This window comes from Planctopirus limnophila DSM 3776 (assembly GCF_000092105.1).
Classification (GTDB): Bacteria; Planctomycetota; Planctomycetia; order Planctomycetales; family Planctomycetaceae; genus Planctopirus; species Planctopirus limnophila.
This window is the reverse complement of sequence record NC_014148.1, coordinates 2,133,014-2,248,356: the sequence shown is the minus strand read 5'-3', so window position 1 is coordinate 2,248,356 and position 115,343 is coordinate 2,133,014. Positions and strand designations below refer to the sequence as shown.

75 protein-coding genes (2 of these 75 running past the window's edge) are annotated in these 115,343 nt (G+C 52.5%); 29 read left to right on the top strand and 46 right to left on the bottom strand.

What is annotated here, in order from left to right; all coding sequences use genetic code 11:
* Positions 1 to 1,615 carry the 5' portion of a DUF1549 domain-containing protein gene (locus PLIM_RS08960; RefSeq protein ID WP_013109988.1) on the bottom strand. The gene continues 83 nt to the left of window position 1, outside the view, so the window shows 1,615 of its 1,698 coding nt (coding positions 1-1,615); the start codon lies at positions 1,613 to 1,615; its stop codon lies beyond the left edge, outside the window.
* Positions 1,616 to 2,007: 392 nt separating this feature from the next.
* Between PLIM_RS08960 and PLIM_RS08950 the strand changes: the two genes are divergently transcribed.
* The 4 genes from PLIM_RS08950 (at position 2,008) to PLIM_RS08935 (ending at position 11,779) form a co-directional block, all read left to right on the top strand.
* Positions 2,008 to 4,140 carry an alpha/beta hydrolase family protein gene (locus tag PLIM_RS08950; RefSeq protein WP_013109987.1) on the top strand — a complete coding sequence of 711 codons (2,133 nt, stop codon included), beginning with the start codon at positions 2,008 to 2,010 and terminating at the stop codon, positions 4,138 to 4,140.
* 127 nt (positions 4,141 to 4,267) lie between these two features.
* Positions 4,268 to 7,015: a glycosyl hydrolase family 28-related protein gene (locus PLIM_RS08945; RefSeq protein ID WP_013109986.1), complete on the top strand. Its 2,748-nt coding sequence runs from the start codon at positions 4,268 to 4,270 to the stop codon at positions 7,013 to 7,015.
* Positions 7,016 to 7,116: 101 nt separating this feature from the next.
* Positions 7,117 to 8,424 carry an NAD(P)/FAD-dependent oxidoreductase gene (locus tag PLIM_RS08940; RefSeq protein WP_041403393.1) on the top strand — a complete coding sequence of 436 codons (1,308 nt, stop codon included), beginning with the start codon at positions 7,117 to 7,119 and terminating at the stop codon, positions 8,422 to 8,424.
* 121 nt (positions 8,425 to 8,545) lie between these two features.
* Complete coding sequence (locus PLIM_RS08935; RefSeq protein WP_013109984.1) at positions 8,546 to 11,779, top strand: c-type cytochrome; 3,234 nt, start codon at positions 8,546 to 8,548, stop codon at positions 11,777 to 11,779.
* Between the two features lie 119 nt (positions 11,780 to 11,898).
* Here PLIM_RS08935 and PLIM_RS08930 read toward each other — a convergent pair whose 3' ends face one another.
* The 5 genes from PLIM_RS08930 to PLIM_RS22710 form a co-directional block, all read right to left on the bottom strand.
* Entirely contained in the window at positions 11,899 to 12,861 is a 963-nt protein-coding gene (locus PLIM_RS08930; protein WP_013109983.1) for a threonine/serine dehydratase, read from the bottom strand.
* Between the two features lie 138 nt (positions 12,862 to 12,999).
* A complete protein-coding gene (locus PLIM_RS22715) occupies positions 13,000 to 13,677 on the bottom strand; it encodes a hypothetical protein (protein ID WP_013109982.1) in 678 nt (225 codons plus the stop codon).
* Positions 13,678 to 13,884: 207 nt separating this feature from the next.
* On the bottom strand, positions 13,885 to 14,553 hold the full coding sequence (locus PLIM_RS08920; RefSeq protein ID WP_013109981.1) for an HAD hydrolase-like protein: 669 nt from the start codon (positions 14,551 to 14,553) through the stop codon (positions 13,885 to 13,887).
* A gap of 114 nt (positions 14,554 to 14,667) precedes the next feature.
* Complete coding sequence (locus PLIM_RS08915) at positions 14,668 to 15,363, bottom strand: response regulator transcription factor (RefSeq protein WP_013109980.1); 696 nt, start codon at positions 15,361 to 15,363, stop codon at positions 14,668 to 14,670.
* A gap of 116 nt (positions 15,364 to 15,479) precedes the next feature.
* Positions 15,480 to 17,858 carry a PAS domain S-box protein gene (locus PLIM_RS22710; protein ID WP_196349555.1) on the bottom strand — a complete coding sequence of 793 codons (2,379 nt, stop codon included), beginning with the start codon at positions 17,856 to 17,858 and terminating at the stop codon, positions 15,480 to 15,482.
* A 585-nt stretch (positions 17,859 to 18,443) separates the two neighbouring features.
* Here PLIM_RS22710 and kdsB point away from each other — a divergent pair.
* The 3 genes from kdsB to PLIM_RS08895 all read left to right on the top strand — a co-directional run bounded on the left by kdsB (position 18,444) and on the right by PLIM_RS08895 (position 21,864).
* Positions 18,444 to 19,199, top strand: coding sequence for a 3-deoxy-manno-octulosonate cytidylyltransferase (gene kdsB / locus PLIM_RS08905; protein WP_013109978.1), 756 nt, complete (start codon positions 18,444 to 18,446; stop codon positions 19,197 to 19,199).
* A gap of 138 nt (positions 19,200 to 19,337) precedes the next feature.
* Complete coding sequence (locus PLIM_RS08900) at positions 19,338 to 20,975, top strand: CTP synthase (RefSeq protein ID WP_013109977.1); 1,638 nt, start codon at positions 19,338 to 19,340, stop codon at positions 20,973 to 20,975.
* A gap of 232 nt (positions 20,976 to 21,207) precedes the next feature.
* Positions 21,208 to 21,864 (top strand): HAD family hydrolase, encoded by a 657-nt coding sequence (locus PLIM_RS08895; protein ID WP_013109976.1) that lies wholly within the window; start codon positions 21,208 to 21,210, stop codon positions 21,862 to 21,864.
* A 74-nt stretch (positions 21,865 to 21,938) separates the two neighbouring features.
* Here PLIM_RS08895 and PLIM_RS08890 read toward each other — a convergent pair whose 3' ends face one another.
* Both PLIM_RS08890 and hflX read right to left on the bottom strand, forming a co-directional pair.
* Positions 21,939 to 22,940 (bottom strand): YdjY domain-containing protein, encoded by a 1,002-nt coding sequence (locus PLIM_RS08890; RefSeq protein WP_148227047.1) that lies wholly within the window; start codon positions 22,938 to 22,940, stop codon positions 21,939 to 21,941.
* 165 nt (positions 22,941 to 23,105) lie between these two features.
* Positions 23,106 to 24,422, bottom strand: coding sequence for a GTPase HflX (hflX, locus tag PLIM_RS08885; RefSeq protein ID WP_052301678.1), 1,317 nt, complete (start codon positions 24,420 to 24,422; stop codon positions 23,106 to 23,108).
* Positions 24,423 to 25,021: 599 nt separating this feature from the next.
* Between hflX and PLIM_RS08875 the strand changes: the two genes are divergently transcribed.
* From PLIM_RS08875 to PLIM_RS08865, 3 genes are all read left to right on the top strand, one after another.
* Positions 25,022 to 25,765: a metallophosphoesterase family protein gene (locus tag PLIM_RS08875; RefSeq protein WP_013109972.1), complete on the top strand. Its 744-nt coding sequence runs from the start codon at positions 25,022 to 25,024 to the stop codon at positions 25,763 to 25,765.
* 250 nt (positions 25,766 to 26,015) lie between these two features.
* Complete coding sequence (yidC, locus tag PLIM_RS08870; RefSeq protein WP_013109971.1) at positions 26,016 to 28,115, top strand: membrane protein insertase YidC; 2,100 nt, start codon at positions 26,016 to 26,018, stop codon at positions 28,113 to 28,115.
* Between the two features lie 147 nt (positions 28,116 to 28,262).
* The gene (locus PLIM_RS08865; protein ID WP_013109970.1) at positions 28,263 to 29,648 is read left to right on the top strand and encodes a tRNA modification GTPase; all 1,386 of its coding nucleotides are present in this window, start codon (positions 28,263 to 28,265) and stop codon (positions 29,646 to 29,648) included.
* Between the two features lie 33 nt (positions 29,649 to 29,681).
* Here PLIM_RS08865 and PLIM_RS08860 read toward each other — a convergent pair whose 3' ends face one another.
* Both PLIM_RS08860 and PLIM_RS08855 read right to left on the bottom strand, forming a co-directional pair.
* Positions 29,682 to 30,932 carry a 3-keto-disaccharide hydrolase gene (locus PLIM_RS08860; RefSeq protein ID WP_196349554.1) on the bottom strand — a complete coding sequence of 417 codons (1,251 nt, stop codon included), beginning with the start codon at positions 30,930 to 30,932 and terminating at the stop codon, positions 29,682 to 29,684.
* Between the two features lie 146 nt (positions 30,933 to 31,078).
* Positions 31,079 to 32,278 carry an acyltransferase family protein gene (locus PLIM_RS08855; protein WP_041401450.1) on the bottom strand — a complete coding sequence of 400 codons (1,200 nt, stop codon included), beginning with the start codon at positions 32,276 to 32,278 and terminating at the stop codon, positions 31,079 to 31,081.
* Between the two features lie 336 nt (positions 32,279 to 32,614).
* Between PLIM_RS08855 and PLIM_RS08845 the strand changes: the two genes are divergently transcribed.
* Positions 32,615 to 34,519, top strand: coding sequence for a cytochrome c peroxidase (locus PLIM_RS08845; RefSeq protein ID WP_013109966.1), 1,905 nt, complete (start codon positions 32,615 to 32,617; stop codon positions 34,517 to 34,519).
* A gap of 190 nt (positions 34,520 to 34,709) precedes the next feature.
* Here PLIM_RS08845 and PLIM_RS08840 read toward each other — a convergent pair whose 3' ends face one another.
* From PLIM_RS08840 to PLIM_RS08800, 9 genes are all read right to left on the bottom strand, one after another.
* The gene (locus PLIM_RS08840) at positions 34,710 to 35,129 is read right to left on the bottom strand and encodes a Dabb family protein (protein ID WP_013109965.1); all 420 of its coding nucleotides are present in this window, start codon (positions 35,127 to 35,129) and stop codon (positions 34,710 to 34,712) included.
* A gap of 56 nt (positions 35,130 to 35,185) precedes the next feature.
* Complete coding sequence (locus PLIM_RS08835) at positions 35,186 to 35,608, bottom strand: secondary thiamine-phosphate synthase enzyme YjbQ (RefSeq protein WP_013109964.1); 423 nt, start codon at positions 35,606 to 35,608, stop codon at positions 35,186 to 35,188.
* A gap of 31 nt (positions 35,609 to 35,639) precedes the next feature.
* Positions 35,640 to 36,794, bottom strand: coding sequence for a chorismate synthase (gene aroC, locus PLIM_RS08830; protein WP_013109963.1), 1,155 nt, complete (start codon positions 36,792 to 36,794; stop codon positions 35,640 to 35,642).
* Positions 36,795 to 36,874: 80 nt separating this feature from the next.
* Positions 36,875 to 38,503 carry a hypothetical protein gene (locus tag PLIM_RS08825; protein WP_013109962.1) on the bottom strand — a complete coding sequence of 543 codons (1,629 nt, stop codon included), beginning with the start codon at positions 38,501 to 38,503 and terminating at the stop codon, positions 36,875 to 36,877.
* On the bottom strand, positions 38,500 to 41,106 hold the full coding sequence (locus PLIM_RS08820) for an ABC transporter substrate-binding protein (RefSeq protein ID WP_013109961.1): 2,607 nt from the start codon (positions 41,104 to 41,106) through the stop codon (positions 38,500 to 38,502). The genes PLIM_RS08825 and PLIM_RS08820 overlap by 4 nt, the downstream gene beginning before the upstream one ends.
* On the bottom strand, positions 41,103 to 44,654 hold the full coding sequence (locus PLIM_RS08815; RefSeq protein ID WP_013109960.1) for an outer membrane protein assembly factor BamB family protein: 3,552 nt from the start codon (positions 44,652 to 44,654) through the stop codon (positions 41,103 to 41,105). Before PLIM_RS08815 ends, PLIM_RS08820 begins: the two co-directional genes overlap by 4 nt.
* Positions 44,654 to 45,406, bottom strand: coding sequence for a biopolymer transporter ExbD (locus tag PLIM_RS08810; RefSeq protein ID WP_013109959.1), 753 nt, complete (start codon positions 45,404 to 45,406; stop codon positions 44,654 to 44,656). The genes PLIM_RS08815 and PLIM_RS08810 overlap by 1 nt, the downstream gene beginning before the upstream one ends.
* Positions 45,407 to 45,409: 3 nt before the next feature.
* On the bottom strand, positions 45,410 to 45,931 hold the full coding sequence (locus PLIM_RS08805; protein ID WP_013109958.1) for an ExbD/TolR family protein: 522 nt from the start codon (positions 45,929 to 45,931) through the stop codon (positions 45,410 to 45,412).
* A complete protein-coding gene (locus PLIM_RS08800) occupies positions 45,928 to 46,635 on the bottom strand; it encodes a MotA/TolQ/ExbB proton channel family protein (protein WP_013109957.1) in 708 nt (235 codons plus the stop codon). The genes PLIM_RS08805 and PLIM_RS08800 overlap by 4 nt, the downstream gene beginning before the upstream one ends.
* 476 nt (positions 46,636 to 47,111) lie before the next feature.
* Here PLIM_RS08800 and PLIM_RS08795 point away from each other — a divergent pair, with 476 nt between their 5' ends.
* Positions 47,112 to 48,632, top strand: a complete 1,521-nt coding sequence (locus tag PLIM_RS08795) for an alkaline phosphatase D family protein (protein WP_148227295.1) — start codon at positions 47,112 to 47,114, stop codon at positions 48,630 to 48,632.
* A gap of 112 nt (positions 48,633 to 48,744) precedes the next feature.
* Here the strand turns inward: PLIM_RS08795 and PLIM_RS08790 are convergent, their stop codons facing one another.
* Together PLIM_RS08790 and PLIM_RS08785 are read right to left on the bottom strand one after the other, a co-directional pair.
* Complete coding sequence (locus PLIM_RS08790) at positions 48,745 to 50,037, bottom strand: beta-ketoacyl-[acyl-carrier-protein] synthase family protein (RefSeq protein ID WP_013109955.1); 1,293 nt, start codon at positions 50,035 to 50,037, stop codon at positions 48,745 to 48,747.
* Between the two features lie 404 nt (positions 50,038 to 50,441).
* The gene (locus PLIM_RS08785) at positions 50,442 to 50,681 is read right to left on the bottom strand and encodes a hypothetical protein (protein WP_148227046.1); all 240 of its coding nucleotides are present in this window, start codon (positions 50,679 to 50,681) and stop codon (positions 50,442 to 50,444) included.
* 241 nt (positions 50,682 to 50,922) lie between these two features.
* Here PLIM_RS08785 and fliD point away from each other — a divergent pair, with 241 nt between their 5' ends.
* Together fliD and PLIM_RS08775 are read left to right on the top strand one after the other, a co-directional pair.
* Positions 50,923 to 53,661 carry a flagellar filament capping protein FliD gene (gene fliD, locus PLIM_RS08780; RefSeq protein ID WP_196349553.1) on the top strand — a complete coding sequence of 913 codons (2,739 nt, stop codon included), beginning with the start codon at positions 50,923 to 50,925 and terminating at the stop codon, positions 53,659 to 53,661.
* Positions 53,662 to 53,944: 283 nt separating this feature from the next.
* Positions 53,945 to 54,445 carry a flagellar export chaperone FliS gene (locus PLIM_RS08775; RefSeq protein WP_013109953.1) on the top strand — a complete coding sequence of 167 codons (501 nt, stop codon included), beginning with the start codon at positions 53,945 to 53,947 and terminating at the stop codon, positions 54,443 to 54,445.
* 83 nt (positions 54,446 to 54,528) lie between these two features.
* On the opposite strand, the gene glgC is transcribed toward PLIM_RS08775, so the two are convergent.
* The 3 genes from glgC to PLIM_RS08760 form a co-directional block, all read right to left on the bottom strand.
* The gene (glgC, locus tag PLIM_RS08770; RefSeq protein WP_013109952.1) at positions 54,529 to 55,779 is read right to left on the bottom strand and encodes a glucose-1-phosphate adenylyltransferase; all 1,251 of its coding nucleotides are present in this window, start codon (positions 55,777 to 55,779) and stop codon (positions 54,529 to 54,531) included.
* 43 nt (positions 55,780 to 55,822) lie between these two features.
* A complete protein-coding gene (locus PLIM_RS08765) occupies positions 55,823 to 56,722 on the bottom strand; it encodes a DUF58 domain-containing protein (protein ID WP_013109951.1) in 900 nt (299 codons plus the stop codon).
* A gap of 70 nt (positions 56,723 to 56,792) precedes the next feature.
* Positions 56,793 to 57,809, bottom strand: coding sequence for an AAA family ATPase (locus tag PLIM_RS08760; protein WP_013109950.1), 1,017 nt, complete (start codon positions 57,807 to 57,809; stop codon positions 56,793 to 56,795).
* 507 nt (positions 57,810 to 58,316) lie between these two features.
* Here PLIM_RS08760 and PLIM_RS08750 point away from each other — a divergent pair.
* From PLIM_RS08750 to PLIM_RS08735, 4 genes are all read left to right on the top strand, one after another.
* Positions 58,317 to 60,788, top strand: a complete 2,472-nt coding sequence (locus tag PLIM_RS08750) for a PAS domain-containing hybrid sensor histidine kinase/response regulator (protein ID WP_013109949.1) — start codon at positions 58,317 to 58,319, stop codon at positions 60,786 to 60,788.
* Between the two features lie 109 nt (positions 60,789 to 60,897).
* Complete coding sequence (locus tag PLIM_RS08745; RefSeq protein ID WP_013109948.1) at positions 60,898 to 62,556, top strand: formylmethanofuran dehydrogenase subunit A; 1,659 nt, start codon at positions 60,898 to 60,900, stop codon at positions 62,554 to 62,556.
* Between the two features lie 261 nt (positions 62,557 to 62,817).
* On the top strand, positions 62,818 to 64,005 hold the full coding sequence (locus PLIM_RS08740) for a DEAD/DEAH box helicase (RefSeq protein ID WP_013109947.1): 1,188 nt from the start codon (positions 62,818 to 62,820) through the stop codon (positions 64,003 to 64,005).
* A gap of 139 nt (positions 64,006 to 64,144) precedes the next feature.
* The gene (locus PLIM_RS08735; RefSeq protein WP_013109946.1) at positions 64,145 to 64,525 is read left to right on the top strand and encodes a hypothetical protein; all 381 of its coding nucleotides are present in this window, start codon (positions 64,145 to 64,147) and stop codon (positions 64,523 to 64,525) included.
* Here the strand turns inward: PLIM_RS08735 and PLIM_RS08730 are convergent.
* From PLIM_RS08730 to PLIM_RS08715, 4 genes are all read right to left on the bottom strand, one after another.
* Positions 64,518 to 64,967, bottom strand: coding sequence for a DUF4870 domain-containing protein (locus PLIM_RS08730; RefSeq protein WP_013109945.1), 450 nt, complete (start codon positions 64,965 to 64,967; stop codon positions 64,518 to 64,520). The genes PLIM_RS08735 and PLIM_RS08730 overlap by 8 nt on opposite strands.
* A 107-nt stretch (positions 64,968 to 65,074) precedes the next feature.
* Complete coding sequence (locus tag PLIM_RS08725) at positions 65,075 to 65,848, bottom strand: segregation and condensation protein A (protein ID WP_013109944.1); 774 nt, start codon at positions 65,846 to 65,848, stop codon at positions 65,075 to 65,077.
* A 189-nt stretch (positions 65,849 to 66,037) separates the two neighbouring features.
* Positions 66,038 to 66,901, bottom strand: coding sequence for a sugar phosphate isomerase/epimerase family protein (locus PLIM_RS08720; protein WP_013109943.1), 864 nt, complete (start codon positions 66,899 to 66,901; stop codon positions 66,038 to 66,040).
* A gap of 178 nt (positions 66,902 to 67,079) precedes the next feature.
* Positions 67,080 to 68,339 (bottom strand): DUF481 domain-containing protein, encoded by a 1,260-nt coding sequence (locus PLIM_RS08715; protein ID WP_013109942.1) that lies wholly within the window; start codon positions 68,337 to 68,339, stop codon positions 67,080 to 67,082.
* 612 nt (positions 68,340 to 68,951) lie between these two features.
* Between PLIM_RS08715 and PLIM_RS08710 the strand changes: the two genes are divergently transcribed.
* Entirely contained in the window at positions 68,952 to 69,899 is a 948-nt protein-coding gene (locus PLIM_RS08710; protein ID WP_013109941.1) for a C-terminal binding protein, read from the top strand.
* A gap of 54 nt (positions 69,900 to 69,953) precedes the next feature.
* On the opposite strand, the gene PLIM_RS08705 is transcribed toward PLIM_RS08710, so the two are convergent.
* The gene (locus PLIM_RS08705) at positions 69,954 to 70,973 is read right to left on the bottom strand and encodes a sigma-54 interaction domain-containing protein (RefSeq protein WP_230849429.1); all 1,020 of its coding nucleotides are present in this window, start codon (positions 70,971 to 70,973) and stop codon (positions 69,954 to 69,956) included.
* Positions 70,974 to 71,541: 568 nt separating this feature from the next.
* Here PLIM_RS08705 and PLIM_RS08700 point away from each other — a divergent pair.
* Positions 71,542 to 72,822 (top strand): valine--pyruvate transaminase, encoded by a 1,281-nt coding sequence (locus tag PLIM_RS08700; RefSeq protein WP_013109940.1) that lies wholly within the window; start codon positions 71,542 to 71,544, stop codon positions 72,820 to 72,822.
* Between the two features lie 113 nt (positions 72,823 to 72,935).
* Here PLIM_RS08700 and PLIM_RS08695 read toward each other — a convergent pair whose 3' ends face one another.
* From PLIM_RS08695 to PLIM_RS08665, 7 genes are all read right to left on the bottom strand, one after another.
* The gene (locus PLIM_RS08695) at positions 72,936 to 73,502 is read right to left on the bottom strand and encodes a DJ-1/PfpI family protein (RefSeq protein WP_013109939.1); all 567 of its coding nucleotides are present in this window, start codon (positions 73,500 to 73,502) and stop codon (positions 72,936 to 72,938) included.
* Between the two features lie 127 nt (positions 73,503 to 73,629).
* On the bottom strand, positions 73,630 to 74,646 hold the full coding sequence (locus tag PLIM_RS08690; protein WP_013109938.1) for a dihydrodipicolinate synthase family protein: 1,017 nt from the start codon (positions 74,644 to 74,646) through the stop codon (positions 73,630 to 73,632).
* Between the two features lie 198 nt (positions 74,647 to 74,844).
* The gene (locus PLIM_RS08685; protein WP_013109937.1) at positions 74,845 to 76,524 is read right to left on the bottom strand and encodes a GH3 auxin-responsive promoter family protein; all 1,680 of its coding nucleotides are present in this window, start codon (positions 76,522 to 76,524) and stop codon (positions 74,845 to 74,847) included.
* Positions 76,525 to 76,616: 92 nt separating this feature from the next.
* Entirely contained in the window at positions 76,617 to 77,381 is a 765-nt protein-coding gene (locus PLIM_RS08680; RefSeq protein WP_013109936.1) for an SDR family oxidoreductase, read from the bottom strand.
* A gap of 60 nt (positions 77,382 to 77,441) precedes the next feature.
* The gene (locus PLIM_RS08675) at positions 77,442 to 78,206 is read right to left on the bottom strand and encodes a 4'-phosphopantetheinyl transferase family protein (protein ID WP_013109935.1); all 765 of its coding nucleotides are present in this window, start codon (positions 78,204 to 78,206) and stop codon (positions 77,442 to 77,444) included.
* Between the two features lie 41 nt (positions 78,207 to 78,247).
* Positions 78,248 to 88,831, bottom strand: a complete 10,584-nt coding sequence (locus PLIM_RS08670; RefSeq protein ID WP_013109934.1) for a type I polyketide synthase — start codon at positions 88,829 to 88,831, stop codon at positions 78,248 to 78,250.
* A gap of 509 nt (positions 88,832 to 89,340) precedes the next feature.
* Complete coding sequence (locus tag PLIM_RS08665) at positions 89,341 to 92,613, bottom strand: bifunctional proline dehydrogenase/L-glutamate gamma-semialdehyde dehydrogenase (protein WP_013109932.1); 3,273 nt, start codon at positions 92,611 to 92,613, stop codon at positions 89,341 to 89,343.
* Positions 92,614 to 92,765: 152 nt separating this feature from the next.
* On the opposite strand from PLIM_RS08665, the gene PLIM_RS08660 reads away from it, so the two are divergent.
* A complete protein-coding gene (locus PLIM_RS08660) occupies positions 92,766 to 93,551 on the top strand; it encodes an AraC family transcriptional regulator (RefSeq protein ID WP_013109931.1) in 786 nt (261 codons plus the stop codon).
* Positions 93,552 to 93,570: 19 nt separating this feature from the next.
* Here PLIM_RS08660 and PLIM_RS08655 read toward each other — a convergent pair whose 3' ends face one another.
* The 5 genes from PLIM_RS08655 to PLIM_RS08635 form a co-directional block, all read right to left on the bottom strand.
* Positions 93,571 to 95,016: a COG3014 family protein gene (locus PLIM_RS08655; RefSeq protein WP_148227045.1), complete on the bottom strand. Its 1,446-nt coding sequence runs from the start codon at positions 95,014 to 95,016 to the stop codon at positions 93,571 to 93,573.
* Positions 95,017 to 95,045: 29 nt separating this feature from the next.
* The gene (locus PLIM_RS08650) at positions 95,046 to 95,714 is read right to left on the bottom strand and encodes a hypothetical protein (protein ID WP_013109929.1); all 669 of its coding nucleotides are present in this window, start codon (positions 95,712 to 95,714) and stop codon (positions 95,046 to 95,048) included.
* Positions 95,715 to 95,909: 195 nt separating this feature from the next.
* Positions 95,910 to 97,406 (bottom strand): ThuA domain-containing protein, encoded by a 1,497-nt coding sequence (locus tag PLIM_RS24535; RefSeq protein ID WP_230849428.1) that lies wholly within the window; start codon positions 97,404 to 97,406, stop codon positions 95,910 to 95,912.
* Between the two features lie 198 nt (positions 97,407 to 97,604).
* Positions 97,605 to 98,171, bottom strand: coding sequence for a hypothetical protein (locus PLIM_RS08640; RefSeq protein WP_013109927.1), 567 nt, complete (start codon positions 98,169 to 98,171; stop codon positions 97,605 to 97,607).
* A 202-nt stretch (positions 98,172 to 98,373) separates the two neighbouring features.
* Complete coding sequence (locus PLIM_RS08635) at positions 98,374 to 99,240, bottom strand: LysR family transcriptional regulator (RefSeq protein WP_013109926.1); 867 nt, start codon at positions 99,238 to 99,240, stop codon at positions 98,374 to 98,376.
* Positions 99,241 to 99,493: 253 nt separating this feature from the next.
* Here PLIM_RS08635 and katG point away from each other — a divergent pair, with 253 nt between their 5' ends.
* Positions 99,494 to 101,875, top strand: a complete 2,382-nt coding sequence (gene katG / locus PLIM_RS08630) for a catalase/peroxidase HPI (protein WP_013109925.1) — start codon at positions 99,494 to 99,496, stop codon at positions 101,873 to 101,875.
* 81 nt (positions 101,876 to 101,956) lie between these two features.
* Here katG and PLIM_RS25010 read toward each other — a convergent pair whose 3' ends face one another.
* A complete protein-coding gene (locus tag PLIM_RS25010; RefSeq protein ID WP_081440235.1) occupies positions 101,957 to 102,049 on the bottom strand; it encodes an SEC-C metal-binding domain-containing protein in 93 nt (30 codons plus the stop codon).
* A gap of 141 nt (positions 102,050 to 102,190) precedes the next feature.
* Between PLIM_RS25010 and PLIM_RS08625 the strand changes: the two genes are divergently transcribed.
* Together PLIM_RS08625 and PLIM_RS08620 are read left to right on the top strand one after the other, a co-directional pair.
* Positions 102,191 to 102,472, top strand: coding sequence for a hypothetical protein (locus PLIM_RS08625; RefSeq protein ID WP_013109924.1), 282 nt, complete (start codon positions 102,191 to 102,193; stop codon positions 102,470 to 102,472).
* A 1-nt stretch (position 102,473) separates the two neighbouring features.
* Complete coding sequence (locus tag PLIM_RS08620) at positions 102,474 to 102,851, top strand: hypothetical protein (protein WP_013109923.1); 378 nt, start codon at positions 102,474 to 102,476, stop codon at positions 102,849 to 102,851.
* A gap of 119 nt (positions 102,852 to 102,970) precedes the next feature.
* Here PLIM_RS08620 and ychF read toward each other — a convergent pair whose 3' ends face one another.
* Entirely contained in the window at positions 102,971 to 104,062 is a 1,092-nt protein-coding gene (gene ychF / locus PLIM_RS08615; RefSeq protein ID WP_013109922.1) for a redox-regulated ATPase YchF, read from the bottom strand.
* Between the two features lie 238 nt (positions 104,063 to 104,300).
* On the opposite strand from ychF, the gene PLIM_RS08610 reads away from it, so the two are divergent.
* The 3 genes from PLIM_RS08610 to miaB all read left to right on the top strand — a co-directional run bounded on the left by PLIM_RS08610 (position 104,301) and on the right by miaB (position 107,386).
* On the top strand, positions 104,301 to 105,314 hold the full coding sequence (locus PLIM_RS08610) for a YheT family hydrolase (protein ID WP_013109920.1): 1,014 nt from the start codon (positions 104,301 to 104,303) through the stop codon (positions 105,312 to 105,314).
* A 160-nt stretch (positions 105,315 to 105,474) separates the two neighbouring features.
* Complete coding sequence (locus PLIM_RS08605) at positions 105,475 to 105,684, top strand: hypothetical protein (protein WP_013109919.1); 210 nt, start codon at positions 105,475 to 105,477, stop codon at positions 105,682 to 105,684.
* Positions 105,685 to 105,745: 61 nt separating this feature from the next.
* A complete protein-coding gene (gene miaB / locus PLIM_RS08600; protein ID WP_081440233.1) occupies positions 105,746 to 107,386 on the top strand; it encodes a tRNA (N6-isopentenyl adenosine(37)-C2)-methylthiotransferase MiaB in 1,641 nt (546 codons plus the stop codon).
* Between the two features lie 136 nt (positions 107,387 to 107,522).
* On the opposite strand, the gene PLIM_RS08595 is transcribed toward miaB, so the two are convergent.
* Together PLIM_RS08595 and PLIM_RS08585 are read right to left on the bottom strand one after the other, a co-directional pair.
* Positions 107,523 to 109,178: a glycine--tRNA ligase gene (locus tag PLIM_RS08595; RefSeq protein ID WP_013109917.1), complete on the bottom strand. Its 1,656-nt coding sequence runs from the start codon at positions 109,176 to 109,178 to the stop codon at positions 107,523 to 107,525.
* Between the two features lie 178 nt (positions 109,179 to 109,356).
* Positions 109,357 to 110,712 (bottom strand): hypothetical protein, encoded by a 1,356-nt coding sequence (locus tag PLIM_RS08585; protein WP_013109916.1) that lies wholly within the window; start codon positions 110,710 to 110,712, stop codon positions 109,357 to 109,359.
* A 339-nt stretch (positions 110,713 to 111,051) separates the two neighbouring features.
* Here PLIM_RS08585 and PLIM_RS08580 point away from each other — a divergent pair, with 339 nt between their 5' ends.
* The gene (locus PLIM_RS08580) at positions 111,052 to 112,125 is read left to right on the top strand and encodes a DUF1570 domain-containing protein (RefSeq protein WP_013109915.1); all 1,074 of its coding nucleotides are present in this window, start codon (positions 111,052 to 111,054) and stop codon (positions 112,123 to 112,125) included.
* Positions 112,126 to 112,137: 12 nt separating this feature from the next.
* Here the strand turns inward: PLIM_RS08580 and PLIM_RS08575 are convergent, their stop codons facing one another.
* Positions 112,138 to 114,825: a hybrid sensor histidine kinase/response regulator gene (locus tag PLIM_RS08575; RefSeq protein ID WP_013109914.1), complete on the bottom strand. Its 2,688-nt coding sequence runs from the start codon at positions 114,823 to 114,825 to the stop codon at positions 112,138 to 112,140.
* Positions 114,826 to 115,182: 357 nt separating this feature from the next.
* Between PLIM_RS08575 and PLIM_RS08570 the strand changes: the two genes are divergently transcribed.
* Positions 115,183 to 115,343, top strand: the start of a protein-coding gene (locus PLIM_RS08570) for an ATP-binding cassette domain-containing protein (protein WP_013109913.1). It continues 1,765 nt past the right edge of the window; the window shows 161 of its 1,926 coding nt (coding positions 1-161); the start codon lies at positions 115,183 to 115,185; its stop codon lies beyond the right edge, outside the window.

The window sequence follows — 115,343 nt, the reverse complement described above, 5'->3', positions numbered from 1 at the left end:
CCAGCAGGTAGTTACGAAACATCGAAACTTCGTCTTCTTCTGCTCTTCTTGTAAAAACGATTTCAAAGCTGGTCTGGATCAGAGAATCCATCCTTCTGGCATGTAAATCCTCTTGAGTTTGCTGTGCTTTCCACTGGTTGGAGAGAAAATTGACCAGCCGATCATCCGAGGATTTCAGGTAGTTGTTCTGGATCTGTGCTGCATTATTGAATAGCAGGGCTTCCGTCACACTAATCTGGAAGTTCTCACCCGGATATTCGAGCAATCTGGCTGTGCCGGAAGCCTTCTTTTCCAATTCTGTACGAAAAGATTTCCATGTGTTTGGATCAACGCCCTGCTCATGGAAATCACTTGAAGGAATCTTTTCCGGGTTCATGGTGGCGATGATCAAGGAGACCGTCAGTTGCTGAGGAGTCAGCGGCTTGATGGCTGCGACAGCAAACTGATCTGCGGGAGGGGCCGGTGTGTCGTACACCCATTGAGATGATCGCGCATAGGCATCGCTCAGGACGATTCCTCGAATGAGCCGACTCAAATCAAAACCATGGTCGATGAAATCTCTTTCGAGCCAGTCGAGCAGGACGGGATGATTCGATGGATTTCCGGAATGCATCTGATCGACGGGATGAACCAATCCTCGCCCCATGAGTCGAGCCCATGTGCGATTAATAATCGAACGGGCCATAAAGGTTCGATTGGCAGGATCTAATGCCAGCTTGACGAACTCTTTGCGTGGGCTGAATTCGAGCTCGGCAGGTGGTGCCAAACCTTCCTTCTCACGCTGGTTCCGAACCATTTCAGCGTCGGCTTTTTTCTGTTCGTCCGTCCGTTTGTCTTCAGGCGCCGTGACTGTCGCTCCCGTGAGGAACATCAGTCTGGCTGCTTTTTCGACTCCCGATGTCGTCTTGAAGTTCAGCTCGGTGGGTGGTCTCTCTGCCAGACGACCAGCACGTGTCTGATAGGTTTGTGCCAGAAAAGCCTGCAGGCCAAAGTAATGATCCTGCTTCCAGTCTTCGACCAGCGGGTGGTCATGGCATTTCGCGCAGTTGATGCTGACACCCAGAAGTAGCGAACTTGTGTCGTTCGTTAAATCATCCAGGTCGTTGAGGCGTGACTTGAGAAAATGTGCCGCTCCGCGCTGTGCCTCGATATTCTGATCCGGTGCCAGCAGTTCACGAAAGGTCTCATCCCAAGGCTGGTTCTCTTCGCAAGCTTTCAGGAGGTAATCTTTCCATTCTTGCGGACTGTTTCCACCCGCAGAAAGCATTGCGTCCAGCTCATTGCGAAGATGAATCGCGTAGTCGGCGGCTGACATCAAACGATCAACGAGTCGTAACTGACGTTCGGAAGCCGAATCCTGCTCGTAGGCACGGATTTCTGCCGAAGTCGGGATTCGTCCCGAAAGATCCAGTGTTGTTCGGCGCAGCAGAGAACGATCATCTGTCCGGCGAGCCGGCACAATCCCGGCGCGATCATGAGATTCTTGCAGCAGGCGATCAATCGCGGTGGAAATGCTCAAATCCGGAGATGGAATTTCTGCCGCTTGAACAACACAACTCCAGACCAGTATTGGGGCCATTGCAGCCGCAATCACAAAAATTCTGGTTGGGTTCATGGTGGGCCTCAACAGATCTTGAGGAAGTTCGGGCGGAATATTCTGGCAGAGCTGGCAGAGATTCCATCACATTAACACTTGCTTATATGATCGGCAAGCAAGATCCTGATGATCGATCACAACTTGTCAGCGAAAGGATTCCTCAAAACTTTTTCTCAGGACATTAAGCTCGTGGAATACGGAATTTTAGGTTGATGGAATCGCACTGGGGCTCTGAATTCGATTTCTGAAGGTCGATTCATTCACTTTTTGCAAAAACCTTCGTTCCTGACCTTAGCTTGCAGACTTTGTGGAAGATGCCGGTTATGACGATTTAATGAAAAATCACTCCATCGCAAAGATCATTCTGGATGAGTGTCGTAAGTCTTACTGTGAATCCAAAGGAAACCACTATGCTTTCTCGGAGATCGATGCTGGGAGTCACTGCCCTGGGTGTTGCAGGAACTGGTGTGTCGGTCATCGGGGGTCTGGCAGGTGGTGTTCAAAGCAGCTCAGGAACTGCGATGGCAAACAACACGCCTCATGAGCCAGCAACCATCCCATCGAATTCAGAAAGTGTGATCCAGAATCTCAAAGAACAGGAAAAACTTCCTCCCATCCAGCGATTTGGCCGGATGATGCACAATTACATCGATGGTCAGATCCGCGAAAAAATGCAGGAACGCCAATCGAAACTCTCTCAGATCAATACCCGCGAAGCGGCTCTTTCTTACATTCAGGATGTCAGTCAGAAGATCAGAACAGCCTTTGGCAGTTTTCCAGAACGCACTCCGCTCAATGCGCGGATCACTGGAACTCTCAATAGAGATACGTATCGCGTTGACAAACTGTTGTATGAAAGTCAGCCCGGTTTTTTTGTGACGGCGAATCTTTACGTGCCAACGGCCACAAAAGGCCCCTTCCCGGCTGTCGTGGGGGAATGTGGCCATGCCGTAAATGGCAAGGCCTATCCTTCATACCAGTCGTTTGCGCAAGGTTTGGCCAGGCAAGGTTACATTGTGTTGATCTTTGACCCGGTGAGTCAGGGAGAAAGAATCCAGTATCCTGCGGATGATGCAGCGAAGTCCCGGATCGGGATCGGCGTGCTGGAACACCTTCATGAAGGGAATCAGCAGTTCCTGATCAATGAGTTTCTGGGGACGACCCGTGCCTGGGATGCAATTCGTGCGTTGGATTATCTCCAGTCGCGCGAGGATGTGATTCCTCATCAGATCGGGATTACAGGAAGTTCCGGCGGTGGCACCTTGACCATGTGGCTGTGTGGTCTCGATTCCCGGTGGGGAATGGCGGCCCCCAGTTGTGCGGTGACTTCTTTCTATCGAAACTTTCAGAATGAACTCCCCACGGATACGGAACAGTGTCCGCCTGAAGCTTTGCAGTTCGGTCTGGATCATGCCGACTTTGTGGCGGTCATGGCTCCGAAGCCGGTCGTCATTCTTGCCCAGGAGGAAGACTTCTTTGATGTGCGTGGGACCATTCAGGCTTATGAAGAGCTTCGCAAAATCTGGCGTTTGCTGGGTCATGAAGACAACTTGAAACTCTCGATTGCACCGGGTGGGCATGACTATTCTCGCGTGAGCCGGGAAGCGATGTATGCCCATTTCCATCAGGCCACCGGTCAATCCAAAGCCAGTACCGAACCTCAGATCCTACTGGAAAAAGATGCCGATCTGTTCGTGACCACTCAAGGCCAGGTGGCGGAACTCAAAGGAGCGACGGTCTTCAGTATGACGGCTCAGAAAGCTCGATTGATCGCACAGGCTCGCCCTCGAAAGGTCGGCGAGGATTGGAAAAAGCATCTTCGAGCATGCCTTCAGCTTCCTGAAAAATTCTCCGTACCCGACTACCGCATTCTTCGAAGTGTCTCAGGGCGCAAGTATCCACGCCCCGGTGTGACTCATTATGCACTTCAGACAGAGCCTGGAATTGAAACGATTGTCTATCGCCTCGCCCAGCAGCGATTGGAATCAAGGCCACCCGTTCTGAAGGAAGGTTGCTCACTTTATGTGTCGGATCTCTCTACCGACAGCGAACTTCGTGAAGAAGCGTGGTTGCGCCGGCGGATAGAATCAAATCCCGATCAACCCTTCTTCGCCTGCGACCTGCGTGGCGTTGGTGATTCCCGCCCCGACACCTGTGGTGGCACACAAACTTATCTTCAGCCTTACGGCAACGACTACTTTTATGCGATTCATTCACTCATGTTGGGGCGCTCGATTCCATGCCAGCGAGTCTTCGATCTGCTTTCGACAATTGCCTGGCTCAAGTCTTTAGGGCATTCATCGATTGAATTGGTCGCCTTGGATCGTGGAACAATCCCGGCACTCCTCGCTGCCTGCCTGTCCGCAGAGATTGCCAGTGTGCAGTTTGTGGGATTGCCCGACAGTTATCTGGCAATGGCGAACACAGAGGATTATCAGTGGCCGCTATCTTCCATGATTCCCGATGTCCTCTCAAAGTTTGATTTGCCGGATGCTGTCGAACAGATCAAGTCACGCGGCATTCGCTGGATGGATGTGTCTTGAGAGTTGGCATCATCTAGTGGTCGGGTTTTGATGGCGATTCGAGAGGATCGACCAAATGACTTGGCTGGATGCATCGCGAGCGGGAATCCTTAGAGATCTTTAGAGATTTGAATGAGGCACTCCGACCATGATTCAAAGACATCTATACCGACACCATTTCCAGGCCAAGGTGCTGATCGCAGCATGTATCAGCCAGTTCGCAATCATTCTGACGTGTAAAGCCAGCCTGGCTGATGATCAGCCCGTGCCCAGTGTCGCAAGTCAGATGGAATCTCTGCTGTGGAGCTTCGAAGAAAAGCTGAATGCCATATCGAATACTGCAACAACCCCGGTTGAGCCCCTCGCTTCGTCAGTCACCGGCACTTTTCCCTTGAGTGAAGATACTCCGGGTGAATTCATTTATGACCCACTCACCAGGAAATCGCGGCACAACCGCCACAGTGTGAGTTTCTCAGAATCGCACGAAAGCAGTCGGCCACTGGTCTATGAACTGCCCCGCTCCATGTGGGAGAACCCATCCCGTGGGTTCACACTTGAGTGTTTTATCCACCCGGCAGACGAAGCCGGGAATAATGCCTTGATCTGTGGGTTTCCTGGTACTGAAAAATCCAGTACTCAACTGGCACTCGAATGGAACTGGAACCCGAATCATCATGTCACATTCCATGGCTTTGGCTATCGCATGACTGATGGGCGTCAGGAAAGGTTTCCTGTGGGTCATTACCTGTCGACGTCACGGCTCCAAAGGGAGAAAAATCCCTGGCGACATTTGGCTTTGGTCTATGACCGCCAGGCATCGATGTTGACCTGCTGGATCGATTATCACCTTTCGAAATCCACTGAGATCAAAGATTTAACCACTCAAAGTCTTGGGAACTTTTATATCGGGGGGAGTAAGGATCGCTGGGGCGTTCATGGCAAAATCGATGAGGTACGACTCGTCACGCAACCTCTCGATCCCGCCCAGTTCTTGAGAGCCAGAAAAGATGCGATCGAGGAGGTGGATTTTGTCTCGACTCAGAAGGTCGTTCCAATAGATGCGGGCTGCTATGACGTCAAACGCCACTTTGGTGCGGCGGGTGATGGCCGCACGGATGACACCGCTGCCATCAATGCGGCGTTTGCACATCTGGCCGACAAAGTTCCCCTCGCTCGAAACACCTTGGTGTTTCCTGAAGGTGTGTATCTCGTGAGTGATATGCTCTATTGCTCCCGGTTTATCGACATCAAGGGTGCGGGGCCCGATAAAACGTTTCTTCGACTTAAAGATCAGATTTTTACTGATAAGGAAGCACCCAAACCCGTCCTGAGAATGAGTTCTACCAAGGAGACGCCAGGTTCTCATCCCTGGGTGAATGGCAGCAGTATCGCGCTCTATCTCGAAGGAATGACGATTGATACCGGCAAGGGAAATCCCGGTGCCAAGGGATTGGAGTACCATTCCAACAATCTTGGCAGGCTCGAAAACGTCTTCATTCGCTCGGGCGATGGTAGCGGTTTGGTCGGACTTGACCTGACACATCATGATGTGGGGCCGGCGCTGGCAAAACATGTTTCAATTTCTGGTTTCGATGTCGGTGTGGCGATCAATTACCAGGAGTACAGCCATACTTTTGAGCATCTCACGCTGAGAAATCAGCGAGTGGTGGGCATTCGCAATCGCGGCAATATCCTCGCGATTCGCAGTCTCAAAAGTGAAAACCAGGTTCCCGCGATGGAAACAGTCGGCGCCAACTCGATGGTCACACTGCTCGACTCTGAACTGTTGGGCGGGAGCAATTCGGCCAATGCGATTGAATCAGCCGGTGCGCTCTATGCGTGTCGCGTCAAAACGTCCGGTTATCGCCATGCAGTTCACCAGCAAGGTCTCAGTAAACCACCTCTTGAATACTCGGAACAAACCATCGAAGGGCCGTGGATCGAAGAGTTGACGGGTCAGAAAGTGGTTCAAGGCTTCGGTCATCCCACAGGAAGCCTTCGGCTCAAGATTGAGGAGACACCTGAACCGAAGGTGCCACCCGTCGAGGAGTGGGTTAACTTGTTGAAGTATGCCCATCGAGTGGTTGATGAAAACTGGTCTTTGGCCTTACAGGCGGCTGTGGATGATGGTGCCCGAGTGGTTTATCTCCCTGCCAATGAGCGATTTCAATGGAAGACTCCCGTGAAGCTCCATGCACCGCTGGAGCGAATCGTGGGTTTTGGTCACGAAATCGGTTGGCATCCCAGTGTTTGGAGTCGATCGGGAGATTTCGAGCAGACCGACGCTAAGGCTGCTCCTCCGCCCCTCCTGATCTTCGATGCACCGCAGGCAGGGCACACCCTGGTTTTTGATCGGCTGGAATGTCAGCACGTGCAGCATGCCTCGCCAGCGACTCTCGTTTTACGAAGCAGTTCACCCAGGCGTTACAGCACCACGGTTGCGGGGAGTGGTGGAAAACTGTTTGCCGAAGATGTGGGCGGGGCAGATTGGCATTTCGATCATCCACAATCGGTCTGGGTACGTCAGTGGAACCCGGAAAGTCACGCTGCAGGGCCTTGTATCCACAGCCGTGGTGCTACGATCTGGTCACTCGGCTTCAAGACCGAGTACGAAAGCCAGAAGTTGCTGGCGGAAGCGGGGGCAAAAACTGAAATTCTGGGGGCGTTCATTTATCCCATAGGAAAGATTCCTGAAGAACGACCTGTCTTTGAGAATCGGGACTCGCAACTTTCCTTGATCTATGGCCTGAGTGTCTACCAATCGAACCATTCCGTGCAGATTATTGATCAGCAAGGGAGCGAGCGGCGGCAGGTCAAAAATGAGGCTTTGCTGTGGGTGGGTAGCCGAGGTCGCATGGATCTCTACACTTCCACTGGTCAGATTCTTTCCAAATGAAGTCTGATTCTCTCAATTCGCAACAGGCCGAACGTGAGAGAGCAGATTTGGAATGTGATCCCAGGATTAACTTGAGAGCCTCTGATGAGAAAGTTTGCGGAGTGACGACGGATTCGGTTGGAATTGTCGGGGCGGGCCTGGCCGGATTGGCCTGCGCTCTCCAGTTATCTTCCATGGGAATTCCGTGTGCAGTCTTCGAGGCCAGCGATGCACCGGGAGGACGCATCCGCACAGATTTCCATGAGGGATTTCGCCTGGATCGTGGTTTTCAAGTCTTGCAGACGGCGTATCCAGAAGCTCAGGCCGTCCTTGATTATCCTGCACTCAAACTTTGTTCGTTTAATCCCGGTGCTTTGGTCCATTATCAAGGTGACTGGAAATTGATGGCCGACCCCTGGCGAAAGCCATCGACAGCGTGGGCCAGTTTGAATTCTGGTTTCGCAAACTTTGCTGACTTCTGGAAGCTGTACCGCCTTCGCCAGCGGTTACTCTCGACGAGTATCGAGCAGATCTGGGATGAGCCCGAGTTACCAACCATCGACTACCTGCAGAAGAACATTGGCTTCTCCAGATCGCTGATCGAAGCTTTTTTTCGTCCGTGGTACTCCGGCATTTTTCTGGAGGCCGACCTGCAGACAACCAGTCGATTCTTCAACTTTGTTTTCAAAATGTTAGCGGAAGGTGAGGCCGCACTCCCTGCTCTGGGAATGCAGCAGATTCCCGAGCAACTGGCCAGCCGGCTTCCCCAAGGGACAATCCATTATCTTTCGCCGGTCGAGAAGATTGACGGCCAGACGCTGGTTTTCGCCAACGGAAGGAAAGAATCCTTTCCCACAATTGTTCTCGCCACAGATGGCCTTTCTGCCACAAGGCTGAGTGAAGGATTCATCCCGGTAACGAAAACATGTTCGACGGCCTGCCTCTACTTCAGTTGTGAGATACCGCATGTTGCTCATCGCTGGTTAATGCTCAATGGAGACGGGCATGGGCCTATCAACAATCTTTGCTTCCCAGCCGGTGTCTCTCCCGATTACGCACCAGCAGGCAAAACTCTGATATCAGCATCAGTGGTGGGGGCAGCCGCCCAAAGCGATCCAGAGAAATTGCAGTCTGATGTTCGCCAGCAGATTGAAAGCTGGTTCGGCTTGAAATCGAAATCGCATTCGCAGGCTAATCCATGGTCGGGATCTCCATTGCCGCAACTGGAGCATTTGCGAACCTATCGGATCGAGCATGCGCTGCCAGCGCAGCCCGTTGGAAAACTCTCGGGATCGCGACTGAAGCATGATTTTCGGCCAGCGATGCTCAGACCTGGACTCTACATTGCGGGTGATTATCTGGAGACAGCTTCGATTCAAGGGGCGTTGGCAAGTGGTCGCCGGGTGGCGGAAGCGATTGTCAATCATTGATTGACCAGGATGTGGCCCTGTGACGAGGTGCCCTATGGAGTTTCGTTCTCGAATGCGTTAACTCTAGGATCAAGTTTTTAATCTGCGGGATGATAGCTTCATTGATGGGCAGGTGTGATTTATGAGTCGGCATCAAGTTCTCGCCAATCCTTGGCATCGTTTTCGGTTGGTCTGTTCTTGCAGCCTGTTGGTGCTGTGCGGATCGAACATCTCTCTTCAAGCTGAGGACCCTGCTGAGAAAAAATGGTCGCAGCCTGTCGAACGCATGCCCGTCAATGGCCGGGAGCTGACTGCCGGTACCGATTCAAAGTTTCCGGCTGAGAATGCTCCTTGGATTTGGGGCCCATCGTACGACTCACCTTATGTACTCAAGAAGTCGTGGGTTGTTCCCGAAGGTCTCGTGGCTGCGCAGCTTGTCGCCACGTGCGATAACGAGATGGAGTTGTTCCTGAATGGGAAGTCGATTGGTTCGAGCAACGAATGGCAAACTCCCATCACCATCCCTCTCACAGGTAAGCTCGCCAAGGGGGAAAATGTTCTGACGGCGAAAGTCAGCAATGAAGGCGGGATCGCGGCGTTTGCCTGCCGCCTGAGTATGAAAGATGCCCAGGGAAAAGTCTCCACTATCGAGAGCGACGAGAGCTGGCAGGCTTTTTCAAGCGACGATCTTCCGAAACAGCACCCCATCAAGCTGGTGGCCAAGCCGGGAGAAGGCCCATGGGGCCAGGTGATGACAAATGCGAACGAAGTCAGTCCCGCAGCGAAGAGTTTTTCAGTCCCCAGCGGCTTTGAAGTCGAACGCCTGTTTGTGGTCCCCCGGGATGAACTGGGTTCATGGGTGGCGATTACTTCGGATCCTAAGGGTCGGCTGATTGCCAGTGATCAAGGTGGCAAAGGCCTGGTGCGAATTACACCAGCCCCTCTCGATGGCACCGGTGAAACCATCGTTGAAAAAATTCCAGTCGAACTTTCGGGAGCACAAGGGCTTCTCTGGGCTTTTGATGCTCTCTACGTGGTGTGCAATGGTGGGCCAGGCAGCGGGCTCTATCGAGCCACCGACAGCAACGGAGATGATGTTCTCGACAAAGTTGAGAAACTTCGCGATCTGCAAGGTGGTGGTGAGCATGGCCCGCATAGCATTGTGCTTTCGCCCGACGGTCAAAAGCTGTTTGTGATTTGCGGCAATCACACCAAAGTTCCGTTCAACGTCAAAGATCTTACCCCGCCGCAAACGATGGGGGGGATTCGTACTGAGCAGCGACGCGTCGAAGTCGCGGGAGATGGTGCCAGTCGATTGCCTGCCAACTGGGATGAAGATCAGATCATCACTCGCATGTGGGATGCCAATGGGCATGCCGCCGGGATTCTGGCTCCCGGTGGATATGTCGTTTCTACAGACAAAGACGGCAAAAGCTGGGAAGTCTGGAGTGCGGGTTATCGCAATCCCTACGACATGGCTTTCAACACTGATGGTGAATTGTTTGTCTACGATGCCGACATGGAGTGGGATTTTGGCACTCCCTGGTATCGGCCCACACGCGTCAACCATGCCACCAGCGGCAGTGAACTGGGGTGGCGCAGTGGCAGTGCGAAATGGCCTGCGATTTTTCCAGACAGTTTACCCGCTCTGTATGACATTGGTCCCGGTTCACCGGTCGGTGTGACGTTTGGATATGGCACTCGCTTCCCGGCCAAATACCAGCAGGCGCTGTACCTTTGTGATTGGACGTTCGGGACGATGTACGCCATTCATCTCACTCCGGAAGGTTCAAGTTACCGTGCCACGCGTGAGGAGTTTGTCTCTCGCACACCTCTCCCACTGACAGATGTCACGATTGGTCGTGATGGAGCGATGTACTTCACGGTAGGTGGACGTGGCGGGCAGGGTGAACTTTATCGTGTGCGCTACAGGGGAAATGAATCCACACAGCCCGTCATGGCAAAATCCGAAGAGGGGGCCGCGCTCCGTTCTGTGAGACGCGAACTCGAAAGTTTCCACACATCTGCGGCCAATCCGGATCAAGCAATTCCCAAAGCTTTGGCAAATCTAGGGCATGAAGACCGGTACATTCGCTATGCAGCCCGAGTAGCACTTGAGCATCAACCTGTCGCTCAATGGAAAGAAAAGGCTCTTGCCTCCAATTCTCCACTTGCTCTGATCGAAGGGGCCATCGCGTTGGCCCATCAGACAGATCCTTCCGATCAGCCAGCGATCCTGAAAGCTCTTGACCAGATTGATATTGATAAGCTTTCAGTCACCCAGAAGGTCTGGCTGCTCAGAGCCTACGAATTGGCGATGATTCGACTGGGCGAGCCCTCAGCCGAGTTTAAGAAGAGTTTCGCCGCCCGATGGAATCCCCAATTCCCCAGTGGAGAGTTCGATCTCGACCGGCAACTCTCCTCGATGCTGGTCGCTGTCAGAGCCCCGGGAATTGTCACCAAACTGGTCAGTCTCCTCTCAGAACAATCCAGTTCGCGTGGGCGTCCCACCAATCTGGCACCTGATGAAAATGCACTCAAAGAGTTGATCACCCGTAATGCTGGCTATGGAAGTGCCGTGCGGGCATCTCTCGAACGCGGTGGTGACCTGTTACAGATTCATTACGCCTATGCCTTGCGAACCATTCATGACCGGGATGCCTGGACGATTGATGATCGCAAGGGATATCACGGCTGGTTCCAGCGGGCTCGTGAATGGGCCGGTGGCAACAGTTTCCGCAAGTTTCTAGTCAACATGGAGAACGAGAGCCTTACGGGGCTCTCTGAAAACGAAAAACTGGCACTGGAAGTTCTCGGTGCCCGTAAGCCTTACACACCACCCCCTCTGCCAAAGCCGATGGGCCCTGGTAAAGCCTGGACACAGGACGAGGTGATGGCTCTGGTGACGAGTGGCCGACTCGATCGAGGTCGAAACTTCGAAAAAGGCAAACGTGCCTTTGCGGCCGCACGTTGTATTGTCTGTCATCGCTTTGGTGAAGACGGTGGAGCCACCGGGCCCGATATGACACAGGTCGCTGGCCGATTCCAACTCAAGGATCTTGTCGAAGCGATTGTCGAACCCAGCAAGGTTGTTTCGGATCAATACAAAGCCAGCGTAGTGGAGACAGCCGACGGTCGCTCACTGGTCGGGCGGATTGTGCATGAATCGCCGACGTCGATTCTGCTGGTGACGGACCCCGAAGATGCGACCAAGTTTGTCGAACTGCAGAGGAAAGATATTGAGTCAATTGCCCCAGCACAGGAATCGCTGATGCCTAAGGGATTACTGAGCACTCTCAATGAGGAGGAGCTACTGGATCTGCTGGCGTACTCGATTTCTCGAAACAATCCGCGAGACGCGAGATTCAAAAAATAGAGACTTTCGCAACGGAAGAGCCTGAATACGAAAAGACCGCAGCGGCAAGTGTTGTCGCTGCGGTCTTTTCTTCATCCAGAGCTTCTTGCGGCATTCCTGAAGATGTCTGCTGTTGATCATCAAGACCAGGGCAAGCGATCAAGATCGAGATTCCCCCCACTGAGAATGAGGCCCACTTTTTTGCCACGCAGTGGGAGTCGATTTTGCAAGACCGCTGCAAAAGGGACGGCTCCTGATGGCTCAACCACAATCTTCATCACTTCCCAGAGCAGCCTGGTGGCTTTGAGAATCTCTTCATCGGAAACGGTGCCGATGGCAGCGACATGCTGTTGAATAATGGGGAATGTGTTCTCACCCAGAGCTGTCCGCAAACCATCAGCAATCGTTTGAGGTGAGTTCATAGGCTGCCGAACGCCAGTCGCTAACGAACGAGCCGCATCATCGGCACCGGTGGGCTCAGCTCCAAAAGTCAAACATTGGTGGTCAGTCGCCTGGCTGTGATGATGAGCAACAATGGCCGTTCCGCTGAGGAGACCTCCACCACCAACCGGTGCCACGATGGCATCCAGGTGGGGGACTTCGTCGAGCAGTTCCAAGGCACATGTCCCCTGCCCTGCGACAATCCGCAGGTCGTCAAAGGGATGAATCAGCGTTCCACCCGTTTCTTGAACCAGTTGATCAGCCGCCATCTGACGTGCGGCTGCTGTTGGTTCACAGAGGATCACGTTACCGCCGAGTCTTCTGGTCGATTCGATTTTTGCCTTCGGAGCGTTACCAGGCATCACGATAAAGGCCGGTACCCCTCGATTCTTTCCCGCCAATGCGAGTGCCGCCGCATGATTACCAGAGGAGTGCGTCACGACTCCATTGTGTGCCAGCTCCTCCTCCAGCAGGAATGTGGCGTTATGGGCTCCACGAACCTTGAATGAACCAGTGCGCTGGAGGTTTTCACACTTGAAGTAAAGTTCAGCCTCACACAATTTATTCAACGTATGGCTGGTGAGGACTGGCGTGCGGTGGATCCAAGGGGCGATGCGCACAGCAGCAGATTGGATATTCTCGTAGAGGTTGATGGTGGGCATTTTCCATGTAGACCAGAAATCGGTTGATCAGCAGGCTGATACAGGCGGAACTTTTGAGAACAAAGATTTTGACATAAGTCGCGGTCAACTTCTCAATCCGCTGAGCCAACTCCCGTAATTCTATTACTACTTCCCGAATCATGCTGTCTGGTCAGACGGTTCAGATTTGGTGGGTATTTCCGGTTTCGGGGCGGCATTACTGCCCAATTGAAAAGCCGCATATGTCGCCAAACCAAAAAACAGCAGATCATAAGGACTGAAGCTGGCCATGAAGGCTTGATGACGAATCAGGGTAGCCATTTCGCCTTGAAATTCGTCAATCATTTTCTGACTTTCTGCGAGTTGAGCCGCTTTCTGCTCAGCCGTGAGAGTTTCCCAGGACTTGTTCACAGACTCGACAATATCGACCGGGTAATCTTCCAGTGATTCTGCGGTGTCGGAATTTTTTCCATTTCTCCATTCGATGGGCTGCTGTTTTTCAGTTCTTTCCGTGACGAGTTGATCAGCCATTCCCAGCTTTAAATTGTCATCAGTCACCCGCGTATCCATTTTCTGGACAACTTCATTGGCTTGAAGCGTGGCTGCTGCATACTTACCACCCGTCACAGAGACAATCGCGAGCACGGCTGCAATCGCGCCTGGGACAAAGCCTTGCCATGTCCCAGCGCCCAGCTTGACGCAGTAGCCGACGAGTATCCCCACCAGAATGGCGACATAGCCGACTTCATAGTTGGTGAAATAGATGATCGCGGCCCAGATCGTCGCGCCTAGTGCTCCACCAACAATGCCGCCACCAATCATGCTGGGAAAATTCATTAGCACACCCCTTGATCTGCGAGAATCAGGACTTCATTGAATATGTTTTAGATATTCGCTTCAAAGCAAATCTACGCGGTCAGGGTACAGATGTGGATTCTTGATTGCCAAGTAAAATATGAGTCAGTAATTGTTTCCGACAATAAGATTGAGAGAAGCTGGTCAATCGTTGCGAAAGTTCCACCTGATGACTTTTTTGGTTACTTCTCAAGGCGTAACGGGCTGATGAAAGGCCCAGTTGTTTAACAGCAGACTGAGTTCGCCAGGTGTGTCGACAAGCGCATGAGCGCCGGCCTGAGTCAACTCTTCGTGAGAGCCGTATCCCCACAGGACGCCAATGGCAGCAAGCTGATTGCTTCTGGCACCGTAGACATCATGTTCTCGATCACCAATCATCAGGGTGTCGGCTGGCGAAAGCTGTTCCTTCTGCAAGAGATGATTCAGCAGTTCAACTTTGTTGGTGCGGGTCCCATCGAGTTCGCTCCCGTAGACATTGAGAAAATACTGATCCAGACCGAAGTGGGCGATAATCCGGCGTGCATAGACAGCCGGTTTTGAAGTGGCGACCCAGAGCGTGTGTTTCTGGCGATCGAGCCCCTCAAGAACTTCAACAATCCCATCGACAAGCCGGTTCTCATAAAGCCCTGATGCAGTGAATCGTTCACGGTAGGACTTGAGGCAATTGTCCAGCAGATCCTGGTTGTCACTCCCGGTTAACTGCTGGAAGCTCGATCGAAGTGGTGGGCCGATGCACCACTTCAAATTTTGCGCAGCAGGTGCTTCAAAACCGTTCTGTTTCAAAGCATAGCGAATACAGTTTGTAATCCCTTCAAATGGATCTGTGAGCGTACCATCGAGATCGAACAGCAGATGCATACTTGTGGGCCCATTCAGACAGATTCTCTTGAACTGGATTCGATGATTGATGTCAGTCGTTCAAAGGATCGTCCAAACCTGGAGTGCAATTCTTCATCGTCATCAAGGTGGAGTTTATCCCTGCGGTGGGAGAATGGTTTTCGTCGGCCGGCATTGCTGAATGGTGAACCACATACGCAGCAGTTGCGGAATACTGTCTGCTTCCATTTTCTTCATGATTTTCGCCCGATGGGCCTCGACGGTTTTGAAGCTCACTGAAAGCCGCTGGCCAATTTCTTTGCTCGACAGACCTTCAATGACTTCTTCGAAAACCTCCCGTTCCCGGTCAGTCAGGCGATCATATCGATCCAGCACCACCTGCTGTGTCCGGAATTCTTCGCGTCGTCTGGCATCTTCCGCCAGGGCCTTCTGAATAAGTTCCAGAAAATCGTTGTCGTCAAATGGTTTCTTGAGAACATGGATCGCACCAGCTTTCATCGCCCGGACGGCAATCGGAACATCCCCAAAGGCGGAGATAATGATGATCGGCATCAGACAATTGCGTTCACGCAGAACTTCCTGAAGCTCGAGTCCGCTCATGCCCGGCATGCGCACATCACAGATGATGCAGCCGGTATGCCTGGGGTTGAACTGCGCTAGAAATTCATCCGCCGAAGAGAAGTTCACCACCGGACGATGGATCGACTCAATCAGAAACTTGGCAGATTCCGCAAATCCAGCGTCATCGTCGATCACGTAAACCGTCGGTGGCAATGGCTGTTCTGTGGTCATGGTGGCCAGTTCCTGAGCTAAGGAAGTGAATTGATACATGATTTCTATCTCTTTCACATCGTGCATCAACTAAGGATACAGAATGTACAACAGGGTTCGGTCACTCAGAAATTTACAGTCTTCATGGCTGATTTCTTCAAACGGTTTGGGAGTGGCTAATCATCTGCGGGAATAGGAAGAATCATTTGAAAAGTGACTCCCGGTTTTTCGTGGTTAGGGAACGATCGCAGCCGCCCACCATGAGCTTTGACAATACTTCTGCTGACGGAGAGTCCCAGCCCCAGACCCTCCTCTTTCGTTGTGATAAAGGCATCGAACATCGTCTCGGAAATCTTGGGACTGAAGCCTGTTCCCCGATCTTCAACTTCACAAACGACGGTCTGGCGATTCTCGACGCGCCCGCGAACAATCAGTTTGCGCTCAGGCTGTGGAATGGATTTCATAGCATCGATGCCGTTGAGAAAGAGATTCAGGAGCACCTGTACGATCTGGACATCGTCTGCGATAATCAGTGGTAGTGCCGGAGCGAACTCGGTCTCCAACTGAATGCGATAGCGGGAGGCTTCAATTTCTGCCAGCCCCCACGCTTCGTGCACAAGGGGAGGTAAATGAATGGGCATCTGCAAGGAATCCCGCTTGCGGAGGAAGCGGCGAATTCCATGGATCATTTCGCCGGCTCTTTGAGCCTGCCGATTGGCTTTTTCAAGACCATCGATGATTTCATCAACTTTGAAGTTGGGTTCCTGCAGGCGATGCACAGCGCCGCGGACAAAATTGGCAATCGCGGCCAGTGGCTGATTGAGTTCATGGGCCACCATCGCTGCCATTTCACCGATTGTCGAAAGGCGCGACGCATGAGCGAGCTCGTCTCGTCTGCGAATCGCCTCTTCCTCATAAAACTTCTGCTGAGTAATGTCGCGCAGCACCGCAGTGGCAGCAATGATCGTGTTCGCACGGTAGACCGGGCCAATGTGCACTGCATACCACAATGTTTCGCCAGTTTTTTTCCGACTGCGTAACTGGACGGTTTGTGGTGTCCCCTCGGTAAACACCAGATAAAGCACCCTTTCCACTTCGTCGCGATCATCCGGATGGACAAAAAACAGCGAATCCTTATGAATCAGATCTTCGGGTTGCCAGCCAAACTCTGTGCGATTGACGAACTCGATGGTACGGTCAGTCCGGATTCTCAAAATGATATCAGGGGCATTTCGAACCAGCGATTCCCATTGGGAACGGCGCACTTCCAACTCTTCGACAACCTGTCTTAACTCTTGAGTGCGAATGGCAACACGGGTTTCCAGGGCATGATTCATCTGCTCCATCGCTGCTTCGGCCCGCTTGCGGGACGTGATGTCTGTCAACGTCCCGACGAAAGATCGCAAGGATTTTCTATGAAACAGCGGCTTGGTGCTGAGAAGAATCCATCGTTCACGCGATTGTGCATCAACCATGCGAAACTCGAGGAGGCAGGATTGGCCATGCTTGACGGTATGCTTCCAGACACGAGTGACTTCTGGAAGATCCTCGGGGAGGATGCGATCAATCCAGCAGCCCAGTGAATTGGACTGCCCATTATCACCAACCAGGTGGCGATAGCGTCCATTGGCCTGCCGAACTTCGCCTTGAGCATTCGTTCGAAAAATGGCCACAGGAGCCAGTCGACCAAGAGTACGCAGTTGTTGACGTGTCAATTCCGCACGTTGTGTCGCTTTGGCTCGAGCTGTCATATCGAGCATGCAAGAGAGCATACACTTTCGACCATCGAGCACAATCACGCTGGCTGACCATTGGACAGAGAGATTTCTCCCTTGGCGGTCCGTCAATACATGGCTGGAGGCGGCCATGGTTTCGCCCTTGAGAACTTTTTCAATCAGAGGAGCGCGTTCTGAAGGGTTTTTCCAAAGGCCAAGCTCGAGGGTGGTTTTGCCGATCGTTTCTTCTCGCTTCAACCCAATCATCTTGAGGTAAGCATCGTTGGCATCAATGAACCGCCCCGTTTCAAGATCAGTGACGGTGATCGCTGCCGGTGAATGATGAAAAGCTGCCCGAAAACGTTGTTCGAACTCGGCGGTTTCCTGCTGGGCCAGAATCCGTTGAGTGACATCTGTCGCTACTCCCAGGACCCCGCGAACCTTTCCCTCAGGCGAGAACAGTGGCCGTTGCCAACTGTCGTAATAACGATCGATCACACGTACGATTTCCCGAGATTCAATACCCGAAAGGCTGCGGCGAACACCCATCAACGCCTGAGGCTGGTCGGCATAAATCTCGAAGACCGACTTGCCAATCGTCTCACCAGGTTTCAGTCCCAGAGCACTTAAGCCCATCCCTTCGCTCAGCCGGAAAACACCATGTTCGTCGATCACCCAGAGAATGATGGGTGACTGTGAGACGACTTCTTTGAGTAAAGATTGCTGATCAGCAATTTCGGAATGATGAAAGATTCCGGAAAAAGCGATGAGATTATCTTCTGCTCGGCGGAGGAACTCATTCATAAGAGAGGTAAAACTGATTTCAAGAAAGGGATTCAAACTTCCCAATTGTCGAGATGGATCGATGAAGATCTGGGAGGTCTTCTCCAGCAACATGAGTGCAGGTGGTTGACAATATGTGTGTGAGACTGATCACGCATCCGAGACGAATTGAATGCCAATTCAATTTCCCTGGGGTTTTCGTGCATCAATCGGTCAGCAATTGAAAGTGTACAGATTGAATGAACAGATGGAACAAAGAATCACAGTTTAAGACCACCCATTATCGAGAGAATTTCTTTGATTTATTGCAGCAGGAAAAGCGTCAGTCGGAATTTGTGAATACAGTCGCTACCGCAGATCGTTGAAAAGCCACTGTTTATTGATGGTTTTGCTAAAGTTGATGCGTGGATTTACTATAAGAGAGGGAGTTCGTAGACGTTGCCTGTTTTAATGCTTGCAGGATGATTGAACTCCAGCGAATCACATCTCAAAAAACGTTGCCAACATTTGAGGTTTTCACCTCGGTTCAAATAAAGTCTTATGGCCCGCAGATCAGAGATTTTACGATGGTGAAAATCGCTGGCGAACCACTGCTGTAAACTCTAAAGACTTGTTCCTGTTGGAAATCAAAGTTCAAACAATATGCATCAAAAAATCTGTGGTGTCATTCCTGCTCGACTGGCATCAACCCGTCTGCCGGGAAAAATGCTCCTTAATCAGACCGGCAAGCCTTTGTTGCAACACGTCTGGGAACGTGTGGCTGCGACAGAACTCTTTGATGAGTTAATCATCGCGACCGATTCCACGGAAATTTCCGAGGTTGCCCAGGCCTTTGGGGCACACGTGGAAATGACGGGGGAACACGCCAGCGGCACAGACCGGGTGGCAGAAGTCCTCCGTCGTCGTGCGGATCAATTTGAGATCGTGGTGAACGTCCAGGGAGATGAGCCCGAAATTGATCGAGGGCATATTTCGAAAGTGATCGAAAGTCTGCTGGCTGTCCCCAAGGCGCAGATGTCCACCCTGGCTGCCCCCCTGAGACGCTGGGAATCGATTGCAGCAACGTCCTGTGTCAAGGTCGTCACCGATGCGACAGGCCGAGCCCTCTATTTCAGTCGCTCGGTGATTCCCTGTCCGCGAGATGGCTTTGATGAATCGATGCTGGTGGGGCATTCGCCCTGGAGACTGCATGTGGGAATTTATGGCTTCCGCACAGATTTTCTGCTGCAACTGACCACGTGGCCACAATCACCACTGGAAAAGCTCGAAAAACTGGAACAATTACGGGCTCTCGAAGCAGGTGTCCACATTCAGGTGGCTGATGTTGATCATCCCTCAGTTGGAATCGATACGCCCGAGGATTATGCTCAGTTCGTAGAGCGGATGCGGAGTGCTTGAAAATTGGATTCGCCAGCCAGAGTGGTCTGGCATGAGTCGAATCCAGCAGCGGAGACCGCTCCTGTATTCGATCTTGCTGATGGGTGCTGAGCCATCAAAAACGACTGATCTGCCCGAGGCCAAAGGATTTTTTTGCGGATGTCCAAGCATATTTTTGTGACCGGTGGTGTTGTCAGTTCGTTGGGCAAGGGGCTTACATCTGCGTCGATTGGCACGATTCTGGAAAGTCGCGGGCTGAAAGTCCGGATGCAGAAGCTCGATCCTTATATCAACGTGGATCCCGGCACCATGAGCCCTTACCAGCATGGCGAGGTTTATGTTCTTGATGATGGTGCCGAGACCGACCTTGATCTGGGGCATTATGAACGGTTTACGCACAGCCCTCTGACGAGAGATTCCAATTTCACGTCTGGTCGCATTTATCTCAAAGTGATCGAAAAAGAGAGGCAGGGAAAGTACCTCGGCGGAACCGTACAGGTGGTTCCCCATATCACCGACGAAATCAAGAATTCCGTATTGAAACTCGCTGCTCCCGATGTGGATGTGGTAATTACCGAACTGGGTGGGACAGTTGGCGATATCGAAGGTTTGCCGTTTCTGGAAGCGATTCGTCAGATTCCCCTCGATATCGGCCGCGAAAACTGCCTGTTCATTCATCTGACTTTGGTGCCCTATCTCAAAGCGGCTCGCGAGTTGAAAACAAAACCAACTCAGCACAGTGTGCAGCAACTTCGCCAGATTGGTATTCAGCCAGATGTCCTCATCATTCGTTGCGAACGACCGCTGGGTCGAGACAACGCCGAGAAAATCGGCTTGTTCTGTAACGTGGAAAAAAACGCAGTCATCGAGGAGATGGATACGGAATTTTCGATTTACGAAGTTCCACTAGGCCTGATCGAACATGGCCTCGACGATTTGATTGTTCGCAAACTGGGCTTGAAGGCTGGTGAACGCCAGATGGAGGGCTGGGAACTTCTCGTCCAGAAGATTCGAAATCCGCAGCATGATGTCACGATTGCCGTGGTGGGCAAGTACATCGAACATCGCGATGCTTATAAGTCGATTTACGAATCGCTCGATCATGCGGGATTCAAGCATGATTCACGAATCATCGTCAAACGGATCGAAGCCGAAGAACTCGAACAGCAGGATCCTGCAGCCATCCTGGCCGGTGTGGATGGAATTCTTGTCCCCGGCGGCTTTGGTCGGCGGGGGATTGAAGGCAAAATTCGTGCGGTTCGTTTTGCGCGAACTCAAAAGATTCCTTACTTCGGAATCTGCCTGGGAATGCAGGTGGCGGTCATCGAGTTTGCCCGAGAAGTGCTGGGCCACAAGAATGCGAACAGTACCGAGTTCGTGGCGGATACGGATCATCCCGTCATTTGCCTGCTTGAAGAACAAAAGAAAGTGACTCATCGTGGCGGAACCATGCGACTGGGTGCTCAGGCATGCCGCCTTGCAGAGGGCTCGTTATTGGCCAAACTTTACGGCCGTACGGAGATTTCCGAGAGGCATCGACACCGCTACGAGTTCAATCCTGAGTATCGTGACCAGTTCATGGCGGCAGGTATGAATCTCGTGGGAACGAGTCCGGATGGGTCGCTCGTTGAGGCTGTGGAACTCCCCGGGCACCCATGGTTTGCTGCTGTGCAGTTTCATCCGGAATTCAAGTCGAAACCCCAGTCACCGCATCCGCTGTTTGATGGATTCATCAAGGCTGCACTCCAGCGCCATCAGGAACGAGCGCTTCTGGCCGCGGCTGGAACGACTCCCTAGTTGATTTGGATTTCTGCGAGAATGTCTCGCCTGAGGTGAATGCATTCGTCATGGATGGACTCAGGGAAAAGTAATGAAATTCGCCGGTGAGTCTTCTTAAAAGCATATTCCCATGCATCATGGAATCAGGGTGAGTTGAAGTTTTCAATTCATGATGACGAACAGATAAAGTTCTGGCGACGCCGTCACTCTGGCCTGAATTTAAGCCTAAGCTTCAAAATGGAAGATCGTCATGGATGCTTCACTTCACTCCAAAGAAAATTTGAATGAGGGGAAAGAACGTCCAGCGGTGATTCCTGACGGCCTGTCGTTCGATGCCATTATCTTTGATTGCGATGGTACGCTGGGCGATTCCATGCCCATGCACTATGTGGCCTGGGTCGAAACATTGACGCCTTATGGCGCTTTCATGAGCGAAGATGAGTTCTACGCCATGGGGGGCTGGCCTACAAAAATTGTGGCTCAAACCATGCTGGATCGGTTTGATATCAAGACTGATCTGGCTGCGATGGTTAAGCACAAAGAGAAACTTTTTGTGCAGAAACTCAGTGAAGTTCCTCCTGTCCCCCAGGTGGTTGAGGTGGTGCATTATTACCACGGCAAAATTCCTCTGGCAGTCGCGACCGGTGGGCTGCCAGAAGTCTGTTTGGGAGTGCTGAAGAGTATCGGGCTGTCACCAAAACTCTTCAATACCATCGTCACCTGCGAAGACGTTCAGAGCCATAAGCCGGAGCCAGAGATCTTTCTGGAAGCTGCTCGCCGTCTGCATGTTCCTCCTGATCGATGCATTGTCTTTGAGGATGTCGATCCGGGGATTGAAGCCGCCCGCCGGGCAGGGATGGTTTCAATTGATGTGCGAACTTTTTACACGCCAAGACGCATCACGTGAGCGATCGTCGGGAGTGAGATCACCAGTTTTTCAGTGAGTCTCAGCTTTTGCAAAGTTGAGGGAGCCTTGTTGAATTATGGTTTCGGTGCAGTGGCTTCGGCCAACTGGATCTCCAGCGTAATGGGGGTCTCCACAGGCGGAATTCGTTCGGTGTAAGCTTCAAACAGCAGATCTTCACCAGTATTGGTGCTGGCTGTCGCCACATCGATGGTGGCTGTGGAAAAATTGGCGACACAAATCAGGTCACCACCATCGGCCAGGTAGCGTTGTTTGCCACTGTCAGGGTCGGCTTCAAACAAACTGCCAACGAAGACAAAATCGGCTTTCATCTCTGCAAATTGAGAGTCATTAAAGAACTTGTCAATCGAGGCCTGCAGGCGTGGATCAGTCACTGTCCTTTTCAGCTCGGCCTTTTTCTCTTGGGTCATGTGACCATACCAGAGAAGTTCTTTCTGCCGGTTATCCCAGATCAGGCCACTCTCTTCGGGAAACTTCAGTTCTTCATCGATCTTGGGCAATGAGGCAACAAAGTATCGACGAGTGGCATTTCTGACCCAGCTTTGTGCCGAAACTTTTTGATCTTTTCCTTGGGCATCTTTCCAGGAGATGCTGATCAGGAGTTTCTCGCCCGTTGGTGGCTGAAATTTGGGCTGAAACTTGACACCCGTTCCGGTCTTGGCCCCCAGTGCCAGCAAGCCGGCATGAATTAATTGAGCCGGTGCATCGACCGCAATGATCGATTCATGCTCTTTTGTCTGCCTGGGACAGGCGAGCATCTCCAACTGACCTTCTCTTAAGACGACGCGGCCTTTTACCAGCAGTCGCTTGTTTGCCGCGTCCACCTGGACGGTCCCTGAGGGGTTGAGAGCTGTGAGCTTGTCGTTGGAATCTTCTACCGACTTCTGACTTTCGACGGTGGCTGGATTTGTTTGAGCCGCAGGTGCTGCTTTTGCAGCATTCTGATCACCAACCGGCACCTGTGAAACCGCTGAGTTGGCATTGAACAAACTGAAACCCGCCAGGAAAGCCAGGCAGATGAACAAGCCGGAAGTTATTGCCAGCGGTTTTCCTGACATGATCATCGATCTTCCTTTGCAAACACTTTTGATCTGATCTCTACGACGACAGTCTAAACAGAATTTGTGTTCTAAGGTATTTGATTTCCTCGGGGACACAAGAATTCATCATGTCCGGCAATCAGCCGTCGAAAGGCTTCTTATGGAATTGCTAATGAATCGGGTTTAACCAACAGCTTCGAGTGAAGACTGATCGTGGTGGTCTTCCAGGACGGTCCCGCGCTGGCGAAGCCGCGGCAGCATGGAGCGCGAAATCCGGCACCGGAAAGTGGCTGTGGTTTCAGAATAATGGGTATCGATGATGGTGGCATGTTCAGAGAGCCAGCCTAGAAGTTTACCATCTTCAATACCTGTGGAAACCGTCACGCTTTCGAGTCCATCACCTAGTCGATCCACCACGAGTTGAGCCAGTCGATCCAGTCCATCACCAGTCCGGGCACTGATGGAAACACTCCACTCGTAGCGAGCGCGCAACAGATCCAGAGCCATGCGATCAGGAACCTGATCCGCTTTGTTGAGCACGAGGATGAAGTTCTTGAGTTCAACACCAATTTCCTCCAGCACTGCTTCGACAGTCGCCACCTGAGCCTCAGCTTCAGGGTTACTCGCGTCGACGACATGCAGGAGAAGATCAGCATGACGCGCTTCTTCCAGAGTCGATTTGAAAGAGGCGACCAATGAGTGGGGCAGGTCACGCACGAAACCTACGGTATCGCTCAGAAGAGCATCGCCCCAGCCAGGAATCTTCCAGAGCCGTGTTTTCGTATCAAGCGTGGCAAACAACTGGTCAGCAATGTAGACCTCTTCGCCTGTCAGAGCCCGCATGAGCGTGCTTTTGCCGGCGTTGGTGTATCCGACCAGTGAAACCAGGGCATGGTCGCGCCTTTGCTTGACCATTCTTTCCCGTCGCTGTTCCACTTCTTTAAGTGATGATTGAAGTTCCGAGATGCGCTGGTCAATCAAGCGGCGGTCAGTTTCAATCTGTTTTTCACCAGGGCCACGACTGGCACCAATCCCACCATCAATACGCTCCAGGTGAGTCCACAGACGTTTCAGTCGAGTGCGATTGTATTGAAGCTGCGCGAGTTCGACTTGAAGACGAGCTTCAGCAGTCCGGGCATGCGTGGCGAAAATGTCGAGAATCAGCTCACTGCGATCGACAATGACGCGACCTGTCTCCTGCTCCAGACGGCGGCCCTGACCTGGCGTGAGATTATTATCAAAAATCACCAGTTCAGCCCGGGTTTCTTCGAGAATGAGTTTGAGTTCCTCAATTTTTCCCGGGCCCAGGCAGGTACCCGGATGAACCATCTGCCGAAATTGAACCAGTTCTCCTACGACTTTCACGCCGGCAGTTTTGACCAATCCCTTCAGTTCATCGAGCACATTTTCCCGCGAGCGTTTGTTGTCGTTCAAACAGACTGCCACGAGAACAGCCGTTTTATTGATAGTTTGAAGATCATTGCGGAGCGGTTGATTCAATGGTTCATCCAGAGCAGGGAGAAAAAGGTCCGAATCTTTGATTTTCAGAAAGACATGACCAACGTGTTGATTGTTCACCTTAGAATATCAGAGTCTGGTCATGCGAGTTGAAAATGTCCAGAATTGTCTGTCGTTGGAGTTGTTGGATCGGCTGTTGGAAGGAACAGGTGAATTTGGAAAAGGTTCAGCAAAATTGGTGATTTAAAAACATTTCTCATCCTGTTGAATGACTTTCTACGTTCAGAGTTGACGGTAAGTGAGCGGAAAAAGGCCTAGGCGGAGTGAATCTCAATCATTCTTATCTCCTCAAGATTTCAGCTGAAGTTGTTGAATCGAGTGAAGATAAATCGATGAGTAAAAATGTACTGACACCCGCATGGTGCGTGTTGCACAGTTGTTTGAACTCGCAAAGTGGTGTAAGTCTGTTAATCTTTAGTGAAGTGGATTTGCTGGCCGGATTGTCGTTATGATCTTCGGCCCCATGGGAGAACTTGAATGTATCAGCGAGTTTCGCTGGAGTTTTTCCAGGGTGCGATCGGATACTTGAATTAAATTCCACATCGACTTGACCACATGCACTCTTTGACCGGAAATTCGTTTTGAAAGCCATTCTCAGCGACATCCACGGAAATCTGGAAGCGCTGGAGGCAGTCCTTGCGGACATTGCCAGCCAGGGAATTACCGAGATTTACTGTCTGGGCGACATTGTGGGCTACGGGCCGAACCCGTGTGAATGTGTCGATCGAGTAATGGCCAAGTGCAAACTCTCGTTACTGGGAAATCACGATCAAGGGGCACTGTTCGACCCCATGGGTTTCAATGCCAGTGCCGAAAGAGCGATTTTCTGGACGAGAAAGCAACTGGAAAGTGGGCGTGGCCCTCAGGCAGATCGCCGGTGGGAATTTCTGGGAGAACTTCCGAGAGTTCACCGTGAACAGAATCTCATGTTCGTGCACGGGAGTGCCAGGAATCCACTGAATGAGTATGTCTTCCCGGAAGACATCTACAATCAGCGCAAGATGGAGAAGATTTTCGGGATGATTGAGCGTCACTGCTTCCAGGGGCACACGCACATTCCAGGGGTTTTTACCGAAAATCTTAACTTTCTGCCGCCAGAAGAAATCGACTTCAATTACGTTCTGCGACAAGAGAAAGTCATGGTGAATGTGGGATCGGTGGGGCAGCCGAGAAACAGCGACCCCCGCTCTTCCTATGTGACCATCGATGGTGATACGGTGCGTTTTCGCCGTGTGGAATACGACTTCCGGATTACACAGAAGAAGATCTACGACATTCCCGATCTGGATAACTTTCTCGGTGATCGCCTCGCTGATGGTCGTTAAATCGCCGGTTCTTGCCTGATCTGCCAAAGACCTGTTTGCGTATGTTCGAGACGGAGACCAGCACTGATCGCCGACTTTGACATCAATTCTTGTAAAGCTTGACGAAGGCGAACGTGTTTTTCCTTCCGAGCGTGCCCAGTCGGACATTATCCGATATCATCTCCTGGGTTTGTCGAGGTGACAGGGTTGTCCCGCGGCAGTGCTCTCTGGTGAGCTTTCTGAAATTTCTCGATAGTCGGCATGTCGATCCATGGAACAACGTCGCTTCCTGACCTTTATCGCTCTTTCAGCTCTGGTCATCTTTGGCTGGTCGGGCTTTGTCATGCCCATGCTGTTTCCGCCTCCTCCCAAGGCTGAAAAGCTGGCTGAGAAAGCACCAGAAGATCAGGCTGCTGATATTGCCAAGCCTGAGGAACTTCAACCCGCCGATGCGCTGGTTCCTGCGAATGTCATCGCGAAAGCTGGTGCAGATGCCAACCAGCCAGAAGCGCCTGCGCAAGAAAAAGTTGTCGAACCTCCCAAACTGCAGTCGTTCCCCAACCGACAGATCCTGCTGGGGTCGACGAATCCGGACGAGCCATTCTTTCTGGCCGTGAAGCTGAACAGTCGAGGTGGTTCCATTGAAACCATCGAGCTGAATGATCCGCGTTATCGATCTCTCGATGACAGCAGCAAGCCCGTCAAGGTGGTCGGAGATGATCCACTGCTCAAATTGAAAACCACAGATGTGACAATTGAGGCGATTGACCGCCAGTTGGCTGCATTGGGCTTGAGTCTGGCGAAAATTGATTGGGAAGTTGTCCCTGGTAGCGAAAGCCCTGAAGGTGTGACTTTTCGATTCACATCGCCCGATGGTTCGATTCAGCTTGAGAAGGCTTATCGATTGCCCAAAGTCCCGGGGTTGGCTGGCAAGGAGCCTACAAAAACCGAACGCGATAATCTGGGGCAGGGTTATCTGCTCGATTACAGCCTGACCGTCAGAAATCTCACGGAGAATCCTCGCGAAGTCAGATACACCATGCAGGGGCCTGTCGGTGTCCCTCTGGAAAATCCGGAAAACGTCACTAAGTATCGTGATGTTCGCGTTGGGTTTGTTCTTCCGGATGGAGAATCTGTCGAGTCATCGCATCAATCGGCTACAGAAGTGCTGGACGCGGAATCCTCAGGTAAGCCTTCTGTCTGGACTCGTCCGATTGAGTATGTCGGGGTGGATGCCACTTATTTCGCTTCTCTGGTGCATCCTGTTGAGAACCAGATCAAGGAACGTACGATTGAAAGTGTTCAATCTCAGGTCACTTATCCTGCCCAGGAGAAGCACTTCAGTGATGTGTCAATCGAATTGACTTCAGTGCCGATTCAACTGGCTCCTCAAGGCACTGGCCCGAACGCGGAAGCGACGCATCATTTCCAGCTTTATGCCGGCCCGAAGCGTGCCCATCTGATGGCTGCCGTGGGAGCTGCTGATGTCACGGAGTATCACATCGGCTGGAATCCCTTCTTTTTCCTCGAGCCATTGGTTCGCCTGCTGGTGATCCCGATGCTGGCACTGCTCAATGGCCTGCACGCCCTTGGCATTAATTACGGGATTGCCATCATCCTGTTGACGATCATTGTGCGAACCTGCCTCATGCCTCTGACTCGCAAGCAGGCACAAAGCGCACAGCGGATGAAGGAGATGCAGCCCAAGCTCAAGGAACTGCAAAAGAAGTTCGCCGGTGATGCCGACGGGCTTCGCCGTGCACAGCTGGAACTTTACAGCAAGCATGGCTTCAACCCCCTGGCTGGTTGCTGGCCAGTGTTACTGCAAATGCCTATTTTCTTTGCCCTTTATCGGGCATTGAGTGTCTCCGTCGATTTGCGGCGTGCCTCATTCCTGTGGATCGACAACCTCGCGGCACCCGATGCTCTCTTCGAGCTTCCTTTTCGTGTCCCGTTTCTCGGATGGACAGAATTCAATCTACTGCCCATTTTGACGATCATCCTGTTTGTCGCTCAACAGAAGATCTTGATGCCGCCACCTGCTGATGAAGAGCAGGCGATGCAGTACCGCATGATGAATATCATGATGGTCATGATGGGAGTGATGTTCTATCGTGTGCCGGCGGGGCTGTGCATTTACTTTATCACTTCCAGTCTGTGGGGCATGGCCGAACGCTGGTTCTTCGATCGCATGAACGAATGGTATCCAGCCAAACCGGTCGAAGTGAAAGAAAAGAAGCCATCGGCTGTCGCCAAATTCTGGCAGCAGGCTTTGGAAGCAGCCGATCGTCAGGCCGAACAGGCCCGTCAAATGCCATCGGCAGGAGCGAATTCTTCATCGAAGAATGGTCAAAACGGTAAAGGCCGATAGCCGATCACGTTTCTGTCGAAATAACTGTCTTCAGACGCTGGCAGCGAATTTGCCCCGGCAAACAAAGACTGAGTTGGGCTTTGTCTCGATGAAGTGATTGTCAGATCGAAACGTGGTACAGCGGCTTTTCGGAAAGTAGTTTCCTGAATGCTCGACTTGAACCTGAGCGACACAATTGCGGCGATTGCGACCGCTCCGGGGGCTGCCGGCGCCGGGACGATTCGCCTCGCCGGCCCACAAACTGTCACCGTTGTCAGTGGATTGTTTGAAGCCTCCACTGGGACATGGAAAGCTGCCAGGAAGGCCATCTGTGTTCATGGATCGATCTGGATTCCCGGAGATCGTTTTCATATTCCAGCTCGCTTAACGCTCTGGCCAGATCACCGCAGTTATTGCGGTCAGCCTCAAGCCGAAATCACACTTGCGGGTTGTCAGCCCTTACTTGAAGCGACGTTAGCTGAATGTTTTCGGCACGGTGCCCGTGGTGCTCAGCCAGGCGAGTTTACTTTACGGGCTTTTCTGAATGGCAAAGTCGATCTGATTCAAGCCGAAGCCGTTCTTGGAGTGATTGAAGCTCGTCATGAGGAAGATTTGCGTGTGGCGCTCAATCAGCTCAGTGGCGGGGTTTCACAACCGTTGATTGATCTGCGCAACGACCTGCTGAATCTGCTCGCTGATATCGAAGCGGGCCTCGATTTTGTCGATGAAGATATCGAATTTGTCCCTCGTTCCCAGGTCATCCAGCGATTGCAGACAGCATTCGCTCAATTGAAATCAATTGAAGGACGCTCACCATCGCGATTGACGTCGAATTCCCGCAAGCGCGTGGTTCTGGCTGGTCGTCCGAATGCCGGGAAAAGTACGCTGCTAAATCGACTCTCTAACGCCGATGCCGCCCTTGTTTCACCCATTGCAGGGACAACCAGAGATTACCTCCTCTGGTCAATCGCTTGGGAAGGTTTGTCGTTTGATTTGATTGACACAGCAGGTTGGGAAGAGAGCCTCAATCCGATTGCTGAGGCCTCGCAAAGGCAACGCGAAGAGCAGATGGCCTCCAGTGATTTTCTCCTCTGGTGTTCGCCTGCCAATTTATCACTAGCCGAAGCGGCCGAGGATCAAGAGTTTTTCGATCTGGCCGCCTCAAAAACATCCAAGGCCATCCGCATTACCACCAAGTTTGATCTTTATGAACCCGAGAAACATTATCTACCTAAAGATTCTCTGGTTTCGTTATCTGCCGTGAATGGGACTGGACTGGATCAATTGGCAGGTCTGCTCCGCAAACTGTTGACGAGCGATCATTCCTTGTCGCAATTCTGGCTGGGAACCACAGCGGCACGCTGCCATGAAGTCCTTGGTTCAGCATTCAGGGCACTCGATTCTGCACTCCAGGCCGCGCGAAGTGGAACTGCCGACGAACTGCTCGCAGCAGATCTCCGGCAGGTCATCAATGCTCTGGGCCTGATGACCGGTGCCACACAAACGGAAGATCTTCTCGACCGCATTTTCAGTCGATTTTGCATTGGCAAATAATCGCGAAGTCACAGATCAGCAGGCGAGTAGAGGTTATTCCGTGCAGCAGGCAATGTCGTCTAACCGCATGATTTCTACCTTGCGGAAGCGGACATCCATATCATCGCCGCCGTGGAGTTGCAGAGCGATTTTCCCCGCGGCCCTACCCCCTTTGTCGATAAAATCGACGGTCTTGATCCCATTGAGGTGAATGACAATTCGCTCACCCAGAGCAACCACAGTCATTTCATTCCACTCGCCAGGCTTGAAGGCTTTCTTTAACTGTTCGGCACTCGGCTGGAAAATCCAGGCTCTCCCATTGGTTTCGTACAATCCGCCCACATCTTTCGTGGGATCGATCTCGGCCTGAAAGCCTGCGACACCGTACGGATCTGCCTCGACACAGCGGAAGTAAAGTCCACTGTTTCCAGTGATGGCTTTGAACTCGACACGCACTGCAAAATCCCGGAAGGCATCTTCTGTGATCAACAAACCATGACGAGACTCCTCCTTGCTGGATGTGCCTACCAGTTCACCATCAGCAACTTTCCATTCGCCACCGCCAATCGCACGAAAGCCAGCCAGATCCTTCTGATTCCACAGTGGCTTCCAGGCAGATTGTCCCAGTGGTGTTAACTGAATGTTCCGCCAGCGAATCTGCCCTGCTTTTCCTGAGTGAACCTGGAGTGCGATAAACCCTTCCAGATCGGCTGTATCGATCAAATCAGCACAGCGTACTCCATTCACACTAGTGGTTATGTGCGGGCCTCTGGCTGTAATGACAAACGTGTTCCAGTCATCAATCTTGAAAGCCTTACGGGCCTGCTCGTCCTTGTCGAGAGAATAGATCCACCCGCGACGGGATTCGTCATAAATGCCACCCGTCCACTGGCGAGGTGAGGGATCAATTTCGCATTGGTAGCCGAATGTCCGGCCCGTACCATCTTTCTGGTGGCTGCGAAACTGAACTCCGCTATTGCCCGGAGTATCGAGTTTGACATCATATTTCAGTTCGAAATCGCCATAGGTGGCCTGCGTTCGCAGAAAGGTGTTGGGCCCTGGGCCCACGCGGCCCACGATCTCACCATTCTCGATTGAATAGGTGGCGTCTCCCCCAACTTTTTTCCAACCATCAAGAGTTTGACCATCAAACAGCAGAATGGGAGCCGGCTTTTTCGCGGGCTCTTCAGCGTGCAGAAAGTGAACCAATGAAATCTGTGAAATGGCAAAACTGGAAACGAGAAGTGCCCATGTCAGTCGAGAGAGGAGAGGTCTTCGCGAAATGTGGTGCGTATTAGGTGTCACGTTGGTTGCTCTTTTGATGGTTGATGGTTGATGCACGGGGCGAGGGTGCAGTATCTGAGGTCCAGAACTGTGGGAAATGGGAGTTCCCACTTTCGAAGAAAACATTCTTCAAGCTCAAACAAAGTTTACTTGAAACCGAGGCAATTTCAGAGACGGATAAAGACTTTTTGTCTCTGCAACCACCAGACAAACAGCCAGAACGAAAAACCCACGAAACAGGCCTGTAGGATGGGAGCCAGAGCCGGGCCAGCCATCAGGAAAATGTTTGGTCCGAAATGGCGTTCCCACGAGGCTGCCGTCCATGGTCGGAGCAACATGTAGCAGACGTAGAGCACGATGGAGTTCATCCCGGCAATGGTGAGTGGCCAGGCGAGAATCTGCTTTTGAAGGGCTTCTGTCAGAAAGTGAAAGAGCCCGAGAATCGACAGGCATAACCCGCCGCTCCAGAGTGTCCAGGAAGGTGTCCAGATGCGTTTAACGAGTGGGCAGACACCCGTGATATCCAGCAGCCAGCCAAGTAAGGCAATCACGACTCCACCCAGGACGAGCCGAATGGCTGCGGGGAAAGCACCTGGGACTTCGCGAATGGTCTGACCAGCCGCCAGGCCAAGTAACATCGTCGCGATGGAGGGAATAAAGTTGAGTGTCTGGTATCCGCCACGATTGAAGACGAAGGGTGTTTCCCGCGGGAACAGATTGAGAAACCAGCGATCGAAGCTGGCCGCAGGATTCAAATGCTGATTCCAGTGGGCACCAAAACCTGCCAGTTGCTGACGGTCGATGGGGAGGTTGAGTTGTGCCGCTAACTCCTGACTTCCAATAGGCCCCTGACTAACAACAGGCCAGAGTGCAAAAAGCAGCCAATAGGCCGCCAGGATCGCTGCCGCCATGAAAGGAGCCAGAGGTCGAGAAGACTGGGCGACGGCATAGACCACGAGGTATCCCAGGCCAATCTGGGTCAGGACGTTCACAAACGAAAAATCAGTGGAAGGCTTGTTGTTTGAGATCAGGAAAATGCCCAATACGACCAGCAGGACAGATCGCCAGACAGCGCGCACCCAGCCCTGCCCTGTCGAGACGTTTTTTGATTTCTGAGCAGCCAATGACCAAGGGATCGAAACACCGACGAGAAACATGAACGACGGTTGAACCATGTCCCAGAGGGAGCATCCTCGCCAGGCGACATGTTCAAACATCCAGCCCGCGGTCTGCCAGCCTTCCGACGCGGGAAAGTTTCGACTGGCCTCCAGAATGCCAAACCCGTTAAAGGCCAGCAGAATCATGACCAGGCCTCGATAGGCATCAATGGAGACCAATCGAGTTGGGTTGGCAGATGAAGTTGTCACAAAGCTGCTCCAAAGCCTGAAATCAAAATCGCCCCAGGGTCTGATCGTACTTCATTCCGATGAGCTTTGGGACATGATTCATATCCTGTCACTTGGCTTCGATTTTCACTTCATATTCCGCGTTGAATACTGGATTTCGCAATTTCGCATGTTTTGGCTGAGAGGTTACTCGATCCTGATGAAATCCCGGTTTTTCAGAAAACCAGGTCATCAATCACATTGATCCATCTAAGATTCTGTTGTACTGGTAATATTGATTTATTAGCCGAGAAAATCTTGTCAATCGGCAGCCTTTGTCTGGCCCGACTCAGCCTGACTTTACGGAAAGCGTATTCCATGCGATGGATGATTTATAGCAGTGCAGGCGTGGCGGTTGGTTTGCTGTTAACGATGGCGTTCTGGTTCTGCACCTCCTCTTCATTCTGCGACTCGGTTGCCCAGGCCGCCGAGGAGAACCTGACATCTGCTGGTCCGTCTCGCCCGGAGACCAGGACTTCAACCGCTGATCTCGAAGGTGGCTATCGCAATCCCCGCAGTCTGGCCTTGTCGGCGGGTAAGAAGCTGGGACTTGTCGCCAATACCGGGGGCTCTGTGGCTCTGGTGGATTTCTCAAGCGGTGAGAAACTCTCTGAGATCTCTCTGGCAGGCGTCCCGTGGGATGTTCAGTGGCTGAACGATCATAAGGCCTATGCGACTTTGCGAGGGAGAGGCCAACTCGTCGAGATGGGTGTCGTCGGTGGAAAGCTTGAATTCCTTCGTCAACTCCCCGTCGGGTTGGAACCTTGTGGGCTGGCCATTGACAGTGAATCTCGTCCCCCTTTGGCTTATGTGGCTGTTTCGGGGAGCGATGATGTCGCTGTTGTTGATCTGGATTCATTCGAGGTGTTGCGGCGTTTGCCAGCCGGGGGTCTGCCACAGCAAGTTGTTATCTCTCCCGACCGAAAGTGGCTCGCAGTGGCTGCACAGGTGCCGGCCCGAGTGACAGTCTTCGATCTCGCCACACTCAAAGTCGCCGGTGAGCACAAAGTTTACACAGATGGTTTCAATCTGGGCCCGATGGCGTTTGAACCTGAAACAGGCTCACTCCTCGTCAGTTGTGCCATCAATCGAGGGTTTCCGGTCAACTTCAGCAATATTGAACGGGGTTGGGTGATTGATAACCGTCTGGTGAGGATGCCGATTCCACAAGGAGAACTGGGCGAGCAGGAACAACTTGGTCTCGATGAATTTCAAAAAGGTGTGGGCGATGCTTACGCGACGCGCGTTTCGCCTAACGGTGAATGGATCGTCATCACTGCCAGCGGCTCGCATGAGATCATTCTGGTCAAACGCAAAGAATTGCCTTGGATGCCTGGGGACCCAGGCGACTTTGTGCGTCCAGAACTGATTGGTGACAAGACGAGGTACCGCCGGATTTCGCTGGCAGGCCGTCCTTTGGATTTCGAGTTCCTTGATGATCGTCGGATTGCGGTCGCCAATGGTCTCAAAGAAGCCGTGGAAATCGTTGATCTCGAACATGGAAAAATTGAGCAGTCGATCGCTGTCGGTACCAATCCCCATGAGAAGTCTTTAGCCCGACAGGGTGAAGAAATCTTCTATGATGCGAAGCACAGCCTGCATCAGTGGTTCAGTTGTCATTCCTGCCACCCCGATGGTCACACCGCTGGACAACTCTTCGATACTCAGAATGATCGGGGCTATGGAGCAGCGAAGCTGACACCCACGTTGTACCACGTGGCTGAAACAGGCCCATGGACATGGCATGGCTGGCAACGAGATCTGGAGAACGCCATGAAGCGTTCTATCGAAGAAACCATGCAAAGTGAAAAGTCATCGACTCAAGAGCAGCAGAAAGCCCTTGTGGCCTACCTTGAAACACTCCGTCCTGCATCGTGGCAGGGAAATCCTCTGGAGCGGTCACAACCGCAGGATGATCCCGACTGGCATGCCGGTAAGGCGATCTTCTTTGGGAAAGGCGCCTGCGATAACTGCCACCAGGGGCCGCAAATGGTGCATGAGGATACGTTTGAGATCGGGCTGAAAAGTCGAAATGACAGTGACTTCCGATTCAATCCGCCGAGTTTGCTGGGGCTGAATCTCAGACGACGATTTCTGCACGATGGACGTTCTCGCAGTCTGCGCGACGCCCTCGAAAAGTATCATGCCCCGGAAAAGGTGGCTGGCGAGAAGCTTTCTCCCGAAGAACTGCAGCAGTTACTTCGATATCTCGAATCTCTCTAAGCAGCGCACACGGTCAAAGAGAGAAAGGTAATCAGCCGACTGCTTATTGCAGTTGGCTGATTACCTTTGAAGATGTCTGATACTGTATTCCAGGAAACAAAAGCGCGTTGTTGGTCGCGAAAACATGCTTGCCCAGAGCCGCAAGCATGGCACACAGATCGCTGTTTTTTCATGGAAAGCATATGACAGATTACTTCTTCACCCAGTAATCAAAGACAAGCACGTTTTGCAGGCGTGGCCCGACAAGCTTGACGAACTCTTTATGGGCTGGATGTGGCAGGTAAGTGTCGCGATCCTTCTCGCTTTTGAAGGTGACCACATATCCATGGGTGAAGCCACCCGCTTTGCCTTCAACGCTGACATCGGTGCCACATTCAAAATCGACAATCTCGCTGATTTTTCCTTTTAGCCCAGCAAACGCTTTGGTGACTTCTTCAATCTGCTCTGGTGTGGTGCCTTCCTTGTACTGGAACAGCACAACGTGCCTTAAAAGCTGTGGAGCAGCGTCGTCACTGAGGGCGGATTGAGGCAGACAGGCAGACATCATCGCGGCTGTCACAATGAGGCTCCAGAGTTTGAAGGTCGCAACAGATACAGCTTTTGTGTGCATGGAAACTTCTTTCTATCGGGATGAGGAAACTGCTGGGACTGGTCATTGTTATACCATTATTGCGAAGTCATCAGCGTCAGTGACAAGCGTCGAGAACCACCGTGGTCACGGTGTTCACAGAGATAAATGCCTTGCCAGGTTCCGAGTGCCAATCGGCCACGAACCACCGGAATTGTCACGCTGGAACCCATCAGAGAGGCTTTGATATGGGCAGGCATATCGTCTGCTCCTTCCAGCGTATGAACGTAAGGCCAGTTCTCGGGGACCAATCGGTTGAGTGACATCTCGAAGTCAGTACGGACGTCGCGATCAGCATTCTCATTAATCGTCAGAGAGGCCGATGTATGCATGATGAACACGAATAAGAGCCCGTCGCCAGAACTTGGCAAGGACTCGAGTTGAGAGACGACTTCATCGGTCACGAGGTGGCAGCCGCGAGGTCTGGCGGCGAGTTGAATGAACGCATGGCGGATATTCATGGGCACTGTTACCTGCTTCCGGAAGGCAGATCTAAGTGGCAGACTTCCAGTTTTTCTGCCCGCACCACCTGAGCCAATGATCGGCCAGCACAATTGCGACCATCGCTTCAGCCATGGGGATGAATCTCGGCAGAAGGCAAGGATCATGCCGCCCTTTGGTGCGTATTGTCGTGGCCTCACCGGCCCGCGTTACGGTGGGCTGCTCTAGTGGCAGGCTGCTGGTGGGCTTGACAGCAGCACGCAGAATGATGGCCTGACCACTCGAAATGCCCCCCAGCATCCCGCCATGACGATTCGTTTGTGTGGTGATGTTATCAATCGCAGGAATCGCGGAAGTCGAAGCGTCAAATGAATCTTTGGGGACAAAGTAATCGTTGTTGGCACTCCCGCGCATGGTGGCACAGCCGAATCCAATGCCGTACTCCACACCCAGAACCGCAGGGAGACTGAAGAGAGCTTTTGCGAGATCGGCTTTCAGCTTATCGAAGACAGGTTCCCCCAGTCCTGCAGGGATTCCAGTAGCCACAATTGTGGCCGCACCGCCAATTGAATCCTGTTGCTTACGCACTTCTTCAATGAGTGCAATCATCCGGCTGCCAGTGGCTTCATCAGGGCAACGGATAATGTTCGGCGTTCCATCAGCCAGATACTCAACCTGCTGCAGTGTGACTGATTCTGGATGAGGCACTTCAGCGACAATCGATCCCACCTGATGGACATAGCCAATCACCTGGGCTCCCAATGCGTGGGCGAGGAGCTTTTTGGCAATAGCCCCTGCTGCGACGCGCGCAGTGGTTTCGCGGGCACTCGACCTTCCACCTCCCCGGTAGTCTCGAAATCCATACTTGGCATCCAGGGTGAAATCGGCATGACCGGGACGGTAGACATCCTGAATGTTGCCGTAATCCTTGCTTCGCTGATCCGTGTTGCGAATGAGGATGGCAATGCTGGTGCCTGTCGTCTGTCCTTCAAAGACACCCGCGAGAATCTCGGGCAAGTCAGCTTCATCGCGCTGTGTCGTGATGTGGCTTTGCCCGGGGCGGCGGCGATTGAGATCGATCAGCAGATCGTCTGTCGTCAGTGGAATTCCCGCGGGAACACCATCGACGATCACAACGTTCCCCGGCCCGTGGCTCTCGCCAGCGGTCGTGATGCGAAATGCTTGTCCAAAACTGTTTCCTGCCATAATCAACGGATTTTACACAGTTGGGATGATCGAGAACAGCCAGTCGTCATGCTGTTCGGTGGCGATGTTTTTCAGCGGAGTCAGGGAGTATCGACTTTGGGAGGAGTTTGAGGAGCAGCGTCGTCCAATGCCCGCAACTGAGCGATTTCTTCATCGAGAACTTTGAGTGCCTCAGTGCCCAGGTGCTGCTGCGCGAGTTTGAGCAACGCCGAAGATTGTCTGCGGATACGTTCTGCTGCGGATCGGCTGGAGATTTTTTTGGCGGCTTCAGAACTGGTCGATTGAATCGCAGAGATCATGGTTTCGACATTTTGATCGGTAGGGAGTTGGCCGATTTGTTTTCGCAGATCACTCACCAGTTGCCAGTTTCTTTGCCGGGAGGCATTTCTTAAGCGCGCCAGAAGTGAAGTCCTCCTGGCGACAATAAGGGTGATTTCATCGGCAAGACTTTGGAGCTGAGCTTCCGCTTCACGTCGCGGCCCGTCATCCGGAAGAAACAACTGCTCTTGTCTTTCCGCTCCGGCAATCATCGGCACGCGAGCCAGAAGTTGATCGCCACCGAACACATTCAGCCACAATAGGCGAGACTGATCCTGCTCAGATTGAGAAGTGATGAGCACCTCACCGCGCAGGTTCGTGGTGACCAGGAATGGCCGGGGTGGCGGCGAAGCTGCTAAACTTTTCGAATCAGCCGCTGCGGTGGTGTTTTCTGTCGTGGTGGGAGTTTTTTGTTGATTGGAGGGTTGTAAACTCTGAATCAACTGCACGCGAGTGGCTGCTGCCAATGGCTCGTGAGAAACGAAGATATCGAGGCCCGGTTGAGGTTGCCGACTTCCCAGAGTGAGTATGGAAAGTTTAGTTGACTGGTCATTGGGTGGTATCAGTAATCCTTTGAGTTCAATCTGCGAACGTCCACGGCCTGCCAGATTGATTCGGCTTCCGGAATGCAGGATCGGCGCACCAGCGGCTGGTAATTCGAGAACCGTCCACTCGACCGGTTCGTGGCGGATGGTCTTGCCCTGTTCATCGAGATAGCAAATCCACGGAATGGCCAGGTGGAGGTTTCGAGGAGACCAGCGTGTGGCCACTTCTGGAAACAGCAGTTCGCCGCGATGTGTGGCCATCAATTGGCCGGATGAGCCCGTCGCAAGTCGCAACTCGGGAGCAAACTGCTTCAGGCAGGAGCGAACGACTGCTTTCGCCAGTGCATCAAGATCAGGTTGTCGGGAGATGGAGAATTCCACCAAGCGGTTGTAGGCAGGCTGAGCCAACGTGACGATCGCCGCATAACCACCCCCCTCCACTTTCCAAAGGACGACAATTTCGACATCGGCAGCAGCAACGGGTTGACCACTTTTTTTGTGACGAAGAGTCGATTGCCAAAGGCCCGAACTGATTCGTTTACTGGTACTTAAAACCAGTGACCCGAACTCTGCTTGCTGAGGAAGTGGGGGCATGTTTTCGAATTGATGATTGTCATGACGAATCTCCCAAGCCACTCGATAAGGCGACAATTCCCAGGCGATGGCCGTTTCAGCGGCGGGCAAAGACACGAGGCTGTGGGAATCAGCCGGGTTCACTTCTGCCCCGATTGTTTCAGCCCCGATGACTTTGTGACCTGCTTCCGGAGTGAAGCTCAAACCATTTGCCAATAACCACAGGCAAATGCCAAAAACAATGATCCCTGCGCGATAGGTGAACACGTTCATCTGGATTCTTCCTCCAGATTCATCAGCCACTGTTCAATCCCATCAAAAGGCGTACTCAATTCCGCTGGTAAGCGAGAGAGCTTTCTGGAACAGACGGCATGATCTGTGATCCTGAGGACGGGCAATACCCAGGCGGAAAGTCGGAGATCATACTCGAGCTTCAAGGCCTGTCTCGTCGCAATCTCCGGATTCGTGGTACGCTGTAATTCGGCTGCAAGATAACGAAAGTTCGAACCAGAAAAATCCAATTCCGCTAACGCTGAAGCATCACTTTTTCCATTCTTTGTCGTACTGTGGATGAGATTCCATGGGGAGCGCGTGTTGGAATGTTGGGGAGCATCGGGCCGGATCAGGTTGATCCAGTTGTCGATTGGATTAGAAATGACCTGGCGTTCCCAGCGAAGATCAGCCAGACCGGAATCTGCAGGAACAGTTTCCGTAGCAATTCCCAGTCGATTCAAGGTGTTCGTTAACATCTCCTGACAGCGACGAAAGACATCCGATGCTGGTCTTTCGAAGCGGAGAGGGCGATTGAATTCCGGGCACTTTCCTTTGGCAAGTTGCAGAAATGTGGCTGCCGTCAGTGGATCGAACTCGGAGAGTTGTTCACCAAGTAATGAATTGGATCGAGCAGCCGCTTGGCCAGAAAATTGTGTGGCTGGTTGAACGAAATTTTTTCCATCGGTTCCTGCCACCACCTCTGCCATTTTTTTGCGATCCAGGCAAAGGTTAATCGCTTGCCTTAAAGGCTCGCATTGCCCCAACCGTGATTGAGGTGAAAATCGAAGAGTGATGATCGATGGAGTGGCATAAGGAATGGTGAAAAATCGACTGTCTTTCTGGAATCGAACGGCATCCTGTGGATCGATCACCGGGCAAAAATCGGCTTCACCCCGCAGTAATTCCCGTACACCATCAGCCTCGGAATCGAGTGTTGTCTGATGAATCCAGTGAATGGACGAAGTCGAGACGCTTCTGATGGCAGGTCTGGCGTGATTCCTCTGGAGGATGACGACCTGCTGGATCGATCGCTTCTCTCCCGATAACTTCGGCTCCGATGAACTCGCCGCTTCGTATTCTACCTGTCGCCAGGCGGCGAGTTGGTTTTGAGATTGATCATCTGGCAGACCGTGCGGTGTTGAATTCAGGGGTGGTGCGTCAGAAAAAATGGCCTCGAAAGCGCGTGGTGAACTCCGCAAATCGATCACGAGTTCGGTAGCGTTGAGGACCTTGTAGCCATCGATGTATTGCGACAGCAAAGTGGAGGAATCGGCTGTTGATTGTCCCAGCCATTGGGCCAGTCGATCGGCATTCCATCCAGCCTCGATAGCGAACCGATTCAAAGTGAGTCGTTCCTGCCGACCCAGATCTGTCGGTTCCCAGCTCTGAAGAATCGGCGATGACCATATTGTATTATGACTTGTGCCACTGGACACAGGTCTTTTCGTCTCATTGAAAACCAGCGGGACTTGTTGAAAGAGTCGAACGTCCGTCAGTTCGAGAAGGTCTTTTCGCCCATCGTTTGTGCGGACAATCCGCAACAGCGCGTTCCCTTGAGACTGTTCCCGCCAAAGTTTTCTGAGCAGTGGCAGATCAGTGGTCGTTTGACGCCAGTTGATCAGTTCTTGCCACGGTTCCCAATGGCTGGCCTTTGCAGGAATTGTTGTTGTTGGTCGAGGACTTGAGGGAACCAACGTGGTAAGCGATTCCGAAGCCGGGCTCTGGCGAATCGAACTGGGGAGGCTTTGAAGGATCTCTCGCGCGAGACGCATATTGCCGGCAGCCACCCCAGCTTCGATCTCCTTGCGGGTGAGTGTGACAAGATCTGCGATGTCGTTACGATTGGCCGCGTTGAGTTCCAAAAGTTTGAGAAGTCGGATTCTGGCACGCGATGAGTTTCCTGCCTTGAAAGCCAGACGAGCTTCAGTTCGCAAAAGATCGATTTGTCTTTCCTGAGTCCCTCGCCAGCCGGGAGCGATCTCGCAGATTTCGGAAAGCAGTTCATAAGCCACATCCGTCTCGCCCGATTTCAGCAACTCATCAACCCGGCGAAGCAGCAAATCCTCATGGTATAGAACTTCCCGGATGAGTTTGAGATCGATTCGGTATTCCGGTTGAGGATCCTCAGGATCGGCCAGTGTGATCTTGAGTGTTCCCAATTCGCGGCGGCGCGACTGTTCGAGTTCCATGGCATTTTTCTGGGGTGGCAATGGCTTTCGCATGGCCTCCAGTTGATCGTTGATCTGCTTTTCGAGAGCGCCGGGTCGAGGTTCGAGTGGTTCAACCACAATCACTTCGTCAGTTTTGAGAATGATCCAGTCGACAGGCCGTCCTTTGAGCAATGTCTTGGCATCAGGTAAAGCCAGTGTTGATAACGTCGGGAGTTTTTCTGCCTCCTCGGCAGCTTCATCGACGGCTGCGTTGCTGGTGGTGGGATTCTGATTGCTTGAAGTCTGATTGCTTGAAGTCTGTGTAGTCTCAGTGAGTTGTGCGTTGGTATCGGGGGTGACTTCCTGAGCGAAAAGTGCGTCGCTCAGGGTGAAGCCCCATACAGCCACAGTCATGACTAATAACCAGCGATGAAGTGTTAGTCGCTGCTTCATGGCTCGATCCCTTGAGCAGGTCGATTTTCAGGATCAATCGTGTTCTGTGTCTGCTGCTCTTCAATGAAAGTATTGGCAGGGTTGGCAATCAACTCGATGGCCAGATCGCTGGAGGCCGCAAAGAGTTTTCCAAAGGCGATAAAGAGCGAATCGATCTGGATTTGAGTCTGAACGGTGTGCAAGACTTTTCCTGAGCGACGATCTATCTGCTGAACCTGATCGGGTGCAGTGACAATCCAGATGGTTGTACCTTGAAAGTGTGCCAGTAATCGATGTGACTGTTTTGAAGGGATCTTCCAGCGATGCGGTGTCGTCTGGTTGGCCATCGCTGAGTTAAAACTGCCGCTCAAATCAAAGTGTTCGACTCCTTGACTGGTCGACACGATCAGCGATTGTTCATCACCGATGAGGGCATGAATTTCGTTGTCAGATTCAGAATCTGAAAGTTCAATTGTTCCGCGCGGGTCGAGTGTTTCCGCCAGATACAAATGAAGCTGACCTGAGTGATCGGCTTCTCCCGAGCGCAAGAGAACTGCGATATAGCGGCCGCAGCTCGCCATTTGAGCAACATCTGCGTCAGGCAACTTGATTGTCGCGATGCGTGTCAATTGACCCTGGAGCATGGCCAGTTTCCAGAGTTCACCATCTTTTGTTGCGACCACGATGGAATCTGGTAATACGGCCGCGCACTTCCAGCTTCTCTGCAAGGTTGAATCACCGCTGGAAGCCAACTGTGGCTGGACGACTTGCGATTTCTGGCCCGTTTGGGGATTGAGCCAGGTGGCAGTTCCCGGTTGGAAAAGAACAATTCCGCCATCGAGCGACAATGGGGCTAACTCGAGATGACCTTCGATGGATCGCGGTGGTGGAAGTGTCGATGTCCCTTCATAGATCCAGTAGCGGGTTGAAGATCCAGCAGAGTCAGCTCTTGCGGCTGTGACCACGAGTTTGCCATTCCAGGGAGTGGCGAACAATTGCCAGTTTTCCAGAGGTGGCAAGTCAATCGCGACCTGCGATTCCATGACGGAAGACTCGTTATGAGAAATCGTTGTCCATTGGGAAAGAATGCCGGCTTCACTGGCAGTGAGCAATCGATCTGGGGCGGTGGCGGACCCGAGTAACTTTCCACCGGAGATCATTTTCCAGTTTCCGGGCTGACCAGCCAGATTGACCGTGCTGGTGGTTGTTCCGGTCGTCCACGAAGCTCTGCGGGGGATCATGACCTGTCGATCAAAGCTGGTGATGGGACCGGCAGCCCACCCTGTGATGGAATCTCCAGAGAGCAGGCTGAGCCCATCGGAACGAGTGGAGAATCGTTTCAACCGGGAACCGTACATCCAGATTTCATCTTGTGGTGAGAACCAGAGTTCAATCGGCCCGTTGTATTTCGATTGTAAAGGATAGCCATCCACTTCCGTCAGAGGAGTCATGCCGGATTGATCGGTGACGTTGAAGAGAGCCAGTCGTTCGCCGACGAGGGGCAATACAAGCGTTGATCCACGAATTTTGCCAGCTCCCATGAGCAGACCGGGCAATTCCAAAGTTTGCCTGATTGCCAGGGGCTGTAGGGGTTGCCCGGTGGACAGTACGTGCAATCTGGCTGAGTCGAGTTGGTCATTCTCTCCCACGAGGAGTAAATCTCCCGTTGCCAGTTGAGGGACTGTCAACGTGTGTTTGTCATGACCTAAGTATGTTGCTGCCACGATCTGAAGAGGATTGCGGCTGAAGGTGTAAAGAAGTGACTGTTCCCCGCCCGCGACGAGATGAGTCGCGTCTCGTAACAATACGGGTTGCGTCACGAGTCTCTGCGGAAACTTTAAGGCGGCAGTAACGCGTCCCGTTTCCTTATCGAGCCGCCAGACCTCTCCTGAGGCTAGGCTCACGAAAAGCGAGTTCTCCGCTTGGGCAGGAATCCCAGGAGCGAGTTGACCTGTCGGGCAGAGCCATGAAGGCCGCCCATTTTCTGAGTCAAATAAGATCAGACCCTGGTCACGCTCACTCCATGCCAGCCAGCGCTCAGCATTCCCTGATAAGGGGATCGCAAATGGAGAATTGGATTTTCCCAGAGGATATTGCCACAGAAGCTTTCCAGTTTCGGGTTGAATGGCGACTAATGAATCCTGCAAGCGCAGTGGGAGGATCAGACTGCTGGTGGGATCTTCGCTGCGGCTGCGCTGCCGGAAGTAGGGCATGACGCTGACAGCTTCACGCGGTTTGTCAGGTTGAGGAAGTGACTCGGCGGGACGTTCAACGACCTGTTTTGTTTCGAGTCGAATGGCTTCTGCAAGGAGTTCGTTCAACTCCGGGTTTTTCTTGAGATCCGGGTGATGATCCATCAGTTGCCGATGAATGGCGAGTGCTTTCAAAGCCTGATCTGCCTTTAAGGCGGACTGGATCTCACTGGTGGCGGTATCAAGACGGTTTTTTCGAACCAGAGCGCGATTGGCAGCTTTTCGCAACTGTTCCAGGCGTTCGAGTGAAGCTGTCAGAGATGTCCGGTCGTCGTTGTAGCGTTCGATCAGTCGGGTGGCGTCATCGGAAATGTTCAGAAGTTCGGCACTGGCATTGGCAGCCGAGGCTATGGCGCTACCATTTGCAATTCTTTCGGCTGCACGAAGTAAATCTGGTCTGATCGAGCTGAAATCTTCTGCATCGCGGTCATCGACAATCCATTTCTGCAAATGGGACATGGCCTGAGTGAAATCAGGAGTGACTCCGAGGAGTTCGCGTTCAATGGCTGCTTTCCAGGCGTAGCGTCTGGCTTCTTTCGAGCGTTTGGCCCGGGGGTGACTTGTGGAGAACTTCTGGAATCCTTCGTAAGCCTGAGAGAAACGACCTTCTTTGAAATCGAGTTCAGCGAGGCCGAATTCCCGCTCGAGAGATCTTTGTTGAATCAGGAAAGTCGTGACCAGTCCTGCCACGATAAGTAGCCCGACAGAGATGGCCATTCCCAGAACAAACGGCGATCTGACGAGGTCTTCTTCTCCCGGGCGGGCAAGTGCGGGGGCCTTATTGAGCCCTCTTTGACGAAGATCAGGTTTTTCAGAAAAACTGCCTCCGGGCGATCCAGCAGACTCGCGTGCTGCCAGTCGACTGGCGACGGCGTTATCTCGTGTGGGAAGTGCCGGAAGATCGCTCAGGCTGGTCGAAGATTCTTCTTCAATAATGACGACTGGTTGTTCAGGCTGCCCTTTCCGAGGTGACTTTCTCGGAAGTGTTTGAGCCTCAGGAGCGGGCACTGATTTTTCCATCCCCTGCTGCTGCAAATCCTGATAACGAATGGCCACTTTGCCAATCGAGATCACATCTCCGGCAGAGAGCTCCGACCGAGCGACATCGGCTCCATTCACACTCACTGAAGGAGCACCGGCGACAGTGACTTCGAATGCCGAGCCATTCCAGCTGACCCGGCAGACAACTGCTGGAATGTTGTCTCCAGGTACCACAATTTCATTGAATTCCAGCGAGCCAATCATGACAGGGTGAGTTTTGGTGAGTTCCAAAACACGATTGGCAGTTCCCGGGCAGACGACAACAAGCTCCGGCATCACACTCCCTCCGTCATGGTTTGAGTGAGCGTCCGGGTGAGATTCGTAGCTGGCGAAATTCGAGTGACTTTGAGTGGTACTTGACTGCCGGCTGTGACGATCCGAATTTTCTGCAATCCTGCAGCATTGGCAGCATCGAGGATTGTGATCACCAGGCGGTGCTTAGCCGCAGGGTCCGCAGTCAGAACCAGTTCCTGTTTATTGTCACGAGTCATCTGCAGGCGGAACTCATCTTCGAGTACTCGAGAGTCCGTCTCAATCGGTCGACGATCAATCGTGATTTTTCCTTCTCGACTGACTTCCACAAGAATCGATTGGTTGAGCAGATCATCGAGGGATTGCAAAGAGGCTTTGCCACCCGATTTTTGTGGGTCAGGCGTGGGGAATGGAATTGTCTTCTGCAGGCTGAAGGAGGCCGTGATCATGAAGAAAATGAGCAGCAGAAAGGTGACATCGACCATAGGCGTAAGATCCATCTCCTCCAGATCGATGGGAATCCTTTTGATCGATCGAGGTTTAGCAGCCACGGGAAGACGCTGAGCAGTTTCCGGAGGTTCTGCAGAGGGTTCAGTATCGACTGCTTGAGGCTGATTGTTTTCGATATCCTCGTGAGTATGATTGTTAAGATCATCGACTTCGAAGGGGATGGTGGTCTCACTCTGGCAGATCGGACAGGTGGTCGTTTGCCCCTGTTTACTCGAGGTGATTGATAACCGATGCCCGCAGGCATTACAGCGGAAACGTATGGGCATGAGCTACTTCTCCCGTACACCGGCAAACACGCTGGTGCCCTGGACTTTTGCCGCAGCCTGCATGGCATCCCTGACATCGCCGTGGGCCACGTCCCCCTCGGCCTTGACGACGACATTTCGCTGGCCGTTTCGCACAGCGTCTGTCACCCGTTGACCAATTTCTGCAAAAGAGATCGGCTGGCCGGAGTCTTCAAGAGTAATCAGTGCGCGATCACCCGGGTTTCTGCCTGGCCTGAGAATCAGTACGGTCGACTGCCGGCTGTCGACGCCTTGCGTGTGAATTGCAAAGGGGACGTCGAGATCAGGTGTTCCCTGCATTGTGGACGAGACCATAAAGAAGATCAGCAGCAGAAAGACACAATCGATCATGGGTGTGATGTCGAGATCGACGCTGTTCAGAGCCGTGTTGTTCGATTTTCGACGAACTCGTTCGGCCCGGGCTGGTGGCTGGGCATCGAACAATTTGCCCGTTGCGCTTTCCAATTTGTTCGAAAGGGAATGTTCGTGTTGAGTTGGCGGATTCATCGGGTACGTTCCACCTGCCGTTCGCTGGATGATGTACGTACTTTTTGCTGGGTTTCAGCAAACCGGGCCTCTGCCAGCTGATCGAGGAGTGGAGTGAGAATCTGATCAACTTCAAACTGCAATTTGCGAACACGAATCAGAATCGCAGAAATCGCAATCATCAGTGGAACGGCTATCACGAGACCCACGGCGGTGGTGATGAGTGCCAGGCTGATATCGTTAGCCAGCATGGAAGGATCGGTCCCGGATTTCTGCATGGAAGCAATTTTGCCGAAGGCTGCAATCATCCCCGCAACCGTCCCTAACAGACCCAGCATCGGGGCTGATTTGATGACCGTGTTGACCCACATGACTTTGTGCTCAAGTTCGGCCTGAACTTCCCGCTCGAACTGATCGAGCGCAAAATTTCGGATCTCGGCGGGAGGGATGTCCGTTCGGCTGGCAGCTAACCCCAGCAGTTGAGGAGAAACTTTCGTCCACCAGGGTGATGCATCGCAACGGGCAATCAAGGCTTCCCAATTGTGGTCGCGAATCCATTGAGAGCATTCTTCGCGAAACTCTTCCGCCTCTTTGTGTGTACGAAAACGTTTGGTTGCCAGTTGGCGAAACAGAATCACACACAATGTCCCACCGACTAATGCTCCCAATGCCTGAAAGGCGTAGATGGAGTTCCCGGCCCACTCGATGATTTGGTTCAGCTCCATAACGCTTTCAGATCTGCAAAGAGTAGACGATTGACTATGCCTCGATTCTCTGGACTTCAAATTCAGAGTAACGCTTTTTGTGCCTGCTCCCAATCACAAAGCCAACAGGTTTGTTGTCAACTGCGTAAGTCGAGCCATATCAGAAATGATTTAAGACATCATGGTGGCAGGCGTTCATCAAACTGCGGTCTTGTCTCTTGTGGTAATTGACCAAATGAACTGTCGGAAGTTTTTCTCCGAATAAGCAGTTTACGATAAAAAATTGATTCCCAGTTAAATCTTCACCGTTTATTGATAATTTTTGATTCGAATAAGAGTGAGGATTTCTTCTGAGCCAGGACGCTCATGTGACGATGCGTCATATCCAGAATTAACAACAAGGAGTTGATCCAGTGCCAATCGATAACCCCCCGCAGTCCTTATCGCGAGAAATTCGTCAAGGTCAGATCCCGTTGAAGTGGTCTCGGCGACAGATCATGGCTGCTGGATTTGGTGCAGTTCTGTGGCCGACATTATCGACATGGACAGAGGGGGCTGTTCTCAATCGTAACTATCGGCTGGGGCCGAATCCTTTTGGATTGGGTGTGGCTGCGGGTGATCCTCAACCGACTGGTGCTGTGCTCTGGACACGTATTCTTCCCGATCCGCTGAGTGATGAGCCTGTCGAACCTGTGGCGATTCCCGTCCAATGGGAGGTCTCTCACGACGAGAAGTTCTCGAAGATCATGCAGAAGGGAACTGCGGTCGCTACTCCCGATATGGCGCATGCGGTGCATGTCGAAGTGAGCGGGTTAGACCCTGATCGATGGTACTTCTATCGATTTCTTGCCTCAGGTGGTGCCAGTCGCACGGGCCGTTTTCGAACCATGCCCAGGCCTGAGGCTCTCAACAACCGGTTGCGAATGGCATTTGCTTCGTGCCAGCACTTTGAGCAGGGCCTTTTCACTGCGTATGACCACATGTCCAAAGAGGATCTCGATCTGATCTTTCATCTGGGGGATTACATTTATGAGTACAAGGGGAAAGATCGCCTGGTGCGAAAGCATCGAGGTAATGAGATCGAATCGATCGAAGACTATCGACAGCGGCATGCGCAGTACAAAAGCGATGAATTTCTTCAGGCAGCTCACGCACTTTGCCCATGGATTGTGACCTGGGATGATCATGAATTCGATAACAATTGCGCGGGATACATTTCCGAGCAGAAAGATGTCGATCCTGCCAAGTTTCTCGACCGGAGAGCGAACAGCTATCGGGCTTATTACGAGCATATGCCATTGCCTCGCGCCTGCCTGCCTGAGGGGCCGCATATGGCGCTCTATCGTCCAGCCACATTTGGCCGATTGGCCGATTTTTCTGTGCTGGATACGAGGCAGTACCGTTCGGATCAACCCTGTGGGGATGGAAACAAACCTCCCTGCCCGGAATCGCTCTCGCCTTCGCAAACCATGCTGGGGCCTGCTCAGGAGAAGTGGCTGGCCCAGCGGCTCAAGGCCTCGTCGTCCATCTGGAATGTGCTGGCTCAGCAGGTCATGATGGGGCATGTTGATCGCAAAGCCGGGGAAGAGGTGGCTTATAGCATGGATCAATGGCCAGGTTATGAAGTCGAGCGACAGAGAATTCTTGGTTTCTTTGATCGCGAGAAGATTTCCAATCCTATTGTTCTGACAGGTGATATTCACAGCAACTGGGTTAACAACCTGGCGCCAGGTCAGGATGATAACGCCCAGCCTGTAGCCACTGAGTTTGTCGTGACATCGATCAGTTCTAGTGGGAATGGATCACAGAATCTGAAATATGCCCAAACTGTGCAGGATGAGAATCCCTTCGTGAAGTTCTACAATGCCGAGCGCGGGTATGTCAGTTGTGAGATCACTCCTAAGAGCTGGACGTCGAACTATCAGGTCGTTGAGTATGTCGACAAGCCCGGTGCACCACTGGTGACGCGTGCGAGCTTTGCCGTGGAGAGCGGTAAAGCTGGTGCCCAGAAGATGTAGGCAGATATGTTGCTAAACAAGAAAGGCTGCTACAGCCCAAAGCGGTAGCAGCCTTTTTGACGATTCTAACTTGAGATGGCACTTCAGTACTGGCTTCAGCACGTACTCGGCACTAAATCGCGCGAATGACAGCAGCAGCACTCTGACCCATGCGTGTACGATTGACACTGAGGGCGATGTCGCTGGTCATGCGCCGAGGCTCACCGCGCACAATTTTGAGTCGGCACTCAGGATCGGGAGTGCGGTAATTGAGCGTATGGGGAATCAGCCGATGACGTAATGCGAGAATGCTGCCTACGAGTTCGACCGCACCAGCACCGGCATCGAAGTGACCAAAGTAACTCTTTAGTGCCGTGACGGGGATCGTCTCCGCAACAGAACCAAGGACCCTGTGGTAGGCCCTGGCTTCTGTCAGGTCATCAATGATGGTCCCTTTGCCGTGCGCGTTGATATGGCCCAGATGCTGCGGAGTAAGCTGACTGCGGCGCAAAGCATGCTCGATCGCTCGCACCAGACCTGTCCCCTGGCGGCGATTTTCTAAACCTGCACCATCACAACCTGCTCCAACTCCCAGCACTTCCCCATAGATGGTTGCACCACGAGCCATGGCGTGCTCATATCGTTCAATAATGAACGCCCCTGCTCCTTCACCCATGACCGTTCCCGACCGATTTAAATCGAATGGGCGGCAGGCACGATCAGGATCGGATTCCTGGCTTAACTGCTCGTAAGTGGTAACTCGTGTCCATTCGACTGGGTCAAAATGCGAACTGCACGCACCCACGATCATGACATCTGCGGCACCACGTTCGATAGTTCGAACGGCTTCGGCAAGTGCCAGGATCGCAGACGATTCCGAGCTGGTAATTGTGTTGTTAGGGCCGCGGGCATCGTGCTCCATCGCGACATGGCAGGCAGGCATGTTGGGGAGTTGCTTGATCAGCCACAGCGGGCCAATCTGATCCATGTTCGCAGAGCCAAATTGACTGGCGAATCGTTCGGGATCGACAACGGTTTTCAGGCCGCGGGCGGCATCGAGCAGATCTTCCGCTGAGGTCGAGATATGACTGGCGCCAAACTCGACGCCAATGCGGTAAGGATCAAGATCGCCTCGCTCCAGACCGGCATCTTTCATCGCCATTGAGGCGGCAGCCACACCCAGTTGCACTTCTCGCGGCATGACGCGAATAAACTTCTTCTGGTAGATATGAGCGACAGGGTCAAACTCATTGACCTTTGCTCCCAATGGATGACCAGAGATATTGGAATCTGCCTGGATTCCGGATACTCCCTGGCTGAGGCTGTCCCAGAACGCCTCTTTACCAATGCCAATGGGCGAGACGATACCCACCCCGGTCACCACAATGCGTGGGACAGCGTCTGTATGTAAGTTATTGCCTGCCATCGTAGCAGCCCTCAGGATCGAGCGGCTGTTCCACTGCAGCTCGATTCGCCGTGAGTCTTGTCCATCAAAGACAGAAAAAACCTTCCGGCACTTCGAAATGCCACATGTTCACCACGTTGCAAATCCAGTTGCAAAGTGATGCACAAGCCTTTGTCAGAGAGTTCGGGCATTGGTTTATCGACCAATTTTCGCCAAAAACTCAATGACACTGGCGACTTTGTAGCAAATCAGAAAGCTGGCCATTCCTTCGGTCCCCACCGTCAGAATTGCCAAACACACCATAAATCTGCCCGATAACACACAATTGCTCGTGGATGTCAGACAGAATGTTGCCGCCAGTTTCCCGAATCCGCCTTACGGCAGACCCCAGCCGGTACTTCTGACAACAGTTCAACCACTGCTTATTAAAACCATGTGAGGATGAAATCGTCAAGAGAGAACTCTTTTGTACAGGCCGTTTTGATGTTGATTTCCAGTCCCGCCGTAGACTTTGTTCTGGTCAATTGTGCATTTTTTTCTTGTCGGTCTGATTTTCCTGACATCTGAGCGCCGTGACCGCCGACGCGATGGCCCAACATTCTCGACGAAGCAGGTTCTGGAATTCGGCTGGTCAGGCCTCCTGTCAAACGGCTGGTAATCGGCATCTCAGTCATAATCGTTAAACTGAAGTGAGCCGTGTGCTATTAAGGACAGGAACGGTGGACTTTCCATGATGAGAAATGGATGACCTGTCCGATCAATCGAGAAGAGACTCCTGCGGAATCCTCGTTAAGACTGATACAAAGTGGCTTTGATAGGGCCTGATGTTCATTCGACGGGTTGATGACGAGCCGGAAATTCGAGTCTCAGGTTCTGATCAGTTTTCAGTCACGTGGTGATTCTGTCATGACTGGCATTTCCACTGGAACCGGACTGATCAGTGGTATTGATTATTCCGCGTTGACAGATGCGATCATCAATGCCGAACGTGCCCCCGCGGCTCGACTGGAATCGAGACTGAAGAATGTTCAGTCTAAGCAGGCGGCGTTTACGCAGCTTTCGGCGACGATTCTGAATCTTCAGACAGCCACCAGTAAGCTGGCTTCCGCATCGACCTTTCGCACGACGAGCGTGGCGGTAGGTGATCCCAATCAGCTGGCAGTGACTACCAGATCTGGCGCACAGGTGGGAAGTTATCAGTTTCAGGCCATTCGAGAGGCAAGTTTTGCCCAGACGACTTCCCGAGGTTTTGCAAATGCCGACACACAAACTGTCGGCAAAGCCGGTCAGATTAAAATCTCGAATCCTGCGCGATTGAACTCGACCACACGGTTGGAGCTGCTCAATGGAGGGAGTGGAGTTCAGAGAGGGAACATCCGTATTACCGACCGGACCGGAACCACTGCAACCGTCGATCTATCGAAAGCTGTTTCCATTGAAGATGTTGTCAGTGCTCTGAATGAAGCCAGTGGCATCAATATCAGCGCCAAGATTCAACAGGATCGGCTGGTCATCACCGATCTCTCGGGAGGCTCAGGTTCACTGACCATTGCCGATATCTCGGGCGGAAAAACGGCCAGCCAGTTGGGGATTGCGACGACAGTCAGCGGTTCGACATTAACCGGTAATGATCTGTTGGAAGTGACGGAAAACTTTCTGCTAAGCACGATTAACGACGGAAATGGCCTTTATCAGCAAGCCAGTCTTGATGACCTGAGATTCACGACTGCCGATGGATCCCAGGTCGATGTCAATCTCGATGGTGCATTAACGATTGGTGATGTACTGACTCGGATCAATGATGATGCGGATAATGCGGGAAAGATCTCTGCTTCGCTGGTGAATGGTCGACTTGTTCTCGCTGATCAGACGACGGGCGCAGGGACACTGGCTGTTGCGAATTTGAATTCGTCGAATGCGAAGGATGTGCTGGGATTAAAAACCACACCTGCCGGAGGGACATTGACGGGCAGCCGTCTGGCAGCCGGCCTGGGAACTGTTCTGTTGAAAAACTTGAATGGCGGCACAGGGATCACGGCCCAAGGCACCATTGAAGTCACAGATCGCACGGGAAAAACCGCACAGATTAACCTGTCGTCAGCAGAGACATTGGAGGACGTGCTGCTGGCGATTAACAGTGCGACTGACAGCGGCGGGAATCCTTTAGCTGTCACTGCCAGCGTCGATAGTTCTGGAACTGGTATTCTTCTGGTGGATACGTCGGGAAGTTCGGCGTCGCCACTGGTTGTGACCGATGTGGGTGGTGGGACGACGGCCGCTGATCTTAAAATTGCTGGCTCGACGACGACGACATCGATTGCTTCAGGTTCTTTGAAGCTGAGAAGCATTAACGAAGCGACGGGCCTTTCCACTTATTCGACGGCGGGAGTCTCGGTCCCGACGGGATCATTTCGGATCACCGATTCCTCAGGTGGTCAGTTCATCGTAACAGTCAGTTCCACCACCAAAACTGTGGGTGATGTGCTCTCGGCCATCAATCAGGCCACTGGCGGGCAAGTGACAGCCCAACTCAGTCGATCTGGCGACGGGATTGAACTTGTTGATCAGGCTGCAGGAAGTGGCACCCTTTCCGTAGCGGAGATCTCAGGAAAAACCGCGACAGAACTCAATCTGCTGGGGAGTGGAGTGGTTGGCAGTGATGGGAAACAGGCGATTGATGGACGACGCGTACTCACGATTGATGTCGCAGCCACGGACACTGTGAACAATGTGATTTCGAAGCTGAACGCTTTGGGAGGGCGAGTCCGGGCGACTGCAATCAATACGGGTTCACTCGTCAGTCCTGTCAAAATCTCGTTCAGTGCCACCGCCAGTGGTTCTCGAGGCAGTTTCTTGATCGAAGATCCCAATAACGTGCTGGGAGTCACGGATCCCGCAAATGGGAGTGATGCCGTTCTACGCGTCGGGAATTCAGCTGCCAGTGCCTACTTTTTGACTTCGCCCTTCAACAGCTTTAACAACGTCGCGACTGCCGTGGATGTCTCGATCAAGGCGGTCGGGGCCAGCCCGACGAACGTCACCATCTCGCGAAACAATGCCGCCACGAGCCAGATTGTGAGCGATTTTGTCACCTCGTATAACACAGTCCTTTCGACAATCAGCACGTTAACAGCTTTCAATACGGCCACCAACACGCGGGCCATTTTGCAAGGTGAAGCCTCTGTACTGCGTGTGCAGGAAAGTTTGAGCAGTATCGTCAATTATCGAAACTCTGGTGCGACGGGAGATATTCGATCATTGGGTGATCTGGGTGTGACTGTCACGACGGGCGGGCAATTGCAGATTGATACGGCCAAGCTGAATGACGCACTGGCTGCATCGCCTGAGAGTGTCGCGGCTTTCTTTACCACGGATGGAACCGGTGTTGGCAAACAACTGGACAATCTGGCCAAATCGATGACAGATTCCATCGATGGCTCGCTGACCACGACTTCGAAATCGTTGGAAGCGACCGACACGAGCATCACGGGGCAGGTCAAGCGAATCGATGATCGGCTGGCTCTTCGCCGGACACGATTAACGTTGCAATTTACTCAGCTTGAGACGGTGATCAATTCTCTGCAAAGCCAGGGGAACGCTCTAACGTCCTTCCTGACGCAGTTTAATAACAGCAAATCAAATTGATGAATCGTGTTTGAAGGGTTTTCCTGCATCTGTATGAGTCGCTTCTCATCCGGATGGTCGTTCATCGATATGTGTTTCAGTCGATTCATTTTTCCGTTCGTAGAAGCTATTCCGATCGTGGCAGAGAGAAGCAGTCCACGGAAATTTTCAACGTGAGCTCAAGCTTGCGGTCGATGCGATTTCTGTTCGTGTCTTGTCAGTCAGGCCTTTGATGTGCCTCATGTCATCACTGGACTTTCTGGATGCCTGGTTTCGTTGCGGTTTTCATCTTCAGGAATCTCCCGTGACTTCTCCGAACGAATACTTTCTGGCCAGTATTGAGACAGCTTCCCCGTACCAGTTGCACAAGATGGTGGTGGATGCTGCCGTCCGGAATGCTCGTTTTGCTGTTGAACAGTGGAATACGGCTGACTTTGATGACGTGCTGGAGGCTCTGGCCAAAGCGAGAGCTTGCGTGGCCGAGTTAATGAATGGTGTCCGCGAGGAAGCTGCTCCGGATCTGGCATCGAGGCAGCAGGCTTTGTTTGCCTTCTGCTATAAGCAATTGGTGATGGCCGATGTCGAGCGGAGCCCGGACCATGCGGCCAATGGCTTACGAATTCTGATGATTCATCAGGAAACCTGGCAACTTCTGGGTGAAAAGCTGGCAGCTGCCAATGCTGGCGGAATTCCTCAGCCAAATCACTTGCGAGTGAACCGTTCCAATTCTCAGCAACCCACAGGGCGGCATACAATCGACCATGGGGATGAACTTCCGGGTTCAGGGTTTTCTATGTGGACGTAATTTGATCACGCGGCGTATTGATTGCTTTCGGGCCAGTGATCGCAGGTTGAAATCGTTGAAATCCACGAACGATGACCTAAAAGTCAGTCGATCGACCAGTCCTGGACGAGTAATGAGTCGTAGCCCATTCCGAGAACACAGACTCCGGAATCTGTCACAGTAAAACCTCGTTCTCGATCAGCTGCAGCGTCGAAGCCAATCTCGACTCCCTCAGGGATTTTGACTCCCTTGTCGATGATCGCTTTGCGAATCCGGCAATGTCTCCCCACTTCAACGCCTTCGAAAAGAATCGAATCCTCGACAGTCGCGTAACTGTTCACACGCACTCGAGGTGATAGTACAGATCGTGTGACTGAACCGCCGGAGATGATGCAACCCGTACTGATCATGCTGTCGCGGGCCTGTCCGATCCGTGCGGGTGTCGTTGATTCATCGGCAAAGACAAACTTGGGCGGCGGTAATTGCGGTTGATAAGTCCGCATTGGCCAGTTGCGATCATACAGATTCAACTCGGGATCGACGGCCACCAGATCCATATTGGCTTCGTAAAAGGCGTCGAGTGTCCCCACATCGCGCCAGTAGAGCGATTTGCCAGTGTTTTTATCGCGAAATGGCCACGCTCTGACCAGATGATCGCGTATGGCACCCGGGATGATATCTTTTCCAAAATCGCGATGGCTATCGGGTTCGGTCGCATCACGGCAAAGTTCATCATACAGAAATTGAGCATTGAAAACGTAAATGCCCATCGAAGCCAGGCAACGAGTGGAATCATCGGGCATGCATTTTGGATGAGAAGGCTTTTCGGCGAATTCAATGACCCGGCGATTGGCATCGACCTGCATGACGCCGAACTGCTTTCCTTCTTCCAGAGTGGCCGGGATGCAGGCAATTGTCAGCTTGGCACCTGAGACGATATGGTCTGCAATTAATTGCGAGTAATCCATTTTGTAGATGTGGTCACCCGCCAGAATCAGTATATAATCGGCTCTGGCTTTTTCTATCGAATAGATATTCTGATAGACCGCGTCGGCAGTCCCCTGATACCAGCTTTCATCAATGCGCTGCTGTGGAGGAAGAATGTCGATAAATTCATCCAGTTCACGGCATAAGAATCGCCATCCCAGATTGATATGTCGGTCAAGGCTGGCGGCTTTGTATTGCGTCATGATGAGCATTTTTCGCAGCCCACTGTTGATGCAATTGGAAAGTGCGAAATCGATAATGCGATAAACTCCCCCAAACGGGACAGCTGGTTTTGCGCGATCGCGGGTTAAAGGTTCAAGGCGTGTTCCTTTACCACCCGCAAGTATCAGGGCAAGTACATTTCGCATTGCATAAAACTTTCAGCAGCCGCTGCAGGTTCGATATGGAAAGTTAACCTCTCGCCCGGCGCTGCGAGAGGTATTCCACAAGGGCTCGATCAAATGGCAGACTGGTATCCAGAGGAACGTAATCGATGCCGAGCTTGAGAGCATCGGCAGCGAGAGTTTTCCTCCAGGTTTTGAGTGCTTCGAGATAAGCAGGTCTTGTCCCTAAGGCGTCAACAATCAAAGACTCATCACTCTCGGGGTCAATCATCATCGATGCCCCCTGGAAGGGAAACGTGACTTCAGCTTCATCGAGAACGTGAAACAGGATCACGTCGTGACCACCATGCTTTAAGTATCGAAGTCCTTCCAGAATCTGATCAGGATCAGACAGAAGATCAGAAAAGATCATCATCAGATGGCGGTGCCTCAGCATCCCTGCTGCACGCTTCATGGATGTGCCGAAATCGGTTGTTCCCGTCGGGCTTAATCGCGAAAGGAGACCCAGCAGTTCAGCCAGTTGGGAGCGTCGGCTCCGAGGTGGCAAGGAAGCATTAATGTTGGTGTCGAACGTCATCAGTCCGACAGGATCCTGCTGATGAATCATCAGGTAGGCGAGTGCCGCAGCGAGACAGATTGAATACTCGAACTTGTTGAGTTGTTGCCGGAAGGTGTAGCCCATGCTGGCGGAGAGATCCATCAGCAGCATGCCAGAGATGTTTGTTTCGGCTTCAAATTTCTTGACGAAGTATCGGTCTGTTTTCGCGTAGACGAGCCAGTCGATATCTTTGGGGTCGTCGCCCTGGGAGTATCGGCGATGTTCGCTGAATTCGACGCTAAAACCATGGAAAGGACTGGCATGAAGCCCCTGTAAAAATCCTTCGACAATGAAACGCGCGCGGAGATCCAGACGTGAAACGTTGCGAATCACTTCGGGATTCAAATACTGCTCGGCTGAGTTGGGCATGACAGTATTCCGACCTGGTCAGTTTCAACAGTCGATCATGGCCTTCTATCTGGTCTCTGCAGAGAAACAATCAGGAGTATTTCTTAATCGATGGCTCAGGGACGGCATCGAGCAATCGGGCAATAATCGCTTCACGTGAGAGTCCTTCAGCCTGGGCCTGGAAGTTGGTGGAAATGCGATGCCTGAGAACAGGAATGGCCACGCGATGAATATCTTCAATGGCGACGCTCGGGCGACCATCCATCGCCGCCATGGCTTTGGCCCCGGCAATCAGGAATTGCCCGGCTCTGGGCCCTGCTCCCCAATCGACCAGGTCGCGGATGAACTTCGGTGCCGAATCATCGCGCGGTCTGGTGGCGCGAACTAACCGGGCCACATAGTTCACGGTGAGCGGGCCAATTTCGACCATGCTCACCTGCTTTTGCAGGAACAGAATCGACTTGGCTGAAAGGACTTTACGGATCTCCGGTCGTTCGCCGCGTGTGGTCGCGGTCAGAATTTCCTCTTCTTCCGAGAGATTGGGATAGTCAACGACGACGTTGAACATGAAGCGGTCAAGTTGTGCCTCAGGGAGTGGGTAAGTTCCTTCCTGCTCAATGGGATTCTGAGTGGCGATGACAAAGAAAGGCTCTGGCAGACGGTAGGTGGTTTGACCGACAGTCACCTCACGTTCCTGCATTGCCTGCAAAAGTGCTGCCTGTGTTTTCGGTGGCGTACGATTGATTTCGTCGGCCAGTAAGACGTTCGTGAAGACCGGGCCTTCGACAAAACGGAACTCGCGTCGGCCGCTTTCGTTTTCGTCAAGGACGTTCGTACCCGTGATATCCGAAGGCATGAGATCGGGAGTGAACTGCACGCGTTTGAAGTGGACATCCAGAATCTGAGCGATCGTGGCAACTGTGAGAGTTTTGGCAAGACCAGGCACACCTTCCAGGAGGCAATGCCCACCAGTGAAGATAGCTCCGAGAATCTGCTCAATAACAGGCTTTTGACCAACGATGATCTTGCTGAGTTCTTCCTGCATCAGTTCACGGTGTTTGCGGAACTTCTCCAGAAAATCGTCAAAGTCTCGTTTTTCTGTGGCCACAAGGTTTCCTTTGCCAGTTGCAGTGAAATGACTGTTTCAAATCGTAACGGAGAACCATGGGCAATACACTCGATGAACAGGTCGTTCGTTGACGATTCGTGATAAGTTTTCCTTCGCTTCCCTCGTCAGGCGTCTTGAGATTCAAAGAGTTTTGAGCGTTTTTCCTCTTCAATTCCACGATGAATTGATCCAGAACCGAATCAATGATTTATCCGGAAATTGCACCGAAGTCAGCGTGAAGCATTTTCAGTCCCAGAGCGGTGAAGTGATGACTGGATACTGGGAAGCGACATTCAGTGAATATCCCCCCCAAAACAGCGAGTGTTTTCACTGAAGTTATTCAAATTGATTCGCGTGGAGACTGAAAGTTCACCGAAGCAGTCGATGCAGATGTGGATGAAGTATGGTTGGCTGGCCGATGAATCCTTGGTGATTCATGTGATCTGAGAGTGTCTCCGTGCCGGTTCTTTGTTGCTACTGAGACAGGCTTGTCGGAAAGTCCTACCAATGGTGTTGTCGTTGTCGCCCGACATTCCGACGATTGAGAGCGTTGAACAGTGCCTCCAAGCCATTGGTCATGCCACATTACTCGTGGGATCAAACGAGTGGGACGTGATCTATGCGAACTTCGCCTACGAAGAGATGATGTCGTGTCAGCAGGCGGAGATTACAGGGAAACGTCTGTGTGAGATCCACGAGGGGTGCTGGAATCGATCCGCATTACTGAGTTCTTTGCAGAATACTTGCCACGGCGATCGGCTGGAACAGATTATCGTCGAGCACAATGATTCGAATGGGTCAAATCGTTCCTTCGAAGTGCATCATCGGGTGGCACAACTGGGAACATCGAGATTGTGTCACCTGCTGAGTTTTCGCGATATCTCCATCATCCGCCAGCTTGAAGGTGCTTATAAACGGAGTGAAGCCCGCCACCAGGCTCTGCTGGATTCGGCTGTGGATGCCATTGTGATCATTAACACTCGCGGGGCCATTAAAGCATTTAATCCGGCAGCCGAGCGATTGTTTGGTTTTTCGAGCGATGAAGTTCTGGGACTGAACGTCAACATGCTCATGCCGTCGCCTTATCAGCAGGAGCATGACAACTATCTGAAGCGATATCTCGAAACCAAAGAAAGGCGGGTTATTGGGATCGGTCGAGAAGTGATTGGTAAGCGGAAAGACGGAACAGTTTTTCCGATGAATCTTTCGATCTCAGAAGTCACCGACGGTGAAGAGCGATTGTTTGTCGGGACTGTTCGCGACATTACCCATTCCAAACGAACAGAAGAAGCACTGCGTGACAGTGAGGCGCGGGTGCGAGCCATACTCGGAACTGCGGTGGATGCGATTATCACGATTGACGAATCGGGATTGATCAAGTCGCTCAATTCAGCAGCTCAGAAGATGTTTGGCTACTCTCATCATGAAATGATTGGTGAGAATGTGCGGATGCTCATGCCGGATCCTTATCGTGGTGAGCATGATGGCTATCTGCAGAAGTACCAGCAGACTGGAACTCGACGTGTGATCGGGATTGGCCGGGAAGCTGTGGGCCGCCGGCGAGATGGTTCGACATTTCCTATGGAGTTGTCAGTCAGTGAAGTCCGGCAAGGTTCCCGACGTTATTTTACAGGCATCGTGCGAGATATTACTGAGCGCAAGCGGTACGAGGCTCGCTTGCGAGAATCGATTGAAGAATCATCGAGATCTCAAGCTCGATTGAAGATTCAGGCCGAGGAACTGGCACAGCAGGCGACAAGTCTTTCTGAAGCAAGAAAATCGGCAGAGGCAGCGAATCGTGCGAAGTCTGATTTTCTGGCAAATATGAGTCATGAGATTCGAACGCCGATGACAGCGATTCTGGGTTTTGCCGAGCAAGTCTCTGCGAGTTTGAATCGACCAGAGGATTGTGAAGCGTTGTCGATCATTCGGCGGAATGGTGAGCATCTGCTCAAACTGATTAACGACATTCTCGATATTTCCAAGATCGAATCCGGTCTGTTTGAAATCGAGAAAACGACATGTGACTTGCGTGTGTTAATCCATGATCTCATGCAATCGATCGGGCCTAAAGCCGCACAAAAGAAGATTGGTTTGACAGTCAATTTTGCGACCAATGTCCCGGTCTGTATCGAGACTGATGTCCTGAGGCTGAAGCAGTCGTTGATGAATCTGTTGAGTAATGCCGTCAAGTTTACAGAACAAGGTGGTGTGGATCTCTCGGTGCGAATGACGGAAGAGTTTACGACCGCACCACGAATACAGATGCAGATTTGTGATACGGGAATCGGGATCGCGGCTGAGCATCTTGATAAGTTGTTCATCCCGTTTTCGCAGGCTGATACTTCGGTGAGCAGACGGTTTGGAGGAACTGGATTAGGGCTGGCGATCAGCAAGCGATTGATCGAGTTAATGGGTGGCGATCTGCAGGTGAAGAGTATTCTCGGGAGTGGGTCGTCATTCACGATCACTTTGCCAACCGGAAAAATCAGTCATTCGGCTCTGGGAACTTCGAGACAGGTCTCTGGCCCAAGGTTGACAAAAGCACTCCAGGCTGAAGCCAGAGTGCGGGAGAAGCCGCTGGGCATTCTACTGGCTGAAGATGGTGTTGATAATCAGAAACTCATTGGTCTGATTCTCCGCAAAGCGGGGCATGATCTGACAATCGCCGAGCATGGAGGAGTTGCGATTGCCCTGTATGAGCGGGCCATCGCAGCGGGGCAGAATATCGACATGATCCTGATGGATATGCAGATGCCCTTTGTGGATGGTTACGAGGCGACCCGCCGGTTGCGAAGTATGGGATGTCAAATCCCGATTGTGGCGTTAACAGCCCATGCCATGGTTGGTGATCGCGAGAAGTGCCTGCAGGCGGGATGTACGGAGTACATGACCAAGCCGATTGATCGCCATGCCTTGCTGCAACTGATTGATGAACTGGGTCATCCTTCGTCCGTCTTGAGTCAGCAGCCGATTTGAGTTTTTCACTGCCGAACTGGGCATGAATGGATTACAGTCGTGACCATGAGTGGATGGTCATGACGATCATCATCGCTGGCCAGATGGATCGGTCGTGAAGGAAAACCGAGTGGCAACTTTAGTAATCCGTGGTGGAGCGGTTTATGATCCTCTCCATCATCGAGATGGCGAAATCATCGATCTATGGATCGAAAATGGCAAAGTTGTCGAACCACCTGCCGATCCTGCTTTCCGAGCTGACAAAGAGCTGGATGCCAGTGGTTGTGTCGTGATGCCTGGTGGAGTCGATATGCACTGTCATATCGCGGGGCCGAAAGTGAATGCCGCACGTCGCATGCTGGCTGGTGCCCAGCGAAGTGCGAGGCAGCTTGGAGTGCCCCAGTTTCCGCGGGCGGGAAATGCCGGCCCGGTGCCATCAAGTTTTGCCACGGGATATCTGTACGCGGGACTGGGGTATACGACGGCGTTTGATGCCGCGATTCCTCCATTACATGCCAGAGCTGTGCATGCCGAGTTTGCGGATCTTCCCATTCTTGATAAGGGCTTTTATACGCTTCTGGGTAATAACCAGTTCGTGATGCAATGCCTCGCGCAGAATAATCAGCCGGCTCTGGAGGCGTTCGTGGCGTGGGTGCTGAATGCTGCCTATGGATATGCCGTAAAGATCGTGAATCCCGGGGGAGTAGAATACTGGAAAAGTGCTCGTTTGCCCCTTGATGATCTCGATATGCCCATTGGAAGTGAGCGAGTGACACCTCGTCGTATTGTGAGACAACTGGCCGAAGCTGCAGATCGACTGCGTCTGCCGCATCCTGTGCATATCCATTGCAACCATCTGGGGATTCCCGGTAACTGGCGTACGACTTTGGCAACGATGCAGTCTCTGGAGGGACATCGCGGGCATTTCACACATATCCAGTATCACAGCTATGCCGGTGAACCGAATGATCAGGCGACGTTTGGTTCGGCAACTGCACAACTGGTTGAGTACGTCGAGAGTCATCCGGAGATTACCGTCGATGTGGGGCAGGTGCTCTTTGGTGACACAGTTTCGATGACCGGAGACAGTCAGGTCGGTTACTACCTGCATCGACTGACGGGACGCCGGTGGTTCAGCGGCGATACGGAAGTCGAAGGTGGCTGTGGTGTCGTACCGATCACCTATCGCGATAAAAGTGCTGTCCATGCTCTTCAATGGGCCATTGGCCTGGAGTGGTATCTGCTGATGAGTGATCCATGGCGAATTGCCATGAGTACCGACCATCCGAATGGGGCCTCGTTTCTGGCGTATCCGCAGATTATCGCCTTTCTGATGAGTGAATCGTTGCGAGCCGAAATGCTGGCTCGTTTACCGGCGGCCATGCGGTCGAAGACGATTCTGGGAGATTTAAAGCGAGAGTACAGTTTGCGCGAAATTGCCATCATCACGAGAGCTGCCCCGGCCAGGATGCTCGGTTTGGCGAACAAAGGTCACCTGGGCTGTGGTGCGGATGCCGATGTGACCATCTATTCCCGGCAGGATGATCTCCGGGAGATGTTCGAAATCCCCCGTTATGTTCTCAAAGGTGGTGAAGTGGTCGTCGATGGCGGGGAGTTGCGATCGACCCCGACAGGCGCGACGTGGCATACATTGAGGACGTGGGACGAATCGTTTGAGAAACACATGGCGTCGTTCTTTCGCGATCGTTACACGTTGAACATCAAGAATTATGTGCTCGAGCCAGAAGACCTGGCTGGTCAAACCGCGTCGAATTCGACTTCCGGGTAACTGATCAGTGATGTTTTCGCTGCCACCTTCCTCAAAGAAGCAAAAAATCCAGATTGTGTTCGAGAGTGCGGGGCGGTAGTCTGTCAAGTCACATGAGAGAATGTTTTGCGACTGCAAGTCTCTCTGGATCTGTCGGAAAACTTGATGAGCGATGTTCGCACTGCCAGTTTGTGGTGTGTTCCGCCAGAGTTTCGATGTAGATGACGCGAGGGAGACGCGACGGTTCTCCCAATCATGTTTGTATGAGGTATTGCTCCCCGGATGGAGAATCAGACAGTTCGTTTTGAAGATTTGGGCCTGAGTGAAACAACTCTGGCAGCTGTTAATAAAATGGGGTTTGCAACCCCCAGCCCGATTCAAGCTGCATTTGTTCCGCTGGCACTATCAGGTAAAGATGTCATTGGTCAGGCACGCACCGGGTCTGGGAAAACAGCAGCTTTTGTGCTGCCGATTCTTGAACGAGTCGATGCTGAGAAAGGTTATCCTCAGGCGCTCGTCCTGACTCCTACTCGCGAATTGAGCCAGCAGATTGCCGAAGAGGCAAGCCGCCTTTCACTGAAGCATCCTTTGAGATCTGTTTGTTGCGTGGGTGGCCGAAATATACGCCCGCAGATTACTGATCTGAAGAAAGGGGCTCAGCTTGTTATCGGAACCCCCGGGCGCATCATCGATCTGATGCAACGGGGGGAACTCGACACTTCGCGGTTGAAAATGGTGGTGTTAGACGAAGCCGATCGGATGCTTGACATTGGTTTTCGGCCAGATATCGAGCGAATTCTGAGAAAATGCCCGACCGAAAGACAGACGCTGTTGCTCTCTGCCACATTGCCAGCACCTGTGGCACGGCTGGCACAAAAGTATATGAATGATCCCGAACGAGTCGATGTTTCTCACATCGGGGCGGATTCTCAGAATTCGATTACGCAGTTCTATGTGCCTGTGGATCAGGATCGCAAGTTTCGCACTTTGATTCGTGTGCTCTCGCAAGAAAAGCCACAGCAGGTGCTGGTATTCACAAGAACCAAACGTGGTGCGGAAGAGGTGTACCGCAAGTTCAGCGGTCGCTTGCCGAGAATCGGCTTTATCCACGGTGATTTGTCGCAGAATCTGAGAGAAGGTGTGCTTTCCCGCTTCCGTGATGGTCGTTTGAGACTGTTGATTGCGACCGATGTCATGGGGCGTGGCATTGATATCAGTGGCATATCTCATATTGTAAATTACGACGTCCCTATGGATTGCGATGACTATGTGCATCGGATTGGTCGAACAGGCCGCTTGTCATCGACGGAAAAAATTGGCTCCGCGATTACCTTCGTTACGCGAGAAGAAGGTGACCAGTTGACCAACATTGAAATCCGAGTCAACAAGGAACTGGCCCGGTACGAGATACGAGATTTCGAAACTCAGCGGCCGCGCCGCCCTGCCCGGCATGTGAATGACCCGGCATAATGCCAGCCAGCTTGATGCTGCTGCCGAAATAGAATGACTCGTGCCGTTTTGCTGGCTGGCCGCTGTTCTGGGCGATCAACATAGTCAAACGACAGTGGTTAACAATTTGAGCTGATGATCATTTTGCGAGGATACCTGGATGTTCGCAGCCCGAGTCATTTTTCTTGTCGCAGGGATCTATGGCCTGGTGGTGCTGCTGCCGATGTATGCTGCGGAATCGACATTCTCCGCCGAGTATCCACCCGCAATTACTCATACTGAGTTCTATTATGGTTTTCTGGGGGTGACGATTGCCTGGCAAGTGGCTTACGTGATCATGTCCTGGGATATCAAGCGCTACCGATTGATGATCATCCCTGGGATTATCGAGAAAGTGGGCTTTGTCATTCCCGCCCTGATTCTGACAGTCGTGGGACGTTTGCCGTGGCCACTCGTAGGTGCTGCTGCGATTGATTTTTTGTTTGCGGGGCTCTTTGTGTTCGCCTGGTACAAAACATCACCCGCAAAGACGACTACTTGATAAAGGCGATGGTCATTGGATATTTCCAGACCTCTCCATTACCGGCCTTAATGGCACCGATGATGGGGAAGAGGATCGTCAGGATCACCAGCACAATCAACATCGGGATGCCAATGATCACGACACAGAGAATGCCGCTGACAACTCCGTAGATGAAGCTGGAAATCCACCAGTTCACGATGTTCTTTCCGTGCTGGTCAATCTCTGGTGATTGATCGCGGAAGAGCATCCAGATGACAATGGGGGCAATAATTCCGCCAAAGCCCGTCACCAGATTCAACAATTGTGAGAGGTGGAGTAGCACAGACCATTGCTTCACATCCAGATTGAGTGCTGGCTTGGGTTCAATCAGCCGGGCTTTTTGAAGCTCGAATTCTTCATTCGAGATCGTACCGTTATCGCGAAGCTGCTGCAGTTTGAAGAGTTCATCGGCAATTGACATGGTGGCCTCCGGTTTCTGATCCCGAGATATTACGCAGAGGGATGGCCGATCTTGGCAAAAGTTTTTGCAAAAGCCAAATTGATTATCAGAAAATCACCGGCAGTCTCTCAGGGAGTTTCAGCAGGATCGACTGACGAGGCATGCTCCGGATTGTCAGGTGGCATGAGATAGATCTCGCCATGAGGCTCTGGTTGCTCGGCATGAAACTGGTGATGCCTGAGAAGTTCAAGGACAGCCAGAAAGATGCCCACGATTTTGCTGCGCTCGTTGGCACCTTCGAAGAATTCGCTGAACGATGCCCGACCGGTCTTGCGGACATGTGCTCCAATTCGTTCGACATAGACAGAAATGGGAGTGTCGTCGTAACGAATAGCAGCTGTTTCGACGACGATCTTCTTCTGCATGACTCGAGTCAGGGCACTCACCAGATCCCAGAGTTCGACTTCTTTGAAAGAGTCGTTGGCGATATCCCGGCTCGATTTGGGCTTTTCACTGGTCATTCTCGGGAAATGATTGTGCCAGTCGTCGGCCTGTTTCTGCAGGGCTTGTCCTGCATCTCGATATCGCTTGTATTCGAGTAACTGCTCCACGAGTTCTGCCCGGGGGTCTTCCCCCATGGCTGATTGAGCTTCCTGGGCCTGATCCTCAGCCCGAGGGAGAACGAGGCGGCTTTTGATCTCGATCAGAGAACTTGCCATGACGACAAATTCTCCCACGGTATCCAGATCGATCAGCTCAAGGACCTGCAGAAATGTGAGAAACTGATTAGTAATCTGCGAGATAGGCAAATCGAGCAGATCGATTTCGTTGCGGCGCACCAGATAGAGCAGCAGGTCCAGAGGACCGCTGAAGGTGTCGAGTTGAACGCGATAGTCGGGCATTTCCTGATCCGCGTTCGTGAAGAATTCTGCATTCTGAAGGTGACAAAGTTCAGAAGCCCATCGAAGCCAACAACCTGTTTATCGACGAATAATGCCATTAAATCCAGCCCAGCCCGCAAACTTCGCCGGTGATGTCTGCGGGCTGGGCTTTGAGTATGTGCGTGCGGCAGAAACCGCCGGGGCCAGGCTTCAGCAGTTGGCAATTTTCTTCCGCAGCCCTGTCAGGAGTTCCAGAGCACTGGCGAGATCTTTCTTCTGTTGAACCGGATCGTGTGGAATTTCGCGTTCGATGGTGAGTGGGCCGCGATAGCCGATCTCCCAGAGTGTCGTGAGGTAAGCTTCCATCCCGACATCGCCAGTCCCCAATGCGACTTCCTGGCCCCATGATTTTCCACGTTCGTTGACTGGGGCCCAGAGAGCATCTTTACAATGAATACTGCGGACATAACGGGCCACTTTGCGAAGCGCTTCAATCGGGTTGCCTGTCCCGTAGAGGATCATATTGGCCGGGTCGAAATTGATTCCCAGATTAGGGCGGTTGACATCTTCGATGAATTCCAGCAGGTGATCTGCCGATTCCTGCCCTGTTTCCAGATGGACGGCCTGGCCATGGTTTGCTGCATGAGTGAGCAGATCCTGGGTGACGCGAACCAGTTCGCTGTAATCGGGGCTGGAACTTTCAGGGACGAAACCAATATGCAATCCAATAGCCGGGCAACCGACCCAACTGGCGAAGTCTGAAATCTCTTTCATTTCTGCGACGCGACTGGCACGCGTTTCAAGAGGGACGAGCCCGACAGTTCGTGCCGTGGTGGGGATATCGGCGTAACTTTCTCCATCAAAGCCACCGAAGATAACAGTTACCTGAATGCCGGCTGCATCGCACTTGGCTCGAAAAGCCTGAGCATGTTCACGAGTTCGCGTATGCGGATGAGGGGCATGCACCTGAACCGTGGGAACCTTGAGATCCTGTGCCACTTCCAGATGGACACCTAACCCGGCATCGACAGATGTAAATACACCAATAGGCCAATACGGTTTGTGGGAAGTCATGGAGCCAATCCTTCAGTAGTCTGTCTCAGGTGCGGTCAATTCGAATGACAATCCAGCAGGCAAAATGTGACTGGATTCCTCCATAGTTTGACCAGTTGATGTGCGAAATGTTAGCCCGTTGTGCATTGTGCAACCAGTCCCCAGAGTTCCGGGTCGAGATTCTTTGGAAGCCAATCGACTATTTTCTCTGATAGACCAGCGAAACAACAGTGAACCAGTCGGTGGACTTTCGACCGGGACTGGGCACTGAAACGTACTCTGTGCGAAGATTCAGGGCGAGCTTCCAGCGATTCTCTTCGTCGAGATCCCACATGATGGAAGAGGTGGAGAAGACACGGTAGATCGCTCCGTCGAGAAGCCCCGGCTGATAGCGGATCCGCGATTCAAGAGATGTCCGTTTGGCAATCGGCCAGCGCAATTCAACCTCCGAAAACAAGTCAAACGTGGTTCGCGTATTGTCAGGAGAGTCAAACGCTTCGACGGTCACAGCGGGGCCAATACGAGTGATCAATCGTTTTTTGGGTTCGTAATAAAAGCGGTAGCCTAATCCTGTCGTGTTGGTGCTGCGAATGTTCAGATTTGCGAGCTGGTTGTATTCATTTTTGGTACTCAAGAATGTAATCCAGCGGTCTTCTTCGCTCGAGAATGGCCAGTCAAAGTTACCGTTAAGCCACCAGCGGTTGGCAGTCACGTTCCCGGTTGTCTGTGCCCACTGCCCGCCCACATCCATTTGTCTGAGGCTGACTTTGGTTGAACGTTCGAATTGAGCAAGAACATCGATGATGTCGATGTTCGAATTTCCGTTCGTAAAGTTTCCACCCAGTTGAATGCGATTGGTCCACAAAGAAGCCTGGTTGGTGGCCGCTGTGGCGGTGTGTTGCGCCGTGGAAAGTACGGAACTGATCGCATTGACTGAGGAACCCAGGAGAGGAACAGACTCCGTCCATGTCTCTTCGATAGCGTCGTGACCGAAGGCTTCTTCGGGAGGTGTCAGGTCGATGACTTCTACGAGGGGATTTTGGATTTCTAACAGAGGATCTTTCTGCATTAGGGGCGGTGTCGTTGGCTCCGTATTCATGCCTTTCAACAGAGAGTTTTCTGGAGAATTGTTGAGGGCTTTAGCACTGGATGAGAAGATTGGTTTCTCAGAGCTTGGCATCTTGATATCGGGAGGGGGACTTGTGTTCTGCTGAGATGAATTTTGAGGGGCGGATCTGGCCGGCAAGTTGGTTGAACCGGTTAGTTCTTCGGCATCAATTCGCACGATCTGGTTGATGGGAATGCGAACATCTTCTCCCGTTTGTGTTCGCCAGAGAACATTCCCATTTTCCACGGATTGACTGTTGCCAATTAGAATGCTGCCATCCAGGAGAAGGACTTTTTCGGCGGCGATCCCCGTTAAGCCACTGCACAACAAGCTGAAACAAATGACGAACATTCCCAGGCACCTGGAAGCAGCATCCAAGGGCCGAATCAAAGCCGGAATTGTGCGTTCAGGCTGGGGCAAACTGGGGCCTCAAAACGAACAACGTGAAATTGGTGTGAGATCAGGCGAAAGGAGTTTCTGACGAAATTTCCGAACGTGACTGACAGTACGAATTGAAGTGCTGGCGGGAGAAGATTGCGGAATGGAATAGGGCTTTGTGGGAAGTGTTAGCGCAGCGAGCGGATATTAGCTCAAAAGCGAGGCCGAGGACAACCTGAATTCTACTCAAGCTGACAAGTGTTGTTTCGTTGTAAAGTGTTATTCTGTTGTTGTTTGCGTCGTTCGTGAGTGCCGGTTCCGGTGGGGTGAGCTGATTGTCAGAAAAATCCTATCTTCAGAGAGACTATCTTTTCTACTGAGTTGAAAGCAGTTTCGATCTTCAGATTCTCAAAGTACTTAGGCTCAGTTTGGGAGATTTGTGGCTGGGTGTGTATGCTTAGACTCTCAAACCGAGTGGATTCTGGCGTCTATCAAACAGAATTGATGCTTCAAGAACTATCTCAGAGATGTCTGTTTCATCTGGAAGAAGTGGTCTGAAGGTTCAACAGGGAGTCATTTTTCAAGATGTATCAAGTTCTGCTGACAGATCGTGCCTGGCCCAGCCTGGATATCGAAACGGAAGTGCTGGCCGCAGCCGGTGCCAGATTAATTGAAGCTCCGGCAGGTGATGAAAAAACACTCTGCGAACTGGCAGCAGAGGCCGACGCGATTGCCACCAACTGGGCCAAGGTGACGCCAGCAGTGATAGCAGCAGCACCGCGGTTGAAAACTGTGGCACGTCTGGGAATTGGACTGGATAACATTGCGATTCCCGAATGTACGGCCCGTGGGATTCCCGTCACCAATTCACCCGACTACTGCACTCACGAAGTTTCTGATCATGCCCTCGGATTGCTGTTGGCCTTGTCGAGAAAGATTGCCTTTTTTCATCATCGAACCAAACAGGGCGAATACAACCTGGGGGCGGGGTTGCCTTTAACCCGCATCAAAGGCCAAAAGCTGGGGCTTGTGGGATTGGGAAATACGGCTCGCGCACTGGTACCCAAAGCCAGAGCCCTCGGCTTGGAGATTCTGGCCCATACATCCAGTGGCAATGATTACGGGACGGGCTGCCAGATGGTGAGCCTGGGAGAGCTTTTGTCGCAAAGCGACTTTATCTCGGTACATGCTCCACTCACTCCGGCCACACGCAAGATGTTCGGGAAAGAGCAGTTTCGCCAGATGAAGCCGACGGCGTATCTCATCAATACTTCGCGTGGTGGATTGATTGATGAGGCGGCGTTGGAAGAGGCCATCAAGTCGGGATGTATTGCCGGTGCAGCGCTGGATGTCTTCGATCCGGAACCTTGCGATTTAAGCAGACCACTTTTTCAGGATGAACGCGTCATCGTCACCCCCCATGCGGCTTTTATTTCTGAGCAATCCCTCGAACAAATGCGGCGGGAAGTCATGGAACAGATCGTTCAGGTTTTTCGCGGGGAAAAGCCGAGAAATCTCGTCAACCTGAAGTAGTGTCCTCAGCGATTTCTATCTGGATCGAGGTAGAAACAGCACTCATCTCACTGGTTATCGAGCCTCAGATTCGAGGTGATAATCGGTGATTTTCTTATGCAGTGTGTTCCGGTTGATCCCCAGCTTAGTCGCCGCTTTGGTTTGGACTCCCTGGCAAGTTCGCAGAACCTGCAGGATCAGTTCTTTCTCGACGAGAGTCACCACGCGGTCATAGGCGTTGGTGCAATCTTCTCCTGCATCCAGCAGGCCCAGCGTGACCAGTTCGCTACAAAGAGTTTCGAGGTTGTTGGAGCGGGATCGATTCAGGCGGATGGGTGCCATGCCGCGAACATGCGGAGGGAAAAGATCGAGTGTTAACGTCTCGCCCGAGGACAAGACAATCGCACGCTCGACATAGTTCTGGAGTTCTCGCACGTTTCCCGGCCACGCGTAGGATCTCAGGACAGCGATCACATCTTCGGAAACTTTAGGAACGGGGCGGCTGTTGGCTATCGCATATCGCTTCGCAAAGTGAGCAATGAGGTCTGCCAGATCGTCTGGTCGATCGCGCAATGGCGGCAGATAGATCGGGACGACGTTCAGGCGATAATAGAGGTCTTCACGGAAGCGACCGGCATCGATTTCATCGAGCAGGTCACGGTTTGTGGCGGCGACGATCCGGCAATCCACCCGAATGGTCTTTGTATCGCCAACGCGTTCGAATTCCTGCTCCTGCAGCACACGCAGCAGTTTGACCTGCAGCGTGTAACTCATGGAGTTGATTTCGTCCAGAAAAATTGTGCCCCCATGGGCGGCTTCAAAACGCCCCGTGCGATTTTCGAAAGCACTCGTGAAAGCACCCTTCACGTGACCAAAGAGTTCGCTCTCAAGCAGGCTTTCGCTCAATGCGCCACAATTGACCCGGATAAATGGACCTGAGGCCCGCGGGCTCATTTCGTGAACGGCTTTGGCAACAAGCTCTTTTCCTGTCCCGGTTTCACCAAGGAGAAGAACTGTCGCTGATGTGGATGCCACTTGACGGACAAGTCGATGCACATCCAGCATCGATTGGCTGGTGCCAATCATCGTGTCCATGACGGAAAAACCGCCTTTTGTGCCATTCGACATTAAGTTGGAACTCATGAGATCATCGCATGAGGAAGAAAACGCTCGCTTACCGGGAGTCGATTGCCTGTAATATAGGCGTTTCAAGGCTCGATTGCTAATCAATCTGGGCGGGGATGCCAAAATATTCAAATATTCTTGGCCGTGAACACGTGTTTTGCAAATGAATCGAGCGGTGATGCCTTGAATGTGGGCTACTACCGGTCGCGACTCATGTCCGGGATTCTGTGACTTTCCTGGGGAATCGGTGAGAATCGTTGCCTCTGGCTTGGCAGGCTGGAAAACGCCATCAATCTTGTCGGCACCCGGAGTTACCCTGATGGAAACGGTTTATCGGCGGTGAACATGACATGATGTCAGAAGGGTTGATACATTCCACACTATGAAAGCGGAGTGGGGATGAAGCGGTAAACTCATCCAGAAGACTTCTTCAAAGCACATTGCTCGATGAATCTTGAGCAATCATGAATCTGATCCATCACCAGCTCGTCAGAGCTGATCTTGTCAGTGGCTTAACGTTCCAGAGTGAGTGACCGAAATGCAGTTTGAATTCTCCAGGATGGGTGGAAAGCTGGCGGGGCCATCAGGAATTTTAACCTTGATGGATGACCTGGGCCGGGCATTGGCTTCTGACCCGCATATGCTAATGCTGGGAGGAGGGAATCCGGCTCTGATTCCCGAAATGACACAGCTTTGGAGAGAGCGAATCGAGGTGCTCCTCAATACTGGAGCGATAGATCGAACGCTGGGCCAGTATGATCCCCCTCAGGGGAATCTACAGGTCATTGAATCATTGGCCAAACTGCTTCGCACTCATTATGGCTGGAATGTCACCACAGAAAATATTGCGGTGACGAGCGGTGGCCAGACGGCTTTCTTTTATCTCTTCAACCTGCTGGCGGGTCAGATGCCTGATGGCTCGTACCGGCGAATTTTATTGCCCGTCACTCCGGAATACATCGGTTATTCGCCATTGGGGTTTGGTGAGGGACTCTTTGTGGGTTGTCGGCCCAGGATATCGACCCCTGATGAGTCTCAGCCACATCTCTTCAAGTACCATGTTGATCTGGAGGCCGTGGAGTCGGCTCTATCGCGACATTCCATTGGGGCCGTAGCGATTTCGAGGCCCACGAATCCTTCCGGGAATTTTTTATCCGATGAAGAGACAGGTGAAATCGTCGAACTCGCCACCAGGCATCGGGTGCCGGTGATTATCGATAATGCTTACGGGGCACCATTCCCAGGGGTGGTTTTTCAGCCGACGACTCCTGTTTGGAACGAGTCGATGATCACGACGTTCAGTCTCTCGAAACTTGGTTTGCCAGGGACACGCACGGCTTTTGTGGTGGCTGCTCCGCAGATCATTAAGGCCATCACAGCCATGTCGGCCGTGACAGGGCTTTCGCATGGAACCGTAGGCCAGCAACTTGTGGCCGATCTGATCGAGTCGGGCCAGATTGTCGATCTCGGGCCAAAAGTTTTACGTCCATTCTACGAAGAGAAGAGTCGGTTTGCCGTCCAGTGTCTGACCGATGCGTTGAAGCGACATACAGTTGATGGACGAATTCACGTTAGTGAAGGTGCCTTTTTTCTGTGGCTCTGGCTACCCGGGCTCCCGATCAGCTCGCAAAAGCTCTATGAGCGACTGAAGCTGAGAAAGGTGCTGATTGTTCCCGGAGAAGAATTCTTCTTTGGACTGGAAGAGCCGTGGAAGCATGCCGAGCAATGTATTCGCCTCAACTTTGCACAACCTGCACATGTGCTTGAAAAGGCTTTTGAAGTGATCGCCAGCGAGGTGAGTCTGGTTTGTCGCGGATAACGGGTGGCCCGGCCAACTCGTGGCCGGGTTGTCGTGCAGAGGCACGAGGACAAGACGCAGCGCCATGCGTTTGACTTGTCCTACCGACATCAAATACCGAGGAGCCTGCCCCTTCAGGCTTTGCGACAGCGATCGAGCATTTGAATCCATGGGCCCACAAAGTGGCCGCTGTCGTGGTAGGTGCGACCACTCACCATGTTGCGATCGATCACACAGGGTTCGTTGACGTAGATTCCGCCGCAGATTTCAAGATCGAAGCGGCATTTGGCGACAGTCGCCATGCGTAGACCTTTGACAATGCCAGCACGCGCCGGAATTTCAACTCCATGGCAAACACTGGCCATCGGCAGGCGCTTTTCCCAGAACCAGCGGGTGATGTTCAGCAGATCTTCGTCTTCGCGAATGTATTCAGGAGCCCTGCCCCCACTGAAGAAGATTCCGGCATAATCTTCAGGGCGAATGTCTTTGAAGGCGATCTCTGCATCAATCGAATAGCCTTCCCACTCTTTGGTGATCGTCCAACCGGGCTTCACTTCGTGCAGAACCATCTGATACTTGCGTTTCTCCGGAGCAGCCACGACAGGCTGATATCCCCCTTCAATTAAGCGGTAGTAAGGATAAAGCGTATCGACGGTTTCTGTCGCGTCTCCGACAACGATGAGAACTTTGGGCTGTGACACGGAAGAACCTCATGGAGATAACAGGATCAGAACATTTGGTGTCATTCGAGTGTCATCGTTATACGAGACGATAAACAGCGATGCCACGCCAAGGAAACGGTAAAAATCGAGTGTTTTGCGGCAAAGATCACAGAGTGTTGAGATATCCGGTCAGTGGTGCTTGCTGCCACACTTTCAGTCGTTCATGTCCTTGAGCTATGGGTTCCCACGGAAGTGAAATACCACTGTAAAGCAGTGGTGCTGGCTGAATGTGAAAGCTTTCTCCATAAGCCCGGATGTGATCGAGCACTTTGTTGGCATTGGTAAAGGGATTTCCTGCCGAGATGGATTTCACGGAATCGAAGGTCTGTTGTACGAGAGTTTCCAGTCGAGTCGATAGTGCTCTTGCTTCGTCGATCTGGCCCGTTTCTGCGAGTTGAATCATGGTCGCCAGTTCTTTCGCAAAGACATTGGCAGTGCTCAGTAGAAATCCATCGTAGGGCCCGCCCGCTTCTTTCAGCCAAGGCGCATAGCCGCCAGCTTCCGCACCGCGAACCAGAAAGACGCCCTGCAGATCGACGCCGGAGTTTGCGACACGGTCATGTCCGCTGGTGTCTTTGAACAGGATGAGATTGTGGTAGTTGGCCGCCAGCCATTGCACTGTCTCGCGTGAGACTTCATTCCTGGTAACTTGTGGCAACTGATAGAGAGCAATTGGGTATCCTGTATCGAAGACCGTGCGTAATCCAGCCAGAATTTCGGGCTGTGTTAACTTTTCACCTTGCGGTGGACAGACAGTGAATCCGGCAAACCGTGGATGCTGTGAAAATTGATGCAGCCTCTGGATGCCACTCATCACGTTGTCTGTCGAAGTTTTCAAGACACCAATCAGGACAGGCAGATTGAGGGAGTTGGCGATCTCGAACGTGATTTCCAGCAACTGCTCAATATCGTCATCGGTCATCTCCCAGCCTTCGCCTGTCGATCCGGGAACCAGTAGTCCACCGATCCAGGGTGACATCGCCGTGACATGAGCGCGAATTCTCTGGACGTCGAACTGAGCGGCGGCTGAGAAGTGAGTCAGTGAGGGGCACCAGAGTCGGGGAATTCCCTGAGGGAAAAGTTTTTGCTGGAGCTGCTGACGGCAGTTTGAAATGGAAGGCATATAGTTTTCGGCCTGAGCTTGGACGATTGGATCGTTCAGGGGATTCCAGTTGCCAGAAGAACGATTGTGCGCCCGGCAACCGATATCGAATCACAAAAGAAATAGTAACAGACCATCATCTCATGCCGTTGCCTGAACAATCCGATTTACAGGATGTTGGCAGACTGAGTAATGGTGTTCGGTGCGTAAGGTGGCTGGTTAAGAACTGACAGGCTCAACCTGAAGATCGTCAATCAGGCTGCGATTGGTGATCAGAAAAGGATGCTTGTACTGATCCATGGTGCCGCCATTGCGGGCGAGTTGGCGGAGATCCCAGGCGCGCCAGGCACCTTGTGGAATGACGATCAATTCCAGGGGATGGAGCAGGCCTTCGACTCTTTTACGGCGGTACAGATAGTTCTGCTCACCCAGAGATTCGTCCAGTTGCCGAGCCAGAGTGGCGATCGAATCGGAAGAGAATGCATCTCGCATTTCGGCGTAAAACCGATAGGCCATCGGCTCATGTGGCAGAGGCATAGTCAGTGAAAAATCGCCCAGAGGCGTGGCTGTTGATTGAACGAACGTTGTGACCGCTTTGACAATCTGGCTCTCCGTGAGTTTTTCACCGAAGAGATTGGCAATTCTGCTTCCTTTATGCAGAAATTCGATCATGGGTGTTTTTTCGTGCCAGTCAACGACTCGTACCACATCATGAATGTTGTATCGATAGAGCCCACTGGTCGTTGTCAAAAGGATGTAATACTCTTTGCCGGTTTCGAGTTCGGCAGCATCGAGCACAACGGGATTGCTGGAATCCATTTCGTCGACAGGTACGAACTCAAAATAGGCACTGGTCACATCGAGAATACCCGCAGGTGTGTTGTCTTCTTTGGGAAGGCTGATGCGGCTTTCACTGGAGATCAGGCCAATATCCCGCAATGTGACATCTCCGAAATACTCGGGAATCTGTGAGATATAAGCTCTGGTTGGCCCACCCAGCCAACAGGCAATCAGTTTGAGCTGAGGCCAGACATCTTTCGGGTGGAGAGTCATCTGGCGAGTAAAGATCTGCTCCAGTTCGCGAGCACGTTTGCGATTTGGGCGGATCTGGCGTTTGAGCCAATTCTGGAGATGCCGCGGCAAGGCAGCCGTACAGGAATGAGTGCCGTCATGAAGTTCGCGAATGAGACATTCGGCGTTCTCGGTTCCATAGCGAGCGAACTGGAGAAGCAAACCCGGATTCGGGGCGACACCCATGCCAAGGTTTCTTTGGATGCCGATTCGCCAGTTGAGGTAACATCTGGCGAAAGCGTCGGCATGGTCAGCCGTATCAGCAGGGAGGCAATAGGTGCTGCGTACGACAGCAGGATTCATTTTGACAGTCAGGCCACTCAAACTGCCACACGGAATGCCCGCTGACGTGACCGATTCCTTCGAGGCACTGCCAAAGCTGACTTTTGGCTGCAGGAAAAGCTGCGGGTACTTTTCGAAAGTCTGTAAGCCCCACATCGACCAGCCGCGTCGGTAATCACTGAGGTAGCGATTGGTGACGGGAATAAATTTTCGAGTGCTGCTCGTACCACTGGTGAGATTGAACATGACAATCTGTTCGTTGCAGAACATCGCGGTGGTTTCACCCGCTTTGACGCGCTCGATGTAGGGGGCAAAGTTCTCGTACTCAGCGATTGGCAATCTCTTCTGGAAATCAGCCGCAGTTTGAATTTCTCGAAAAAAATGATCCTTGCCAAACGCCGAATCCGCATGGGCAGCAAGTAATTCTTTTAAGAAGGCCTGTTGCGATTCGCGGGGGCGCATTGTGGCTTGATGAAACGCCATTCGCTGCTGGCCGACTTTCCGTGCCAGGAAACTGCCGATCATGGAGAAGATCAGATTGAGCATCGTGCAGCATTCCGTAGAGCAGTTCTGGCAAAGTGGCCGCGATCAGATGGTTAGTGCCAACTCGAAGACCACTTGGAAAAGGCAATAACTCATTAGACGTGAATGGCGGCCCCGCCGTCGATGATCAAGACTTGCCCTTGCACCAGATCGCTCAGTGGACTGCAAAGGTAAAGGACTGCGTTCGCAACGTCTTCGGGTTCCAGTTGGCGATCACCCATCATGGTCTTGGAGCTTCGCGCATTGAACATGACTTCGGAGCCAGGAATCATCTTGGTGGAGTCTGTGGGAACCAGTCCCGCCTGGACGACGTTGAAGTTCATTCCCTGGTCGCCAAACTCAAGTGCCATGTGGCGAATCAGGCTTTCCAGTGCTGCTTTGGAGGTACCAATCAGGCCATACCATGGGAGTGCCATGTGTGAGCCATGGCTCGAAATGGCCACAATCTTGGCTCGATCGACACTTTGCCCCAACAAAGGATGTGCGGCCTGTACGAGGAATAGAAGTGCGCGGACATTGGTATTCATCGCGGCTTCGAAATTCTTGGGAGTGGCCGCCAGCAAGGGGCGGAATCCCCCCGATGCAGCATTACTGACGAGAATGTCGAGCCTGCCAAATTCATTGCCCACAAATTCCATCATGCTCTGAACATCGCTCTGCTCGCTGACATCCGCACGGACAATGGCCACGCGGCGGCCCATGGCGGCGATCTCTTCTGCCACTCGGTCAGCACTGTCGCGAGATTGTACATAATTGATGACCACGTCAGCCCCGGCGCGGGCAAGTTGCAATGCTGTCGCGCGACCAATGCCGCGTGAGGCCCCGGAGACGAGGGCGATCTTATTGGTTAAATCAATCATTCGAGTGGCCTTTGACTCTGTAATTCCGGGAGTGAGAATTCGCGTTTTCAGGTCTTAACATCAATGCATGATCAGATCGTGAGATGTGTCATTGATTGAGTGAGAATTGGTTTTGTTATCGAAGTGGTTTTTATCAGTGTTCGGGAAAGAGTTCTGCTTGATTAAGACGGCTGCGAGCAGACAATCTTTTTCGATGAAGCGGATGATTGCCTCATCAAGGTGCACATGAATCCCCCTCACACGGCAAATCAACTTTTTGCCTTCTGGAAGAATTTCTATCTGCCTTGGTCGAAATGGTTCCCCGCAATTTGTGGCTTTGTAGACCGCTTCCTTGAGTGCCCAGATGGTTCCTGCGGCCCGCTCATCCTGCGTTGCGAGATATGTTCTTTCCTCCGGCGTGAACCACATTTGTAAGGCTGCCTGAGTGAAAGTGCTGGTGTTGACCAGATCCACTCCGGGTCGTAACTGCGGCTGCCTGCAAATGGCGAGTGCGTAATTGTCTCCTGCATGTGAGAGCGAAAATGTCCAGGGGATGGGTTGGTTGTCGATGAAAACTGCTGGTGGAATCCCCCTGCCCTGATCATTGCGAGTCCATACTTCGATCTCTGATAACTCGGGAGACAAGAAATCCTGAGAGCGATCAGTTTTCAGCAGCGTAAAAACTCGACTCGCGATCAAAAATCGGCTCAGTTCCCACGATTCTTTGCGGGCAGGGTCGAGGAACATTTCCGCACCGATGGCAAACTTTTCTCCGAGACTGCTTGAGTGCAGTTCGGTTCGTAGTTGTGCCCTGGTGGCGGTATGAATCTCGAATTGAGAAGTCATACCCTCCCTGACCCCGCAGTCACTCATTCCGTCGTTACTGATCACAATGTCACGCTGCCTTTAGCAACACTGCGATAGTTCCTGACAACATAGACTGGTTGTTTCTGTTTGTCGAAAACGGAGATTTCATATGAAGAACCTTTGTCGTCACTGTCGCGGTATCGGACACGAGTGACCAGTTTGTCGGTTTTGCTTAATGGCTGATCACGGAGAATCAGCAGTTCCTCAAAACCAAGTGGTAACTCGACTCTTCCGAAGCAGTTGATCCAGGCGTGAATTCCACAGGCGTAGAAGCTGCCATCGAGGACAGCCGGGTGAATGACCGGCTGACATTTCGAATTCGGCCCAAGCAATTTGCTCATATCTGTCGGAACGATTTCGGCCCACGCATCATCACGCCCGGAACACATCGCCTGCAGGCTGCGCAGTGGTGCGCCATGAATCAGAGGCCCCATATCGGGATACTTCATGGGGCTATAGCTGCCCTTGGGCTGATCGAGTTGTGGCAATTGCAGGTTGGCTGCATCCACTCGGTCAATCAGAGCCGTTGCCAGAGTGATCGAACCACCATCGAGATCAATTAGCTGGCAGCGATAGCCATCAGCTTCTTTATGTGCCACGACCTGCACACGACGCGGGAGAGCAGCCTTCAGGTGCAGCGAATGCTGAATGGAGAAGTTGCGAATTCGAGCCACACCAGGGCCCGGAAGAACCTGCTGCAAAGCTTCGGCAAACAACTCGACCATCGCTGCTCCGGGGAGGAGTGGCGAGTTGTTAAACCGGTGAGCCGTCATTAATGGCTCTGTCAAAGGCTCGATCCGCACTTCGGCTTCCCAATGATCAGCACTGGCTGTGACGGCTTCGACGGGGAACAGCAAGTGCAGATCGGCAGGGTTGAGGGATTTCAATTCCGGGATGGCTCTGGAAGCGATCCCGGCAGGAATTTCTGCTGATGTTTCCGGTTGTGAACCGCCCATTACTGCCGTAGTGCAGAATCCTTCGACCCGCAGAATGATTTCGTTTTTCGAGTTCCAGAGAGAGAAGTTGAATCGCAGATTTTTCTCAGTGACTTCGAGCACCTGACCATCAATCCGGCAGAGATCACCATCGATGGCGGGTCGATACAGGCTGACCTTTTCGATGTTCACGGGAAGGCTTTGCCGCTCGACGGCCTGTGCTGCCCAGCGATCACACCCAATGAGGCAGGCATCAAGCACAGCAGGATTCAACATCCAGCCGGTTGCCGGGCGATTTCCGGCAAATCCACTGATCGGTGGTGGAACGATGATCCCTTCGAAGGTCTTCCCTTCGTAAGCGAACTCCGTCAATCCTCGAATGGAGGGGCCCGTGAAGACACTCCCCAGATTCAATGCAGCGACTTGATCCCACGTTTCTGCGTACTGAACTTTCTTGAGCTGCATGGATGATTTGAAAGGTTTGGCTGCGTCCGGTGCATCGACACCGGGTTTGAGCCGGGCTTTGACGAGCACCCGTTCGTGCTTGAGCAAGACGCCCTTGCGATTGAAGAACCTGGTGACGAGTTCCCCTTCGAAGCTGTCTCCCGAGCGACGGATGCGAGCGATGGCGAGTTCTTGACGATCCGCAAAGAACCGCATGGGATTGACAATTTCCCCATCGAGCACAGTCACCTGCTCGGTTGCGGGTAGCAGAACTCTGAATGCCTGAGCCAATGTCTCCAGACCGAATGTCATTGGGAGAATGGGGGCATTGCGATGTTGATGATCGTACAGGAAGGGATCTTGTGCCGGGTTCAATCGAACTTCGACTTCGACATACTCCCCAGGAGTCAGGGCGATCACGGTATCCAGCAGAGGCGAGGCATCGACCACTTGCTGGGCGGCTGCGAAATCTTTCCATGCTGCCAGTTCAGGAAGCGTACGATCGAGATCGAGGCCATCTGGCTTATCGACAATCAGGATTTCTGGTTCTGGTGACGTTGAAGCCAATTCTTCCAGCAGGAAGGCGACGCCTTCTTGTGGTGGCATAAACGCCATTCCGCCGGCTTCGAGAGCGAGTTTACTTTCAGGGCGGGCTGCCATGCCCACTTCGCCCCAGGGTGGCCAGTGAACCACAATGGTCCGCCAGTCGGGATTCTTGCGGCCCAGTTCATTACAGAACTTGGCGAGTGCATCGGAAGCTGCCGAGTAATCGGCCTGACCTAAACCACCGAAGCGACCACTGGTGGAACCGAATCCCACAAAGTACGCCACGGGATCATGTTCGAGTGCTGCAGCCAGGTGACGTGCGCCTTCGACTTTGACATCGAAGGTCTTTTGGACCTTGGGTAACTGCTTGCGTTCAAATCGACAGGCATGTTCCACCCCGGCTCCGTGAATGACCCCTTCAATCGGATGATTGAAGGTACGGATGGCTGCAACCGTTTTTTCAACGGCATCGGGTTGACTGATATCGCAGCAATGATAAGTGACTGAAACACCTGCTTGCCGCATGTCACGCAGGTTGCGACGGGCTTCGAGGCTGCGTTCGAATGTGCTCCAGGCATCGAGAGGAACTTCGCCACGTTCACGCGCCTCGGACATGATTTTCCGACGCAAGGCTTTCAACTCTTCGGCTGAAGCCTCCAGAAGTGATGGATCCAGTTCAGGGATTGGTGAAGAACCAATCAGATGAAGGTGGACTCCATAACGAACTCCAAGTTCTCTGGCGACGACCGCAGTGACGCCTCGGGCACCACCGGAAATGATCCATGCCGATCCAGGTGTTGGCCCATTTTGTGGTACCGGAGTCGCCGGCACAGGGCGGGCTGCCACAACAAAACGCTCACCACGCGAATAGGCAACTTCGCATATTTCAAAAGATTGTGAGAGTTCATTGGCAAGCTGATCCACGACCCTGTCTGTTACATCGTCACTGGCAAAATCGACAGTGCGGACAACCAGAGGTGCCAGTTCGCGGCGAAGGGCCTTGGCAAGGCCAGACATGGCACCACCATCGGCATTGGCTGGGCTCCCTTCGAGACCGAAATTTCCTCCCATGAAGGAGACAAAGGTTAACGATCTCTCGGCCAGCGGGCAGATTTCCTGACCGCTTTGAGTCCATAACTGGCAAAGACGGAAGGCTGTCAGGAATCGTGCAGAAGCACTCGCTTCACTGACTTCATCTGAGGATCGTGGCCCCACCAGAATCAGATTCCTGGCAGATTTGAGCGCTGCCAGATTTTCGAACTCAGCTTCCAGCTTTGTCACATCAAAACAGGTAGGTATCACAGCAACTTCGAGGCCTGTGGACTTCAACTTGGAGATCAAGGCCCTGGCAACTTCACCGAAACCATAGACAACTGTTTTACCAGTGAGACTTACCTTTTGTGCTGCATGCGAGAGCGGTGACAAACGCGGACGCAGGATGACCCGATGCATTACACGCTCATCGATAACTGGTAAACCAGCTAATCGAGGGAGATCGGTCTGCTGTGCTGGTATTAATTTTGATGTCGAACCGACGCTGGAGCCCGTGTTTGAGTTTGTCGGGACATCGTTGACGACTAATTCATCAGCACCACCGAAGAAGCCATCGACATCAAGCGTGGAGAATTCATGTGCAAATTCTTTGCGATATGAACCGGGAGTTACACGAATTGTCTTCTCGCTTGGGCCAAAGACCACACTGATCTGGTTATCGACACGGCAGATCGTGTTCATGGTCGCATGAGCAGTGACTCGCTGACGCCCACCATCGAACTGATCGCGAAGAGTTTTTTCAGCAGCCGGGAAGTCGAGCCCCATAGCTTCTTCCTTGGCCAGCAGTTCTTGCAGGCGATCCATACGGTGCATGGAGTGTGGAGGTGTCGGATGTGTGGCGCCGAGCAGCAACGAGTGGTTCGTGCCAATGACGCGAGTCATCCCACTGCGAACTTCCAGTTGATCACTGTCGTATTCGACATAGCAGAGTGAATCGGTATCGGCATGGCTGATGCAGACTCCCCAGGCACCATTTCGCTTGGAGCTTTTGAGGATCTCGATGGCTTCAGCCGGTGTGGCGGCCTTTTCGAGGATTTTCTTGATGAGCACGGGATGGATGTCGCCAGGTGCCGTGATGTCGCGAGGGGCTCGATCCAGCAGCAAAGTGCTGGTGACAGTCAGGCCCTTTTCGTTGGTACCATTGATGCCGCTGACCTGTCCACTCACGCTGAAGACGATGTGTCGATAACCATGGGCAGGAATTCGGCACTGCACCACACGGCGGAGGCAATCCGTCAAACTGAGTGCGAGCGAAGAATCTTCGTTGGCGGCATGGATCATTCCCTTCCCACCATTGGCCTGGGCAGAGACAGCAAACTGGGCACAGCCCGGGACGTAGTCTTCGCAGAGGCCCAGGTTATGGCCAATCAGGAATGCGAGAGGGAGTTCGGCACCGTCGGCAATCCCTTTAAGCTCGGCGACTTCATCTTCTCCGAAGTATCGTGCGGGATCACTGACAGCCTCGTCTAACTCGGGCATGTTGTCGAGTCGGGCACCATAGCGCGTGATCTGACGTTCAAGAATGCCGTGGATGGCGGCTTTCTCTTTCTGACCATGCTGGAAGCCCATTTCGTAAGGGCTGCCTTGAAGAATCATGACAGATTCTCTCACTATTGAAACCGCAGGCACGGCTTCGACGACCTGGGTCACAGCTTGTGTGGAAACACTTGCTGGTTCAGTCAGTGTGGCTGTGGCAGTACTGGAATCCTGAAGTTCCAGTTCGGTCTCCGGTGAGGCGACATGCGATGCTGATCGTGATGTCGAAGACGCCTTGGCGGCATCTTCGGTCAGGAACTTGATGATCGAAGCCAGATTCGGGAACTGATCGAGCGAGAGATCTGCGACTTCATTGGCGAGCCAGTGGAGTTCGAACTTCTGGGCACATTCACCGAGCATCTGGGCTTTCTTGATGCTGTCGATCCCCAGATCAGCTTCGAGATCCGCTTCGAGTTCAACCATCTCCGGCGGGTAGCCAGTCTGATCGACGATGTATTCGACAACGAACGCTTCGAGTTCAGCACGATTAGGCAACTTGCGTGGAACTACCTCTTCGCTGGTTTCAGTCACGATGGCAATAGCTGGCAGAGCAGCGGCAGGTACGGCTTCAGCAGGCTGTTCTTCCGCAGGTGATGCAGTGGCCTTGGCGGCATCTTCAGTCAGGAACTTGATGATCGAAGCGAGATTGGGGAACTGATCGAGTGACAGATCGGCGACTTCATTGGCGAGCCAGTGAAGTTCGAACTTCTGGGCGCACTCCCCGAGCATCTGGGCCTTCTTGATACTGTCGATGCCCAGATCAGCTTCGAGATCCGCTTCGAGTTCAACCATCTCCGGCGGGTAGCCAGTCTGATCGACGATGTACTCGACAACAAACGCTTCGAGTTCCGCACGATTGGGCAACTTGCGAGGAGCCACCTCTTCGCTGGTCACTGTTTCGCTGGTCACTGTGGTCGCGGGGACAGCAGGCAACGTCTCGGCGGATTGATGAGCTGGTTCCCTCGGGGCATCAGTGTCGACCGATTTGGAAATCGCGACCGCATCAATCGTATTCGCACTCGAAGACGCTTTAGCGGCATCTTCGGTCAGGAACTTGATGATCGAAGCCAGATTCGGGAACTGATCGAGTGAAAGGTCGGCGACTTCATTGGCGAGCCAGTGGAGTTCGAACTTCTGAGCGCACTCGCCGAGCATCTGGGCCTTCTTGATGCTGTCGATACCGAGGTCGGCTTCGAGATCCGCTTCGAGTTCAACCATCTCCGGCGGATAACCCGTCTGATCGACGATGTATTCGACAACGAATGCTTCAAGTTCCGCACGATTAGGCAACTTGCGTGGAACTACCTCTTCGCTGGTTTCAGTCACGATAGCTACGGCTGGCAGAGCAGCGGCAGGTACGGATTCAGCAAGTTGTTCTTCCGAAGGTGATGCAGTGGCCTTGGCGGCATCTTCAGTCAGGAACTTGATGATCGAAGCGAGATTCGGGAACTGATCAAGTGACAGATCGGCGACTTCATTGGCGAGCCAGTGAAGTTCGAACTTCTGGGCGCACTCCCCGAGCATCTGGGCCTTCTTGATACTGTCGATGCCCAGATCAGCTTCGAGATCAGCTTCGAGTTCGACCATCTCCGGCGGGTAGCCAGTCTGATCGACGATGTACTCGACAACAAACGCTTCGAGTTCAGCACGATTGGGCAACTTGCGTGGAGCCGCTGGAACCTCTTCGATCACAACGACTGGAGGGACGATCTCTTCTTTCATCTGAGCGGAGTTGAGAGCTGGTGCTTTGCTCGTGACATCCGAAGCGTGTCCATTCTTCTCGAAGTGCCCGGAATGTCCATTTGTCTCAGCGAGGTCGCTGTGCGAAATGGCAGGTGAGTTTTGCGTTGTTTTCGGACTGGCCGATGTGACCACAGGCCGCCCGGATTCTGCACGCTGCTGGATTGCCCGCAGACGATTTTCTTCTTTTCGTTTCGCGGTCGCGTCGAAGTGAACGATACGGGGACGGTCTGTCACTTTTGAACCTGTGGTTGGTACGTTGGTCGTTGCGGGAGTGGGATTAATCTGGCAAGATTTCGTCTGGCCAGGTTTCGAAACGGATGAGTTCGCTGCAGCAGGCTGAACTGCGGGCTTCTGTGGCTGCGAAACTGGCTTTTGAGCCTGTGCTGGTACTGGGGAAGCTGGCGTTTTCTGAGGCGTTGCAGCAGCCGGTGAGGCATTGCCGACAGATCCTTCATATTTGCTTCTGAGCGTGGATTGCCAGTCTGACGACGAATTGTCGCGAGGATCCATGGGGAGGCATTCCAACTGACCTTCGTTGGCTGTTTTCTGGATCAGTTGCGTGAGCACCTTACGCGGCCCCACTTCGACCACCATCCCGACAGAAAGCTGTCTTAAAAGTTGAACCATCCCCACAAAGTCCATGGGGCTGACCAGTTGCATTACGAGATTCTCGCGAATCTCTTCCGGATCGGTGACTTCTCGATTGCCGATGCCACTGATGACTGGAATCTGTGGAACAGAAATTGGCAAAGCTCGAATGCAGTCACGATAAGTGACGAGCGCCGGCTCGAGCAGTGGTGTGTGATAGGCAGCCGGGACTTTCAGAAGTCGGCTACCTATCCGGCGTTCCCGCAGGATCTTTTCGAATTGCTTCAAATCATCAATTGTTCCACCCAGAACGGTTTGTTCGGGTGAATTCATATTGGCAATGAAGACTTCGACTGGTGCTCTCGTCAACAGATGGCGCAAAGTGGAAGCATCCGAAGAGACCGCGAGTAAGGTCCCCTGCTTGCCGGCAAACTCTTCCACGACATGCGATCGATCGCGTGTGGCAATGACCGCACTGCGGAAGGTCAGTGCTCCGGCAGCCACCAATGCAGGAAACTCGCCATAACTGTGTCCGCAGACATAATCTGGCTGAATTCCCGCCGTCTTGTAGGCGGTGTAGTAGAGCAGATCGATGACGAGCATCGAGAGTTGAGCATTGAGAATGCTGTTGCCTGGGTCTGCGGACAGCGTTTCAAAATCGGGGCAGTTTTCGAGTTTGAGGACTTCGTTGAACTCGGCCAGTTTCTGCCGGACTTCGGTGTAATTTGCAATCAGGTCAGCGCCCATCCCTGCGTAGTAAGACCCCTGCCCAGGAAAGGCGAGAGCCAGCTTAGACCTCCGTGACTGAGAGGTTATCTGCCTGGAAGACAGAGTCGCCGGGGCCTGTTTTGCACTGGCTGGTTGGCTGATTGCGACTGAAGGAGTGGTTACCGGGCGGAGTGGGAGTTTCTGGGCACTTTCGAGTATCAGGCTGAAACCCGATCCATCGAGAGAGCTGTTGCTGATGGCAATCTGCCCCTTCTCTCCTGGGGCAGTCGCATAGAGCGGCATGACCTTTTGAGGAATCGCATGTGCGACAGGCTGAACTTCCGCAGCCAGCTTTTTGAGACCAAATTGCGGGGCGATTTGACCGTTCTGCAACTCGAGAATCGATTTGACAATCGAAGCCACTCCCGAGGCACCACGCAGGTAACCGATTTGTGGAGTCAGCGAGCCAATCAAGGCTTGTGGCTGGCCACTTTCCTGATCGATGGTTTTGGCCAGTTCGAGCTGGTTGAAATTGCGGTCTTTGCAATCGACACCAGAGACTTCAATCGCACCAATGGCTTTGGGTGACGTGTTGGCAACTTTGAGAGCCGTGTTAAACGACTCGCGCAGGGCACCGGCTTCATCATTACGACGGTTGCACTGGCCAGTTCCGCGAATGACTGCACGGATTGTATCCCCGTCACGTTCGGCATCTGCAAGCCGTTTCAGGACGAGAACGGCCACGCCTTCTGCAGGCAGAATGCCATCGAAATCGGCATCGAAGGCCGAGCGGGATTGGCCTTTGCTCAGAAGATCTTTCTCGACGAGTTTTTCGAAGCTGTTGTAACTCATCGATTGATGGCCGGCAGCACACAGAACGAGATCTGTCGTGCCGGTTTCGAGCATGTTGATCCCCAGGTTGACAGCCACCAGCCCGGAAACTTCTTCAGCTTCGAGGGCAAACGCCCCACCGCGGAAATCGAAGGTTTTCGAAAGTCTTGAAGCGAGGGTACTGCTGGTGAAACTGCCAGTTTCATCCAGTAATGCCGGCAAAACTTTCAAGAAGTGCTTTTCATATTGAAGCAGAGCTTCGTCAATCTGATCTGGTTTTGTGCCATTCGCTTCCAGATGTTCGCGCAGCACCTTTTGGATATGTGGCAAACGCAGACCCAACTGGAGTTGAACAGCAAAGTCACCTCCAAACATCGTTCCGACAATGACTGTTGAACGATTGCGATCAAAAGGCTTCTTTTCGTAACCGGCATCTGTCAGAGCCTGGTCAGCCGCATCGAGCAGCATGAACTGTAGTGGATTGGCATTCGCGACCTGTTTGGGTGGAACTTTATGCCGCTTCCAATCGTAAACGAAATCTGCGACGTAACCACCGCGCGATGTCAGTTCTGGCTTTTGTGACTTCTGCTCTTCGGCGAGGAGTGTAGAGGCCAAGGTGCTGTTTTCTTTGGGAAACTCGCACTTGGGATCTTTGCCGGCGATGAGTGCTTCCCACAGGGCGGCTTTTGTCAAAGCACCGGGAAGGATTGATGCCATGCCAATGACGGCCATCGGCTGCTGAACCGGAGCCGGTGCCACGTTGCTGTTTGGCTGTGCCGATGGTACGGCCACAGAGGTCTTGGATTTTTCACCCGGCAATAGCCCGTCATCGAGCACCATGTGGACATTGAGCCCACCGATACCAAACGAGTTCACGGCAGCTCGTCGCGGCATTCCTCCTGCGGGACGATCCCACTCTCTGGCGTTAGTAGCAACTTCAAAAGGTACGTTCTTCCATTCAATTTCAGGATTAGGCGTCTTGAAATTGATCTGGGGGGGGATCACGCCATGTTCCATGGCGAGGACGGTTTTGATAAACCCTGCAATCCCTGCGGCCTCGAGAGCATGGCCGATATTAGCCTTCACGCTTCCAATCGGTATTTTTCGACCAGCCGGGATCTTGCCAGTCAGCACTTGAGCCAGGGACTTGAGTTCAGTGGCATCGCCGACCTGAGTTGATGTGGCATGACATTCGATGTATTGCAGCGACGCGGGGTCGATGTTCTTCGAGTAAGCCCGTTCGACAGCGAGAATCTGTCCTTCCTGGCGTGGTGCCCAAAGGCTTTTACCGCGTCCATCAGAAGAGACACCAATCCCGCGGATGACCGACAGAATTCGATCACCATCGGCGAGCGCTTTCGGGAGAGTCTTGAGAACAACCAGCCCATAACCGTCTGAACTGATGAGCCCATCGGCGTCGGCATCAAAGGGTCTTGACCCGGTTGCACTGATGGACATCGCCATCGAAAACAGAACGAGGCCAAACCACTTGCTGTACGATGCCCCACCGGCCACGGCCATATCGATTTCGCCACGTGCCAAGGCGTAGGAAGCCTGACTCAATGCCATCAGTGATGAGGCACAAGCGGCATCGATGACCAGCGATGGACCTTCGAAACCATGCACGCGAGAAATCAGCATGGCGGCATTCGCCGCTGCAAAATTCATCGGCTTGAGCGATTCTTCGTCGGGAAACTGGGATCGCAGTTGATCGACCATACGGCGAGAAATCTCGGCCCGGGCGGATGGTGAGCAGCCTTTGAATTCGTCCTGCTTGCGGAGAATCTCCCCTGCAATCCCCACATATCTGGCAAAGGCTGCATCGCCCCCCAGGCAGCTTCCTCCGGAATGGCCGACGTAGACACCCGTTCGTCGGTAAGGAACTTTGGCAGGATCCATCCCCGCATGTTTCAGTGCCGATGAAGCCACTTCGCAAAGTGTGAGATGTGCTGTATCAGACGTCTGCAGGTCTTTATCTGAGATGGGACAGATCTGTCGATTGACAGGTCGCTCGGTAACGACGCCTCCCAGATCGGTGTAACAGCGACCGGGTTTCCCCTGCTCCGTATCAAAATAGAGGCTCTTATCGAGTCGGTCAGCAGGTAACTCGCGAATAGCGCTCGATCCCGATGAGATCAGCTTCCAGTATTCTGCGATACCGTCGCCACCGGGCATCCGGCATGAGACACCAATAACGGCGATGGGGGGAACCTGTACCATGGGAAACAGCCTTTTGAATTCATTTCATGTGCGATACATCCTTGCATCGGGCCCTCCGTCCTGCTGATGACTGAACGGATTCCTATCAGATGAATCAATCCAACTTATTGAATCTGTATACGTTCGTCGGTTTGACTTTAGAAATGGTTGCAGGGGCTGGTCAACAAGGTGAAATCAATCGGCGAGTTCTTGTCTGTAAGATCATTCACCATATGCATGTGGAAGCAAACTTATCGACTCTTCCGGTTAAGCCGGTTGTGACGATTGTTACTATATGGTCGGATTTTACTGACTCTTCACTCATCTTGCCGTAGGTATAAACACTTGTATTGTGAATTGGGTGACACGACTTGTATTAAGTTTCCATAAACATGGTCTCGGTCAATCAATAAGATCCTTGCTGCCCATCAAACCAAAAACCGGCCAATCCCAGGAGTGTTGATCTCCCTGAATTGGCCGGTCTGGAGTGGATGTAAGACGAGATCAATGATTGGATCCCGCTGCGTTCATCAATCGGTGATTAATCCGTAACGGTGTCGTGTCTGGGAAACACTCTGTTCTCGTAACCAGTATCGAAGTTCCGTAGTGCCATGGGCTGTCAAAGGGGCATCGATCCAGTTGAGATCAAGATCTGCCGCAGCTTTAAAGACTGCTTCAGAGACAGCTCCGACAATTCTCAGAAATTCGGCCTGGCCTGCATGGTCTGAAAGACTCCTGAGAAAATCGGCTTCCGATTCTATCCTCGAATCGCTGATGATCAGCCGGACGCCAGTGATCTGCGCAGCCAGTTGAGCACGCTCAATCGCTTGAGAGGCCGTCGTTTCGTTACAAATACCAACTCTCAGAATGACACCCCGAGAGGGACGATAACGGAATTCATTTCGCTCGCAGTGCAATTTCGATGGATCATGACTCACGCTGTACTGCTGATTCCAGGCTTTCTGGTAGCTATGCTCAATCTCAACTGGTGAAACGAAGCTGTTCCTGTCGGTCAATCGTGTGAAAAGATGGTTGTAATTCGGGCCACCGGCTTTGGCACCGGGGCCAATACTTGATCTCTTCCAACCACCAAAAGGCTGCCGACGAACAATGGCTCCCGTTGTTGAGCGGTTGATGTAGACGTTTCCGGCCTCGACGCGATCTTTCCAGTAGACCTGCTCTTCTTTGTCGAGAGTATGCAGGCCGGCCGTCAAACCGAAGGATGTCGCATTTTGCCACTTGATCGCTTCATCAAGAGTGGTCGAGCACATGATTCCCAGAACCGGGCCGAAACATTCGGTGAGGTGGAACCATGAGCCAGGTTTCACGCCGAGTTTGATCCCCGGAGACCACAGGCAAGGATCTTGGGGGCTTTGAACGGGTTCCAGCAGCCATTCTTCTCCGGGTTCGAGAATCGTTAAGGCTCGATGTAATGCGGGGCTGGCCGGGCGAATCAGCGGTGTGACAACACTGCGTCGATCAGTCGCTGGGCCTACGAACAAGCTGGCTGCGGCATCGCGCAATTGTCTGCGAAAAGCTGGATCGTGATAAATCTCCTGATCGACAATCGCGAGGCTGGCAGCACTGCACTTTTGTCCTGAATGTCCGAACGCGGATTTCACAAGATCTTTAATCGCCAGTTCACGGTCTGCCTGAGCAGTGATGACCATGGCGTTCTTACCACTGGTTTCAGCATATAGACGCAGCGATGGCCGCCAGTTGCGGAACATCTGTGCGGTTTCCCATCCACCAGTGAGCACGACGGCAGCGACACGAGAATCGGTGATCAGAGCTTTGCCGACTTCACCGTCTTCACAAGGAAAGAACTGCAGGACATCCCGGGGGACGCCAGCTTCCCAGAGTTGACTGGCCAGCAGGTATGCCGTGACTGCGGTTTCTGGAGCCGGTTTGAGAATGACACTGCAACCCGCCATGAGAGCAGCGAGAACTCCTCCAGCCGGTATTGCATAAGGAAAATTCCATGGAGGAGTGACAACCACCACTCCCAGTGCTTGCGCCTTCATCGAGGCAGGAATCTCAAATTCCATCGCATAATAACGGGCGAAATCGATCGCCTCAGAAATTTCGGCATCGGCTTCCCAGATCGCCTTTTTCGCTTCCTGCTGCATGCAGGCAATCGTTCGGAAACGATCCTGTCGCATGACGTTTGCGGCTGATATGAGGATCTCCCGGCGTTCTTCGATCGTTCTCGATTCCCATGCAGGCTGCGAAACAACTGCCTGATCGAGCACAAGATCAAGTTCGGCCAGTGGCGGTAAGACCGGGTTTGACCAGTTGACAATGGCCTGATTGAGTTGTTCGCGAACCTGGAGCTGAGTCCAGTCGCTGTCTGGCTCGTTTTCAAAGGTCGACATCGTCTGCGGATCGTGGCGTGGTTCGATCCGTCGAGAGAGAGCACTCACGGCTGTTCGATGGTTCCAGCCATCTTCAAATCGTTGTTTCTGCTCATGCCAGGTGGGTGAATCTGGTTCGAGAGAAAAGGCCGCTCGCAAGAAGTTTTCGGGTGCCGTGTTCTCATCGAGTCGGCGAACCAGATACGACATGGCACTGAAAAAATCAGCCTTCTGCACCACGGGTGAGTACAGCAACAAACCATGGGCTTCATCACGTACCACCCGCGCCTGATGGTTGGCCATCCCTTCCAGCATTTCAAGTTCGACACGTTCGGTTGTCCCCAGACGCTCGCGGAGTTCCAGCACGAGCGCAATATCGAACAGATTGTGGGAAGCCACTCCTAAACGAACGTACTCGGCATGTTCGGGCTGGCAGCCATACTCGAGCATACGCCGGAAGTTGGCATCTGTATCGGCTTTGGTGGGATAGGGCGCCTGATTCCAGCCGTGAAGTTCGGCTTCGACCTGTTCCATGGCCAGATTTGCCCCTTTCACAAGGCGGACTTTGATATCTTTGCCACCAGATTCAACTCGCTTTCTGGCCCATGCCGTCAAGTTCTTCTGGGCTGCGAATGAATCCGGCAGATACGCCTGAAGCACAATGCCGGCTGATAGCTGACGAAACTCGGGCTCATCGAGCACGGTTTGAAACGCTTCGATGGTAATCGCCAGATCTCGATACTCTTCCATATCGAGATTGACGAATTTTCCTTGTGGAAGTGCTGCTCTGAAGATTGTTCTCAGGCGTTCGCAAATCTCGCTACTGGTTTCTTCCCACGCAACGATATTCACCTGGCTGAAAATAGCAGTGATCTTGACCGAAACGTAGTCGACAAGTGGATTGGCCAGATACCCAAGAATGAGCTTTAGGCGGTGTTGCGCTTCTTCCTCACCGAGAATTGCCTCTCCCAGATGATTCAGGTTGCAGCGAAAGCCCTCGTTCTGGCGTGTGGCAAAGTGCCTTTTGAGTTCACTCGGTGTGGCATCGAGAATGACATTCGAGCTTTCACTCTGCAGTCGACTCGTCACTAAAGGCATGACGATCCCCGGAGCAATTCGACTTGCAAGAGAGCCAATCTGCATGAGGCAGCGATCAATCCACGGGAGATATCCGGGAATACCAAACCTGTTTAATGCCGCTTGCCACCTTTGGGCCTGTCGGGCTGGCTGATGGCTGCGAAAGACTTCGTCAACCATCGCCAGCGTCAGCGACTTCCCGGCACGGTCGTTCATCATACCTGCCACATTTTGGGCGGCTTTCTTCTCGGCCGAGGTTTGAGCCAGGTGGGATTTGACCAGCAGTTGCTCGGCGCGCTGAGTCACGCTCTCCATGAAGGAAGCAGAATCAATCAGATTGACGGAAATTTCAGGGGGGGGGAGTGTTTTCATAATCGAAATGTTACCCTGAAATCCGATGATCGTCGTGTGGGAATTCGCCCTGTTGCGACGCCGAATTTATACAATGATTTCCATTGGTCGACGTTTTGGATATTCTGGCCGCTGAACCTGGATGATTCTGTTTCCACGAATTGACTCTCCTCATGGCAAGACCCTCTCATGCAAAGAATCTGCGGAACGAACTTTTGCGGGATGTTCCCGGATTAGCAGCCGCCGAAATGCTCTTCGATGCGCTCGGAGATGTGCTCTTCTGCGTGAAAGATGTGGAGAGGCGTTATGTGGCAGCGAATTCGGCTTTTGTTCGAGCGGCCGGGTTAAGGACTTTGAGCGAGTTGCTGGGAAAGACTGCCCAAAGTCTCTTTCCGTCAGCTCTGGCTGCTGGCTATGAACAACAGGATGACGCGGTACTTTCCACCGGGATGCCAGTCCATAACCGCCTGGAGATGGTGACGCGGACAGATGGTGCGATTGGCTGGTTTGTTTCTCAGAAAATTCCAGTCAGTGACATTTCCGGGAAGATTGTCGCTCTGGCAGGAATCTCGCGCGATCTGGCGACGCCTGCCGATCAGGGGCAATCTTTGAATCCGATGGCCGAGGCACTCGACGCGCTGACGAATGATTTTGCTGAGCCGCTGCGCGTGATGGAACTGGCGGCAAAATCGGGTTTATCGGTCAGTCAGTTTGAGCGAAAAATTCGAGAAATGTCAGGCTTATCACCAAGGCAATTGCTGACAAAAGCGCGCATTGAGGCAGCCGCCATTGCCTTGAGACAATCGGCGATTCCTTTACGAGATCTGGCGATCGAGTGCGGTTTCTACGATCAGGCGTCGTTCAGCCGACAGTTTCGCGAAGCCACGGGAACTTCACCCGGTGAGTATCGCAAAGCCTTTCAGCGGGAAGGCCAGGCTCAGGGTGAAAAGAGACTATGATGATCTGATACAAACTGTCTCAGGGGTTCACCATCAAGTTCGACGATTCTCCACTGCGAGAATCCGGGCCTTCGCTGATGATAAGCTGGCCGACGAGTTGCTCATCCGGGAAAAAGCCCATCAGATAGGTGTGGCGTCCTTGTCGAATGGTCACTTTCCGGGCGGAAGACCCTGGATACTTCAAGTGGCCCCTGACTCCCCTGAGCTGTACCTCATGTTCGCCAACAAGTAGCGAAACTCTGGCAACTTGTATCTGATCCGGGAGCAGCGACCAGCAGCGGGTATCGGCAGTTTCCGTCGCTTCCCAGGCCACCCCCAAGGCGGAAAGCCCCACGCTGGCTGCCGACCAGGGGGAAGCATCGACACCTTCTTTAGCGGCGTAGATCACACCTTTTTTGATGACTCGACGGGCAACGGCTTCAGCAATCACACGCGGGAAATGGGCATCTGCCTGACGTTGGGCCATCTCGCCAATATCGAGGAGTGTTGCTGTTTCAGCAGAATGCTGGCCATCGACTGAGAGTTCAACGGCTTGGATCGACGGTGTAAAAGTTCGTACTTTGGGAACTTTTACCGGTGCCAAAGTGGGTGGCAAACCCCGGTTCGAGTTATTCGAAATGATGCGGTCAGCAATCAGTAGTGAGGCCTGAGTAGCGATCTCAGCGACTTCTTCCTTGATGGGGCCGCGGCCCACCATGGCAAAGAGATACAAAGTCCCTTCGCCAGGGCGATGTGGCGATTCAAATTGAGCCCGCTGAAGATCGCTCTTGGCATCGCGAAAATCGGGTGCCCAATTAGCGACTTGAATTCGTGCCTGAGCAGCTTCATCCAGTGTGAGCGGAGATTCTTCTGCCAGCATCGCGCGAATGTAAGGGCCGATGGCCACTTGCTTGTAGGCCAGGATCTCGGCTTCCTGCTCCTCATCGCGGGATTTGATCCGATCAATGATCTGCTGCTGTTTTTCGATGGTTTGCAGGGCATATGCCCCGGCATCTTCGCCACCATGCATCAGACTGCTGAGAGCGAGAAACGTACGAATCAGCACTTTCTCGTAATCTTCACCTGCGTATGCACGAGCATTACTATCCGCCAGCAGATTGCCCACTTCGTCGGCTAATGAAACCTGCTCGTAGTGATCAAATCGATCCCGTACTGCGCGTAGAAGTCGTTCGGCAGATTGTGGATCACCATGTGCCAGTTCGATGATTGCCCGATCCAGCTGTTTGACATCGTTATTCCGTAAACGCCGATCTTTATGCCGGTCGATTTCTTCCAGAGCCACAGGCAGATTGTTGGAGTAGAACGATTCTCGAATCGCCATCGCCCGGGCAGAGTGCGAAGCACAGCCTGAGGCCAGCCACAGCATAGCCCCAGATATGAGAATCGTCGCAAGAATGCGATATCGCTCTTTCGGCAATAGCCAGCTCATGGCGAAATGACCGGGAGGAATGGAGAGAAGTGGCAATCCACGAGATGAGATTCCTCTCTCATCGATCAACCATAGTTCTTGAGCTTACCCAGTTGCGATTTGTGATATCCCTTGCGGATCTCAGCCGATTCTTTATCAGCAGTTCCGTTATCAAGGTTGACCAGCTCAAGCGTTAAGAGATAGTCACGTTGATAGTTTTTCTCGTTGCTGCGCGTGGTACCCGAAGTAATGGTTGCAAAAAGTAGATAGTCGAATGGCTGTTCCAGCTTTTCCATCGTGGCGACGAACATGCGGCGACTGTTCGGAACAAACAGATCATCGGGGCGAAGACCGCACTGCCGGAGGCCCGCTTCGACGTACCTCTGATTGATGACTTCAAAGCTTTCTGATGAGTTAATGCACGAATCGATCTTCTGATAGATCTGGGCTTTGAAATCACCGATTTCTTCGGAGCTTTTGTTCTCGACCCCCGCGAAGCAGATTTTCTTTCGCAGAGGAAAGGCCATATCGCCACCACTGGTGGGAAGCACAATTTCCTGTCGACCAAGAAGCTGGCCGACGGATGTCTGGATCAGGGGTTCCCACGTTTCTGCGCCAGCCGTATGGCTGCCCACCATGTCTTTGTCGTCTTCCGAAAGGATATGTGCCACCTGTTTGTTCCGGCATCCAAGCTGCGCGGCTGCGAACGATGTCATGGCTACCCAACCGGTATGAAGAAACGTACGACGTCTCATGATCGACCTCTCTGTGAGCTCCAGGGCAGAGCGTCGAGTTCAGATTGTTACCTGAACCATCAGCTCATTTTCACATGCGAGAGTTATCACAAGTTCATCGCCGGAAAGAAGACGAGAATTGACCTGCCTCAGGTTAAGTTGCGGCGAAATCTGCCGCTGGTCGCTCAGGGAGCCTCTTCATACAGAATCACCGGGTCAGGATTTCTTCGGCACGAGAGATTGAATGGCCTGTGTCAGCAGCTTAGGGAATTCACTGCCGCGAAAGTCATCAATATGTCCGAGCGACGTGTAGAACGAGGTGCCGCCATCGGCACGACGGAAAAGCCAGGCGACAGGTTGCGGCTGTTCGATCGTTTCGGCCCTGCCCCAGGCGAGAATCGTGGTTTTTTCTTCCAGCGGTAGAACCTGATAGAGGCTGCCACCTGTGCGAAAGCTGTTCATCGGCAACCCTTTCAGGATGGGGTGGTGGGCCTGCTCAGCGACGATGGTGGCAGTCGTCTTGAGTTCGGCACCATAGTGATTGGTGTAGTGGCCGCCGAAGACTTCGGGGTCGAGCAAGGGCCAGTCGACAGTTCCCTCCGGTGCAGGTTTATTGCGTAACGAGAAGGCATGGCTGGCTGTCCGAATGCCAACCACAGGCTTCCCCGCCGAGAGATAGTTGCGAATGATCTGCAGGTCGCCCGGAATCAATGGATGTCTGCGCACGCTCAGCAGAAGTACATCGGCTTCAAGAACAGCATCAATTCCCGGAAAGTGATTTTGTGATTTCTCGTCGATGTGCAGAATTGTGACGCGAAAGTCTTTTCCCAGATGGCTGATCGCAAAGGCTGGTAAAGTGGTCGCTGTCTGATACTCAGGTTCGCCAATCAGTATGACAACATGCGGACGCTGATCATCCTGGAAGCGAAACTCCCTGCCGCCAATCAGTTGATCGCTGGTGATGGTGGGGCACCAGTATTTTTCGATGTGCTCGACGACGAGGTCTGTCCCTGTGAAGTGACTCACAAAGGGTGCCTTAGCCGGGTTGTACATGGTGTCGGTCAAGTCGCGAATCAGCGCGACATGGAACTTCTGATTGACCAGCTGGCGGATAGCGAACGGACGGCCCAGTACGCACATGTTTGTATGCACGCCCGTGATCAGCACGTTTTCAATGCCTCTGGCTTTCAGGAGATTGTAAATCTCGGCTGAATCAGAAATGGCATCACCTTCGGCGATCTCAATCGCAGCGATCTGCCGTGTCCAGGGATAGGGCATGCCCTTCTTCCAATTGGTTTCGCAATCGCAGCCACCATCAGAATCGTCAATGGGAAGTGGTGGTTCTTTCGATGAATCCAGCCCTGCCCAGCGCTTGAGTGGAGTCTCGGGTTTCGCCACAGGCGCTGTCTGGGCCAGTCGCCGGGCGGGATGCCCTTCGTAAAACTTCATAGTGTCGCTGGGAGCATGGATGATCAGGACACCTTGTGATCTCAGTTTTTGCACCACCTCGTTCACTCGCGGCGCCAATTCTGCCACCCGCTTGGCCGCATTCGGGCAAGTGTGCTGATCCCACATATCACAAATGATCAAGGCTGTTTTCTGAGGATCCCAATGAGCCTGTTCGTAATGTAATTGAAACAGCTTTTTCTCAGAGAATCGATCTTCTCCAGCGGTTTTCACAGTTGCCGCGCGGCTTTGAAGTTGAAGTGACAACGTTTTGTCTTGGGCCTGTGCACTTACGGCCATCGCGAGCAGAACGATAAAGATCGTCAATCGTCTACAGTAACAAAGAGAGGAATACATAGTTTGCTATCACTTCGAGTCGTTAGAGTGTAATTGCTTCAGTGTTTCGCGCGGCGGCAAGATGACTGTCATTTTGCCCAGGCATGTAAGCCATAGTCTACAGCAGGGTTAGGGAATCCAGTAACGATCAAGCCGGCAGTAGCGGCAAGGATAACCACGAAATGATTTATGGCAGCGAGGGCATTTCCACATGGAAATGATTGCACAATTAACAAAGAACCAAACAGTACTGGTAAGAAGCAGCAGGCCATAAATTGTGAAGATCAGATCCTGAGCCCTGCTAGATAACTCATTGAGAGAGTCTTTCGTGTAAGGTCCAATGAGTAATGCAAAGAAGATAAGCATGCTGAAAAAGTATCGATATCGAGCTTTGTTGAATTTTCTCTCGTGGTTCGCATCGACGGGGGTTACGGAATGGGAAATGTACGCGATCACCGCGCCACTCATGATGAGCCCCGTGATAACTCCAATCATGAGACCGAGCAGAGAAGACAAAATCGCATGTTCGGGAAAGAGGATGATTCCAAGACCAGCCCCAATCATGCCTGCAGGTATCATGACGAGGCTCTGGGCGATATTGGAACTCAGTTGGCAATTCAACTGGAAGTCGCGTTCTTGGAATGGCTGTGTTGGCTCAATGCTTTCCGTGGGGATGGGTTCATTGAGCCGAGTCATGATCGAGTTCCATAAGATTGTTTTCCTAGCGAGCAGGATAACAGATCAAAGTGATTTGATCTTGGTCATTTTTTGATTCCATGAAGCCCCAGAATGTCTCGAATGTTAGGTCTGCGGACATTTTAAGTTTGCAGGGAATTCGTGAGGTCTGGACGATGCAAGCAGACCTTCATCGACTTCCTGATAAGGTTTCCGATTACCATCACTGCCTCAGGCATTCACGGAATGCTTCGAGCAAGCGACTCTGGAAGCGATAAGGGTTCCATGCGACCGCGACTGTGCGGGTCGGTTTTTTACCGGCAAACGAACGATAGACACGACGGTCACTCTGATCGAGCTGCCGCGCCATAGCCGGGATCATGGAGATGCCGTGTGAAAGAGAGACCAGTTCCTGCACCATGGCCAGTTGGCTGATGCGTTCGACCGCCACGGGCTGAAAAGATCGTTGTCGACAAAACGAGACGATGTTATCCGAGAGGCAATGAGCCTCGTCGAGCAGTACAAAGGGGAAAGGCTCCACGTCTGTGACCCGGATCTTGTCTTTCTCAACCAGTGGATGATCTGTCGGCAGCACCAGCAGTAATTCTTCGTCGAAAAGTTCTTCAACTTCGAGATACTTGGCCGGGACGGGAAGTGCGAGGACAGCGAGGTCGATTTCTCCCTGCGTGCAACTTTTCAACAGGACATCGGTCGTGCTCTCCTGCACAAAGACCGTAGCCCGTGGAAATTTTTGGGAGAAACGGCGGAGGACAGTTGGTAGAAAATAAGGGGCAATGGTGGGTATGGCTCCAATGCGGACTCGGCCACTTTCTCCATCATCCATCAACTCCGATTTGGTGTCGTCCAATATGGAAAGGACTTGCTGGGCCCGCGATTGCAGCAGCTGGCCCGCATCGGTCAGTTCGACAGATCGAGTTTTGCGCTCAAAGACTGGGCGACCAAACTCTTCTTCCAGCTTTTGAATCGAGCGGCTGAGGGCTGGTTGAGAAATATGGAGTGTTTCAGCCGCTCTGGTGAAACTTCCTTCACGAGCCACCTGCAGAAAATATCTTAACTGATCCAGATCCATCACAATTCTCACCATTTGGATTCATGCATGAAATGCATGGAATATATCACAGGAATGCATTGGCTGTATTGAGTTCGGGTTGTCATAATCTTAAATGTTGATGGGACAAAACCCAACAAATCTGGATTGGAAATCGGGTTTCACACGACGGAATTTTCAGAACGACAGAAGATTGGCTGTGTGCTTGTTCCCATAGATGGGCTGATGTGCTCAGGCCCATGGCGACAAGGCAAAATCTTGAAAGGAATGGACAATGACGAAGCATTCGTGGTTGAGATCGATGCGACGGTCAATGGCAGTCACGGCACTGGCGGCGTCGTGTGGTTTGCTGGCCACCAGCGGGCTGGTGACAAGTGCCGATGATAAGGCGGCTGCTAAACCAGGTGCACCCGGTGGTCAATGCCCCGTGATGGGGAATGTGAATCCAGCTTCTGCCCGGAATACTGCCGCTGGAGCCATGTCAAATCGCGACTGGTGGCCCGAGCAATTGAATCTGTCGATTCTGCATCAGAACTCGGCGAAGAGTAACCCTATGGGGCCAAACTTCAGCTATGCAGAAGAATTCAGCAAACTTGATCTGGTGGCTGTGAAGAAGGACATCAAAGAACTTCTCTCGACATCGCAGGATTGGTGGCCGGCCGACTTTGGTAATTATGGGCCACTGATGATTCGTATGGCCTGGCACAGTGCCGGCACTTATCGAATTACGGATGGTCGTGGTGGTGCAGGTTACGGCACACAGCGATTTGCTCCGCTGAACAGTTGGCCTGATAATGCCAACCTGGATAAAGCCCGCCGCCTGCTCTGGCCCATCAAGCAGAAGTATGGCAACAAGATCTCGTGGGCTGACCTGATGATCCTCACTGGGAATGTAGCCATTGAATCAATGGGTGGTGAAACACTCGGGTTTGCCGGTGGTCGCGAAGATGTCTGGGAACCCCAGGAAGATATCTACTGGGGTCCCGAATCCAAGTGGCTGGGTGACAGCCGGTATACGGGTGATCGTGTTCTCGAAAAGCCATTGGCAGCCGTGCAGATGGGGCTGATTTATGTAAATCCTGAAGGTCCCGATGGCAAGCCTGATCCATTGGCGGCGGCTCGCGACATTCGTGAAACATTTGCCCGGATGGCCATGAATGATGAAGAGACCGTCGCTCTGATTGCTGGCGGCCATACATTCGGCAAAGCTCACGGCGCAGCCACGCCGGAAGGAAACGTGGGCCCTGCACCGGAAGGTGCCCCCATCCAGGAACAAGGCCTGGGCTGGAAGAACACCTTCGGTAAAGGAAATGGAAAAGACACCATCACCAGTGGTCTGGAAGGTGCCTGGACGACGACGCCTACAAAATGGTCGAACGGTTACTTCGATAACCTGTTTGGCTACGAATGGGAATTGACCAAGAGCCCTGCGGGTGCCTGGCAATGGACACCCAAAGAAAAGGCAGCACAAGGGACTGTCCCCGATGCTCATGACCCCAAAAAGTCTCACGCTCCGATGATGTTCACGACGGACATCGCTCTGAAGACCGATCCTGCGTATGCGAAGGTCTCGAAGAAGTTTCATGAGAATCCTGCCGAGTTCAAGCAGGCATTTGCCAAGGCTTGGTATAAGCTGACTCACCGCGATATGGGGCCAGTCAGCCGCCTGCTGGGGCCTGAAGTGGCTGCACCGCAGATCTGGCAGGATCCAGTCCCTGCGGTCAATCACGAGCTGATCAATGCTCAGGATATTGATTCGCTCAAAGGGACAATTCTCGCTTCCGAACTGACCATTCCTCAAATGGTGCGAACCGCCTGGGCTTCGGCGTCGACTTTCCGAGGCAGTGACAAGCGTGGTGGAGCCAATGGGTCCCGTATTCGCCTGGCTCCCCAGAAAGACTGGAAGGTCAATCAGCCAGCCGAACTGGCCAAAGTCTTGAAGGTCTACGAGCAGATCCAGAAAGACTTCAACTCCGCTCAAAAGACCAATAAGAAAGTCTCGCTGGCAGATCTGATTGTGCTGGGTGGTTGTGCCGGTATTGAAGAAGCGGCCAAGAAGGCTGGAAATCCAGTGAAAGTTCCTTTCGCGCCCGGACGCACTGACGCCACGGCTGAAATGACGGATGCGGAATCCTTTGCAGTCCTCGAACCCAAGGCTGATGGCTTCCGGAACTTCTTCGGGCATGACCTTGACCGCCGGGGTGAAGAACTGCTGGTTGATCGGGCTCAACTGTTGACACTCACTGCACCCGAAATGACAGTGCTGGTCGGTGGCATGCGAGTGCTTGATACGAACGTGGGCTTCCCGGGGATGGGGGTGTTTACAAAGAATCCCGGAACTCTCACCAACGATTTCTTTGTGAATCTGCTGGATATGAACACCACCTGGCAGACCTCGCCCATGTGTGAGCACTTCTTTGAAGGACGCGACCGCAAGACGGGACAGGTCAAATGGACGGCTTCATCGGTCGATCTGGTCTTTGGCTCGAATTCGCAGTTGAGAGCGATTTCGGAAGTCTATGCCAGTGGCGACGGCAAGCAGAAGTTCTTGAATGACTTCGTCGCTGCATGGACAAAAGTCATGAATCTTGATCGCTTTGATCTGGATCCCAAGCTCAAAAAGGCCAACGTTCAGGCGGCACTGGGACAAAGATAGTTTGTGTCAGGTTGATGCAGGCCACTCGGGTTCACACCCGAGTGGCCTTTTTTATTGGCTCTGGATTGCAAATGGAGAAAACTATGATTTTCCACAGCATTGTGTGAACTTGTTGCCACTGCCGCATGGGCAGGGATCATTGCGCCCCGTATGGGCTCCACTTATTAATCGCATACTTTTGAAAACCCATCTTCTGGATTTTCTTGATTCACGCGAGTTAACATTTAATTTTGTCAAAATTAGAATAGGAAAAAATAATCTTGTCTTGTGGTACTTCAAACGAAATGGCTGTCGCCCGATTTCTTGGATTATGTGATGTCTGCAAAGCTGTTCTCTATTGTAGAACTATTTGAAATTCCGGGAAGAGGTTTGATCGTTGTGACTGATACCGCGATTCGAGATGTTCCGAAACTTTTGGTCGGTCAGAAAATCAACTATCGAAAATTGAATGGGGATTTGTATCACTCCTTCATTCGGGGGATTGAAATGATTAGTCCTTTTGACTCTGGCCGTTCATTTTGCTTTCTTGCTGAAGAGAATTTGACAAAAACTGATTTGCCGATTGGAACCGAAGTCTGGCAAGTTGGGGAACTCTAAGGTGTCTGATTTCCTGGGGTTCATCTGTGCCTTTGTTCTAATTGGGCTTGTGTGCCTATGGGGTGCCCTGTGTGTGCTCTGTATTGGGGGCTGGATTATCTCTCAGATCGGTGGAGGAATTCTTGTTCGTCCGCTGGGGCGAGGTTTTTTTACTGGTCGGCAGGCGATTCAAGATAAAATTGAACTCATCGAAGAGACTGAAGATGCGGCCGATCTGGCAGGTAATGCTGATGCAGATCTGCAGGTTCAGGGTATGACCTGGAATGACCCGACATTATGGATACTGGCATTTTTCATCTGGCCATCCTTTGTGGCTATGGCACTGGATCACTATTTTAATTCTTCCAGCCGACTGAAGTCTTCGGAGTCCAAACGGTAATCATTCGAATGTCGTTCGGCTTTGATAGATGTGATGAAAAATGCCCTTACAAAACCGTAAGGGCACATTCGTTTCTAAATGGCAATTAAAAATGACTTCGATACATATTTATCATTGGATTACGAATTCACCAGGAAGTGGCAGATGTCGCCGTCCTGCATGATGTAGGTCTTGCCTTCGACTCTCAGTTTGCCTGCGGCGCGAATGTCTTTTTCGGTCTTGTACTGCTCAAGATCGGCCAGGGTGTAGATTTCTGCCCGGATAAAGCCTTTTTCAAAGTCGGTGTGGATCACGCCTGCCGCTTGCGGTGCTGTGGCGCCGACGGGGATTGTCCAGGCCCGCACTTCCTTTTCACCAGCAGTAAAGTAGCTCTGCTGGCCCAAAGTGCGATAAGTGGCCCGGGCTAGAAGAGCGAGAGCCGGTTCTTTCAGACCGACCGATTCGAGCATTTCGGCTCGATCGGCTGGATCGAGTTCAGCGAGTTCCGCTTCGAGCTTCGCACACACAGGGACGACTTCTGCCCCAACTTTGGTCGCAAAATCCTGAAGCTGCTTGACCAGTGGCCCTTCGCCCAGAAGATCATTTTCATCGACGTTGGCTACATACAGTACGGGTTTGGCTGTCATTAAACCGAATGAGCGGATGATTTTGGTCTCGTTCTCGTCGGCTTCGAGCTTTCGCAGTGGCTGATCAGTGGCCAGGTGAGCCGTGCACTTCTTGATGACATCGACGCGCAGCTTAGCCTCTTTATCACCCGTGCGGGCTGCCCGTTCGGCTTTGGGCAGCGAGTTATCGAGCGTCTGCATATCGGCGAGCATCAATTCCATTTCGATCGTTTCGATATCGACCAAAGGGTTGACATCGCCCGCGACGTGCACGACATCCGGATCTTCGAAGCAGCGAACGACCTGTAAAATGGCATCGACTTCGCGAATGTGACTCAAGAACTTGTTGCCCAGCCCCTGCCCTTCACTGGCTCCCTTCACAATTCCGGCAATATCAACCAGCTTGAGGGCTGCGGGGATCACCTTCTGTGGTGGAATGAATTTGGTGATCCTTTCCAGCCTGGAATCGGGGACGCTCACAATGCCTTCGTTCGGCTCGATGGTGCAAAAGGGGTAGTTAGCACTTTGTGCCGCCTTGGAGCATGTGAGTGCATTGAAGAGTGTGCTCTTGCCGACATTGGGGAGCCCGACAATTCCCGCTTCCATAATTGCGAAACCAATCTACACTGCATGAAGTCTCTTGAACGGCCGTGCCCCACGGCAGACCACAGGTCAATCAGAGAACTGACTCTCTCAAGGAGTGATATCACGCCCAAAGCGGTTTTGCACGTCGGAGAGTTTTTTGGATTCCTTGGAAAAAGTCACCGCGGACCCCACAGATAAGCCGTCTGTCATCTGTGACATGGCAGGCCTTGGGAGTGGTACGAACATTTACAGGCAGCCGATGTCTCCCCGGTGGTGGTTGAGAAGCGGGCACCTGCAAACAATCGCTTGCGGATTGTGGCCCGTTTCCGAGGAGCCGGGAGATTCTTTGCGTGAAGTGGTTCAGCTGGACGATGGCGATCGACTGACTGTTTATGCGAATTTTCCCGCAGAAAATTCTCCTGTTAATCCTTCCGAGATCCCTTTGACTGTCCTCCTGATGCCCGGCCTGTGTGGAGACCATCGAAGTGGGCTGATCCGTCGATTGACCAGCCAGTTGCTTCAGGCAGGCATTTCTGTGGTACGGATGAATCATCGCGGCTGCGGTGAACAGGAGATTCTGGCCCAAAGGCCCTACCATGCAGGTCGCACGTCTGATCTGCTGGCTGTTATCGACTGGTGGAAGCAATCCCCGTGGGCGATTGAGGCTTCGGGAAAACGTCGCCAGCTGGCCCTTTGTGGAATCTCGTTGAGCGGAAATATTTTGCTGAAAACATTGGGTGTAGCCGCTCGCGAGTTACCGGCAGAAGTCGTGGCGGCTCTGGCCATCAATCCACCGATTGATCTCTCTCAGTGCGTCAAGCAGCTTTCCGTGGGTTTGAACCGGATCTACGACCAGTTCTTTGTCAGGCGTCTCTATGGAGAACTTGCCAGGCGTAAAGATGCCACCCGCTGGCCAAAAGAACTTCGACGCCCCAAAACTCTCCTGGAGTTTGACGAGTTCTATACGGCTCCCCGCAGTGGATTTGTAAGTGCCGAGGAGTATTACAGACTTTCCAGTGCCCGATCGACACTCGATCAGATTGAAATAGCCACCACCGTCCTGACGTCGCAGGATGATCCCTTAATTCCTGTGTCGATTTTCAGTGACGCACAGGCTCGCTGGTCGCCTTCCACCCGGGTCGTTGTCGCCCGATCGGGAGGTCATGTCGGTTACTTCGAAACTCGTCAGGGTGGGAAAAGTGGCTTCTGGCTCGATGAGTTTGTGGCACATTGGGCACTCGGGGTGGCTGGCGGGCCGGTAAATCGACTTTAACCCTTGTCCATTAAACAGTTACGGCCACGATTCCCTGAAAAAGCGTTCTCTGTTAAACTTGACGCAGCAAAAGGTGCGATCGAGGTGCTTTCCGGCGACTCAGGCAGGCGAAAAGTATTAATTCAGCAAAGCGTGGCGACCGACGAACAGGAGGTTCGTAATGGGATATCTGATAGCGGCCTTATGGATCGGTTGTGCTTTGCTGGCACTTCGCTTCTGGATGGGGATGGTCGAACAGCATCGGCAGAATACCTTTGCGAAATTGCGGTTCGAAAAAGAGCAGGCTGAGCGGGAAAAAGCTGCTGCGGCGGCTGCAGAATCCAAGGATGCGGAATCCATACTGGCGGGACAAGTCAGGAAAGCCGCCTGAGTGCTTGCGGAAGTATTGCAGTCTTGTTTTGAAATCTGTTTACAGAGTTGCGGTGGTTTGTATGTTGACGCTTCCCATTATCACATTGCCTGCACAAGTATCATCGAGCGATGGCTGCGAAAGTTCTTCTGCAGGTTCGCTTAACGTCGCGACTTTGAATTCGAATGATTCAGCCGCTGCAGCCAGTGGAGATTCGGTGAGCGATGCTCCCAAAACTGAAACAAGCACTGCACTCAGTGCCCATGAGCAAGGCGCGCCAGGTGAGCGAGACCATAACGGCAAGCTCTATATTGAAACGGTCGGCTGCCAGATGAATATGCTCGACAGTGAGCTGGTCGTGGCTGCTCTGCGGCGTGAGGGGTACGAACTCACCAGCCAACCCGACGATGCAGACACGATTCTCTTCAATACCTGCAGTGTCCGTGAGCATGCTGAGCATAAAATCTATAGCGCTCTGGGTCGCCTGAAGCATGCCCGCAAGCAGCGACCTCAGCAGGTCATTGGTGTGATGGGCTGTATGGCTCAGAAGGATCAATCGCTGATTTTTGATCGGGCTCCGCATGTGGACATCGTCGTGGGAACTGGCCAGATGGCCGAGATCCCCGGACTCATTAAGAATGCTCGGAAAGATCGCGAGCGGGCATTAGCTGTGAGTCTTGATCGTAAGGCGGGGACACGCCGGGAAGTGAGTGCCAGCTTTCAAAGCTACGATCCTTTGCGAGAACCTGAGATGCGGCCTTCGCCCTATCAGGCCTTCGTGCGGATCATGTTTGGTTGCGACAAATTCTGCACTTATTGTGTGGTGCCGATGACGCGCGGGCCGGAGCAGAGCCGTTTGCCATCAGAAATTCTCGCCGAAGTGGCACATCTGGCGGGGCAAGGTGTCAAAGAGGTGACACTTCTGGGCCAGACGGTCAACAGCTACAAGTGCGTGGAAAATGGCAAAACGTGGCGACTTTCTGATCTGCTGGCGGCCATGCATGAAACCCCCGGTATGCTGCGGTTTAAGTTTGTCACCAGCTATCCGCGAGACATGACCGATGATCTGCTGATTGCCTTGCGAGACCTGCCCAAATGCAGTCATTACATCCATGTTCCACTGCAGCATGGCTGTGACGACGTTCTCACACGCATGAAACGAGGCTACACCACGGCTCACTATCGCGAGATGCATCAGAGGATCAAGGAATATCTCCCGTACTCGGCAGTCTCAAGTGACTTTATTGTCGGCTTTTGTGGTGAGACCGAAGAAAGCCATCAAAAGAGCCTCGAGGCGATTCGCGAATACCGCTTCAAGAACAGCTTCATTTTCAAGTACAGCGAACGACCGGGAACGAAAGCCCAGTCACTCTTCCAGGACGACATTCCCGATGAGGTGAAAAAGCGTCGAAATCAGGAACTGCTGGAACTTCAAAACGAGATCAGTGAAGAGGACAACGCGGCATTCATCGGGCGGGAAGTGGAAGTCCTCGTTGAAGGGCCGAGCAAGAATGCCATCAAGAAGGCCGATAGTTCGCTCAAAGAGCAACTCACTGGCCGCACACGCTGTGACCGCATCGTGGTCTTCGACGGCAATCCGAGGCTGGCGGGGAGTCTGGCACAGGTGGTGGTTCACGATGTCACACCAACCACACTGGTGGGTTCGATATTGACGCGCGAAGTACAGCACGGCGGCCATTCCCTGCTGCCGATTCTGGTTTGATGACACGGTCGAGATTGGATGCCGAATAGCGGTGAACTCGCCCTCACCCCGGCCCTCTCCCAGCAGACTGGGCGAGGGGGCAGGAAAGGCAGATTCCCGGCGTTCTCGCCAAACGCCGGGAATTCATCGAGTCAAGCTATCTGACGAGCTTGGCGATGTGATCGACCACTTCTTTTACGGGCAGGCGGATCTGTTCCAAGGTGTCGCGGTTGCGGATGGTGACGGTGTCGGCGGACATCGTGTCGCCATCGACTGTGATGCAGTAGGGCGTGCCGATTTCGTCCATGCGGCGATAACGTCGGCCAATGGCGGCCTGCTGGTCGTAAGCCGCAGTAATCCCGGCCCGCTTGAATTCGCGGTAAATCTCGGCTGCCTTTTCGGGCATGCCGTCTTTCTTGATCAGCGGGAAAATCGCGACCTTGACGGGGGCGAGCCGTGGGTGCAGTTTCAGCACGACACGCTCTTGCATCTCGCCCTTTTCATCCGGCTGCTTGTCCTCGTGATAGGCTTCACAAAGAAATGCCAGTGTGGCACGGTCACAGCCAGCCGCTGGTTCAATAACATGGGGGAGGAACCGCTCGCGCGACTGGTCATCGAAGTACGAAAGATCCTTGCCACTTCCCAAGTATTTGGGCTTCCCGTCAGTTCCCGCTTCGACAACCAGTTCGTTCCCTTCTTTGCGGAGCTTGCCCTGAGAGTGCGAGCGCAGGTCGAAATCGCCACGATGGGCAACCCCTTCCAACTCGCCATATTCACCGGCCGGCAAAAATGGAAAGGCGTACTCCACATCGGCTGTTCCGACAGAATAGTGTGCCAGTTCTTCGTGAGTATGCTCGCGAAGAATGAGGTTGTCGCTTGAAATCCCCAGATCGGTGTACCACTTATAGCGGCGGTCGCGCCAGTAGGTGTACCAGGCGAGAGAATCTTTCGGATGACAGAAGAATTCCATTTCCATCTGCTCGAACTCTCGCGAGCGGAAAGTGAAGTTGCGAGGAGTGATCTCGTTACGGAAGCTTTTGCCAATCTGGGCAATACCAAACGGAATTTTGACCCGGCTCGAATCGCAGACGTTCTTGAAGTTGACGAACATCCCTTGAGCGGTTTCGGGACGAAGGAAGGCGGCATCGTCTTCAGTGCCCAAGGCCCCCAGTGTGGTCTTGAACATCAGGTTGAAGTCGCGCGGCGTGGTTAATGTCGCCTTGTTGCGGGCATCGGGAGCCATGACATCAATGAACTGCTCGACCGGTGGCAACGATTCAATTTCTGAGACGAACTTCAGTTTGCCGGCATCTTTACTGCGCAGCCCGAAGTACTGCAGTGCTTTCTTTTCGATATCGTCATTTCGCTCATCGATTTCGGCCATCGTCGTGATGAAGACTCGCTCGGGAGCGGCGCCTTCCGGGATTTCGCCCTGCACACGTTTAACGCTTTCGATCCAGCGGCCCTTCACATGATCGAGCCGATATCGTTTGCGCGATTCTTTGCAATCGACCATTTTGTCGCAGAAGAGGTCGAAGTGTCCCGAAACTTTCCAGACCTGCGGGTGCATGATGATTGATGTTTCGACACCCACCATGTCGAAGGTCGAAGGAGCGCCTGCAGGAATTGAGAGTTCGTCGTGCCGGGTGATCATGTCATCCCACCAGGCCTGGCGAACATTCCGCTTCAGTTCGACACCCAGCGGTCCGTAATCCCAAAAACCGTTGAGTCCACCGTAGATTTCGGAAGACTGGAACATCAGGCCACGCCGCTTGGCGAGGGCGACAATCTTATCCATGCTGTACTGGGTCATTGAAGCTGTTCTATCATGCAAAGGAAACAAAGAGACTGATGTGACAAATCGTCGCCGAGTTCGGGCGCAAGTGCCAGCCAAGGCTGAAGAATCATGGGAAGTTTTGAGCAACCCGGCGTTCCGGTCAAGGCAACTTGCCGATTGTTCGCTGAGCCAGAGCGTTTTGTAGCATTCGGAACTACCTGGCCACTGGGATGGTTGTTTTGAGCGTGGCTTCAAGATCGGAAAGCAAAAGCGGAGCCGAGTAAACGAACGTATCACTTTCGGTGAGAGGATTGGCAAAAGTGAACTCGGCCATGGTGATCCCCGCAGCGGCCTGGGTGACATTCAATTCCACAAATGGCTCGAGGGTGCCAGTTTTGCCGCGTTTGATCCATGCCTGACGGTGGAACACCCAGGCACGGTGCGATTCGAAGGCCGGGCCGCTCACGTCGTATGCGGTTGAAAGTTCGATTGTCGCAGGTTTTGTTTCGGGTGCTGAGACAGCTCGAATCGTGATGGTCACTCCGCCACGACGAATCGATTGGCCAGGTTTGAGTCGATTCGCCGCAAAATCAAACTCTTGCTTCACGAGGCCGGTGTGAATCAATGCCTTGCCGGAAATCTGATATTCGCTGGGGATTTTGCCTTCCGGCAGGATGGCATCGATGGTGAACGTCGTGCCCTGCTGAACTGAACCCGCCACCAGTTCGTATCGAGCGGAAGGGTTCCACAAATTCAACTTCTCAAGAGCAGGAACATTTTCACCGGCGGTCTTAACCAGAGCATTCACGTTCCAGTCCTGACTGTTCACAAACACAAAGAGTGGATCAAGTCGAGGTTCCGTTCGGACTCGAATGTGAAGTCTGGCGATGGAACCCGGCGTGCCACTGAGTTGCTTCTGTTCGATCGACTCGACACTCCAGGCAAAGGGCCCGGAGGGAATGATAGATCTCTCTGCCGCTGATTTCGTCGAGGAGATGAGAGTTAACGTCGAGCCCATGGAATCGGGATCGATGGCCAGGTCGGAAACCTCCAGCAGGTTCGCGATCGCTTCCCAGAATGTCAGACCCTGCCAGTTGACGGTGTATGTCGTTTCGGGTGAATTCTTCAATAAACGGACTGGATTGGACGTTTGTTGCAAAAACTCGGCTTCGAGACGATTGGCGGTGAACGTTCCCGAAAGAGTGATACGCGAAGGTTGTGCGGCCTCACGGGCACGTAACATCTCTAACTGCTGGCGCACACGACGTAATGCATCACGGCTGGAAGCATCTCCCAGAACTTCAGGAGATGGAAGAAATGGCAAAGCCTCCGGCCCCAATTCAACCAGACCTTTTTCGGCAGTCTGGCGAATTTCGAGTTGCCGGGATGAGAGCTGTCGAATCTTTTGTGCAACAAGAGCAGGAAGCTGAGGATCACTCATCGGGAGGGGTTCGACGGGACGAATCTCGCCTGCATCAATCTGTTCCCATGAAAGCTGTTCCCATGAACACAGTGCCAGCGTCACAATCGATAGAGTCGATAAATATCGAAAAAACGTAGTGTCTGGCATGTCTCTTTCCTCGAAGAGGTGGCCAAAACCTTCCTTGATCCGTCGAGTTGAATTTTTTCAACAGCAACATGATGAATGATTTTGGGGCGTTCCTCTAACGAACTGTGAAATCGTGCGGCTTGTGCTCGAATAAAAACTAGATTGTTTACTGGGGGTTCCAGGTTTGCTGACCATGGCAATCTTCGGCCACTACTTCCCTGCCCTCTGCGATATTCTCTTCGATCATACGCAAAGGAGGCGACGATCAGGAGAAGATTCGCAAGATCTGGCTGAAGAATGGTCACGAGAATCAGGCCAGAGTGTGTCTCCCCCAGGTACCTTGCTCCACGAGTGGTTTTTATGTTTCGCGCGACTTTGTGGGCCTGCTGTGTGTGGTTATCTTTCTCTGCCAGTTTACCGGCAGATGATCGCTGCTTGGAAATTTCGTACGAAGGAGAAATGTTGCGCGGGCGCGTGGTGGCCAGGGATTCGGTTCAATGCTGGTTTCAGTTGGCTGATGGATCTCAACGGTTGATCGATCTCGCCAAAGTGAGTCGTTATCAGGTGTTGCCGGGCGAATTTTCGCCCATGACAACGGTCGAGATGAAGAGTCAGCTCGTGCGGGAATGGCCAGCTCTGCGTGTGGCAGCGACAGATGGGTTGATCGTGGCGGCACCTGCGAGTGTAGAAAACGAACTGAAAGAGTTGTTCGATGAAGTTCGCCGCGATTTTGTGGGCTGGTTGAGTGTGTATGGCCATACTCCTGCGCCACTGGAGTTTCCGCTCGTCGTTGTCATGCCGTCCCGACAGGCTGAGTTTGATCAGCTGGTGAAGATTCGTCCCAAAAGAGCACGGGAAAATCTGGCAGGGGTTTATCTGGTCGAGAGTAATCGAATTTTGCTCTCGCCAGGTGAAAAGCATCAATCGTTGCGTGAACGTCATGCCACACTTATTCACGAAGCGGTTCACCAACTGGGTTTCAATTATGGTCTGCATTCGAGAATTGAGCCGGGGCCCGTCTGGATGATTGAAGGCTTAGCTATGGCGTTCGAGAATGACGCCCTACGAAAGCGGGATCGGCAAGCGAGTGCGTGGGATCGCATCAACCGGGAAAGGTTTCTGCACTTTCGTGCCATGCAACAGAAGATGCCTCGGGGCTGGTTGCGAGCTTTGATCGAAAGTGACGATCTCTTTGAAACTCGTGCTCTGGATGCGTATGCCCAAGCCTGGGCTGTGACATTCTTTCTGCTGGAAACCAGGCCCAGCCAATATGTTCGACTGCTCACGACCTCTCATGAAATGGAGCGAAAGGCAGACGAATCGATTACTTCCCGGCGGCTACGCCATTTCATTGAAAGTCTAGGCAAAGAACCTGAAAGCCTGGAAATCGAGATCAAAAGGTTCTTTGAGGAACTTTCTCCTCGCAGTCGATGAGGGCGTTGAGCTTCAGGGAGCTTCGGGACGATCCGGGGAGATGGGCCCGACACAGGCGGGAAGGTCGATTTCGAACGTGGTCCCCTTTCCTGGCTCGCTGAAGACGCGAATGGTGCCACCGGCCTGATTGACGATTCCGTGAACGACGGAGAGACCCAGTCCATGGCCTTGTCCCTCGCCTTTTGTCGTAAAGAACGGTTCGAAAATGCGCGGGATGAGATCTTTCGGGATACCGGTTCCCGTATCGCTGACAGTGATGCGGACAAGATCATTCGCCTGCACGACTGTTTCCGTGGTGCGTATCGATTGTGGGTGGTCGGCATGTGACGAGACCCACTCGGTTTTGATTGCGAATGTTCCTCCTTCCGGCATGGCATCGCGGGCATTGATGGCCAGATTCACCAGAATCTGATCGATCTGCACGGGATCTGCCATGATGTTGGGGAGGAGTTCGGCCAAACGAAGATCCAGCACAAAGTTCTGTCGCAGGATGCCACGAACCATCATTTCCATACTGCGAATGATGGAATTCAAATTGATCCGTTCGAAGGCCACGGGCTGTTTGCGGCTGAACGCGATGAGTTGCCTGATCATCCGCGAAGCATGATGCCCTGCTTCACGGATCGGTAAAATCAGACTTCGCTGCTGATCGGTGGTGTCTGGTCTGATCAGAAGTGTCTCGCAATAACCGAGGATGACAGAAATGAGGTTATTGAAATCGTGAGAGAGCCCGCTGGCCATTTGCTTCATCACCGAGAGACGCTGGTTCTGGATCAATTCCTGCTCAAGCCGTTTTTTCTCAGAGAGGTCGAGCATTTGTGAGACAAAATAGGCGGGATCTCCGTGGCTGTTACGGACCAGAGCTGCTGAGATATAAATCGGGACGTAGCTGCCGTCTTGGCGGCGATATCGCTTTTCCGTCGTGTAAAAAGGAATTTCTCCACGAATCAGACGTTTCATCGCATGGATATCGCGATCAACTTCTGTCGGGTGCGTAATGGCCGGGAAACTTGTCGAGGTCAATTCTTCAAGTGAGTACCCCAGCATGCTGCAAAGAGCAGTATTCGCATCCAGGAATTCTCCTTTAAGGGAGACAATCGCCATCCCTGTGGCAGAAGAATAAAACGCCGATCGGAAACGAGCTTCACTTTCGCGCTGCGCTTCTTCGGCAGCCTTTTGCAAAGACATATCCCGGTTGATTCCCAGCAGCATCGTTTTGCCATCCCAGGAAATCATGCAGGCGGTCACACTCATGGGGATGGTGTGACCATCCCGATGGATATGTGTCGCATCGAATCGAAGCACTTCGCCTTTTCTAAGGCGGGAAATTCTCTCGGGGACCTGATCGGCTGTGGGTGCGTCGTCAATTTTTTTAGCCAGCGATTGGCCAATGAGTTCTTCGGGTTGGTAGCCATGAATCGTGCGGACTGCGTCATTCGCGAAGGCAATCTTGAGTGGCAATTGAGATTCATCGGGGTCGAGAATGAAGATCGCATCCGGGAAATTTTTGGCTAGGGTGCGGAACTTGGCTTCACTTTCCCGGAGTGCATTTTCCGTCTGGATGCGCTCGGTAATGTCGATATCCATGCAGCAGAACAAAGGCTGTTCGTCATGGGAGGGAATACAAAAGAGTGTCGAGAGGCAAGTTCCAGTGGAGCCGTCTTTTCGATGAAATTGATACTCATTCGGACCAATCGACTGGCCCGTTTGTACTATCTCATCCAGAGTCTTGAGCAAGCAGGCAAACTCTGCGGGAGTGTGAATGAGTTCGTCGTAAGTTTTTCCGATGGCTTCTTCGGCAGTAAAACCAAACATCTGGGTCGAAGCGGCATTCCAGAGTTGAATCCGCCCTTCTCGATCAAACCATTGAATAGCGACTCCCGGAGCGTGCTCGACCATGGCACGCAATTGCTTTTTTCGCTCGACAGAAACACGCGATTCACGAAGACTCTCAGTGGTATCGATACAGATCCCTGTGTAGCCATCAATCTGGCCATCCTGGTTCACGCAGGGCTTGCTGAATTCGAGAAACCAGCGATACTCGCCATCCTTCCTGCGAATGCGGTATTGCAGATCGGAAGTGGCCTGATTTTCATCTGCTGAACGAATTCTCTCCAGATCCTCTGGGTGGATGAAATTCAGCCAACCTTGCCCGAGATGCTCATGATGAGCAGCACCAGTAAATTGATGCCAGAAGGTATTGACGTAGGTGCAGTTGTTCCTGGCATCGGCTGCCCAGGCAATAATGGGCAGTTGTTCGATCAAAGGAATACAAGGCGATCCAGTGGAGCATGCCGGGGGTTCGCAGGAACTGACCGCGGGGACTTGCTGAGAATACCGTACAAAAAGCCTGAGTGTGGAATCGCCATTCACCCTGTGCAGTTGGCAAAAACGATAACGAATGAAGACTCGCGAGCCGTCATAAGTTTGTTCGGTTTGCTCGCCTTCAATCTCTTCATCGTGTTGAACACCTTCCCATTGGCGTGTGGCCTCCATCAAATTGTGGTTTTGGAAGCGCTGCAGCCAGGGTGAACCTTCCGAGCGACGAGGTGGACAGCCAAATATTCGAAAATACTCGGCGTTGGCGTAAATCACACGGCCATCGGCATCAAGCAGTTCAGCACCGGCCGGGACTGTTTCCAGGAAGCTCTTGTAGTCAGCAAGAAAATCGAGGGATGACCTATGCTCTGCGATATGCATGGTTCAAACCCTTGAAAAACACTTATTTGGAATGTCCACAGGCGAAGGACACCAAACCTATCGCATCGGATGGGAATTGGTGTTAAAGCTTGTCGGCGTTACAGACATTTTGTCGGACTTTGTGACACATGAAAGTGTAAAGCGAATAATTTCGCGATAAAAACTAGACTGAGAAAACTTCGCGCGAGCATCATATAACACAATCTTGATTGAAGAATCTCTATCGGTAGTTATCCATATTTGAGGGATTTCCTGTGGGATTTCGATGAGAATGTGATTTTCCCTCCTACCTGTTAGCTTCTCAGGAAGCAAACAGGCGTTATTGAAATTCAATCGCACTTGAAAGGCATTTGCCGGATGGCTGTTTTGGGATTGAAAGAGCTGAGTTTCAGTTATGGTGGAAAGCCACTGATTGAGAACGCGACAGTTCAGGTGGAGCTGGGCGAACGAGTCTGTCTGGTGGGTCGAAATGGTACCGGTAAATCGACCCTGATGAAGTTGATGCTCAGTGAGTTGAA

Coding starts and splice junctions, on each gene's coding strand:
- PLIM_RS08950 (WP_013109987.1), top strand. CDS start 2,008: ATGCTTTCTCGGAGATCGATGCTGGGAGTCACTGCCCTGGGTGTTGCA.
- PLIM_RS08945 (WP_013109986.1), top strand. CDS start 4,268: ATGATTCAAAGACATCTATACCGACACCATTTCCAGGCCAAGGTGCTG.
- PLIM_RS08935 (WP_013109984.1), top strand. CDS start 8,546: ATGAGTCGGCATCAAGTTCTCGCCAATCCTTGGCATCGTTTTCGGTTG.
- PLIM_RS08930 (WP_013109983.1), bottom strand. CDS start 12,861: ATGCCCACCATCAACCTCTACGAGAATATCCAATCTGCTGCTGTGCGC.
- PLIM_RS22715 (WP_013109982.1), bottom strand. CDS start 13,677: ATGAATTTTCCCAGCATGATTGGTGGCGGCATTGTTGGTGGAGCACTA.
- PLIM_RS08920 (WP_013109981.1), bottom strand. CDS start 14,553: ATGCATCTGCTGTTCGATCTCGATGGTACGCTCACAGATCCATTTGAA.
- PLIM_RS08915 (WP_013109980.1), bottom strand. CDS start 15,363: ATGTATCAATTCACTTCCTTAGCTCAGGAACTGGCCACCATGACCACA.
- kdsB (WP_013109978.1), top strand. CDS start 18,444: ATGCATCAAAAAATCTGTGGTGTCATTCCTGCTCGACTGGCATCAACC.
- PLIM_RS08900 (WP_013109977.1), top strand. CDS start 19,338: ATGTCCAAGCATATTTTTGTGACCGGTGGTGTTGTCAGTTCGTTGGGC.
- PLIM_RS08895 (WP_013109976.1), top strand. CDS start 21,208: ATGGATGCTTCACTTCACTCCAAAGAAAATTTGAATGAGGGGAAAGAA.
- PLIM_RS08890 (WP_148227047.1), bottom strand. CDS start 22,940: ATGTCAGGAAAACCGCTGGCAATAACTTCCGGCTTGTTCATCTGCCTG.
- yidC (WP_013109971.1), top strand. CDS start 26,016: ATGGAACAACGTCGCTTCCTGACCTTTATCGCTCTTTCAGCTCTGGTC.
- PLIM_RS08865 (WP_013109970.1), top strand. CDS start 28,263: ATGCTCGACTTGAACCTGAGCGACACAATTGCGGCGATTGCGACCGCT.
- PLIM_RS08845 (WP_013109966.1), top strand. CDS start 32,615: ATGCGATGGATGATTTATAGCAGTGCAGGCGTGGCGGTTGGTTTGCTG.
- PLIM_RS08840 (WP_013109965.1), bottom strand. CDS start 35,129: ATGCACACAAAAGCTGTATCTGTTGCGACCTTCAAACTCTGGAGCCTC.
- PLIM_RS08835 (WP_013109964.1), bottom strand. CDS start 35,608: ATGAATATCCGCCATGCGTTCATTCAACTCGCCGCCAGACCTCGCGGC.
- aroC (WP_013109963.1), bottom strand. CDS start 36,794: ATGGCAGGAAACAGTTTTGGACAAGCATTTCGCATCACGACCGCTGGC.
- PLIM_RS08825 (WP_013109962.1), bottom strand. CDS start 38,503: ATGAACGTGTTCACCTATCGCGCAGGGATCATTGTTTTTGGCATTTGC.
- PLIM_RS08820 (WP_013109961.1), bottom strand. CDS start 41,106: ATGAAGCAGCGACTAACACTTCATCGCTGGTTATTAGTCATGACTGTG.
- PLIM_RS08815 (WP_013109960.1), bottom strand. CDS start 44,654: ATGCCGGAGCTTGTTGTCGTCTGCCCGGGAACTGCCAATCGTGTTTTG.
- PLIM_RS08810 (WP_013109959.1), bottom strand. CDS start 45,406: ATGCCCATACGTTTCCGCTGTAATGCCTGCGGGCATCGGTTATCAATC.
- PLIM_RS08805 (WP_013109958.1), bottom strand. CDS start 45,931: ATGAATCCGCCAACTCAACACGAACATTCCCTTTCGAACAAATTGGAA.
- PLIM_RS08800 (WP_013109957.1), bottom strand. CDS start 46,635: ATGGAGCTGAACCAAATCATCGAGTGGGCCGGGAACTCCATCTACGCC.
- PLIM_RS08795 (WP_148227295.1), top strand. CDS start 47,112: ATGGCTGCTGGATTTGGTGCAGTTCTGTGGCCGACATTATCGACATGG.
- PLIM_RS08790 (WP_013109955.1), bottom strand. CDS start 50,037: ATGGCAGGCAATAACTTACATACAGACGCTGTCCCACGCATTGTGGTG.
- PLIM_RS08785 (WP_148227046.1), bottom strand. CDS start 50,681: ATGCCGATTACCAGCCGTTTGACAGGAGGCCTGACCAGCCGAATTCCA.
- fliD (WP_196349553.1), top strand. CDS start 50,923: ATGACTGGCATTTCCACTGGAACCGGACTGATCAGTGGTATTGATTAT.
- glgC (WP_013109952.1), bottom strand. CDS start 55,779: ATGCGAAATGTACTTGCCCTGATACTTGCGGGTGGTAAAGGAACACGC.
- PLIM_RS08765 (WP_013109951.1), bottom strand. CDS start 56,722: ATGCCCAACTCAGCCGAGCAGTATTTGAATCCCGAAGTGATTCGCAAC.
- PLIM_RS08750 (WP_013109949.1), top strand. CDS start 58,317: ATGGTGTTGTCGTTGTCGCCCGACATTCCGACGATTGAGAGCGTTGAA.
- PLIM_RS08740 (WP_013109947.1), top strand. CDS start 62,818: ATGGAGAATCAGACAGTTCGTTTTGAAGATTTGGGCCTGAGTGAAACA.
- PLIM_RS08735 (WP_013109946.1), top strand. CDS start 64,145: ATGTTCGCAGCCCGAGTCATTTTTCTTGTCGCAGGGATCTATGGCCTG.
- PLIM_RS08730 (WP_013109945.1), bottom strand. CDS start 64,967: ATGTCAATTGCCGATGAACTCTTCAAACTGCAGCAGCTTCGCGATAAC.
- PLIM_RS08725 (WP_013109944.1), bottom strand. CDS start 65,848: ATGCCCGACTATCGCGTTCAACTCGACACCTTCAGCGGTCCTCTGGAC.
- PLIM_RS08720 (WP_013109943.1), bottom strand. CDS start 66,901: ATGACTTCCCACAAACCGTATTGGCCTATTGGTGTATTTACATCTGTC.
- PLIM_RS08715 (WP_013109942.1), bottom strand. CDS start 68,339: ATGTTCGTCATTTGTTTCAGCTTGTTGTGCAGTGGCTTAACGGGGATC.
- PLIM_RS08710 (WP_013109941.1), top strand. CDS start 68,952: ATGTATCAAGTTCTGCTGACAGATCGTGCCTGGCCCAGCCTGGATATC.
- PLIM_RS08705 (WP_230849429.1), bottom strand. CDS start 70,973: ATGGACACGATGATTGGCACCAGCCAATCGATGCTGGATGTGCATCGA.
- PLIM_RS08700 (WP_013109940.1), top strand. CDS start 71,542: ATGCAGTTTGAATTCTCCAGGATGGGTGGAAAGCTGGCGGGGCCATCA.
- PLIM_RS08690 (WP_013109938.1), bottom strand. CDS start 74,646: ATGCCTTCCATTTCAAACTGCCGTCAGCAGCTCCAGCAAAAACTTTTC.
- PLIM_RS08685 (WP_013109937.1), bottom strand. CDS start 76,524: ATGCTCAATCTGATCTTCTCCATGATCGGCAGTTTCCTGGCACGGAAA.
- PLIM_RS08680 (WP_013109936.1), bottom strand. CDS start 77,381: ATGATTGATTTAACCAATAAGATCGCCCTCGTCTCCGGGGCCTCACGC.
- PLIM_RS08675 (WP_013109935.1), bottom strand. CDS start 78,206: ATGACTTCTCAATTCGAGATTCATACCGCCACCAGGGCACAACTACGA.
- PLIM_RS08670 (WP_013109934.1), bottom strand. CDS start 88,831: ATGGTACAGGTTCCCCCCATCGCCGTTATTGGTGTCTCATGCCGGATG.
- PLIM_RS08665 (WP_013109932.1), bottom strand. CDS start 92,613: ATGAAAACACTCCCCCCCCCTGAAATTTCCGTCAATCTGATTGATTCT.
- PLIM_RS08660 (WP_013109931.1), top strand. CDS start 92,766: ATGGCAAGACCCTCTCATGCAAAGAATCTGCGGAACGAACTTTTGCGG.
- PLIM_RS08650 (WP_013109929.1), bottom strand. CDS start 95,714: ATGAGACGTCGTACGTTTCTTCATACCGGTTGGGTAGCCATGACATCG.
- PLIM_RS08640 (WP_013109927.1), bottom strand. CDS start 98,171: ATGACTCGGCTCAATGAACCCATCCCCACGGAAAGCATTGAGCCAACA.
- PLIM_RS08635 (WP_013109926.1), bottom strand. CDS start 99,240: ATGGATCTGGATCAGTTAAGATATTTTCTGCAGGTGGCTCGTGAAGGA.
- katG (WP_013109925.1), top strand. CDS start 99,494: ATGACGAAGCATTCGTGGTTGAGATCGATGCGACGGTCAATGGCAGTC.
- PLIM_RS25010 (WP_081440235.1), bottom strand. CDS start 102,049: ATGCGATTAATAAGTGGAGCCCATACGGGGCGCAATGATCCCTGCCCA.
- PLIM_RS08625 (WP_013109924.1), top strand. CDS start 102,191: ATGTCTGCAAAGCTGTTCTCTATTGTAGAACTATTTGAAATTCCGGGA.
- ychF (WP_013109922.1), bottom strand. CDS start 104,062: ATGGAAGCGGGAATTGTCGGGCTCCCCAATGTCGGCAAGAGCACACTC.
- PLIM_RS08610 (WP_013109920.1), top strand. CDS start 104,301: ATGTCTCCCCGGTGGTGGTTGAGAAGCGGGCACCTGCAAACAATCGCT.
- PLIM_RS08605 (WP_013109919.1), top strand. CDS start 105,475: ATGGGATATCTGATAGCGGCCTTATGGATCGGTTGTGCTTTGCTGGCA.
- miaB (WP_081440233.1), top strand. CDS start 105,746: ATGTTGACGCTTCCCATTATCACATTGCCTGCACAAGTATCATCGAGC.
- PLIM_RS08595 (WP_013109917.1), bottom strand. CDS start 109,178: ATGACCCAGTACAGCATGGATAAGATTGTCGCCCTCGCCAAGCGGCGT.
- PLIM_RS08585 (WP_013109916.1), bottom strand. CDS start 110,712: ATGCCAGACACTACGTTTTTTCGATATTTATCGACTCTATCGATTGTG.
- PLIM_RS08580 (WP_013109915.1), top strand. CDS start 111,052: ATGTTTCGCGCGACTTTGTGGGCCTGCTGTGTGTGGTTATCTTTCTCT.
- PLIM_RS08575 (WP_013109914.1), bottom strand. CDS start 114,825: ATGCATATCGCAGAGCATAGGTCATCCCTCGATTTTCTTGCTGACTAC.